Annotated in this window: 91 protein-coding genes and 5 pseudogenes (2 of these 96 only partly in view); 54 read left to right on the top strand and 42 right to left on the bottom strand. The window is 61.1% G+C overall.

Features of this window, described 5'->3' with window-relative positions; translation table 11 throughout:
- From MU558_RS20750 to MU558_RS20735, 4 genes are all read left to right on the top strand, one after another.
- Positions 1-482 carry the 3' end of a CARDB domain-containing protein gene (locus tag MU558_RS20750; protein WP_246975162.1) on the top strand. Its footprint begins 1435 nt before the window's first position, so 482 of the gene's 1917 nt are visible here — the last part of the coding sequence; its start codon lies beyond the left edge, outside the window; its stop codon occupies positions 480-482.
- 88 nt (positions 483-570) lie between these two features.
- The gene (locus tag MU558_RS20745) at positions 571-1374 is read left to right on the top strand and encodes an ABC transporter ATP-binding protein (protein ID WP_246975160.1); all 804 of its coding nucleotides are present in this window, start codon (positions 571-573) and stop codon (positions 1372-1374) included.
- Positions 1364-2650, top strand: a complete 1287-nt coding sequence (locus MU558_RS20740) for an FtsX-like permease family protein (RefSeq protein ID WP_246975158.1) — start codon at positions 1364-1366, stop codon at positions 2648-2650. Before MU558_RS20745 ends, MU558_RS20740 begins: the two co-directional genes overlap by 11 nt.
- A complete protein-coding gene (locus MU558_RS20735; protein WP_246975156.1) occupies positions 2643-3872 on the top strand; it encodes an ABC transporter permease in 1230 nt (409 codons plus the stop codon). The genes MU558_RS20740 and MU558_RS20735 overlap by 8 nt, the downstream gene beginning before the upstream one ends.
- Before the next feature lie 51 nt (positions 3873-3923).
- Here MU558_RS20735 and glmS read toward each other — a convergent pair whose 3' ends face one another.
- From glmS to MU558_RS20715, 4 genes are all read right to left on the bottom strand, one after another.
- A complete protein-coding gene (glmS, locus tag MU558_RS20730) occupies positions 3924-5729 on the bottom strand; it encodes a glutamine--fructose-6-phosphate transaminase (isomerizing) (RefSeq protein WP_246975154.1) in 1806 nt (601 codons plus the stop codon).
- On the bottom strand, positions 5729-6901 hold the full coding sequence (locus MU558_RS20725) for a sugar phosphate nucleotidyltransferase (RefSeq protein WP_246975152.1): 1173 nt from the start codon (positions 6899-6901) through the stop codon (positions 5729-5731). Before MU558_RS20725 ends, glmS begins: the two co-directional genes overlap by 1 nt.
- 107 nt (positions 6902-7008) lie before the next feature.
- Complete coding sequence (locus tag MU558_RS20720; RefSeq protein ID WP_246975150.1) at positions 7009-8100, bottom strand: DUF1616 domain-containing protein; 1092 nt, start codon at positions 8098-8100, stop codon at positions 7009-7011.
- Between the two features lie 91 nt (positions 8101-8191).
- Positions 8192-10285: a hypothetical protein gene (locus MU558_RS20715; protein WP_246975148.1), complete on the bottom strand. Its 2094-nt coding sequence runs from the start codon at positions 10283-10285 to the stop codon at positions 8192-8194.
- A gap of 93 nt (positions 10286-10378) precedes the next feature.
- Here MU558_RS20715 and MU558_RS20710 point away from each other — a divergent pair, with 93 nt between their 5' ends.
- Genes MU558_RS20710 through MU558_RS20700 form a run of 3 tightly spaced genes read left to right on the top strand, consistent with a single transcriptional unit; the run spans position 10379 to position 13355 of the window.
- Positions 10379-11893, top strand: a complete 1515-nt coding sequence (locus tag MU558_RS20710; RefSeq protein WP_246975146.1) for a DUF58 domain-containing protein — start codon at positions 10379-10381, stop codon at positions 11891-11893.
- Positions 11890-12435, top strand: coding sequence for a DUF8163 family membrane protein (locus tag MU558_RS20705; RefSeq protein ID WP_246975144.1), 546 nt, complete (start codon positions 11890-11892; stop codon positions 12433-12435). The genes MU558_RS20710 and MU558_RS20705 overlap by 4 nt, the downstream gene beginning before the upstream one ends.
- Positions 12432-13355 (top strand): DUF7982 domain-containing protein, encoded by a 924-nt coding sequence (locus tag MU558_RS20700; RefSeq protein ID WP_246975142.1) that lies wholly within the window; start codon positions 12432-12434, stop codon positions 13353-13355. The genes MU558_RS20705 and MU558_RS20700 overlap by 4 nt, the downstream gene beginning before the upstream one ends.
- Positions 13356-13399: 44 nt before the next feature.
- Here the strand turns inward: MU558_RS20700 and MU558_RS20695 are convergent, their stop codons facing one another.
- From MU558_RS20695 to MU558_RS20680, 4 genes are all read right to left on the bottom strand, one after another.
- Entirely contained in the window at positions 13400-14404 is a 1005-nt protein-coding gene (locus MU558_RS20695) for an AAA family ATPase (protein ID WP_246975140.1), read from the bottom strand.
- Positions 14401-15531: a DUF4350 domain-containing protein gene (locus MU558_RS20690; protein ID WP_246975138.1), complete on the bottom strand. Its 1131-nt coding sequence runs from the start codon at positions 15529-15531 to the stop codon at positions 14401-14403. The genes MU558_RS20695 and MU558_RS20690 overlap by 4 nt, the downstream gene beginning before the upstream one ends.
- A gap of 49 nt (positions 15532-15580) precedes the next feature.
- A complete protein-coding gene (locus MU558_RS20685; RefSeq protein ID WP_486642003.1) occupies positions 15581-15862 on the bottom strand; it encodes a DUF8044 family membrane protein in 282 nt (93 codons plus the stop codon).
- Positions 15863-15993: 131 nt separating this feature from the next.
- Positions 15994-17406, bottom strand: coding sequence for an aryl-sulfate sulfotransferase (locus tag MU558_RS20680; RefSeq protein ID WP_246975136.1), 1413 nt, complete (start codon positions 17404-17406; stop codon positions 15994-15996).
- A gap of 235 nt (positions 17407-17641) precedes the next feature.
- Between MU558_RS20680 and MU558_RS20675 the strand changes: the two genes are divergently transcribed.
- A complete protein-coding gene (locus MU558_RS20675; protein ID WP_246975134.1) occupies positions 17642-17806 on the top strand; it encodes a hypothetical protein in 165 nt (54 codons plus the stop codon).
- A gap of 124 nt (positions 17807-17930) precedes the next feature.
- Complete coding sequence (locus MU558_RS20670; protein WP_246975132.1) at positions 17931-18380, top strand: pyridoxamine 5'-phosphate oxidase family protein; 450 nt, start codon at positions 17931-17933, stop codon at positions 18378-18380.
- An 86-nt stretch (positions 18381-18466) separates the two neighbouring features.
- Here MU558_RS20670 and MU558_RS20665 read toward each other — a convergent pair whose 3' ends face one another.
- Together MU558_RS20665 and MU558_RS20660 are read right to left on the bottom strand one after the other, a co-directional pair.
- On the bottom strand, positions 18467-18742 hold the full coding sequence (locus tag MU558_RS20665) for a hypothetical protein (RefSeq protein WP_246975130.1): 276 nt from the start codon (positions 18740-18742) through the stop codon (positions 18467-18469).
- 75 nt (positions 18743-18817) lie between these two features.
- Positions 18818-20149, bottom strand: coding sequence for a hypothetical protein (locus tag MU558_RS20660; RefSeq protein WP_246975128.1), 1332 nt, complete (start codon positions 20147-20149; stop codon positions 18818-18820).
- 340 nt (positions 20150-20489) lie between these two features.
- On the opposite strand from MU558_RS20660, the gene MU558_RS20655 reads away from it, so the two are divergent.
- Together MU558_RS20655 and MU558_RS20650 are read left to right on the top strand one after the other, a co-directional pair.
- Complete coding sequence (locus MU558_RS20655; protein WP_246975126.1) at positions 20490-20687, top strand: hypothetical protein; 198 nt, start codon at positions 20490-20492, stop codon at positions 20685-20687.
- Positions 20684-21394, top strand: coding sequence for a TMEM165/GDT1 family protein (locus MU558_RS20650; RefSeq protein ID WP_246975124.1), 711 nt, complete (start codon positions 20684-20686; stop codon positions 21392-21394). Before MU558_RS20655 ends, MU558_RS20650 begins: the two co-directional genes overlap by 4 nt.
- Positions 21395-21545: 151 nt before the next feature.
- Here MU558_RS20650 and MU558_RS20645 read toward each other — a convergent pair whose 3' ends face one another.
- From MU558_RS20645 to MU558_RS20630, 4 genes are all read right to left on the bottom strand, one after another.
- Positions 21546-22712 (bottom strand): NAD(P)/FAD-dependent oxidoreductase, encoded by a 1167-nt coding sequence (locus MU558_RS20645; protein WP_246975122.1) that lies wholly within the window; start codon positions 22710-22712, stop codon positions 21546-21548.
- A 96-nt stretch (positions 22713-22808) separates the two neighbouring features.
- Complete coding sequence (locus tag MU558_RS20640) at positions 22809-24203, bottom strand: aspartate aminotransferase family protein (protein ID WP_246975120.1); 1395 nt, start codon at positions 24201-24203, stop codon at positions 22809-22811.
- Positions 24204-24295: 92 nt separating this feature from the next.
- On the bottom strand, positions 24296-25183 hold the full coding sequence (locus tag MU558_RS20635; RefSeq protein ID WP_246975118.1) for a dimethylarginine dimethylaminohydrolase family protein: 888 nt from the start codon (positions 25181-25183) through the stop codon (positions 24296-24298).
- Entirely contained in the window at positions 25180-25638 is a 459-nt protein-coding gene (locus MU558_RS20630; RefSeq protein ID WP_246975116.1) for an Lrp/AsnC family transcriptional regulator, read from the bottom strand. The genes MU558_RS20635 and MU558_RS20630 overlap by 4 nt, the downstream gene beginning before the upstream one ends.
- A gap of 192 nt (positions 25639-25830) precedes the next feature.
- Here MU558_RS20630 and MU558_RS20625 point away from each other — a divergent pair, with 192 nt between their 5' ends.
- The 8 genes from MU558_RS20625 (at position 25831) to MU558_RS20590 (ending at position 36221) form a co-directional block, all read left to right on the top strand.
- The gene (locus tag MU558_RS20625) at positions 25831-26847 is read left to right on the top strand and encodes an ABC transporter permease (RefSeq protein WP_246975114.1); all 1017 of its coding nucleotides are present in this window, start codon (positions 25831-25833) and stop codon (positions 26845-26847) included.
- Positions 26844-27698 (top strand): ABC transporter permease, encoded by an 855-nt coding sequence (locus tag MU558_RS20620; protein ID WP_246975112.1) that lies wholly within the window; start codon positions 26844-26846, stop codon positions 27696-27698. Before MU558_RS20625 ends, MU558_RS20620 begins: the two co-directional genes overlap by 4 nt.
- Positions 27699-27798: 100 nt before the next feature.
- The gene (locus MU558_RS20615; protein ID WP_246975110.1) at positions 27799-28929 is read left to right on the top strand and encodes a polyamine ABC transporter substrate-binding protein; all 1131 of its coding nucleotides are present in this window, start codon (positions 27799-27801) and stop codon (positions 28927-28929) included.
- Between the two features lie 4 nt (positions 28930-28933).
- Positions 28934-30091, top strand: coding sequence for an ABC transporter ATP-binding protein (locus MU558_RS20610; RefSeq protein ID WP_246976631.1), 1158 nt, complete (start codon positions 28934-28936; stop codon positions 30089-30091).
- A gap of 266 nt (positions 30092-30357) precedes the next feature.
- Positions 30358-32049 (top strand): aldehyde ferredoxin oxidoreductase family protein, encoded by a 1692-nt coding sequence (locus MU558_RS20605; protein WP_322987062.1) that lies wholly within the window; start codon positions 30358-30360, stop codon positions 32047-32049.
- Between the two features lie 113 nt (positions 32050-32162).
- Positions 32163-33587 (top strand): aldehyde dehydrogenase family protein, encoded by a 1425-nt coding sequence (locus MU558_RS20600; RefSeq protein WP_246976628.1) that lies wholly within the window; start codon positions 32163-32165, stop codon positions 33585-33587.
- A 1-nt stretch (position 33588) separates the two neighbouring features.
- Positions 33589-34743, top strand: coding sequence for a saccharopine dehydrogenase family protein (locus MU558_RS20595; RefSeq protein WP_246976625.1), 1155 nt, complete (start codon positions 33589-33591; stop codon positions 34741-34743).
- Complete coding sequence (locus tag MU558_RS20590; protein ID WP_246976622.1) at positions 34740-36221, top strand: CoA-acylating methylmalonate-semialdehyde dehydrogenase; 1482 nt, start codon at positions 34740-34742, stop codon at positions 36219-36221. Before MU558_RS20595 ends, MU558_RS20590 begins: the two co-directional genes overlap by 4 nt.
- 156 nt (positions 36222-36377) lie before the next feature.
- On the opposite strand, the gene MU558_RS20585 is transcribed toward MU558_RS20590, so the two are convergent.
- On the bottom strand, positions 36378-36935 hold the full coding sequence (locus MU558_RS20585) for a hypothetical protein (protein WP_246976619.1): 558 nt from the start codon (positions 36933-36935) through the stop codon (positions 36378-36380).
- 1193 nt (positions 36936-38128) lie between these two features.
- Here MU558_RS20585 and MU558_RS20580 point away from each other — a divergent pair.
- The 3 genes from MU558_RS20580 to MU558_RS20570 all read left to right on the top strand — a co-directional run bounded on the left by MU558_RS20580 (position 38129) and on the right by MU558_RS20570 (position 40862).
- Positions 38129-39532, top strand: coding sequence for a permease (locus MU558_RS20580; protein WP_246976616.1), 1404 nt, complete (start codon positions 38129-38131; stop codon positions 39530-39532).
- A gap of 361 nt (positions 39533-39893) precedes the next feature.
- Entirely contained in the window at positions 39894-40088 is a 195-nt protein-coding gene (locus MU558_RS20575) for a thioredoxin family protein (RefSeq protein ID WP_246976613.1), read from the top strand.
- 24 nt (positions 40089-40112) lie between these two features.
- Positions 40113-40862, top strand: coding sequence for a plastocyanin/azurin family copper-binding protein (locus tag MU558_RS20570; protein ID WP_246976610.1), 750 nt, complete (start codon positions 40113-40115; stop codon positions 40860-40862).
- A 111-nt stretch (positions 40863-40973) separates the two neighbouring features.
- Here MU558_RS20570 and MU558_RS20565 read toward each other — a convergent pair whose 3' ends face one another.
- From MU558_RS20565 to MU558_RS20545, 5 genes are all read right to left on the bottom strand, one after another.
- On the bottom strand, positions 40974-41402 hold the full coding sequence (locus MU558_RS20565) for a universal stress protein (RefSeq protein ID WP_246976607.1): 429 nt from the start codon (positions 41400-41402) through the stop codon (positions 40974-40976).
- A gap of 44 nt (positions 41403-41446) precedes the next feature.
- Positions 41447-42541: a Na/Pi cotransporter family protein gene (locus MU558_RS20560; RefSeq protein ID WP_246976604.1), complete on the bottom strand. Its 1095-nt coding sequence runs from the start codon at positions 42539-42541 to the stop codon at positions 41447-41449.
- A 190-nt stretch (positions 42542-42731) separates the two neighbouring features.
- Positions 42732-43235 (bottom strand): nitroreductase family protein, encoded by a 504-nt coding sequence (locus tag MU558_RS20555; protein WP_246976601.1) that lies wholly within the window; start codon positions 43233-43235, stop codon positions 42732-42734.
- Positions 43236-43378: 143 nt separating this feature from the next.
- Positions 43379-43648 (bottom strand): hypothetical protein, encoded by a 270-nt coding sequence (locus tag MU558_RS20550; RefSeq protein ID WP_246976598.1) that lies wholly within the window; start codon positions 43646-43648, stop codon positions 43379-43381.
- 59 nt (positions 43649-43707) lie between these two features.
- Positions 43708-44238: a hypothetical protein gene (locus MU558_RS20545; protein WP_246976595.1), complete on the bottom strand. Its 531-nt coding sequence runs from the start codon at positions 44236-44238 to the stop codon at positions 43708-43710.
- A 605-nt stretch (positions 44239-44843) separates the two neighbouring features.
- On the opposite strand from MU558_RS20545, the pseudogene MU558_RS23460 reads away from it, so the two are divergent.
- Positions 44844-46120, top strand: a pseudogene (locus MU558_RS23460) (RNA-guided endonuclease InsQ/TnpB family protein).
- Here the strand turns inward: MU558_RS23460 and MU558_RS20530 are convergent.
- From MU558_RS20530 to MU558_RS20520, 3 genes are all read right to left on the bottom strand, one after another.
- Positions 46093-46305: a hypothetical protein gene (locus tag MU558_RS20530; protein WP_246976587.1), complete on the bottom strand. Its 213-nt coding sequence runs from the start codon at positions 46303-46305 to the stop codon at positions 46093-46095. The pseudogene MU558_RS23460 and the gene MU558_RS20530 sit on opposite strands and share 28 nt — an antisense overlap.
- A 97-nt stretch (positions 46306-46402) precedes the next feature.
- Positions 46403-47590 carry a hypothetical protein gene (locus tag MU558_RS20525; RefSeq protein WP_246976584.1) on the bottom strand — a complete coding sequence of 396 codons (1188 nt, stop codon included), beginning with the start codon at positions 47588-47590 and terminating at the stop codon, positions 46403-46405.
- Positions 47587-52875, bottom strand: coding sequence for a VWA domain-containing protein (locus tag MU558_RS20520; RefSeq protein WP_246976581.1), 5289 nt, complete (start codon positions 52873-52875; stop codon positions 47587-47589). Before MU558_RS20520 ends, MU558_RS20525 begins: the two co-directional genes overlap by 4 nt.
- Before the next feature lie 168 nt (positions 52876-53043).
- Here MU558_RS20520 and MU558_RS20515 point away from each other — a divergent pair, with 168 nt between their 5' ends.
- On the top strand, positions 53044-54399 hold the full coding sequence (locus MU558_RS20515; protein ID WP_246976578.1) for an acetyl-CoA carboxylase biotin carboxylase subunit: 1356 nt from the start codon (positions 53044-53046) through the stop codon (positions 54397-54399).
- Between the two features lie 5 nt (positions 54400-54404).
- Here the strand turns inward: MU558_RS20515 and MU558_RS20510 are convergent, their stop codons facing one another.
- Positions 54405-56477, bottom strand: a complete 2073-nt coding sequence (locus MU558_RS20510; RefSeq protein WP_246976575.1) for a hypothetical protein — start codon at positions 56475-56477, stop codon at positions 54405-54407.
- Between the two features lie 518 nt (positions 56478-56995).
- Here MU558_RS20510 and MU558_RS20505 point away from each other — a divergent pair.
- Positions 56996-58435 carry a cryptochrome/photolyase family protein gene (locus MU558_RS20505; RefSeq protein ID WP_246976662.1) on the top strand — a complete coding sequence of 480 codons (1440 nt, stop codon included), beginning with the start codon at positions 56996-56998 and terminating at the stop codon, positions 58433-58435.
- A gap of 232 nt (positions 58436-58667) precedes the next feature.
- A pseudogene (locus tag MU558_RS23455) lies at positions 58668-59527 on the top strand (IS630 family transposase).
- A 429-nt stretch (positions 59528-59956) separates the two neighbouring features.
- Here the strand turns inward: MU558_RS23455 and MU558_RS20495 are convergent.
- Genes MU558_RS20495 through MU558_RS20485 form a run of 3 tightly spaced genes read right to left on the bottom strand, consistent with a single transcriptional unit; the run spans position 59957 to position 61904 of the window.
- A complete protein-coding gene (locus tag MU558_RS20495; RefSeq protein WP_246976572.1) occupies positions 59957-60778 on the bottom strand; it encodes a fumarylacetoacetate hydrolase family protein in 822 nt (273 codons plus the stop codon).
- The gene (locus tag MU558_RS20490) at positions 60775-61122 is read right to left on the bottom strand and encodes a cupin domain-containing protein (protein ID WP_246976569.1); all 348 of its coding nucleotides are present in this window, start codon (positions 61120-61122) and stop codon (positions 60775-60777) included. The genes MU558_RS20495 and MU558_RS20490 overlap by 4 nt, the downstream gene beginning before the upstream one ends.
- A complete protein-coding gene (locus MU558_RS20485) occupies positions 61119-61904 on the bottom strand; it encodes an SDR family oxidoreductase (RefSeq protein ID WP_246976565.1) in 786 nt (261 codons plus the stop codon). The genes MU558_RS20490 and MU558_RS20485 overlap by 4 nt, the downstream gene beginning before the upstream one ends.
- Before the next feature lie 437 nt (positions 61905-62341).
- Here MU558_RS20485 and MU558_RS20480 point away from each other — a divergent pair, with 437 nt between their 5' ends.
- On the top strand, positions 62342-63145 hold the full coding sequence (locus tag MU558_RS20480; protein ID WP_246976562.1) for an IclR family transcriptional regulator: 804 nt from the start codon (positions 62342-62344) through the stop codon (positions 63143-63145).
- Position 63146: 1 nt separating this feature from the next.
- Here MU558_RS20480 and MU558_RS20475 read toward each other — a convergent pair whose 3' ends face one another.
- A complete protein-coding gene (locus MU558_RS20475; protein WP_246976560.1) occupies positions 63147-64445 on the bottom strand; it encodes a nickel pincer cofactor-dependent isomerase, group 22 in 1299 nt (432 codons plus the stop codon).
- Between the two features lie 92 nt (positions 64446-64537).
- Between MU558_RS20475 and MU558_RS20470 the strand changes: the two genes are divergently transcribed.
- The 5 genes from MU558_RS20470 to MU558_RS20450 all read left to right on the top strand — a co-directional run bounded on the left by MU558_RS20470 (position 64538) and on the right by MU558_RS20450 (position 70741).
- Positions 64538-65668 carry a mandelate racemase/muconate lactonizing enzyme family protein gene (locus MU558_RS20470; RefSeq protein ID WP_246976557.1) on the top strand — a complete coding sequence of 377 codons (1131 nt, stop codon included), beginning with the start codon at positions 64538-64540 and terminating at the stop codon, positions 65666-65668.
- A 14-nt stretch (positions 65669-65682) separates the two neighbouring features.
- On the top strand, positions 65683-66903 hold the full coding sequence (locus MU558_RS20465) for a mandelate racemase/muconate lactonizing enzyme family protein (protein WP_246976554.1): 1221 nt from the start codon (positions 65683-65685) through the stop codon (positions 66901-66903).
- A gap of 489 nt (positions 66904-67392) precedes the next feature.
- A complete protein-coding gene (locus MU558_RS20460) occupies positions 67393-68469 on the top strand; it encodes a TAXI family TRAP transporter solute-binding subunit (RefSeq protein ID WP_246976551.1) in 1077 nt (358 codons plus the stop codon).
- 59 nt (positions 68470-68528) lie between these two features.
- Positions 68529-70511: a TRAP transporter permease gene (locus tag MU558_RS20455; RefSeq protein ID WP_246976548.1), complete on the top strand. Its 1983-nt coding sequence runs from the start codon at positions 68529-68531 to the stop codon at positions 70509-70511.
- Entirely contained in the window at positions 70508-70741 is a 234-nt protein-coding gene (locus MU558_RS20450) for a hypothetical protein (protein WP_246976545.1), read from the top strand. Before MU558_RS20455 ends, MU558_RS20450 begins: the two co-directional genes overlap by 4 nt.
- Positions 70742-70837: 96 nt before the next feature.
- Here the strand turns inward: MU558_RS20450 and scpC are convergent, their stop codons facing one another.
- Both scpC and MU558_RS20440 read right to left on the bottom strand, forming a co-directional pair.
- Entirely contained in the window at positions 70838-72316 is a 1479-nt protein-coding gene (gene scpC, locus MU558_RS20445) for a succinyl-CoA:acetate CoA-transferase ScpC (protein ID WP_246976541.1), read from the bottom strand.
- 449 nt (positions 72317-72765) lie between these two features.
- Complete coding sequence (locus MU558_RS20440) at positions 72766-73953, bottom strand: MFS transporter (RefSeq protein ID WP_246976538.1); 1188 nt, start codon at positions 73951-73953, stop codon at positions 72766-72768.
- 295 nt (positions 73954-74248) lie between these two features.
- On the opposite strand from MU558_RS20440, the gene MU558_RS23450 reads away from it, so the two are divergent.
- Positions 74249-74725 carry a winged helix-turn-helix domain-containing protein gene (locus MU558_RS23450; protein WP_377070510.1) on the top strand — a complete coding sequence of 159 codons (477 nt, stop codon included), beginning with the start codon at positions 74249-74251 and terminating at the stop codon, positions 74723-74725.
- Positions 74726-74792: 67 nt separating this feature from the next.
- Here the strand turns inward: MU558_RS23450 and MU558_RS20435 are convergent, their stop codons facing one another.
- Together MU558_RS20435 and MU558_RS20430 are read right to left on the bottom strand one after the other, a co-directional pair.
- Complete coding sequence (locus tag MU558_RS20435) at positions 74793-75362, bottom strand: IclR family transcriptional regulator (protein ID WP_246976535.1); 570 nt, start codon at positions 75360-75362, stop codon at positions 74793-74795.
- Between the two features lie 749 nt (positions 75363-76111).
- Positions 76112-76615 carry an aldehyde dehydrogenase family protein gene (locus MU558_RS20430; RefSeq protein WP_265781616.1) on the bottom strand — a complete coding sequence of 168 codons (504 nt, stop codon included), beginning with the start codon at positions 76613-76615 and terminating at the stop codon, positions 76112-76114.
- Between the two features lie 524 nt (positions 76616-77139).
- Here MU558_RS20430 and MU558_RS20425 point away from each other — a divergent pair.
- The 4 genes from MU558_RS20425 to MU558_RS20410 all read left to right on the top strand — a co-directional run bounded on the left by MU558_RS20425 (position 77140) and on the right by MU558_RS20410 (position 82428).
- Positions 77140-78024 carry an IS1595 family transposase gene (locus MU558_RS20425; RefSeq protein ID WP_246976532.1) on the top strand — a complete coding sequence of 295 codons (885 nt, stop codon included), beginning with the start codon at positions 77140-77142 and terminating at the stop codon, positions 78022-78024.
- Between the two features lie 411 nt (positions 78025-78435).
- The gene (locus tag MU558_RS20420) at positions 78436-79203 is read left to right on the top strand and encodes an IclR family transcriptional regulator (RefSeq protein ID WP_246976529.1); all 768 of its coding nucleotides are present in this window, start codon (positions 78436-78438) and stop codon (positions 79201-79203) included.
- A 147-nt stretch (positions 79204-79350) separates the two neighbouring features.
- A complete protein-coding gene (locus MU558_RS20415) occupies positions 79351-80991 on the top strand; it encodes a thiamine pyrophosphate-binding protein (protein WP_246976526.1) in 1641 nt (546 codons plus the stop codon).
- 237 nt (positions 80992-81228) lie between these two features.
- Positions 81229-82428 (top strand): NAD(P)/FAD-dependent oxidoreductase, encoded by a 1200-nt coding sequence (locus MU558_RS20410; protein ID WP_265781614.1) that lies wholly within the window; start codon positions 81229-81231, stop codon positions 82426-82428.
- A 443-nt stretch (positions 82429-82871) separates the two neighbouring features.
- On the opposite strand, the gene MU558_RS20405 is transcribed toward MU558_RS20410, so the two are convergent.
- On the bottom strand, positions 82872-83705 hold the full coding sequence (locus MU558_RS20405; protein ID WP_246976520.1) for an IclR family transcriptional regulator: 834 nt from the start codon (positions 83703-83705) through the stop codon (positions 82872-82874).
- Between the two features lie 747 nt (positions 83706-84452).
- On the opposite strand from MU558_RS20405, the gene MU558_RS20400 reads away from it, so the two are divergent.
- The 10 genes and pseudogenes from MU558_RS20400 to MU558_RS20355 all read left to right on the top strand — a co-directional run bounded on the left by MU558_RS20400 (position 84453) and on the right by MU558_RS20355 (position 93730).
- Positions 84453-85460, top strand: a complete 1008-nt coding sequence (locus MU558_RS20400; RefSeq protein WP_265781613.1) for a proline racemase family protein — start codon at positions 84453-84455, stop codon at positions 85458-85460.
- Positions 85461-85797: 337 nt separating this feature from the next.
- Positions 85798-85933 (top strand): annotated as a pseudogene (locus MU558_RS20395) (integrase core domain-containing protein); the annotation flags it as partial.
- A 55-nt stretch (positions 85934-85988) separates the two neighbouring features.
- Positions 85989-87161, top strand: coding sequence for an IS701 family transposase (locus MU558_RS20390; RefSeq protein ID WP_246976514.1), 1173 nt, complete (start codon positions 85989-85991; stop codon positions 87159-87161).
- A 78-nt stretch (positions 87162-87239) separates the two neighbouring features.
- Positions 87240-88034 (top strand): electron transfer flavoprotein subunit beta/FixA family protein, encoded by a 795-nt coding sequence (locus MU558_RS20385; RefSeq protein WP_246976511.1) that lies wholly within the window; start codon positions 87240-87242, stop codon positions 88032-88034.
- Positions 88031-88888, top strand: a complete 858-nt coding sequence (locus MU558_RS20380) for an electron transfer flavoprotein subunit alpha/FixB family protein (protein WP_246976509.1) — start codon at positions 88031-88033, stop codon at positions 88886-88888. The genes MU558_RS20385 and MU558_RS20380 overlap by 4 nt, the downstream gene beginning before the upstream one ends.
- 71 nt (positions 88889-88959) lie before the next feature.
- Positions 88960-90417: an IS66 family transposase gene (tnpC, locus tag MU558_RS20375; protein WP_246971934.1), complete on the top strand. Its 1458-nt coding sequence runs from the start codon at positions 88960-88962 to the stop codon at positions 90415-90417.
- Between the two features lie 44 nt (positions 90418-90461).
- Positions 90462-90569: pseudogene (locus MU558_RS20370) on the top strand (electron transfer flavoprotein subunit alpha/FixB family protein); the annotation flags it as partial.
- Between the two features lie 316 nt (positions 90570-90885).
- Positions 90886-91098, top strand: a pseudogene (locus MU558_RS20365) (2-amino-3,7-dideoxy-D-threo-hept-6-ulosonate synthase); the annotation flags it as partial.
- A gap of 229 nt (positions 91099-91327) precedes the next feature.
- The gene (locus tag MU558_RS20360; RefSeq protein WP_246976654.1) at positions 91328-92479 is read left to right on the top strand and encodes an NAD(P)/FAD-dependent oxidoreductase; all 1152 of its coding nucleotides are present in this window, start codon (positions 91328-91330) and stop codon (positions 92477-92479) included.
- Between the two features lie 417 nt (positions 92480-92896).
- The gene (locus MU558_RS20355) at positions 92897-93730 is read left to right on the top strand and encodes a proline dehydrogenase family protein (RefSeq protein WP_246976506.1); all 834 of its coding nucleotides are present in this window, start codon (positions 92897-92899) and stop codon (positions 93728-93730) included.
- Between the two features lie 86 nt (positions 93731-93816).
- Here the strand turns inward: MU558_RS20355 and MU558_RS20350 are convergent, their stop codons facing one another.
- Positions 93817-94542: a helix-turn-helix domain-containing protein gene (locus tag MU558_RS20350; protein WP_246976503.1), complete on the bottom strand. Its 726-nt coding sequence runs from the start codon at positions 94540-94542 to the stop codon at positions 93817-93819.
- A gap of 177 nt (positions 94543-94719) precedes the next feature.
- Here MU558_RS20350 and MU558_RS20345 point away from each other — a divergent pair, with 177 nt between their 5' ends.
- Positions 94720-96258: an aldehyde dehydrogenase family protein gene (locus MU558_RS20345; RefSeq protein WP_246976500.1), complete on the top strand. Its 1539-nt coding sequence runs from the start codon at positions 94720-94722 to the stop codon at positions 96256-96258.
- Between the two features lie 1144 nt (positions 96259-97402).
- On the opposite strand, the gene MU558_RS20340 is transcribed toward MU558_RS20345, so the two are convergent.
- Entirely contained in the window at positions 97403-97720 is a 318-nt protein-coding gene (locus MU558_RS20340) for a DUF8026 family protein (protein ID WP_246976498.1), read from the bottom strand.
- Between the two features lies 1 nt (position 97721).
- Positions 97722-99125 (bottom strand): sodium-dependent transporter, encoded by a 1404-nt coding sequence (locus tag MU558_RS20335; protein WP_246976652.1) that lies wholly within the window; start codon positions 99123-99125, stop codon positions 97722-97724.
- Positions 99126-99236: 111 nt separating this feature from the next.
- Between MU558_RS20335 and MU558_RS23445 the strand changes: the two genes are divergently transcribed.
- Together MU558_RS23445 and MU558_RS20325 are read left to right on the top strand one after the other, a co-directional pair.
- A complete protein-coding gene (locus tag MU558_RS23445; RefSeq protein ID WP_377071245.1) occupies positions 99237-99728 on the top strand; it encodes a transposase in 492 nt (163 codons plus the stop codon).
- Positions 99729-100544: 816 nt separating this feature from the next.
- Entirely contained in the window at positions 100545-100859 is a 315-nt protein-coding gene (locus MU558_RS20325) for a hypothetical protein (protein WP_246976494.1), read from the top strand.
- A 60-nt stretch (positions 100860-100919) separates the two neighbouring features.
- Here the strand turns inward: MU558_RS20325 and MU558_RS20320 are convergent, their stop codons facing one another.
- Both MU558_RS20320 and MU558_RS20315 read right to left on the bottom strand, forming a co-directional pair.
- A complete protein-coding gene (locus MU558_RS20320; protein ID WP_246976491.1) occupies positions 100920-101429 on the bottom strand; it encodes a hypothetical protein in 510 nt (169 codons plus the stop codon).
- 141 nt (positions 101430-101570) lie between these two features.
- Complete coding sequence (locus MU558_RS20315) at positions 101571-102071, bottom strand: hypothetical protein (protein ID WP_246976489.1); 501 nt, start codon at positions 102069-102071, stop codon at positions 101571-101573.
- A gap of 184 nt (positions 102072-102255) precedes the next feature.
- On the opposite strand from MU558_RS20315, the gene MU558_RS20310 reads away from it, so the two are divergent.
- Together MU558_RS20310 and MU558_RS20305 are read left to right on the top strand one after the other, a co-directional pair.
- Complete coding sequence (locus MU558_RS20310; protein WP_246976485.1) at positions 102256-104559, top strand: M48 family metalloprotease; 2304 nt, start codon at positions 102256-102258, stop codon at positions 104557-104559.
- Complete coding sequence (locus MU558_RS20305; protein WP_246976482.1) at positions 104556-105695, top strand: outer membrane protein assembly factor BamB family protein; 1140 nt, start codon at positions 104556-104558, stop codon at positions 105693-105695. Before MU558_RS20310 ends, MU558_RS20305 begins: the two co-directional genes overlap by 4 nt.
- Before the next feature lie 82 nt (positions 105696-105777).
- Here the strand turns inward: MU558_RS20305 and MU558_RS20300 are convergent, their stop codons facing one another.
- The gene (locus MU558_RS20300; RefSeq protein WP_246976479.1) at positions 105778-107517 is read right to left on the bottom strand and encodes a M56 family metallopeptidase; all 1740 of its coding nucleotides are present in this window, start codon (positions 107515-107517) and stop codon (positions 105778-105780) included.
- Between the two features lie 251 nt (positions 107518-107768).
- Between MU558_RS20300 and MU558_RS20295 the strand changes: the two genes are divergently transcribed.
- Positions 107769-110102 carry a hypothetical protein gene (locus tag MU558_RS20295; protein WP_246976477.1) on the top strand — a complete coding sequence of 778 codons (2334 nt, stop codon included), beginning with the start codon at positions 107769-107771 and terminating at the stop codon, positions 110100-110102.
- Complete coding sequence (locus MU558_RS20290) at positions 110090-111442, top strand: M48 family metalloprotease (RefSeq protein WP_246976474.1); 1353 nt, start codon at positions 110090-110092, stop codon at positions 111440-111442. Before MU558_RS20295 ends, MU558_RS20290 begins: the two co-directional genes overlap by 13 nt.
- Before the next feature lie 204 nt (positions 111443-111646).
- Here MU558_RS20290 and tnpC (MU558_RS20285) read toward each other — a convergent pair whose 3' ends face one another.
- The 3 genes from tnpC (MU558_RS20285) to MU558_RS20280 form a co-directional block, all read right to left on the bottom strand.
- Positions 111647-113104: an IS66 family transposase gene (gene tnpC / locus MU558_RS20285; RefSeq protein ID WP_246971934.1), complete on the bottom strand. Its 1458-nt coding sequence runs from the start codon at positions 113102-113104 to the stop codon at positions 111647-111649.
- Positions 113105-113167: 63 nt separating this feature from the next.
- The gene (locus tag MU558_RS23210; RefSeq protein ID WP_265781611.1) at positions 113168-113299 is read right to left on the bottom strand and encodes a hypothetical protein; all 132 of its coding nucleotides are present in this window, start codon (positions 113297-113299) and stop codon (positions 113168-113170) included.
- An 89-nt stretch (positions 113300-113388) separates the two neighbouring features.
- Positions 113389-115343 carry the final stretch of a hypothetical protein gene (locus MU558_RS20280; RefSeq protein WP_246976471.1) on the bottom strand. It continues 4123 nt past the right edge of the window, so only the last 1955 of its 6078 coding nucleotides appear in the window; its start codon lies beyond the right edge, outside the window; the stop codon is at positions 113389-113391.

Below are 115343 nucleotides of genomic sequence, written 5' to 3'. Positions count from 1 at the left end.
GTGAGTCGGAGACGGTGACGTTCACCCAAACGTTCGACTCGCCAGGTACGCACACCATCGCAGTCAACGACGCGTCGGCTGGCGAACTCGTCGTCACCGGGCCTCCGCCGGCCGAGTTCGACGTGACGGACGCGACGCTGAGCGACACGGAGATCGAAGCCGGCGAGTCGGCCGACGTCACGGCCACCGTCGAGAACGTCGGTGGCCAGCTCGGAACGTTCACGGCCGAACTGATCGTCGACGGCGAGGTCGTCGACGAGAAGTCGGTCACGATCGGAACCGGAACTGAAAAGACGGTCAGCTTCACCAGACAGTTCGAAGAGGCTGGCGAGTACGAGATCGAAGTCAGCGGCACGTCCGCAGGGACGCTAACCGTCGCCGAGGAAGAGGACGGTGGCGACGGCCTCCCCGGCTTCGGTGCGCCGATGGCGATCGCCGCGATCGCTGCGGCCCTGCTCGCGCTTCGGACTCGGTCTGACTGAGGGCTGCTGACGAACTAACAGCCTTTTTGATCTCTCACAGATATCGATACGTACACGTAACCGATGGTCCCCGCTGGAGACGAACGACATGACGGAGACGATGCGTAGCACGACGGCCGAGAAACGGGACTCCCCCACGGATGTAGCCCCCGTTGTACGGGGTGAGTCCCTCTCGAAGACGTACGCGCGCGGAACGACCTCGAGTCTCGCGAGCTATCTCCCGTGGCAGGCGACCGGGGACGATCGCCCGACAGTGACAGCACTCGCGGACGTCTCGATCACGGTTCGTCCTGGCGAAATCGTCGCGCTCGCCGGCCCGAGTGGAAGCGGCAAGTCGACGCTGTTACACCTGCTCGCCGGCCTCGAGCAGCCCGATTCGGGGCGCGTCGTCTTCGACGGGACGGACCTCACACAGCAGTCCAGTCGCGAGTTGACGACCCACCGGCTACACGACGTCGGCATCGTCTTCCAGCGATTCCACCTGCTGGACGCGTTTTCGGCCCGCACGAACGTCGCGATCCCGCTTCTCGAGCTGGGGCTGTCGAAACGCGATCGCCGCGAGCGGGCGACGGCGGCACTCGAGCGCGTCGGACTCGGCGACCGGATCCAGCACACGCCGGGCGAACTCAGCGGTGGCGAACAGCAACGCGTCGCGATCGCCCGGGCGCTCGTTACGGAACCGACGCTCCTGGTGGCAGACGAACCGACCGGCGAACTCGACAGCGAGGCCGGCCGCCGGGTGCTGGCCGAACTCGAGTCTGTCGCCACCGATCACGCGGTCGTCCTGGCCTCGCACGATCGGGCGACGCTCGAGATCGCCGACCGGGTCGTCGAACTTCACGACGGGAAGCGAGTCGAGACGACCGAGATGGACAGTACGGATGCCGTCTGAGAACGACTACTCGAGTCGATCGTCGCCGTCTCCGGGACGGCTAGCGAGGGTTCGCCGCTGGAAGGGACGGTGTGGTCTGGCGTGGCGACGGTTCGTCTCGCAGGCGCTTTGGCTCGCGCCAAAGCGGACGTTGATGAGCGTCGTCGGCGTCGGGATGGCCGTCACGCTGTTGCTGATCGTCACCGGCCTCGCGATCGGTATCGCAGCCCCAGCGACAGGCGCCGGAAACGCCGGTGACTACTGGATCGTCTCGGAGACGAGCGGAGACAGCTCACCGCTCGTCGCGACGGGCGATCCCCAGTTCGGTGGCGCTCACGGTGCGAACGAGCGGATCCGCGACCACGACGCCGTCCGCACGTCGACGCCGTTGCTCGTGGACGTGCTCAGACTCGAAACTGACGCCGGGACGACGGAGTACGTCGTCGCGATCGGCGTCGTCGCAGACGTGGACGGGCAGACGGTAATGGGACTCTCGACTGACGCGATGACAGCAGGCGACCCGTTCTACGCCGAGGGCACGTACGACGGTGAGTGGACTGGTGAAGTCGTCCTCTCAGAAGGAGCGGCGACGCTCCTCGAGTCGGAGCATGGCGACACGCTTACCGTCGCTGGCCGTGGAACGAACAGGACGTTCACGACTACCGGGATCGAAACGAGCGAGACGGGAAACGTGATGGGAGCGGCACCGATCGCCGTGATGCACCTCGCCGAACTACAGTCGATCACGGGCGCGAGTAGCCACGATCAGGCCGATCAGTTCCTCGTCGAGGCGACCTCGTCGTCGGTCACCTCTGACCTCGACGGGATCTATCCGCAGTCGGCGGTCCTGTCGAGTGACGAGCTGACGACACAGCAACTCCTGGATTCGGATCTGGGGCTGGCGTTGAGTCTCGCGGCCGTCCTCGTCGCGATCGTCGTCGGCTCGTTGTTCATCGCGACGACGATGGTCCTCGAAGTGGCCGCCGACCAGGACCAGTTGCGGACGCTCGCCGCGATCGGCGTGGAATTCCGGTCTCGACTCACGACCTACGGCGTCCAGGCGCTTCTCGTCGCACTGGTCGGTGGACTCCTCGGGAGTCTGGTCGGAGCGCTCGGGGTCCGGATCGCCAACGTCGCCGCGAATGCGTTCTTCGACGTCGGATCGGTCGCCGTCTTCCACCCTGCCCTCGTCGGCTACGGCGTCGTTGCGGCCCTCGTCATCGGCGTGTTGACGATCCCGGTACTGGCACTCGCTATGACACGACTCGAGATGGGGGGTGATCGGCTCCGTGCGTAACGTCGTCGTCCGTCTGGGCCGGCGGTGGCGAGCACTCGGCGGGCTCGCGTGGACGCAACTCGCACACGAACGGACGCGGACGGTCGTCGCCGTCTTCGGGATCGCGCTTGCCGTCCTGGCGATGACGCTCCTCGCTGGCGGCGGGATGGGCGTCATGGAGGTCGGTGAACAGCAGTTCGACGCGGCCGATCGAGACCTCTGGGTGACCGGCGGCCCGCTCGGACTGACGCCGACTCGTGGTGGTGGGTTCACGAATTCGATTCACGATTCACACGCAGTCGCGGCCGACATGCAGCGCCACGACGACGTTCGAAGTGCCGTCCCGCTGTCGTTCCAGACCGTCTACGTGGGCGAGAACGAGTCGTCGTTCGACACGATCGTCGCGACTGGCGTCCCCGGCAGTGGCAGCTCCGTCTCGATTACAGCGGGCCGTGGATTCAGCGGCGGCGATCGACACTACGCGGAGGGTACCTACGACGGCCCGATGTCACACGAGATCGTCGTCGACGAACGCACCGCGCGCGCGTACGACCTCGAGGTCAACGACACGCTCCACGTCGGCGGCACGCTCTCGGCCGCTCGAGAACACGAGTTCACCGTCGTCGGCGTCTCGCCGACGTTCTCGCAGTTCCTCGGGACGCCGACGGTGACGCTCCCGTTGAGCGAACTCCAGACGGTTACTGGAACGACGGGCACCGATCCAGCGACGATGATTACGATCACGCTAGAAGACGGTGCCGATCCCCGCGCAGTCAAGTCGGACCTCGAGACCGCGCACCCGAGCTACGAGATCCGGACGAACAAGGAGCAACTCGAGGCCGTCGTCGGCCAGCAGGCGACGGTCCTCGTCGGGGCAGGGATGCTCGTCGTGCTGGCGTTCGTGACGGGGTCGGTACTGACGGTCAGTCTGCTCGCGCTGTTCGTCTATCAACACCGAGACGAGTTCGCGACCCTCGCAGCACTCGGCGTCTCGCGGCGAACTGTCGCCGGGATCGTCGTCGCGCAGGGGCTGTTCCTCGGACTCGCCGGCTGGCTCCTGGGTGCCCTGTTGACGTTCCCGCTCGCTCACGTGCTGAACGCGATCGTTTCCGCCGTCGTCGGCTACGACGGCCTGGTCGTCGCGTCGCCGCGAGTCGCCGCCGCGAGTGCGGTGATCGCCGTCGGGATGGGGACGGTCGCATCGCTCCTCGCCTCGTGGCGATTGCCGCGTACGATCACCTAGACGTGGCGAGAATCGCGGCGAGAACGGCGTGGTCACGTGCCGAACGCGACCTCACTCGACGGTGACGCTCTTGGCCAGGTTTCGCGGCTTGTCGATCGACCGTCCGAGCCGATTGGCGACCCAGTACGACACCAGCTGGAGCTGAACGTTCGCGACGATCGAGCTCGTGATCTCGTCGCCTGCTGGCACCTCGAGGACGTGGTCTGCGTACCGGCCGACGTTCGACTGCCCGTCGGTGACGGCGACGACCGGCGCGTCGCGTGCTTCCACCTCTTTGACGTTTCCGATCGTCTTGGACGCTTGCTCTGAATCGCCAGTCACCATGGCGAACACGGGCGTGTTCTCGGTTACCAGTGCCAGTGGGCCGTGTTTCAGTTCGCCAGACGCGAATCCTTCGGCGTGTTTGTAGGTGATTTCTTTCATTTTCAACGCCCCCTCGAGTGCGACAGGGCGATGGTAGCCACGGCCGATGAAGAAGTACGCGTCTGCATCTTCGTATACCTCGGCAATCTCACGTGCCCGGGAGGTGTCCAGTACGGTCTGGATCTGGTCTGGGACGGCTCGTAGTTGCCGAACGAGGTTTCGCGACCCCTGATCTGTGAGCGCACAGGCCAACAGCGTCAGCGCCGTCTGCTGGCTCGCGAACGTCTTGGTCGCCGCGACGCCAATCTCCGGACCAGCACGAATGTACAGGGCGTAATCACACTCCCGTGCGGCCGAACTGCCGACGACGTTCGTTACCGCGATGGTCGTCGCTCCGGCACGGTTCGCCTCGCGCAGCGCCCGCATCGTGTCTGCCGTCTCGCCGCTCTGGGTGACGCCGACGACCATCGAATCGGCACCGACGGGGATCGCCTCGGCGTCGTACTCGCTTGCCAGGAACGCCTGGGCCGAAACACCTCGTTCGCGAAGCAACGTGGCACCGTACAACGCGGCGTGATACGACGTCCCGCAGGCGACGAACTGGACCGGACCAGTGCGAGACAGGTCGCCAAGTTCCTCGAGTTCGACCTGCCCGTTGAGTTCGTCGAGTCGACCACGCAGACACTGCCGAAGTGCCTTCGGTTGCTCGTGGATCTCCTTGAGCATGTAGTGGTCGTAGCCGCTTTTGCCGGCGTCCTCTGCGTCCCACTGGATGGTTTCGATCGACGTCTCGACGACGGTCCCGGTCGAATCCGTTACGATCACGTCCTCGGGTGTCAGTCGAGCGAACTCGCCGTCGTCGAGGTAGATGACCCGGTCAGTATACTCGATAAATGCCGGGACGTCACTCGCGAGATAGTGTCCCTCCTCGCCGATACCGAGGACGAGTGGGGAGTCTTTCCGCGCCGCATAGATCGTTTCCGAGCCCTCGAAGACGGCTGCGATCGCGTAACTGCCCTCGAGTCGATCGATCGCCCGGCGGAACGCGGCCTCCCTGTCGATTCCGGCGTCGAGGTACGTTCCGATGAGATGGGGGACGACTTCGGTATCCGTGTCGCTTCGAAACTCGACCCCAGCGTCGACCAGTTCGTCTCGTAGCGTCTGGTAGTTCTCGATGATGCCGTTGTGGACCACTGCTACTCGTCGATCGGCGTCGGTGTGCGGGTGGGCGTTCACGTCGGACGGCGGGCCGTGCGTGCTCCATCGCGTGTGCCCGATGCCGACCGATTCCTTCTGGGCGGTCGCGGTCGTGTCTGGAAGTGCCGACTCGAGTGCCGACAGTTCGCCTTCTTTCTTGTGGACGTCGATCGAGTTATCGGCGAGTGCAACGCCTGCGGAATCGTAACCGCGATACTCGAGCCCCGACAGGCCGTCGAGGAGAACCTCCATCGTGTTGTTCTCGTCCGACCCGACGTAGCCGACAATTCCACACATCAGGCACGCACCTCTGTATCAGCGTCCACAGAACCACGCACGGTCGACCCTGCGTGAACGAGAGCGTCTGAACCGACGATCGTTCCCGGGGCGTACGTCACGCCACCCTCGTCGCGGACGTGATCGGCGAGTAACGCGCCGAGTCCTGCGTTCTCACAGACCATCTCTCCGACACGAACGTCACCAGGACCACCGACGACTGTCGATCCAGCCCCGACTTCGACCCCGCGACCGGCCACGCAGTCGCGAAGCGTCGCACCGCCACCGACTCGCGTGTCCGTATCGAGCACGCTGTGTTCGATCGTCGCGTTCGCACCGACGGTGACGTTCTCCCCGAGACAGACGTTCGGTCCGATCACTGCACCCGGTCCGATCACACAGTCCGGTGCAACGACGACTGGTTCGACGATCGTCGCCGACTCGTGTACTCGTGCCGAGGGGGCGACCTGGCTCGCCACCCGGGAGTCGTGCTCGAGGAGGTCGTCGGCGACGCGAAGCAGATCCCAGGGGTACGTCGCGTCGACCCAGAGACCGTCCGAGACGACGCCACGAACGTCGCCACCGGACGCGATCAACTCCGAGATTCCGTCGACGAGGGAGTGTTCGCCCGCCCGTGGCTTCGCCGATCGGATCGCATCGAAGACTGTCGGCTCGAACGCGTAGACGCCAGCGTTGAGCCGGTAGTTCCGATCGTCGCGTGGGTTTTCGACGATCTCTGAGACGCGCTCGTCCTCGAGGAGGACGCCGCCGTACTCTCCGACGTCGGCGTGTTCGACGAGACCGAGCGTCGCGTCTGCGCGCTCGTGAGCGTCGACGACGTCCGCGATGATCTGCCGATCGACGAGCTGGTCGCCGTTGACGACGAGGACGGAGTCGTCGACGTCGCTTTCGGCTGCGAGCAGTGCGTGACCGCTGCCCAGTTGTTTCTCCTGTGTGACGTAGTGTATCGGAACGTTTCGGTACGTCGGCCCGAAGTGCGACTGCACTCGGTTGCGTCGGTACCCGACGACGACCGTGATGTCAGAAATCCCCGCTTCGATCAGTTCGTCGAAAACGTGCGCTAGAATCGGCTTCGTCGCTGCGGGGAGCATCGGTTTCGGCCGATGTTGCGTGAGCGGCCGAAGCCGGGTCCCTTCCCCTGCAGCAAGAACGATCGCAGAACAGCTCTCCATGAAGGCATGACAGTAATGGAAGACTCTTATTCTTTCGGTATGATCATTCCGCTATTGTTGAATGTATATTAGGGCATCAATCGTTCTGAGACAGCTCGATCACCGACTCACTGGCCCGCACTCGAGTCGCTGACGTTCACCCACAGGTGGACGTGATACTCCGTACTTTCCATCGACGGGGTTGCAGGTACGTCGTCTGGGTAGAGCAGCCAGACGATCCGGTTGTTCTCGCCGGTCATCGTCGGTTCGAGATCCTGGGTGTAATGCCACGTCTCGTTGTGTGCGAGTCGTGTCTGGAACCGGTCGAGTTCCCGCTGTTCGGTGACGATCGTCTCGTTCTCGACGACGGTCCCGTTTTCACCGACAGTCTCGTTCTCGACAACGTCGACGTCCTGCTCGAGGACGACGACGGTGTAGTTTACCGGCCGATGTTCGTGATTGTCGACCCCCACGACGATCTCTTTGCTCTCGCCGCGGACGAACTCGGTCGGGTAGCCGTCGGCGACGAGTTCGCCGTCGTCGTCCTCTGTGAGAATGTAGACTGCGGAGAACTGCTCGCCCTGTGGTGGAACGACGACTGCGTACGTCACGGTACTGACGGCGAGCAGCACCGACAGGACGAGGAGCACGTTCAGCGCTGCATCGGCACGCGATGCGGGTTCGAACAATTCGGCTCGTCCCGCCTCGAGCCAGTCGCGGTACGGCACCTGGAACTGGTCCTCTTCTGGCAGCTGCCATCGGCGAACGGCAGCGACGGCCGTCGCGACGAGCGTGAACCCGCTCACTGTGACCATGATCGGCACCAGTCGGATCCCCCACGGCGTGAAGTTCAAGACGAGCCCGAGAAGCGGCACGATCGCGATGCTCAACCCAAACGAGAGTGCGACGCGCTCGATCCCGTCGATACCCGATCGCATCGCCCGATCCCAGCGAGAGTCCGCGTCGTCGTTCTCCTCGAGCCCGCTGTCCGTGGGTGGTGATTCGCCCGCTTCCGGAAAGAGCGCGGCGACGAAAACGTACCCCGGAACGAACAGCACGAATGCGAGCCCCAGCGGCACGCGAAGCGGCGTGTCACGAATCAGCGGTGCGAACACGGCGACGTTTACGAGTACGGTCAGCGCGATCGCGAACGCGAGATCCGCTGGAAGCGCACGGACGGGACGCGGCAAGAGCAACCAGAGCGACCGTCGGTCGACCATTCACTCACCGTTCGATCTGTCGACGATAAAAGTCGGTCGATCGCCACCTGCTTGCGACCGAACGTCTCTCGAGAATGATGACTTCGACGCGTCAGTCGTCGGCTGTGTTGCCGCCGTCCACGCGAGTAGTGTCGCCCTCACACAGCTGTCGCGTGTCGTCGAGGACGGCTTCGGCGTCCTGTTCGGACACCGCTTCGAGCGTGAACGACGCCCGTTCGTACTGTCTGGTGACGGCTTCGAGTGCGTCGGCCGTGGGAGATTCGCCGTCGGAGCGATAGCGTCGATAGAACTCCCAGTGCGTGAGGGCACCAGCGTCTTCGACGGACGACTCGAGATGTTCCCGAACGGCAGCGTACGCCGTCTGGACCGCTGCGTTCGCATCTCCCTGCGAGAGCTGATCGCTGGCCCGGGAGAGAAGCGTCTCGGCGGGCGACGGTCCTCGAGTCTCGACCGTCGTCTCGGATTCGTCTGGAGTCGCTACCCGCTCGTGCGTGGGCGACTGCCGACGGCGATACCACCAGATGGCGCCGCCGATAGCCGTGACCCCGCCGAAGCCGACCGCGGCCCAGACCCAGGTCTGGATCGAGCTCAGTCCCTTCCTAGCCTCGCTTCCGGTCGGACGAAGCTGCACCGTCGCCTTCACGTCCGATTCTGCCAGGTTACTGCCAGCACCACGATAGGTTGCGTCGACCTCGACTGCGTCGCTGGTCACCGACGGTGGCACCGTAACTGTCTCCGAGAAGCTCCCGTCTTCGGCTGTCGTCACGGTCGTCGCGGTGACGCCATCGACGCGGAGCTGCACCGGCTGGGCTGCGACCCCGACACCGGTGACGGCCTCGAGTGACCCGTTTATCTGTAACCTGCGCTCGTCGACCTCGCGTGCTGTAACCGCCAGGTCGGTCTCGGTCTCACGCACTGTGGTCGCCGTTTTTGCGTCGGCGGCGGCGAGGGCTCGCTCCTCGAACGGAATCCGAACGCGCAGTTCGGCGTCGCCAGCAGCGACGGACGCGGGGAGTTCGAACTCGTCGTCGAACTGCCCGTCCGTCGCTCGCGTCTCACCGAGCACCGCCCCGTCGACGAGGACCTCGAGTGGCACGCCATCGACCGCAACGTCGTCGACGTGAACCGCCCCACGAACTCGAACCGGATCGCCGTAGGTGACGTCCGCTGGCGCCTCGTGGATGTCGACGGATGGCTCCTCCTGTGTGATCGAGACGGAGACGTTTGTTTCGCTTCCGAGATAGACCGAACTGCGTTCCGGAACGTACCGAACCGTGACGTTCTCGGCCGACAGCGACGTGTTCGTCGGCCGAAACTCGAGATCGAACGTGCCGTTTGCGTCCGTCTCGACGACGGTCGATCGCCCGTCGATCTCGAGTCGAATCGATTCGTTTGCGACGGTCGAATCGTTGGCCGTCCGGAGCGTCCCCGTCGCCGTCAGCGGTTCGAGAAACGAGATTTCGTCGTTCTCGGCCTCGAGTTGCAACGTCGTTTCGACGAACACCAGGTCACGAATGACCGCCTGTTCCTGCTGGACGTCGCTGTTCGTCCGATTGATTGCGTCCTCGGCACTCGAGACGTCCTGGCTGGTCGCGTTGTTCACGGACTGGTACGTCCGCTGCAGGTCGTGACTGATCCCGTCGATCTCCGCTGCGAGTCGCTCTAGTTCGCGTGCGAGTTCCCGTGCTCGCGCTTCGTTGCCCGCATCGCGGGCCTCCTCGTATTCCGCTTTCGTCTCGCGGTACTCCTGTCTATTCTCTGCCAACTCCTCTTGCTTCGTCGCCGCTTCCTCGAACTCGTCTTCGCGACTCTCGCCGTCCGTCTCGCCTGCGACGTCGACGTACTGCTCTAGGCGCTCTCGGTACTCTTCGTCGACGTATCCTTCGGCGAGTTCGTACTCTCCCTCGCTCAACTGAATCGCGCTCTCGTTGAGCTGGCTCGCGAGCCGATCTGCTAGCCACGTCTCGAGGCTCTCGAGGTCGCCGTCCTCGGAGTAGTCGTCTGGGTTTCGATGTGGCGGCGTTTCGTTCTGGGCCACGGACGGGCTGTGTTGCTGGACCGTGACGCGCTGGACGGCGTCCCCGTCCATCGCGGCAGTCGATCCCGGGAGGACGATCCCGCCGGTAATCGTCATCGAGAGAACGCAAAGCACGAGGACGAGTGTCCGACCCCCAATCGAGTTCACGCGGAGTAATTTTTCTCCCATCTTGATAAGGTATTCTTTCGAGAGTCTCCACCAATCAACACCTTCAACACACTCACCTGAATCTATCCGACTATGCAACCGACGCGCCGGGGATGGGCGGCCATCGCACTCGCCGTCGTGCTCGCCGTCCTCGCAATGGTGTTCGCACGCCCGCTCGTGCTCGTCGGCACGGCGCTCGTGGGCGCGTGGGTACTCACCTTCCAGTACCGCTTCGTTCGGGACCTCGAGCGAACGGTGGCGTCGCTGTCGGTCGTCCAGTCGTCTGCTCGAACTGGCGTTCGAACCGGGGACGAAACCCAGGTTACGCTGGCCGCGACGTGCGAGGACGAGACGGCATTGTTCCTCGAGATCACTGCCGGGCTACCGGTCGCAGCCACCACGAGCGAGCCGATCGAAGTCGCTCTCGAGCCGGCCGACGACAGCGGAGAGCGGGTCCAGTCGGTCACCTGGCCCGTGGCCGGTCAGCACGCGTTCGACGAGGCGACCGTGACGGCGACGGACGGACTGTTCCGCGAGACGGTCTCCCTGGGTACGACGCCGACCGTGACGGTCGAACCACCGACGCCGCAGTCGATTCACGTCGGCGAGGGCGGTGACCGCGTTGCCGCGTCGTACGGCACCCATCGTGCTGGACGGACAGGGTCCGGAATCGAGCCTGCGGAACTCCGTGAATACGTCGCCGGCGATGCAGGGAAACAGATCGACTGGAAGGCGACGGCTCGACTGACGACGCCGTACGTCCGCGAGTACGAGGCTGAAACCGACCGACAAACGCTGCTCGTCGTCGACCACCGTGCCTCGCTCGCGACCGGCTCCCGAACCGGGACGAAACTCGAGTACCTCCGCGAAGTGGCGCTCGCTATCGCGGGCGTCGCCAGCCAGTTTACCGATCCGCTGGGACTCGTGACTGTCGGTGACGACGGGATAACCAGTCGACCCGACGTGGTTTCCCCGGCCACCAACTACGACGAGATTCGACGCCAACTGCTCGAGCTCGAGCCGACGAGTGCCAGAAACTCGGCTCCCGAGACCACCGACGCGACGCCGGTGAACAGTCCCGAGCGGACTCGAACCGCGGCGGCTGCGACCGGTACGAAGCGAGGACGGGTCTCACGTCTGCACCAGCGGACAAATCCTGCAGACGTCCAGCGCTCACTCGCCGACCTCGAGAAGACGGACGATTCGTTCGCGCGAACGCTCCGCCCCTTCTATGCCGACCGGCAGGTGTATCAAAAACGCATTGCCGGGGATCCACTGTACGGAGCAGTTCACACCGCAGTGGCGAACTCACCGGACTCGACCTGGACCGTCATCTGCACCGACGACTCGCGGCCGGCGGAACTCCGCGAAGCGGTCAAACTCGCGCGACGAGACGGCAATGGTGTCACCGTCTTGCTCGCACCGTCAGTCCTTTACGAGCCGGGCGGACTGGCCGACGCCGAACAGGCCTACGACCGCTACGTCGCCTTCGAGGAGTTCCGACGGGGGCTCGCACGGATGGCCAACGTAACCGCCCTCGAGGTCGGGCCGGCGGATCGGCTGTCGGCCGTGCTCGAGGCTGGACGAGCTGGTGGTGGTCGGGCGTGAGTACTCGAGTCGACGCAGTCTCGGCGGAGACCGGCTACGACTGGCCGACGATCGTCGCCCTCGTCGGACTCGTCGTCGCGTTCACGATCGTCGCCGGACCGATCGGGTTGCTCGCAGGGCTCGTGACTGCACTCGCCGGATACGCACTTGGAACGCCGTACGCGCTGGCAGTCGGTCACATCCTGCTCGTCGTCGCCACTCCAGGGGGGATCGCTCCCCTCTCGATCGCGCTCGTCGACGTTGCGTTCGTGGCCGTCCTGCTCGCGCCGTTGCTCCGAACCGCGAGCTCGGGCCGAACCGTGCTCGTTGCAGTTACGAGTGCACCCGCGCTCGCAGTCACTGCGTGGCTCGTCACCCGCTCGCAGCCGACGTGGCTGGCTGCGACGACTGTGCTCGTGCTCCTGGCAGTCGCTTCGTACGGACTACACCGACTCGCGCTCGTCCGACTGGGACTGGTTCCGGCTAGCGACGACGGGGACGCATTGCCGACGGACAGAACCGAATCCACTTCCGACCCTGCTACTGAATCGACCGAGACATGAGTACGAGAACTGCTGATCCGGACGAGACGACCGACACGGCAACCGATCGACCAGCGACCGACCGCGAGAACGGAGACGACGAAGAGACGCTCGAGCTTGCGGCGCGAGCGGAACTCCTCGAGGAAGAGAACCAGCGGTTGCGAGCGGAGTACGTCAGCGCTCGCAAGTCACAGTACCGCCGTACCGCCGTCGGACTCGCGTTCGTCGGCGTCCTCGCTGCGCTCGGTGGACTCCTCTTTCCAGACGGGCGGAACGTACTCTTCGCGCTCGCCGCGACGGGGCTGTTCGGCGGCGTCCTGACGTACTACCTGACGCCCGAGACGTTCGTCGCAGCGGACGTCGGCGAGCGAATCTACGCCGCGATGGCAGCCAACGAGGCCGCGATCGTCGATCAACTCGGTCTGAGCGACGACCACATCTACCTGTCGACCGGCGATCCTGCCGACGTGTACCTGTACGTCCCCCAGCGATCGACCGGCAAACTACCAGACGACCGCGACGGCCTGCGTGGCGCCCCTCTCCTGACCGATCCGGAGCAGCGGGGACTCGTCCTGGAGCCGACCGGTACGACGCTGTTCGAGGCGTTCGAGCGCGCACTGACCGGCGACCTCGCGACCGCGCCAGCACCGCTTGCGACCCAGCTCGCCGACGGGCTCGTCGAGCAGTTCGAACTCGCCGCGAGTGCCGACCCGGACGTCGACCCGTCTGCCGGCCGCGTCACCGTCGCAATCGAGGATAGTTCGTTCGGCGACGTCGACCGCTTCGATCATCCGATCGCATCGTTTCTCGCCGTCGGCTTCGCGACCGGCCTCGAGCGTCCGGTTCAGCTGGCAGTTGCGCCGGATGCCGATCGGGCGGACTGGCTCGTTACGTGTCGGTGGGAGAACGAGGCGGACGCGGACGAATCAGACTCACGGTAAGCGTCTACTCGAGGTCGCTGCTGCCATGTACCGCCATCCACTCATTACGAAACTGTAGATGGAGCGCTCACGTCGGCACTCGGCGGCTCGATCGTATCGACGATTTCGTCGATGACGTCGACTGTATCGACGTCGCTGAGAGACGCGTCGGTGCTCATCACCAGGCGATGGCACAACACCGGTTCGGCCATCGATTTCACGTCGTCGGGGATCACGTAGTCGCGGCCGTGAATGGCAGCCCGTGCCTTGGAGCCGTTGAGAAACGTCAGCGTTGCACGCGGCGAGGCACCGTGGGAAACGTCCGGGTGGTCTCGCGTCGCGGCGACGAGGTCGAGGATGTACTCCTTGACCGGTGGTGCAACGTGGACCGCCGTAATCACGTCGCGTGCATCGTGAAGCCGCTGGGAGTCGATGACGCGACCGACGTCGTCGGGCCCGAGTTCAGGGTCGTCGTCAAATCGCTCGAGCAGCTCTCGCTCGTCTGGCCGGTCCGGCAGATCGAGCAGCAGTTTGAACTGAAAGCGGTCGCGCTGGGCCTGTGGCAGTTGAAACACGCCCTCCGACTCGACCGGATTCTGTGTCGCGACGACCATGAACGGATCGGGAAGCGGGAGCGTCTCGTCCTCGATAGTCACGTGCCGTTCTTCCATCGCCTCGAGCAGCGCGCTCTGGGTCTTCGGTGTTGCACGGTTGATCTCGTCGGCGACGACGAGGTTGGCGAAGACGGGACCGCGCTGGAGTTCGAACGTCCCCGGTTCCTGTCGGTAAATTCGCGTCCCCGTGATGTCGGCCGGCAGTACGTCGGGAGTCATCTGGATCCGGTTGTAGTCGAGTCCCGTCGTTCGCGCAAAGAGGTTCGCGAGCGTCGTCTTGGCGATCCCGGGAACACCCTCGAGCAGGAGGTGGCCACGAGTCAACAACGCGATCGTCAGGTACTCGATCGCCTCGTCGTTACCGACCAAGACGCGATTCATCTCCGTGCGCAACGAGTCGTAGATCGCCGCTGGATCGCCGCTCGACCCGTCGGCCAAATCGTCGGTGCCGCTCATTCGTCTGGTTCCTCTTCCGAACGCGGACTGTTAAGCGCTTTTATTACTCGACGGATCCGCTCCTCGTCCCAGTCAGGATGCCGTTTTCGGAGATATGCGGCGCGTTCGGCGTCGGTGAGTCCCGGCAGATCCCGCCCGACAGTGGACTTTCTCGACGGCTGGAAGCGTGCCGGGAGACGAGCACGGACGAGTGAAAACACAGATCGGGGATGAATCCGGGACAGGGTCGCAACGAGGCCGATTCCGATGGCTCCAACGAGCAGTTGTACCAGGGTCGAGTCCCGAACCGTCAGTATCACGGCAGCCAGTGGCGGTACTTCACCGCCGTGTGACTGGTCGAAGACGACGTGACTGACGTCCGCGGAGCGATAGAGGCCGCGTACGAACGCCGCGTTGTCCGGCTCGTCGTACATCGAGTTGATCGTGATACTCGGATCGCCGACGACGATCACCTGCCCGTCGCTTACGTTCTCGACTGTCGCGACCGGATACGACTGGAGGTCGTCTTGCTCGTCCAGTTCGTTTTCTTCGGGACCGAGATACGCGAAGTCGCTGGTCGCGACCAACACCGTCGCATTCCCTGGCTCGAGCGCAGTCGCGTAATTGAGCGTCAACTGGTCGACGCCAGCCGTGAGCGTATGGTTCTCGGTGCCCGTCGCGACGGGCATCACCGGCCCGCGATAGTGGTGACGTTCGTCCCGGAGCAGTTGCCCATCTGTCCGCGCCTCGGCGCCGACGTCGGCCAGGAGGTCGTTGCCCGTCTCGTCGAAGTTCTCGAGGACGACGAGCGTGCCACCGTTCGCAACGAACTCCCGGACTCGCTCGGCGTCTTCACCCTCGTACGGGTCGTCCGGTGCGATTACGAACGCGACCGTCTCGTTGGCCGGCCACTCTTCGTACCGGGCCGTGTCGCGCACGAGGTGGCTCTCGATGGTCGGATCGTCCGCGACGTCTTGTCGCAAGTCCGCCGCGCCGTCCCACGAGGGGTTGTAGAGGCCGAACGCAGCCGACGAAGTCGCAGCGACGGCCCCCAGCGCGACGAGGACCGTGAGGACGAGCGCGAGCAAGAGAACTCGCGGCCAGTCGATCTCGATTCCGTCGTCGAGCAAGCTATCGCGCCCGTTCATCGGAATCTCTCCCTGGGTCGTCGGTCTCGATCGTGATCGACGCCGTGATTCACAGCGGCACCACCTCCGACGGGAGAATCTCGAGGATCCGCCGCACGACGACGACTGCGAAGCCGGCGAGTCCGAGCAAGATCGGCCATCGGAGTCGACGCCGCCACGTCGGTGTGACGTTAAACGGCGACGTAAGTTCCGTGACGATCAGAAAACCGATCAGCGAGAGGACGAAGAAGAGTTCGTAGGAGAGTGCGTCCAGCAGTGCGAGCGCGAGAACCGTCGCGACCATCCACGCTACGTGGCCGCGAACGAATCGCATCCGACGCTGAGTTGGCATCTACTCGAACAAGTGAGACAGGGATACCTAAACGTAGCGCACTATCTCTGTGGGCAACAGTGTGTTTCGTCTCGCGATCGTTGCGTGGCTATTCTCGTTTGCCGCCAGCAGCGACATTCCTTCGTCTCGAGTCACTTCCCCTCCCGATAGACTGGCAGGCGGAAGCGGACGCCAGCGTCGCGGAGCTGCCACCTGATCTCGAGTCCGGTCCACGTGAGCCCCGTCAGGAGCGCGACGCCGATCGCGGCGAACTCCGTTTTCCCCATCCAGATCGGGGTCGCAAAGAGGAGGGCGTTGTAGATCCGGTGGGGCAGGAACGACTCGAGTTGCTCGCCGAGGAACTCGAGGGGGTTGAATTCGATGCTGCTCCCATCACCGCCGCCACCGCCACCGCCACTGTCGGCTTCCGTTCGGGACTCGAGGCCGAGTGCGGCCGCGCTCTGTCCGCCCTCGCTTTCGGCACCCGTCTCGAGGCGTTCTGCCTCGTAGGGCAGCGTCGACCCGACCTCCCAGACGATGTCGCCGGACTCGTTGACCTCCATGACGCGGTTGCCGTGGGTGTCGGTGATCAGCGTGTTGCCGTTCGGGAGTCGATCGGCGTCCCGTGGCCACTGGATCTGGTCGTCTTCCCACAGCCAGGTCCGGTTCCACTCGCCGTCTTCTCGCTGGAACTCCTGGATGCGACCGTTCTCGGAGTCGGCGACGACGACGGCCGGTCCGCCCTCGCTCTCGGGGATGTAGTCGGGATTGTGCTGTTCGTACTGGACGTCGTAGTCGTCTTCGGCGCCAAGGGTCCACTCATCGAGCAGGCCCTCGTCTCGGTCGAGGAAGACGACCTGGTCCTGGTTGCGCAGGCTGACCATGATCCGGCCGTCCATCTCTCCGCTCTCGATGTACTCGACGTCGTTGACGTGCGCCCAGTCACCGGGATACGGGCCGCCGCCGTCGAGCGGGAAGTCGCTCTGAGCGTCCCAGAGCCACTCGACGATTTCCGTCTCCGTGTTCACGATGAAGACCTGGTCGGCGACGATGTCGGCGACGACGACGTGTGTCTCGTTGATGCGATCCGCGTCGTGCCACTCACCTGCAGTCTCCTTGTGGTCGTAGCGCTCGTAGACGACCTCGACCTCGCCAGTCTCGAGGTCGGCGCGCTCGATGACGTTCAGTGCACACGGCGGACTACGACAGGTCGGCCCCTCCGTGTGAATCGTGTCGGTCGCAGTATACTCGACGGTCAGCGGGTCACCCTCCACGGGGTCGACGTCGAAGTACTTCGTCCGCGTGTTGTTGTAGTAGGTGACGTCGCCGTCGGGCGCGTATGCGGTGATCGTCCCCGCCCGTCCCGATTCGGTGACGACCGTGTGGTTCTCCGTCGGTGGTGCATCCGGGACGTCGTCTTCCGACGCCGTCGAAATGCCACCGGACGATGCGCTGGCGACGACGGCAACCGAGAGCAGGATGAGAGCGACGAACGCGACTCGAAGTCGATTTCGCGTGAGTACCGTTCTGACTCGATCGAGCGACTGTCGTACGTTGTCAGCCATTACCTGTCACCCTACGTACGCGAGCGACCGCCTGGAGAGCCATCGGTATTCGATTCTCGATCCAGCCATTAATATTTTTTCTAGTATATGTTCTATCGTGTACGCATATTCAGAAAAACAGGATCGACAAACATCGCCGACGGCCGTGGTACCGATCCTGACTCGCAAACTCGAGACCGTTCGAGGCGATTCGTGGCCCCCAAACCTTTGTACTCCCAGACGGCGAACGGCTTCTATGACGCCCAAACACCGTCATCACCGCTGTAACCTCTGTGGGAAGGATTTCGACACGGGAGAGCAGCTACAGGATCACGTCGACCGGCGCCACCCGAAAGACGACGTCCACTGGTGGGTCGTCGCCGAGGATCCAGCGAAGGAACTCCGGTTCTCTCAAGACTGAGCCCCACAGACGGCTCCGATTCTCTCGAGAATGAGCCGTGCTGGCGACTCCGGCCGAGGCCACCTCGAGACACGGAACTCCGTGTGGGCGGGGTATTTTCTGTTCTCGCGTCGTGGCACGTGGTATGCCAGGGTTACGCTGGCTCCAGATGACAGACGACGAGATCGACGAGTTTCTGGGACACGGCGGGACGGGTGTACTGTCGTTCTCGACGAACGCCGAGGACTCTCCAGCCTCGATTCCGGTGTCGTACGGGTACAACGCAGGTGATACGATCTTCTACTTCCGACTCTCGGTACCTCCAGACAGCAGGAAAACGGATCTCGTCGACACGAAAGTCACTTTCGTGACGTACGACGAGACCGACGAGGGGTGGCGAAGCATCGTCGCTACGGGACGCCTTGACGATCTGGAGGAGATGCCGTACGAATCCAGCGCCATCCAGGGAATGTGGGCGATCCAGATGCCGAGAGTTGACATCTTCGAGCAGCCTCGAGACGAGGTCACGTTCCACGACTTTTGTCTCGCTCCCGAGACGCTAACAGGCCGAAAGGAAGTCCAGGCCGAGTCCTAGAACGTGCGGTTGCCAGTCGAGAGACGGCGGTTCTTCACCGACAGGTCGCCCAGGAACCGAGTACGAAACGAGTTCGGACATCGAGGCTAGTCGATCTCGAGTTCGTACACCATCCGCGAGACCAGTTCGGGGACCTGGACGACGCGTCCCTGTTCGTCCCGTCGCTTCGTCCCGAATTCGTCGGTGAGGACGACGGTGTCGTAGAAGATGTCCTCGCTTCCCTCGAGTTTCTCGATCCGATCCGGCGGATACATCACAGGTGGGGTCTCGTCGCCCGATACTGCGACCCACCCGTTCTCCGCGACGAAGATGCGTTCGTATTCCTCGGGTTCCGTGTCGTCTCTAAAGTGGATCGTTGCCATATCGTCCGTACGCCAATCTCGGATAAATAGTCGCCCGGACAATCACAGGTTCGGTGCAGCCGTCGACTCGAGCAGTCAGTACGTGTCGTCGAGTATCCTGCCGAGCACGTCACCGAGTTCGCGCAGCTGTCCAGTGCCGACGAGGTAGTACGTCGTCGCCTCCACACGGTCTTGCCACGCTGGTCTCTCGTCCCGGTCGCCGCCGACACCGATGTCTCCTGCCCGGATCCGGTCGGCTGCTTCCTGTGCGAGGATGCCGGCGAACGGCGAGTCGTGCTGCTCTCGAGTCGAGCGAAACGTCTGGACTGCGCGTCGCTTCTCGCGGAACGTTCGCCCGGAGTCGTAGCCGGTGTCGTCTGGCGAGACGTCGAGTTCTGAGAGGGCGAACTCGTGTGCTCGACGTGCGAGAAGTGCCCGTCCGACGTCGACGACGTGCTGGACGGTGTGTTCCGGGCGATACCCGTCCTCGTCGAATCCGAATCGAAAGTCGTTGTCGTAGCAGAGTGTTACGAGTTCCCACCGAGCAGCCCCGTACGGCGAGTCCTGGGTGAGCTCGAGTTCTTCGCTGACCGTCTCTCGCATCTCGTTGCGTGTCGGGAACTCGTCGACAGCGGCTGTGAGCGCCGTCAGTGCGTCGTTCAGCACGTCCGCATACGGACGGGTGTCGTCGCCGAGGTGCTCGCGATACAGCCCCCTGTAGTAGCGAGCGTTCCGGAGTCGCTGTTCGGCCTGTAGATGCGACGCCCACGTGCTCGCGACGTCGTGCTCTGAGTACTCGTCGGCACTTGCAGTGTCGCCCATGTACATACCCGAACGGTGCGAGTCGAGTCGTGCGAGCGAAAGCTCCCGTTCGACGAAATAGAGATACGCGAGGTCGCGACTCGCGTTCGAGACGGGGTAGTCGCCGAGCGAGTCGAGCACGTCGTCGGCCGCCGTCCGCAGTCGGTCGCCGCGTTCGACGAGTGCCTCCGCATCCTCCTCGTCCAGCGCGACCGTCGCGTAGCCGACGACTTCGCCAGCGAACTGCATCCCGTACGTTGCGGCAGACAGGCGCTCCCAGGGGTCGGATTCGGATTTTGCCGACTCCAGCCAGCCGCCGGATGGATCACGGGTGTCGAGGTGGTGTGCGACGTCGTCGGAGAGCGCGTCTACGTCGACTCGTTTTTGGAGGGTCGTCGCCTGTTCGACTGCCTCCTCGAGGTGCGTAACTGCCTCGTCGGCGTGGTCGTCGGAAACCTTCGGCCGCCAGACGTGGCTGGGCGGTTCTGGGTAGACGGGCAAGAGCGCGTCCGTCACCGGGTCCGGGAGCCACGTCGGCGCAACGAAGCCGGTTCCAAGAAGACCTCCTGTGGCAATTCCGGAACCGACGAGGAGGCTGCGACGAGTCAGCGTGATGTCGGGGACCATATGTCGATATCTTGGACCTGGAATTACAAATCTATCGGTCAGGGTACATTTATAGACCGTTGAACGTTTCAGGCCCAGGTGGTTCGACGCGTCGAGAGTCCGTGAGCCCGCGGAACGAGGTTCTCCGGCGATCGCCGACGTCTCTTCGCACCTCGAGGCCGCTGACTATCGACGATCGGCCGTCGATCCTGGATCGCGACGCCGTTCGCCGAACACCCGCCGATCGATGGAGCAGCAGAGCGTATGCGACAAATATAAAAATTAGACGCGTCTAAACAACCACGAGATGATACTGAGCGACGTGCCGGAGGCCTCCCTGAAGAGGGGTGGGAGACTCGAGATGGCTGGTCGCCTGCCCATCGCCACGGACGACGTCGCCGAGCGGTTCGACGAGACGGCACCGCCAGAGACTCGTCCGCTCGGCAGTAGCGACGGCCGCGAGCGGCCTCGCCTCGAGTGGGGTGCAGCGTCGATCGACCGACGATCGGCCGGCCCGACCGGAACGCGCAGCGCCGGTGCGCTGGAGGGAGATCGATGACCGGGTTCGCAGAGATCGTCGTCATCGCGGCGGTCGCACAGCTCGCCGTTCTCCCGGGTGAGAAAGTCCAGTTCATCATCGCGGGGCTCTCGACGCGATACCGGCCACTGCTGGTCGTCGGAGCAGCCGGGGCTGCCTTCGCAGGCTGGACGGCTCTGGAGATCCTGTTTGGACAGGCGATTCAGCAGGCGCTCCCGGGAGTCGCTCTCGACGCGATTACTGCTGGGTTGTTCTTGCTCTTTGCAGTGTTGCTCGTCCGCTCTGCGCCCGGCGCTGAGGGGGCGACCGGAGCGGAGACGGACGGCGGTGTCGTCGGCACGAGAGCGGCGGGAATCGACGCGGAATTCGAACTCCTTGGACGTACTATTCGCGGCCCGGTCGGGCAGTTTCTCACGATCTTCACCATGATGGCTGCCGGCGAGTTCGGCGACAAGACTCAGCTCGTTACCATCGGGCTCGCAGTCGAATACGGTGCGACACCGGCGATCTGGCTGGGCGAGATGCTCGCGATCATCCCCGTGAGCGTGGCGAACGCCTACTTTTTCCACCGGTTCTCCCACCGCTTCAACGTGCGGAAGGCCCACTACCTCGGGGCAATCCTGTTTGCCTTCTTCGGGCTGGATACGGTGCTGGCGATGTCCATCGGGTTCTCGGCGTGGGAGCAGGTGGTCGGGTCGCTCTCCGAACTGATCGTCGCGTCGCTCTGATCGGTTTCGTGCGCAGTCCAAGCGCGTGCCACCGGCGGTCGTCGCCGGCACGCCAGCCCTTCTCGAGAAGGCGTCGATGATCCCTACAGCGTCCCTCCTTACCTCGACCGGGCCGTCGAAGGGAGCGACGACTCGAGACGACAGCCCGTCGTCAATGGGAATCCGACCCGTCGCTGATGCTGACGAACTCGAAGTCGCGCGAGCGGTCGTCGAATCGATCGAGTTCGAACGGCCTGGTCGGGAACGGCGCGTCTTCGCCGGTTATCAGCGCGCGCACGAGCGCCGCGGCGACGGGCGCGGTCATCACGCCACGGCCATGGAACCCCGTCGCGACGACGAGTCCGTCGGGGGCGTTGGCCGGCGCGTCGACGATTGGTTTCGTATCGGGCGTCGCGGCGTCGATCCCCGCCCAGTCCCCGCTGAGGCCAGCCTCGTCGAACGTTCGCAGGAACGACGGAACGAGGTCGGCGACGTGTTCGACGAACTCACCGTCGGCGTCCGTACTCGCTCCCACGGGGTCGTCCTCGGCGAACGACCAGCCGCCGACCAGCAGGTCGCCGTTCGACTCCGGTCGGAAGTAGATGTGTTCGCCGGGAATCCACCCCATGGGGAACGACTCCGCCATCGGTTCGTCGGGCTCGAGGACGACGACCTGCGTTCGATACGGCCGGACCGGAAGCTCGAGATGGTCACCGAGGAGCGTCGGCGTGTGCCAGCCCGCGGCCACCACGACGTGGTCAGCGTAGACGGTCCCGGTCGCGGTTTCGACGCCCACGACCTGCCCGTCTTCGACGACGAGGTCGTCGACCGGCGTTCTCGTTTGCAGTCGCGCGCCGTCCGCCTCGGCGTCCGCTGCGAGGGACGTCGCCAGCGTGTACGGATCGAGAAAGCCTGTGTCGACGTGGCGGACCGCCCCGGCGTACGACTCGAGGTCGAACCGGGGGTACTGGCGTTCGACGTCGTCGGGTTCGAGAAACGACACGTCGAACCCCTCCGAGGAGAGGCGGTCGACGCGTCGCCGGGCCGTCTCCTTGACGGACGGCGGAACGAGCTCGAGGCTGTCGAGTTCGGTGAATTCGAAGCTGGTGGTGCCGTCGTACTCCCGGAAGAAGGCCATCGCGTGCTCGGCGATACTGGGAACGTCGGTGTACGACGGCGTCATCGTGATCTCCCCCGCGGCGCGGGCGGTCGCACCGCTGGCGAGCGCGTCTCGCTCGAACAGCGTTACGTCGTAGGCGGGCGTGAGCGCTCGAGCGGCCGCACAGCCGATGACGCCACCGCCCACAATCGCGACGTCGCACTGGTCGCCGTCGCTCACGGTAGTCACCCCTCCGTCCGCAGGACGTCTTCGAGCACTTCGCCGGCTACGTCGGCGGTCCGCGCTGCGGAGTCCTGACTGGCGTTCATGGATCGATCAGTCGTCGTACGGGTGGTCGACCGCGCGGAACGCCTCTTCGGCGACTTCGAGTGCGTGATCGATCTGCTCGTCGGTGTGCGTGTACGTCGTGAAGAACCGCTCGCCCTGCATCGGGTTGCCGAACAGTACGCCGCGGCCGGCGGCCTCGAGCCACCAGTCGGCGAACTGTTCGTCGTTTGCCTTCCAGCTGTCGCGGTAGTAGTGGATGTCTGCATCGGTCATGTACACCTGACCCATCGATCCGACGTGCTGGACGTTCACCGGGAGGCCGACGTCGTCGGCGACCTCCTGTAAGCCGGTGAAGAGCCGATCGCCGAGACGTTCGATGTGCTCGTAGACGTTTTCCTCCTCGAGTATCTCGAGCGTCTTCAGTCCCGCTGCGGCCGAGACGGGGTGGCCGTTGTAGGTGCCGCCGTGGAACGCAGAAGAGTGCCACTTCTCGTCTTCCTTTTTCTCTGGCGGTTCGATCTCGCGCATGATCTCTGCTTTGCCACCGAAGCCGCCGGTCTGGTAGCCGCCGCCGGCGACCTTCGCGAACGTGGTCATGTCGGGCGTGATGCCGAACCGTTCCTGGGCGCTTCCAAGTCCCAGTCGGAAGCCGGTCATTACCTCGTCCCAGATGAGGACGATGTCGAGTTCTTCGGTCAGTTCGCGGAGGAACTCGTGGTAGCCGTCGCGCGGTTTGAGACAGCCACACGAGAACATTACGGGCTCGATGATGACCGCGGCGAGGTCGTCGGCGTGCTCGCGCAGGATCTCTTCCGTGGCCTCCTTGTCGTTGAACGGGAACGCGACGACGGTGTCGCTGACGACGTCGGGGATTCCGGTTCCGTACGAGACCGTGTTCGGTCGGTCGGCGGGACCGAGGGCCTCCTCGCTGGCGTAGACGCTCTGGAGGGCGTAGTCGTGTGCGCCCGCGTACCCGCCTTCGGGCTTGGCGATCTTGTCCTTGCCTGTGTACGAGCGGGCGACCCGGAGCGCGTGCATCGTCGCCTCGGTTCCGCTGTTGGCGAGGCGAACCATCTCGATGCTCGGCGTCAGGTCGACGATCTTCTCCATGAACTCGATGGCGACCGGCTGGGGCGTCGCCGTGAGGTCGCACGTGTCGACTTGCGCTTTCGCCGCCTCGCGAACGTCGGGGTGGCCGTGTCCGAGGATGATCGGCCCGAGTGCCAGCAGGAAGTCGAGGTACTCGTTGTCGTCGACGTCGTATACGTGCGACCCCTCCGCTTCGTCGATGTAGAAGGGGTACGGATCGAACGCACGGACGTTCGATTCGACTCCCAGCGGCGTCACGTCTGCCGCACGCTCGTGTAGTTGTTCGCTCTCGGGTGTTCGCTGACGCAGCAGTTCGGCGTGATCGTACTCTTGCTCCTCGTCACCAAGACTCATCGGCGACAACGACGCAGGGGGTGCCAATAAATCTTTGGTGTGGGAGAGAACCATCCGAAATTAGTCTGCTTCAATTTGGATATTGACAAATATCATTCGAGCGAGGCGCGCTCGAGCGGTAACACGAGGCCCTTCAACCCACCGCCAGCCTTCTTCGTCTCCCTGATCGATAGCTCCGTCACGTCGATTCCGCGATCACGGAGCGCCGATCGGACGGTCTGGTTACCCGCCGGGAGCAGAACCGAGCCCGGTTCGACGACGATCGTGCTCGTCGCCCGATTTCGCTGTTCGCGCATCGGTACCGGAATAACGTCGATGCCACGGTCGGCGAGTAGCTCGAGGAACTCGTCCGGGACTGCTTCCGGGTATACGAGAGCGAGCTCCGGCGTGACCATCGAAAAGACGAGCGCCAGGTGCGTCTGGCCCGTGCTGTTGGTACTGCCGAAAATCGGCACCTCGACGACGTCGATGTCGTAGGTCTCGAGCAGCGTCCGGACCTGTCGGATCCCCTCGGCGTTGGTCGTCTGGGAGCGGCCGATCGCGATAGTCCCTTCGGCCACCCAGACGACGTTCCCGACCTCGAAGCTTCCGGGGCCATGCACCGAGTGGTAGATCGGCGCGCCGAGTTCGACGCAGCGTTCGGTGACGTGACGCTCCTCGCCGCGTCGCGTCTCCTCGACCATCTTGCCGATGCACATCCCCTCTTCGACGGCGAAAGCGACGTCGCGCACGAAAAGTGACTCCGCGAACTGCTCCGGGACGTCACCGAGGTAGTGGACCGTAACGCCGCGACTCTCGAGTTCGTCGACGAGTGCTTCGTGTTCCTCGACGACTTTCTTCTGGCGCGGGAGGCCGTCCCAGTTCCACGCATCGGGGTCGACGACCGTGTTGAACTCGGCGCCCGGCTCGTGGACGAGTACCCGTTCCAGACAACCGACTTCCGAGCGAACCGAGGGTGAGAGGTCCCATATCGTGCTCATCGGTCGGTACTGAGGTTGAGCGCCTGTTCCTCCTTGACATTCCGGAGCGCAACGTCGGTCGACGTCTCGCGGACGCTCTCGTAAGCGCCGATTCGCCGCAGCAGGTCGGTGAGCTCGCTGCGCTCGCTGACTCGCACCTTTAGCTGCAGGTCGGCGTCGCCGGTGATTTCGTGGATCTCCTGGACGTCCGGTTCCTCGACGAGTCGTTCGGCGACCTCCGAGAACCGTCCCGGTTCGGTGCTGATGCGGACGAACGCCACCTGGTCGATCTCGAGCAGTTGCGGATCGAGTACGGCCCGGTACTCCCGGATGTACCCCTCAGACTCCAGTCGATTCGCTCGTTCGTGGATCGTCGCCGACCCCATGTCGAGTCGGCGCGCGATCTCGGACAGGGCCGTTCGTCCGTCGGCCTGGAGGATCTTCAGGATCTTCCAGTCCACTTCGTCGAGTTCCATACCGCTTCCTTTCGGCTCTCGTGTTCTATGTGTTTTCATCGTTTATTTTTCGGTCGTCGTTACCCTTCGTTCTCGTCCGCTCAGTATAACGTTTGCCGAATGTGGCATTGGAAGTAGAATATCGTCGGCAAATCGACGTCTTCGTCAAAACTTATTTGGTGTTCGGGAGGACAATGATCGAGAAGGACACACATGGGAAATGAGCACAGTGTTGATGGTGGCGAATCGCCTGTCCGTCGGGCAATACGGACCGTCCGCCGGAATCAGTGGACCGGACTGGTGGTGAACATCACACCGAGTGCGTTCTGGTTAACAGTGTTTTTCCTGATCCCGCTGGGCGTGATGTTCTACTACAGCTTCGGCCAGCGCGGCGCGTTCGGGGAGGTGCTGTTGGGCCCGGGCAACGTCGGTCTCCAGCAGTACAAGCTCTTCTTCGTGCCACAGGACGCGTCGATTCTGCAGGCGATCTGGTGGACGATCTCCTGGATGGTCGACAGCGTGGTTCCCTTCGAACTCGGTCTCGCTGCTGGGGAACCGACGCCGTACGTCCAACTCACGATCAAGAGCATCGCGTACGGGCTCGTGACGACGCTCGTGTCGCTCGCCATCGGCTATCCAACGGCATACTACATCGCACACGTCGCACCTGCTCGTTACCAGAGCCTGCTGCTCGTGCTCGTCATCCTGCCGTTCTGGGCGTCGTACCTGGTTCGCGTGTACGCGATCCAGATCCTTCTGGCACGAAACAGTATCCTGATGAACGCACTCGGGGTCCTGCCGTTTTTCGAGGCGGGACAGTCGCTGATGAACACGCGGTTTGCGGTGCTGCTCGGGTTGACCTACATATGGATTCCGTTCATGATCCTGCCGGTCTACGCCAGCATCGAGCAGATCGATTTCACCCTCAAGGAAGCGGCTATGGACCTCGGTGCCGACCGTTTCGAGGCGTTTCGGCGCGTGATCTTCCCACTGTCGATGCCCGGCGTCGTCGCGGGGAGCATCCTCGTGTTCATCCCGACGACCGGCGCGTACGTCATCCCCGAACTGCTCGGTGGCACACAAAGTCAGATGATCGGGAACTTCATCGCCAACCAGTTCGGTTCCGCCGGAAACTGGCCGCTCGGATCCGCTGGATCGTTCATACTCATGGGGATCATGCTCGCCGCGATTGCGATCTACCAGCGGTACGGGGAGGGTGATCTGGCGTGAGTCTCGCTGACGGCCCATCGTTCCTACAGCGCGTGCGTCGGGCGCGCTCTCGCGTCTTTGAGTACGGCACTGTCGCGCTCGCTTTCCAGGCGTTGCTCGTCTACCTGTTCCTGTACGTTCCGATCGCCGTCGTCATCGCGCTCTCGTTCAACGACTCCCGACACGCCGTCGTCTGGCAAGGGCTCACGACCGAGTGGTACGAGGCCCTGCTCGCCGGCGAAACCATCGCGCGAGTCAATCCCGACGCCGCGTTCCAGTCGCTCGTGTACTCGATCGAGATCGCCGCCGTGACGGTTCTGGTCAGCGCCGTCTTCGGAACGATGCTCGCGTTCGCGCTAGATCGGTACGACTTCCCCGGCAAGGGGCTGTTCGTCGGACTCGTCTACATGCCGATCATCATCCCGAGCATCGTGATGGGGATCTCGTTACTGCTGTTCTTCAACATCGTCGGCATGACCCTGGGGATCCAGACGGCGATGATCGCCCACATCGCGTTCGGGATCAGCTTCGTCGCCGTCGTCGTCGCCGCCAGACTCCAGTCGTTCGACCAGACGCTCGAGGAGGCCGCGATGGACCTCGGCGCGAACGAACTGGAAACGTTCCGATACGTGACGTTCCCGGTGATCAAACCGGGCGTGATCGCCGGCTCGTTGCTCGCGTTCGCGATGAGCTTCGACGACTTCGTCGTCACGTTCTTCGTCATCGGTCGGGATAACACGCTTCCGATCTTCTTCTTCTCGATGGTCAGGCAGGGAATCTCGCCGGGCGTGAACGTTATCGCGTCGCTCATTCTCATCGTGACGCTACTCGTCGTTGCACTCGCACAGTGGATCGAAGGGCCAGTCTGGTAACATAAATAATTTCGGTATATCTCCAGTTATCCATAATCCTTATTACGTAGACCTGCTTTTGACGAAAAGAATAAGGTTGATTGGTATGAACACGCACGACATGCATCAGGACAGACGAACCGTTCTCAAGTCGGCCGGCGAGCTCGCAGCAGTCGGACTCACTGGCCTCGCCGGCTGTCTCGGCGGCGACAGTGACGGGAACAATACTAGCAGTGCAGACATCGACATCGACAATCCCGAAGACAGCCTCAACATCTTCCAGTGGGGAGATTACTGGCCGGACGGCTTCGTGCAGACGTTCGAGGAGGAGTACGACGTCGACGTCAACGTCTCGAACTTCGCGTCGAACGAGGAGATGTTCAACAGCCTGCAGGCGGGTGGGACCGACCAGTACGACCTCATCTTCCCGAGTGACTACATGGTCAACATCCTCCACGAGCAGGACATGATCCAGCCCCTCGATCTCGACGCGCTGTCGAACTTCGATAATCTTTCGGAGAGGTTCCAGGATGCCCCGTACGATCCTGGCTCGGAGCGATACTCCGCCCCCTATCAGTGGGGAACCACCGGAATCGGATGGAACGAGAACATGATCGGCGAGGTCGAAATCGACTCCTGGGACGCACTCTGGAACGACGATTGGGCGGGCCAGATGACGATGCTCAACGACATGCGCGAGACAATGGGCGTCGCGCTCAAACGGCTCGGATACTCGTTGAACACCACCGACGAGGACGAGATCCAGGAGGCCAAAGAAATACTCATCCAGCAGAAAGACCTCCTTCGCGCGTACGACTCGACGAACTTCGATACGAACCTCATCAACGAGCAGAACAGTCCCCTTCACGGCTGGTCCGGTGAGATCTTCATCGCCTACTGGGAGACGTACGACGAGGACGAGGACTACTCCCCAGTCAACTACGTCATCCCCTCCGAAGGTGGCGTCGTCTGGATCGATACGGCTGCCGTGACCGCAGAGGCGCGTCACCCGAACGCCGCACACGCGTTCATCAACTACTTCCTCGACGCCGAAAACGGCGCCGAGGTCACGAACTACACGTACTACGGCAGTCCGAACGAAGCTGCAGGAGAGTACATCTACGACGAGATCCTCGAGGACGAGTCGATCTACCCGGACGACGAAACGATGGAGAAACTCGAGTTCATCGAGAACATCGGACAGGCGACGCAAACGTACGACCAGGCCTGGACCGAGATCCAGAACGCGTGAACGAATGAGCCAGTACGACGTTCAACTGTCGAACATCACGAAGCGATTCGGCGACGTCGTCGCCGTCGACGACCTCTCGTTAGAGATCGAGCAGGGCGAGTTTCTCACGCTGCTCGGGCCCAGCGGCTGTGGCAAGACGACGACGTTGCGCTGTATCGCGGGATTCGAGACGCCGACGGAAGGCGACGTCCACATACGAGACCAGCGCGTCAACACCGTGCCGCCGTTCGAACGCGACACGAGCATGGTCTTCCAGTCGTACGCGCTCTTTCCGCACATGACCGTCGGCGAAAACGTCGCCTTCGGGCTCGAGCGCCAGGGGCTACCGGACTCCCACGCGACCGACGGCGGGACGGTCACTCGATCGGGCGGGCTGCGCGAGGCCCTCGGCGGGCTGATCGATCGTCACGGCCGCGAGGAGATCGACGCACGTGTCGCGAACGTGCTCGAGCTCGTCGAGATGCCCGGCTACGAAGACAGGGCGATCAGCGAGCTCTCGGGCGGCCAGCAACAGCGGGTCGCGCTCGCGAGAGCGATCGTGACCGAGCCGGCCGTGTTGTTGCTCGACGAACCGCTCGGTGCCCTCGACCTCAAACTGCGAAAGAGCATGCAAGTCGAGTTGAAGAACCTCCAGGAAGACCTCGGCGTCACGTTCGTGTACGTCACGCACGACCAGGAGGAGGCGCTGACGATGAGCGACCAGATTGCGGTGATGAACGACGGTCAGATCGAGCAACTCGGCACCGCGACCGAAATCTACGAACAGCCCGAGACGGAGTTCGTCGCGGACTTCATCGGCGAGACGAACCTCGTCCGCGGTAGCTACCGCGAAACCGACGACAGTGCGGTGATCGCGACCGACGGTCTCGAGTTCGCCGTCTCCCGCGACACCGAAGCCACCGACGCGGACGACGCATCGTTCGCGATCCGGCCGGAGAAGATTCGTCTCGGTGCCGACGCCCAAGGGCAGGACAACGAATTCCAGGGTGAGGTCGTCGACGAGATCTACAAGGGGAACCTCGGAAAGTTCGTCGTCCGCCTCGAGAACGGCCACCAGCTAACGGTCGACATGCAGATCCGCGACCAGGGCGTGTACCGATCGACGGGGGAGACGATCCGCGTCGGCTGGTCTCGCGAGAACGCAGTCGTCCTCACCCGGTAGGGCGCGCTCGAGGATTCTGGACTGAAGCGAGTGGCTGGCGAAGATATTTCATTGTACATGTCCAGATATCGACTTATTTTCGGATAGGTATATGTTCGTGGAGGCCAACGCTCGAGACGACATGTCACGGAGCCCGATCAGGCGAGCGAGGAACAGGAACTTCGATACCTCCTCCGGGTGAACCTCACCGATCGAACCGTCGAAACTGAGACCGTCCCGGAGTCGTATCGCGACCGGTTCATCTCCGGCAAAGGGCTGGGGCGGCGTTGCTCCTCGACGAACTCGAGCCCGGGACGGACCCGTTGGGTCCCGAGAACCGGCTGTGTTTCATGCTCGGCCCGCTGACCGGCTTCGCGCCAGGAACTTCGAGGTACGCCGTGGTGACGAAGTCGCCGCTGACGGGCGCGTTCGTCGACTCCTACTCCGGCGGGCACTTCCCGACGATGTTGCGGTGGGCGCTGCCGGACCACCTCGGTATCGTCTTCGAAGGGAAAGCCGACGAGCCAGTCTCCCTCCACGTGACCGACGACGGGGTGACGATCGAAGACGCCACCGACCTGTGGGGCCTCGACACGAAGGAGACGGCCGAGCGATTCGAGGGCAACAAAACGAAGACGGCTGCGATCGGGCCCGCAGGCGAGAACCTGGTACGATACGCGACGATCTCGAGCGACGAAGGGACTCACCACGCCGGACGGGGCGGCGTCGGTGCCGTCATGGGGAGCAAGAACCTGAAGGCGGTCGTCGCCACCGCGGGTGGACCGCCGGAGGCCCCCGACGTCCGCGACCTGCGAGTCGAGCACACGCAGCGACTCGGGACGAGCGAGGAGGTGAGCTGGGCGCGAAACGGCGGCACGCAGCTCGTCGTCGACTGGACCCAGGAGATCGGCGCGCTGCCGACGCACAACTGGACGCGCGGCCGGATCGAGGACGCCGACGACCTCAACATCGAGGCGTTCTCGTCGGGCCACGTCGACACCGACTCCTGTTACAGCTGTCCGGTCGCCTGTGGTCACGTCACCGACTTCTCCGAGTCGGACGTCGACGGCGCCTTCGAGGACGCGAGCGTCGACTGGGGGCCGGAGTACGAGACGATCGGTCTGATGGGCGCGAACACCGACATCACCGACGTCACCGCCGTGACGGAACTCGCGACCCGCGCGGACACGCTCGGAATGGACACGATCTCGCTCGGCAACGCCCTCTCGTGGGTGATGGAGTGCGTCGAAGCGGGACTCCTCGAGTACGACATCGACTGGGGCGACGCAGAGGCGGCCGCCCGCCTGATCGAGGAGATCGCCCACCGGGAGGGGATCGGCGACGCGCTCGCCGAAGGAACTGCCGTCGCCGCCGAACGGCTCTGTGACGGCGATCAGCGCGCTCGAGAGGCAGCCGTCGAGGTCAAGGGGATGGAACTCCCGGCGTACGAGCCGCGCGCGTCGTTCGGGATGGCGCTCGCGTACGCGACCTCCGACCGGGGCGCGTGTCACCAGCGCGCCTGGCCGATCGGCTCCGACGCGATGGGCGGCGAGCGCGATCCGTACGACACCGCAGGCCACGCCGCGGTCGTGGTCGACGAGCAAGACGAGCGCGCGCTCACCTACAGCATGGTGACCTGCGACTTCACCGCCTACAACTACGATCGGGTCGCCGAGTGGCTGAACGCGCTCGGTTACGACGTCGACGCGGCGGAACTCGAGACCGTCGGCGAGCGCGCCTGGAACCTCGCCCGGCTATTCAACGTGCGCGAGGGATTCGATCGATCGGACGACGAACTCCCCGAGCGGATGAAACGGCCGCTAGAACGGGGCGGTCCGGCCGACGGCAATCAGATTACCGAGGAGGCGTTCGAGACGATGCTGACGGAGTACTACGAGCTGCGCGGGTGGACGAACGACGGCGAACCGACGCCGGAGACGCTCGAGCGACTCGACCTCGCCGAATTCGGTTCAGCCTGACTCCACGAAGTATATTGGCTATATCGGATTGTATCTCGGACATTTTACGATTTGATTGGGAAAATTCAGAAAAACTTTTCCACCCTCGCTCCATTTGGTAGATCGACACACGCATGCGACAGTTATACATTGACGGTGAGTGGGTCGACGCGGATTCCTCGAAGGGGATCGACGTCGAGTCCCCGGTCGACGGGTCGGTGATCGATACCGTCCCGGCAGCGTCCGAGCAGGACGTCCGCGAGGCGGTCGCGGCCGCGCGGCGCGCCCAGCGGGAACTCGAGGAGATGACGGCCTTCGAGCGCGCGGCGGTGCTCGACGAGGTCACCGAGTACTTCGAGGAACACGAAGACGAGATCGCAGAGGGCATCACGTACGAGGAAGGCAAGCCGCTACACGAGTCCTACGAGGAGACCGAGTACGTCATCTCCTCGAGCGACGACTACGGCCACGACGCGATTCGCCTGTTCGGCGACGTCGTCCCCTCCGAGCACCGGGGTCGGTTTGCCTACACCCAGCGCGAGCCCTACGGCCCGTGTGCGGTGATCAGTCCGTGGAACTTCCCTCTCGAGGTACCCGGCGGGAGCATCTACTCGGCCATCGCGACGGCCAACCCGGTCGTGTTCAAGCCGGCCGAGGAGACGCCGCTTACGGCCTACCACATCGCGAAGGCGTTCGACCAGTCGAGTCTCCCCGACGGTGCGTTCAACCTGATCACCGGCGCGGGCGAGACGGGACAGGCGCTCGTCGAACACCAGGACGTTCGACTGATCGCGTTCACCGGGAGTACCGAGGTCGGACAGGGGATCGCGAAGACCGCGGCCGACCGGAACGCACAGTGTCTGCTCGAGATGGGTGGCAAGGACCCGATTCTCGTCCTCGACGACGCGGACGTCGACCACGCCGCAGAGAGCATCGTCGGGGGGTCGAACTGGAACGCCGGCCAGGTCTGCTGTGGGACCGAACGCGTCATCGCGACCGAGGACGTCCACGACGAACTGGTCGACGCGGTCGTCGAGAAGACCGAACAACTCGCCCTCGGCGATCCCTTCGAGGAGGGAACGGACGTCGGGCCGATGGTCTCGGAACGCATCCAGGCGAAGGCAGTCGAACACGTCGACGACGCGGTCGATCGGGGTGCGACGCTCGAGACCGGCGGCGACACCGACGGCCTGTTCTACGAACCCGCGGTCGTCGACGACGTCTCCGAGGAGATGGCGATCGCCCGCGAGGAGACGTTCGGTCCCGTGACGCCGATCATCCGCGCCGAGAGCTACGACGAGGCGATCGAGATCGCCAACCGCTCGCGGTACGGCCTCCAGGCTGCGGTCTTCACCGACTCGCTAGAGCGCGCACACGACGCTACGAACCGCCTGAAGGCAGGCGGGGTCTTCGTCAACGAGACGAACAACTACTGGGAGCGACTGCTCCCGTTTGGCGGCTACGGCGACTCGGGATCGGGCGGGCGCTACGGCAGCAAGTGGCACCTCGAGGCGATGACGCAGGTGAAAGCGGTCATGATGAACTATAAAGATTACTAACATGAAGGTAACTGCACTCGGTGGCTGCGGCGCGATGGGCCGGGCCACCTCACGGGAACTGGCGGAGAACGAGACGGTCGAAGAACTGCTGATCGCGGACGCGGACCTCGAGGCTGCAGAGGCGTTCGCCGAGGACCTGCGCGACGGCGAGTACACGGGCACGATCACGACGGCGAAAGTCGACGTGACCGATCACGAGGCGCTCGTCGCTGCGATCGAAGACGGCGAGGTCGTCGCCAACGCCCTCCCGTACGCGTTCAACGTCGACGTGATGGAAGCCTGTCTCGAGGCTGCCTGTCACTACCTCGACCTCGGCGGCCTCTACCACAAGACCCAGGACCAACTCGAGTTGGACGAGGCGTTCGACGAGGCAGGACTGACGGCCGTCCTCGGCATCGGCGCGAGTCCGGGGTTGACGAACGTCGCGGCCGCGTGGGGCGGCCAGCGGCTCGACTCGGTCGCGGAGATTCACATCCGCACCGGCGCAAAGGGCGGCGGCGAGGGGTTCGCCTACTCCGCGAAGACGATCCTCGACGAGTTGACGATGGAGCCGGTCGTCTACGAGGACGGCGAGTTCGAGACGCTAGAACCGCTCTCGGGCCGCGAAACGTACGAGATGCCCGATCCCGTCGGCGAGGTCGAGGGCTTTCACAGCATCCACTCCGAACTCGCGACGATGCCGGAGACGTTCGAGGGCGTCGACACCGTCGACTTCCGGGTGGCGTTCTCGCCCGATCTGGTGAACATCTGTGACGTCCTCATCGGACTGAACCTCACCAGCGAGGAGGATGTCGAGTTCAAGAGCGTCGAGACGACGCCGCGGGAGTTCCTCGACTGGCACCTCGATCGCCAGCCGAAGCCGGGTGCCGTCGAGGAGTGGAAATCCTTCCGCGTCGACGTCCACGGCACCGAGGACGGCGAGCCAGCACACTACCGCTACACCGTCGTCGTCGAGTCCCGACTCGACGACTGGGGGCTGAAGGCCACGGCCGTCTGGACCGGCGTCCCGATGGGCGTCGCGGCCGCGATGGTCGGCGACGGCGAGGCGCTCGAGACGGGTGCGAAGCCGCCCGAGGAAGTGCTCGACCCCGAGGCGTTCGTCGCCGAACTCCGCAAGCGAGATATCGCGATCGAAGAGGAGCACATTGAGCCATGAGCGACGAGCAAGCGACGTCGACCCTCGAGCGGCCCGTCCGAAACTACGTCGGCGGCGAGTGGGTGGAGCCGTCCGGCGACGACCGTCAGACCGTCGTCGATTCGACGACCGGCGAACGCATCGCCGAGACGCCGTTCAGTTCCGACGCCGACGTCGACCGGGCCGTCGAGACGACACAGGCGGCGTTCGAGGAGTGGCGACACCGCCCGATCGAAGAGCGCGTCCAGCCGCTGTTCGAGTTCAAGGACCTGCTCGAGGAACGGATCGACGAGCTGGCGTCGGTGATCGTCGCCGAGCACGGCAAGACGATCGACGAGGCCCGCGGCGAGTTGCGTCGGGGCATCGAGAACGTCGAAGTCGCCTGCGGCGCGCCGACGCTGATGCAGGCAGGGTCGATCCAGCACGCCGCGCCGGGCATCGACGAGCGTGCGATCCGTCACCCGCTGGGCGTGTTCACCGCGATCACGCCCTTCAACTTCCCGGGCATGATCCCCCTGTGGTTTCTCCCCTACGCGGTCGCGACCGGGAACGCGTTCGTCCTCAAGCCCAGCGAGAAGACGCCGCTGACGGCCCGGGCGTTGATCGAGACCCTCGCCGAGACCTCCCTTCCGGAAGGCGTCGTCTCGCTGGTCAACGGCGGCCCCAGGACGGTAACTCAGTTACTCGAGCACGAGGACGTCGTCGGCGCCTCGTTCGTCGGCAGCACGCCGGTCGCAAAGACCATCTACGAGACCGCAGCAGAGAACGGCAAGCGCGTCCAGGCGCAGGGCGGGGCGAAGAACCACGTCGTCGTCTCGGACTCGGCGAACCTCGAGTACGCCGCCGAGAAGACGATCAGTTCCGCGTTCGCTAACTCGGGTCAGCGCTGTCTCGCCAATCCGATCGCCATCGTCCACGAGGACGTCTACGACGAGTTCGCCGAGCGGATCGTCGACCGGGCGGCCGCACTCGAGGTCGGTCCCGGCGGCAATCCGACCACCGAGATGGGGCCGCTCGTCTCTGAAGAGCGGGTCGAGACCGTCCGAGAGTACGTCGAAGCGGGCGTCGACGAGGGTGCATCACTCCTGCTCGATGGGCGCGAGGCCGACGTGCCGAACGACGGGTTCTACCTCGGTCCGACGATCTTCGGCGACGTCACACGGGAGATGTCGATCGCCCGCGAAGAGATCTTCGGCCCCGTCCTCGGACTCGTCCGCGCCGAGAGCTTCGAGGACGCCCTCGAGACGGTCAACGCGAGCCGGTACGGCAACGCCGCGAGCCTGTTCACCGAGCGCGGCCGAGAGGCACGCGAGTTCCGGCTCCACGTCGAGGCCGGCAACGTCGGCGTCAACGTCGGCACGGCTGCGCCGATGGCATTCTTCCACTTTGGCGGCCAGAAGGACTCCTTCTTCGGCGACCTCCACGCCCAGGCCGAGGACGTGATCCGCTTTTACACCGACGAGACGGTGTACATCGAACGGTGGCCTGACGCGGAGTAGTCGCCGTTCAGTGCGGTGACGCCTTCACAGGCGGTACGAGGCGGATGCCACGGGGCCTGACCCCGAGGCGGTTGACCGCCGTTCACCGCCCGTTAGGGAGGTCACGGATCGTCGAGGCGAAAGCCGTGGCTTTCGCCGTCCCTAGAACGTGGATCGTCATTCGTCTCTCGTCACTGGATGCTCGGCGACGAAGCCACTCGAGCCCGAGCGCACCGCCAACGAGGCTCGCGCCCCCAGTAAAGCTGGGGACGTCGTCGGCATCGCCCTCGCTGGAGTTAGCACTCCCGCTGGTGTCGTTGGACTCAATGGCCCTACCCTGGCCCCCTGTTCGTCACCAGCGTCGTCGGTGTCGTTCGAGTCGTTCCCGGGATCGGCATCGGTTTCGTTTTGCTTCGGACTCGAGTTGCTAGCGGATTCTCGATCGTCCTGCTCACTGGTGTCGGTATCGTTCCCGCTGGTGTCGTCGGCGTCGCCATCGGAATCGTCGTCGGTCTCGTTATCGTCGTCGATCGTGTCTTGTCGCGCGGGTCGAATGGCGACGAGGCCCCTCGTTCTGTGCTGGACATAGAGGGCGGTTTCACCGACGGTGAAGGAGGACGACAGACGGCCGGCATCGACGATGTCGTCGGAGATCGACCACTTCGGGATGCCGTCGTGAAGGTCAAACTCGATAATTTGACCGAGATCGCGGCCGTAGGGCCGATTGGCCTGCACGAAGACGATAACCGACTCGCCGGCGATCTGCGGATCGGAGAAGGCGTCGACCCCGCCAGGGCGTTTCGACCAGCCGTTCCCTCCAAAGCCATACCGCCCGGCGGTGATCGTGACGTCACCCGTACTGGCGGGATTGCCGCCTTCGTAGATCCCCGGAACGTCCTGGTGCTTTCGTCCGGACTGAGCGTCAGGTCCGGGGTATCGTAGCGGGCGTAGATCTTCTCGTCGGTCACGACGGTCGGCCCCCAGTAGGTGGTCCCTCGATCCACAGCCGTCCAGTGCGTGTCGCCAGAGCGAGCATCGAGTACCGTGACGGCCTCGAATCGCTCCCCGGTCGTTATCGCGTAGAGGCGTTCGTCCGCGACCGCGACGTCGATCTGTTTAAACGAACACTCCTCTGTGTCGTCGTTCCACGGCCACCATCCGCGGTCTTCCACCTCCACGTCGACAGTCGCTCGCTTCCACTCGACGTCGCCGTCGTCGGTTCGCAGATAGACGCAGCCGTCGACGGCAGCGAGATCACCGGTTTCCCCGTACGTCCAGGCGACGGCCTCCGGCTCGGGAAACCGGTCGGTCGCGACGTACGCGGCGTTCCCGCGAGACGACGACCAGCCCGCTGGCTCGTCGACCGGTTTCGTATTCTCAGCCCCTCGCTCTTCGCCTGCTCCCACAGCTGCGACGAGCCCTCCCCGCGGCGAGCCCTATGCCACTCGAGACGATCGATCGCCTGTACCACCTTTCCATACGCACACGATCGACTTCCAGGGATATTCCTACGACCAGATTAACTCCGTTGCACCACCGTTGCATCTACAAAACCAGATCACGTGGCGGCGATGGGCAGAATCGATGCCTGCACGGCTCACCGCACCACCGGCCACAGCGCGGTACCGATAGGTCACTCCGCCCGAGTCGTCCACTGCCCGTGCGTTGCGTCGTCGCAAGGTTTCTCGACCTCGAGGTGCACCGAGACGTGTTCCACGAGCTAGTTTTCTGCCTGTTTTCGAACGGACAGCCACAGTGTGAGTGTCCAGATGAACTGAGGAGACGTGACCGCCGTTCTCGTGATGTTGGTTAAAGCGAACATACTTGGAATGAGCGGTCAGAAATATCTTCGATAGTTCAGAATCCGGTCGGCTATTCTTCGATTTCTTAAGAGAAACGGGCAAAAATGAGGCTGCGATAGTCTACCTATGGAAGCCGCGCTCGTCGACGGAATTCTCGAGTCGATGCGGATTGGAGTCGGCTTTCTCTGGACCGCTGCCTGGGCGATTATCATGGGACTCGTCATCACGAGTCTCGTCCAGGTCTACGTCTCCAAAGAGCGGATGGCACGGGTCCTCGGTGAGGGAGACGTCAGTGGGGTCGCGAAAGCGACGCTGTTCGGCGCCGCCAGTAGCGGGTGTAGCTTTGGCGCTGTCGCGATCGGGAAGGGGCTGTTCAAGAAGGGCGCACACGTCGTGAACGTCCTCGCGTTCATGTTCGCCTCGACGAACCTGATCGTCGAACTGGGGCTGATGATCCTGATCCTGCTCGGCTGGGAGTTTCTGGTCGCCGAACTGTTCGGTGGGATCATCCTCATCGCCGTGATGGCGCTCATCGTCCACCTGACGCTCCCGGAGACTCTCTTCGACGAGGTCCGGGAGGAACTGAGCCAGCGCGATCACGACCAGGGCATCACCGAAGATCCAACCTGTGGAATGGAGGGGAAAGACGAGTACTCGCTCGTGACCGACGGCGGTGAAACGCTGAAGTTCTGTTCTGCGGGCTGTCTCGAGACCTACGAGCAAGCGGTCTCGGGAAGCGGCAGCTGGCGGGACGAACTCCTGTCGTGGGGGGGCTGGTACAAGCTCGGGAACCAGTATCGCAAGGAGTGGTCGATGATCTGGAAGGACGTCGTCGCTGGCTTTCTCATCTCGGGTTTCGTCATCGTGTTCGTCCCGCAGCGCGTGTGGAACACGCTCTTCCTCCAGGGTGACGGACTGCTCGTGAGCGCGGAGAACGCGGTCATGGGCGTGGCGATCGCGGTCATCAGCTTCGTGGGGAGTATCGGCAACGTCCCGTTCGCCGTCGCGTTGTGGGGCGGCGGGGTGAGCTTTGCGGGCGTCATCGCGTTCGTCTACGCCGATCTCATCACGATCCCGGTCCTGAACGTCTACCGGAAGTACTACGGCTGGACCGTGATGCTGTACATCCTCGGCGTCTTCTTCGTGACGATGGCCTTCACTGGCTTTCTCATGGAGCAGTTGTTCTCCGTCCTCGACATCGTCCCGAACCTCGCTGGCGGGCAGACCGCGACCGAACAAACGTATTTCGAACGAGACTACCGGTTCTACCTCAACCTGATCGCGTTCGCCCTCTCGGGATTCCTCCTCTACGTCTACCGACGGGGACTCGGTGCGCCCGGACAGTATCGCGACCCAGTCTGCGGGATGCGGGCCGACGAGAGCGGTCCGAGTGCCACCCACGACGGCGAGACGTACTACTTCTGCTCGAACCAGTGCAAGCGCTCGTTCGAGAAGAACCCGACCGCGTTCTCGCACGCACACCCGCAGGTTTCGGGAGTCAACTCCTCCCAGAACCACGAGCACCACTGAGAGGCACGAACCTCGCCTCATCGAGGCGAGAATCACTCCATTCCCGCTCTCGACTACTCCGATTGCGGGCTGGTCCCGCCTGGGGCACCGCCACACGGCGGATTTCCTTATCGGTGGGCTCGGACGGATGCGTGTCGGGGCAGGGACACATCCTCGCCCCCGATTCTGGGGCTGCCTGACTGTCAGCCCGTCTACACCGACGCTTGTGGCCGACGAGACCAGCTCGAGCGAACCGGATGAGTTCCGCCACGGCTCGAGCACCCCTCTCTCGACGCCTCCCTTGGAATCGAAAATTTGGGTCAGTCTTAGCGCAGGATTGTGAAGGGAAATGGCGTTAAAAAGCAAGACCGTAGCGTAGAATGTGATCGACGTCATCCTCTTCACGCAGGAGACGTGCGGGGCGTGCGCAACACAGCGGGAGAAAAACGACGGCCTCGAGGACGAGTATCCGGACGTCGAGTTCCGGGAGGTCGACATTCAGACCGATCTGGAAACGGCCGCGGAGTACGGCGTCCGGAAGACGCCCACGACGCTCGTCGACATCGTCCGCGAATAACGAACGGAGACCGACACCAGATCCATGACAGATCACAGTAGACGACAGTTCCTGCGAGCGCTCGGAGCGAGTGCAGTCGCGAGCACGGGACTCACACAGTCAGCGACCGCACAGGAGACGCCCGTCGTCGAGATGGGCAACAACTACTTCGATCCGATCGGCCTGTACGTCGAGCCTGGAGCCACCGTTCGCTTCGAGATCGAAGCTGGGTCGCACTCGGCGACGGCTTATCCAGACCGCATCCCATCGGACGCTACTGCCTTCGATAGCGGCACGATCTCGGAAGGAAGCTTCGAGCAGACGTTCGAGACGCCGGGCACGTACGACTACTACTGTATCCCACACGAGTCGGTCGGGATGGTCGGTCGAATCGTCGTCGATAGCCCCGGTGGTCCAGCCGAAGAGAGCCCGATCCCGTACGGGGACGTACCCGAAAGCGAGACGATCGTCGACCAGGGGACCGCCGGCGTCAGTGAAGGCTCCACCGGCGACGGGGATACCGGTGGTGGAATGATGGGGTCTGGGAGAGGACCAGGAATGATGAACGGACGGAACGGAGGCTGGGGTAGTGGTCTCCCATTCGTCGGCAGTGCACTCGGAGTTCTCGGCGTGATCGGTGGAGTGCTCTACTGGGCGCGCCACCGCAAAGACACTCGGTCAGAGAACACCGATTCGGCGATGACGACTCTTCGACGCCAGTACGCACGCGGCGAGATCGACGAGGACGAGTTCCAGCGGCGCCGTGAACGGTTGCAAGATCGCGAGAACGGGTGAACGATAGCCAGACCGGCTTCCAGAAGCACGTTCCCCAGAGTACTGAGAGATCGCGGTCGAATCGAGTCGTTCGAGCAGTCCGAGATCCGACGCGCCGGTCTCGAGTCGAGTCTACCTGACGGCGGTGACGGGCACTGACGCACGGCGGATTACGGTTTCGGCGACCGAACCCAGGAGTATTCGAGAGATGCCCGACCGTCCGTGACTCCCGATCACGATGATCTCGCTGTCGTGTGTATCGGCGTACTCGACGATTTTGTCTGCGGACTTGCCGACCTCCGTCGCCGTCGACACCTCGAGGTCGTGTTCGGCGGCGATCTCCTCGGCCTCGGCGAGCAGTTCTGCCGACCGGTCGTGGGCCCGCTCCTGAAGCGTCTCGTCACCGACCAGCGCTTTCGCGCCGTAGCTCTCTTCGACGTAGTCGATGACGTGGAGGACCGTAATCGACGCGTCCGGGTAGACGTCGAGCGCGTGTTCGAGTGCCTTCGTCGAGAGAGGTGTGCCATCGAACGCCACGAGAACCCTGTCGATCGAAGCCATACCGTCACTTCGGCACACCGGATTAAATAGGACCGCGGTGCCGGTCACAGGACGACTGGCAGGAAGACGATTACCGTCGGAACGACGACCAGTGAGAGGAAAAAGGCGGCGAGATACCGGTGATCGTTAGTGAGTTGGCGGTGGATCGTTTCGATCGACCGAAAGTACGGCGAAAACGCCCACAGTATGCCGACCGTTATGACTGTCCCAATTGCAAGCAGTGACAGCGTGATCGTCGCTCCCTCGGGAGTGTCCAGGAGCACGGCGATGACGACCGTATCGAAGAGCGTCCCGATGTTCGCCCCGAGAACGTAGGGAACGATCTCCCGCCGTTTGACGTACTCGCGGTTATAGAGCGGTACGATCACGCCCAGTGAGAACGCGACGCTGGTCGTGAGACCGGTGATGAGGATCCCCAGTCCGAGGGAGGTCCACTTGTGCTGGAACCGACTGAAGAAGTGCTTGCGAAGCCACTCGGTGTCGACCCGCTCGAGGACCCAGTCGAAGAGGGTGAGACTGGTGAACAACACGAGAATGGCGACGGCCAGCCCCAGACCCACGCCTGTGGCGTCGACGATGGCCTGCGTAATCGGTTCGAAGACCGCCAACGGATGCGTGGCGAGCTCGAACCGGCCGGTCACACCCTCGAGTAGCGTCTGGAGTGACGGTAACAGGAGATACCCCAAAATGGTTGCCGGCAGGTAGACCGTGTGGGTCAACAGGAACGTCAGTACGCCCAGCTCGGTGGCCTCGCCGATCGAGTAGCGCCGTTTCTGGAAGTAATCGAGGCCCCCGATCAGGAGGACGATCGCGGCCGCCCCGAGACGCGACCCCGCGATCATCAGAAACAGCTGCTGGGCCGTGACGATTCCCGCCTTGAATAGCGACACGGAGAGTGCGGCCACCACAGACCCGTTGGTGAGCACGTACGTCGCGATCCAGCTCACCCCCAGGGCGGATCCACCCCCGGCGACGTATCGCCTGAAGAGTCGCTCGAGCGAGCCCGCTGCAGACTCCGTCGACGTCCCTAGCAACTGGACTGCAAACAGAAACAACAGCAGCGAAACGACGATTCCGATCAATAACGGGCCGGACGTCCGACTCCACTCGAGCAGGTCGTCTCCGACGTCTGTCTCCACGGCCTGCTGTCTCCACGGCTTCATAATGACTGAATGACCATTCACCATCACCGTCCACGCCGGGACTTATTATCCCTCGTTCGGCAATCCTCGACTTTCAGCGCGGGAAGACTGTCAGGACGTCTCTGTTCTCGCATGCACTCGGATCGGTCTCCGAGGGGAGTGTTAGCTATCGAGGGGGGATTCCACCCTACTCGAGCGGGCGTCCGTATCGGCCACGCGAGGCGACTTCCTCGAGCGGTCTGCGGTCTTTGACCCCCTCGACGTCGTGTGTCGGATAGCCAAAGCCAGCGACGAGCGTGAGGTCAACGTCGTCGGGGATCTCGAGGAACTCCTTCACGGCGGGTCGGTCGACCGTGTAGATGCGCGAACCGACGCCGTCTTCCCAGGCCGCGAGTTGCATGTGCGTGACCGCCCGGCCGGCGTCGAGTTCGTTGAAGTCGTACTGGGGATCGGTACAGACGACGACCGCGAAGTCCGCGTCTGCGACCCATCCGCCCGTCGGGCTCAGCTCCCCCAACCGACCGACGTCCTCCGGGTCGTCCACGAGAACGAACTGCCAGTGTTGAAGGTTTCGCCCGCTGGGCGCGAGTCGTCCGGCGTCCAGTACTTTTTGCTTCACCGTCTCGTCGACCCGTCGATCGTCGAACTCCTTGATCTCGAGTCGCGTCTCGATCGCCTCGAAGACGTCCATGTCCAAACCCATTCGGTCTGTGCTATTATAGCGCATGGGCAGGGGACAGCGGGATGGCGAGCGCGACCGGAGTCAGTCTTTTCCACCGAGTCGGCCAGAACGGGAGTCCACGCCATACTCCACTGCTGCGTCGTCGTGTGGGCTCACAGTATCCGCTGCTCGATGAGCCGTTCGATGCCGTCGACGTCCATCGTCATGACTTTCGTCACGATGTTCTCGTCTGTCGGCGATTCGAGGCGGACGAACGCCGGCGGCACGTCGAGCCGAATTAGCGGCGGGTACGGTTCGTCTGCAGGGCTGACCCCATCCGGGAGATCGCCGATAGGGTTGCCTCGAGCGTCGATCGTCCGATGGAGGAACGCACCGTCGTCGAGTTCCCAGAGTGCGCCGGCGCGGAGCTGACATCGGACCACTCGGGGTCAAGTGATTCGAGACGCCGCAGGCGTCTCGTAACGGCTATCGAGCGGTGCTGCTACAGGTTCGATTCGTCGTCGAGAATCCACTTTCCGCTGGGATCTCTACTGAAGGTAGCAGTACTGCTGGGATAGCGAACTGTGGCGGTCGCACCGTCCTCGAGTCGGTCCTCGGGGATCGCTTTCCGAAGGAAGAGGTGTACCTTCTCATCGGGGGAACTCCCCTGTGTGTGTGTTACCAGCGGATGAACTTCGTCACCGGTGTAGTCGAACTCGAGTGAGGTCTCGTCAGGTGGCCGTCGTTCGAAGTTGTCGAATACCCATTCGACGGCGTGTCGGGTCTGCAGTGACTGGTATGCGGGGACGGTCTGTTCCGGCGTGTGCCACCCCTCCGTGTTCTCGAACGTATCGAAGACGATCTCGACGGGGTCGACGGCATCGTAGAGGGTCGAAAGCGCCGCCGCGAGTCGCGACTGGTCGATCTTTGCCAGTGGTGTGGCTTCGGGGAGATAGAACTTCTCCTCGTCGCCATCGAGCCAGTGGTCCGAATGCCCTTCGATACGAATTATCTCGGTCTGTGACGGTCTCATAACGTCGTGTTGCTGAATAGTGATCTCGAGGGGGGTAGAAACGTCACTCGATGGTGTTACCCGTTTTTCAGCGTCGGAGAGATCACCTTCTCCGCCAAAATAATGGATCCCATCTGAGAGCGTGATTCGCACGCTACCCGTGAATTCGAGCCGGGCAAGACGTGGGGCAGAAGTAGACTCTGCAATCTGTCGAATCGAGTCAATGATCTCGACGGACGAAATACCCGTGTTATCATGGAGTTTCTTCCCGTGAGACTCGTCTTCATCAGCACTGGAAACGACGTACTCGACGGCTGTTGGGTAGAGCAGGGGCTCGAAAGCGTCGATCGTCTCAGTGACCGTCTGTAGGCCACGTTCAAACTGCTGTTCGGAGTTCAGGTCCTCGAGCGGTGTCTCGAACCGCAGCCGGAAGAGACGTTCATCGTACGTGATGTAGTCGTAGTCTTTAGTTGGCATTGTTCACAGGCGGTCGAGGCGGATGCCCCGAGGCTTGACCTCGGGGAGGAAGCCGACACTTGGGAATCAACCCACGCAGCAAAGACAACCCCGACTCCCAACGCAATACGAATCTTTATGAGACAATTTTCCTACATGTGAAGTAGATGGTGGACGACGCTCCGCGCCGCACGGTCATCGTCAAACTCGACGTGCCTAGCGACCGTGAGGACGACCTCCACCAGACGAAAAACCAGTTCCTCGACTGTGCGAATCAGACAAGTGACTGGGCGTGGCGTTACGACGATTACTGTATCACGTCGAAAGCCAAAGCCGAGAAAGCACTCTACGACGACCTGAAAGCAGAACACGACCTAACAGCCAACCTCGTCCAGAAAGGCATTCGCCGTGCCATCGAAGCCGTTGATGCAGGCGTCGAGAAGTTGAAGAAAGGTGAGAAGACGAGTCAACCCGTTTTCGAGTCGTGGAGCATAGTGTACGACAAACGCTCCGCGACGTTCAATGCTGACCACGCGACACTCTCCACGGTCAACGGCAGAGTCAAAGCTGACTACGTGTTGCCACCTGAAGACGAGCGGGATGAGACACCGTTCGGTCGCTACTATGAGAGCGACGAGTGGGATGCCTCAAGTGCTACACTTCAATATGATGAACACAGCGAGGAATGTTACCTGCACGTTACGCTGAAGAACCCCGACTACGAGGGTGACGGAACGGAACGGAACGCCAAGAAGCCAGTCACGATGATGATGGTGCCGAGAACGGAGTGGTTCTCGGTGTTGACCTGAACGTGACTGGCGCGTTCGCCGTCACCAGCACGGGCAAATTCATCGGCAGTGCGGACTACCTCACCCACAAACGCGACCAGTACGAACAACGCCGCGCCAAACTGCAACAAACGGGTACTCGCTCCGCGCACCTCACGATTCAATCCATCGGCAGCAAGTTCAGTGATTGGTCGTTGGACTGGCTCCACAATCGGGCGAACGACCTCATCGCGGAAGCCCAGAGAGCGGATGTGGACGGAATCATTTTCGAGAACCTCGACCACATCCGCGAGAACATCGCCAACGGCAGTAAGTTCCAGCAGTGGGCCTACGCGAAATTCGTGGAACTCGTGGAGTACAAAGTTGAATCCACGGCGTTGTTCGTGGATACTGTGAATCCTGCGTACACGTCGCAGCGTTGCTCTTGCTGTGGGTTTACCCACGAGAATAACCGCGACGACAAACAGTTCGAGTGCGTGGATTGTGGGTATGAGGTGAACGCGGATTACAACGCGGCGAAGAACATCGCTGTGCGGTATTGCGGGTATATCCATCGCGGGCAGAAGTCTCGCGGTGGATGGGCCACCAGTCAACTGACCCTCAAGTCAGGGACGCTGAACGTGAACGGTGATTACACACCTGCCGAGTTACTCGGGTAGAACGGGAGTCCACTGGCAAGCCTCGGGGTCGTTCGGAAGATCTTCGATCTTCCGTGATGACGAGACGCCGGAGGCGTCTCGAACCACTTGACCCCGAGGCAGTTGACCTCTTCGTAGTGTTCGCTGAGATCGAATTCACCGCCGTCAATGACGTTGCCGTCGGTATCGACGATTCTTACGGTCATATCCGGGTTATCGAAGCCCGATATATCCACCGGGAGATCGTCGGTGACATCTTCCCCGCCGTTTGCGAGAAGGTGGTCACACGAGGAGGATACCGATTCAGCTCCGCCGACCAGCCCCTTTCAGGAGTTCGATATCGTCGACCGGCAGTTCACTCATCGATTCGTCGAACGTGTACTGATCAACTCGATCTTGGACGACGACCAATTTCCGGATCAGCTCCCCATTTTCGAAGGCTGCCGTCGCGTCGGCAACCAACTCATTGTCATAGTGGTCGCGCCAGTTAGCCTCCTCGAGGGCAGCCTTGATCCAGTCGTCGGAGAGCACCTGACCTGCCTCTCGCTCGGGAACGTCGTCGGCGCTCACTGGCTCGCCACCTGGGTGGTATATTCGGCCGGCGATCACCGGTGTTCCATCGTCATCATATTCGAGCTCAAACAGGCCGACCGTGCTATTGACCCGTATATCACCTGGTTCAACGTCCAATTCGACGTCGTCCTCTGGAGCGTCGTCCCTGAGAAGTGCCGCTGGAAGGCGGTCTGACTCGAGGGGAACGTCCACACCTATGTCCCGATGACGTGCAAGTACAATGTACGCACAGACGTCGTGGAGGACATACTCTCGTGGATCTTCAGGATCTGGTTCGTGATCTGCAAAGAAACTATAGAGGTCCGCGATAGCCGCTTCAGCAGCTGACGCTGATTCGTCGACGATCGCCTGATAATACTGAGGAATCGTCTTCCAGTACTGGCTCGCGTCTGCATGCTCGTCGATCGCGGCACGCAGCTCATCGAGATACACCGTCACCTGGTCATCGTCAAGTATCAGCGCAGCGTGTACTTTCATGTCGTAATATTGAGGCGGACTATCTGGATAGTCTGCAGCGAACTCCTCCAGATAGGATTCGTCTACCTCGATGGCTGCAGTTGCAATCTCCGTAATGAGTTCCTCCTGCCGGCTCAGTACGGCGGTGTTCAATGCATGGTAGAATTTTCGGGGCTCTCCCTCCCAGACGAACCGCCCACGAATGTCACGCCGAAGACGACCTGCACAAATCTGCTCGAAATAGAACTGAGCTGCTTTCCCAAACCACAGCCAAGACTGCTGTGTTGCATTAAGTAACGCAGCACATGTTGCTACCCGTTCGTACTCTTTCGCCGTAGCCCGGGTGATATTAGTTATCCCGTCAATGGGAACGCCACCGTCTTGCCACAGTCGTTCTTTCCGTTGAAGCCCCTCTAGACCGTCTTTTAGACACTCGTGAAGCGTTTCTTCGGAATATTTCATCGTGTCACACCACCGGTTCGGACGACAGTCACATCATCGAGTTCGAAATCTGTGAGCCCTTCGGTGATCGACCGTGATGTGGAACTATCCTGAACGACAATTGTTTCTTTCTTATATGAATTGATCTCGATTACGTTTCGCACACTCTCGTACTCACTCAACTCGCTCTCATCAATTTCTTTTTCGAAGCTATCCTCGATCCATTCGTCGGTCATCTGACGATAGTCACCCCGATACGAGTCCATCATTCCCTTTCCTGGTGTCTCTCTTGAACGTGTGAATTTGACTTCCGTAATTATGTAATTTCCATCACTGTCCTTTGATATGAGATCGATCCCAGCGTCTGTCCCACCTTTCTGCTCCGCATAAAGGAGTTCGTAGCCATCTCGCTGTTCGATGAGTTTCGGTACGATCTCCTCTTCGACCACGTCTGCACCAATTTTCTGACTGCTCATGTCACGAAGGTCCTCGATCGAATCCACAGTATCACTATTTGTTGTATAGAAGCTTTCCTGATTGTCCGGATAAGTCATTTTCACGTCGATACCATGCTTTTCTCCTTCGATCACAAGCTCACCGTCAGTTCGTTTCACAGCTGAAACCGTATCCAGGTCGTCGGTGGCCTCCAGCGCGTTTGAATCGACATCGCTTCTGACGAGACGAGTGAACTCTTCGGTTTCTAGGCGCTTATTGAGAGAATCTCGGACGTCAGAATCAACCTTCCACATCGGCGAGTCGAAATCGGTCTGGATCGTACAACCTTCCTTGAGCGCAGGTTGGATACTGTAGAAGCGACCGTCTCCGATTGCTGATACACCTGCGCCACTGATTTTTGGAGTGGCCCCACTACCACAGTAGAACTCGAGTGCATCACGGGTCCCATCAGTATCAAGTCGTGCGACGTTCTCTGCGGCCTCTGAATTATCGGAGAGTGCTTGCGTCAGCTGCTGGCGCTTTGCTGCGTCCAACTCCGCAAATTTGGGCGCTAACCCCGCGCGGACGGTCGGATCGACATCCAGACCCGTCAAATCGTCTAGCGCGTCTTGATCCATTCGGCGAATCGCAGACTGGGCATCAGCATCCGCGTTCGAGAGCGTCTGCGCCAACCTCTCTTGTCCGATCTCAGATAGTTTGTCCACGTCCGCGTCCATCGCCCGCTGGTGACGCCAGAGCCGGTATGCACTGCCAGCAGTATCGGCCTGACTCAACAGCGGCTCGGCAGCGTCACCGTCGACAGCGAGCAGAATGCGGGCGGTCGCACGGGCCTTCGCGGCGTCTTTCGCATCCTCGACGCGCGAGAGTGCCCGAAGTGCCCGGGTATCGGCCAGCCTCGAGCTGACGTCCTGGACGGCATCCGTACTCTTGATCGTCGCTTTGGCGCTACTCGAGGTCGCGCCACCGAGTGCGGTCTTGACGAGGAAGCCGCCGGCGTAGCCCTCGTACCAGTTCACCCGGAACGTGTCGTACAGTGCGGGATGCTCTTTCTCCTCGAGTGAGCCGTAGGGATTGTTCAGCGCCTGCTTTTGCTCGACGCCCTGGACCATCGCCTCGACCAGCGTCTCGGCGGCCCCGAGTTGCTCCTCTTCGACCAGCGACAGGAGCGCCTGGACCCCCTCGACGACGGAGGCGGGGTCGTCGATGAGCTGGGAGACGTCCTGGAAGACGACGCCGAGACTCGAGGAAAAGCCCGAAATCGTACCGAACTCGCTGGCGACGGCCTGGTCGATGAGCGTCCCGGTGTAGAGGCTCCCGGCTGCCTCACTGTAGAAGTTCGCCCGCTGGACGCCGACGACCTGGTGGCCGTTGCCGTTTGTGTCGCTGCTCTCGACGTAGACCGTCGTCCCGGCCGTCGTGTCACCGACGGATTCGGCGACGCTTCCGACCGTTTCCGTGGCCTTCGAACCGAACGAGATGAACGTCGACGTGACGCTACTCGTGTCGACGTCGGTCTCCGACTCGGCGAGTTCCTCGGTGAACTCGAGGGTGTCGTAGACCTCTGTGTCGCCGTCGTAGGTTTCGGTTTTCTCCTCGTTGCCGTCTTTCACCAGTGCGGCGCGTTCGACGCCTGCCGGGTCGCGGATGTGGACGTAGACCCAGTAGGTGGTGTCGAGGCTCATCTCGGGGATGTGATACCCCGAGCTCCGGACGTCGATCTCCGGCGGCAGGGCATCGTACAGCGTCGGATCACCGACGCCCTCGAGTTCGTCCGCGTCGGCGATGCCGTCGCCGTCGGTATCCCGATCCATCGGGTCCGTCGCGAGTGCGCGTTCGCGAGCGTCGTCGAGGCCGTCGCCGTCGGTGTCCGCTTCTAGCGGATCGGTGTACACCTCGTACGTTTCGTACTCGCCGTCGATCGCGTCGGCGTTCTCGCCGCCGGCTTCGGTGACCGCCCTCGTCGCGTCGGGATCGGTCGTGTGGACGACGGTCGTCGGCTCACGCGTCTCCGTGTAGTCGTCGAGACCGTCTCCGTCAGAGTCGAGCTTCGACGGATCGCTCCGGAGTTCGTAGTAGGTGTAGTTGTACTGGTACCCGGACCGGTTGACGTCGACAGTGACCCTGCGTTCGATCTCTTCTCCGTCGTCGAGGCCGTCGCCGTCGGTGTCGGCGTCGTACGGGTCGGTGTAGACGTACTCCGCCCAGCCGGTTCGAAGACCCGTCGCCTCGACCTCGTCCGGCAGTCCATCGCCGTCGGTATCGGTCCCGCCAGTCGTGTTCTCGGCAACTCGCGAGAACACGTCGGGGAGGTCTTCGGCACTATCGACTTCGTAGTACGTCCCGTTGGTCTCGCTCGCGATCGCCTTCAGTTTCGCTTCGTTGGGCGATCCAAACCCGATCGTGTAGATCGTGATATTCCGCTCGGCGGCGGCTTCCGCCTCGGCTCTGCCGCCGCTTCCGTCACCATCGGTGAGCAAAATCGTCACTTTCGAGCGTGAATCGTTGCTCTTGGCGTCGAAGTGGCGGTTCGCTTCGCGGAGTCCAGCACCGATGTTCGTCCCACCGGAGGCACCGAGTCGGTCGATACTGTCGTTGACGGCGTCGAAATCGCCCGAAAGATCCTGCGTGACCGTCGCGTAACTGTCGAAGTCGACGACCCCGGCCCGATCGCCGTCGATCAGCGCGCCGACGAACCGCTTCGCTGCGGTCTTCCGGTACCCGTTCGGATCGTTCCAGCCCATCGAACCCGAGGTGTCGACGACGAACATCGTGTCGACGGGCTGGGTCTCGGAGACGTTCCCACCAGTACCCCCGTCGACCGGCTCTGTCGCCTCGAACTGGGCGACCCAGTTCGGCACGTGGAAGACGACGAACGTCGAGAACTGTGTGGTCTCTCCCGTGATCGTTCCGTTCTCGGGATCGACCGTCGAGGGAAGCGGTTCGAACGTCTGTGTGGTCTCGTTGAATCGGAACACCGCCAGTTCGTCCGCCTCGCCGTCGTCGACGGCCGTCTCGTCGTACGCGACGGTGACGTTCGCGCGGTCGAACTCCCGCTCGGACTCGAGTTCGATCACCGGCGAGACGCTGGCGTTCTCGACGCCGTGGGTCTCGAACCGCTGGTCGTCGTTCGGGTCGATCGTCACGCCCTCCGCGAGGTTCCCCGGGCCGGTTACGGCGACGTCGACGCCGAGCGAGTCGTTGCTCGCGCTCGTCGTGTGGGTGGCGTTGCCGTCGTCGACGCCGTCGCCGTCGGTGTCGGCGACCAGCGGATCGGTCCCGAGTTCGATCTCCTCGCCGTCGAGCAGGCCGTCACCGTCGGTGTCGGGATCTCGTGGATCGGTTCCGACCTCGAGTTCACGACTATCGTTCAATCCGTCTCCGTCCTCGTCGGCCAGAAGTGGATTGGTCCCGGCTTCGTACTCCTCGTAGTTCGTCAACCCGTCGTCGTCGACGTCCCACTCGGCATCGGTGACCCCGTCGTCGTCGACGTCCCACTCGGCATCGGTGACCCCGTCGTCGTCGGTGTCTGCACTCGTCTGGTCGAGCGTCGGGTACTGGACTTCGAAACGGTCGGGAAGCCCGTCACCGTCGGTGTCGGCCGCGAACGGGTCGGTGTCGAACCGGCCCTCGTGATAGTTGGTGACGTTGTCGTCGTCGAAGTCCTCGAGGCCGTCGATGACCCCGTTGTCGCCGACGTCCTCGTCGACGTTCGGCGAGTCGCTGTCTGGATCGTGCGGATCGGTCCCGACGACCTCGGTTTCGTACGTATCTGGCAGTCCGTCGCCGTCGAAGAGAACGACGTCGGTGTCGACCTGGGGACCGTCGGATTTGCCGGCCGGTGCTCCGCCGGCACCACGGTCGTTTGTACTGGATTTCCCGTTCCCGTTCCCGTTCCCGTTCCCGTTCCCGTTCCCGGCGTTTCCACCGCGCTTGGATTGCTCGTCGTCCCCGCTGCTCTCCGAGACGCGGTCGACGACTTCGACTTCGACCGACGTGATCCGCTCGTGGAGCGTCACGTTCGTCGCGAACGTGGCGTTGGCGCGGCTACCACTGGTCTCGAGCGGAACGGTCTTCGTCTCGTTTCCGCCGACCGTTACCGTCGCGTTGGTCAACGTCTCGGGACGAACGTCGAAGACGGTCCCTCGAATCTCGCCCGTGATCGACTCACTGCCGTTACGCGGTGGGTCCCCACGGGTCGTGATCGTCACTTCGGGGGGCGTCGCGGCGTCGATCGCGTCGAGCGCCTTCGTCGCCTGCAGCCAGGCGATCCGATACTGGTTGATCGCGCTCGCCTGCGTCTCGAAATCGTCCGCGTCGGCGTCTTCGATCCGCGTCTGGGCGCGATCGTACGCGCGTTCGGCGTTCCGGATGTGTGCCGTCGCACTCCGTTCGACGCCCGTGTGAAGGTCTCCGCGGGTGTGCTCGAGTGCCCACCGGGCGTCTGCAATCCGTTTTGCTGCAGTCTCGTTGTCTGCAGAGACGACGAGGTGACCGGCCAGAATCCGCAGTTCGTCGGTCTCCTGCTCACCGGTCAGCGACAGCGATTCGACGGCGCTCGCAGAGTGGTCGAACGCCGCCGCGCCCGATACCCGACTCGGCCCAGTCGCGTATTCGATCGACTCGTTGAGGTGGGCGAGTGCGTCTGCGTCCGCATCAGTATTCGACTGCGAGCCGTGCGTGAGCAGGAATCGTGCCCACGTCTTCTGGAGCGTCGGCCCCCCCTCGGTCAGGTTGTCGACCTCGTCACGCTCGAGAATAGCTTCCGGTGGCCGATCAGCATTCACGTCCGACTCTACCCTCTCCGGGGCAGCGTCCATCGCGAGGACGGGCGCGATAGTCCCTGTTACCATTAAAATAGAGAGAACAATTGCTATCAACCCAGTACGACGTATTGAATCACTTTTTGACAGATATTGCATTAGTATAGATAATATAATGGATAGATAATAATACTTTCTACCAAACAATCCCATTCCTGAGCTAATCCATATAAGTCCTGCACGCCCATTGTCTGTACGATGTTCGATACGGTCCTCGTCGCCAACCGCGGGGAGATTGCGGTTCGGGTGATACAGGCTGCCCAGGAGCTGGGTATCGAGACGGTCGCGATCTACAGCGACGCCGACGAGACGGCGAAACACGTCCGCCACGCCGACGTCGCCGCCCACGTCGGCCCGTCGGTCGCCAGAAAGAGTTACCTCGAGCAGGAGGCCATCCTCGAGGCAGCCCGCGAGACGGGTGCGGACGCGATCCACCCCGGATACGGCTTTCTCGCCGAGAGCGAGTCGTTCGCCCGCTGCGTCGAGGAGGCAGAAGGAATTACCTGGATCGGCCCGCCGGCGGACGTGATGGCCGAATTCGGCGAGAAGACGGAGTCTCGAGCCATCATGCAGGACGCGGGCGTCCCGGTCGTCCCCGGGACGTCTGGCACCGTCGACTCGCCCGCGGAGGTTCGGGCGTTCGCCGACGAACACGGCTATCCCGTCGCGATCAAAGCCGACGGCGGCGGCGGCGGACGCGGGCTGAAGGTCGTCGAAGACGAGAGCGAGATCGAGGCGGCACTCGAGGAGGCACGCCGGGAAGGTGAGGCCTACTTCGGCAACCCGGCAGTCTACGTGGAGAAGTTCCTCGAGAACCCGCGCCACGTCGAGGTGCAGGTCCTCGTCGACGCTCACGGGAACGCCAGACACCTCTACGAGCGGGACTGCTCGGTCCAGCGTCGCCAGCAGAAACTCATCGAGGAGACGCCGTCGCCGTCGCTGGACGAACAGACGCGCGAGGAGCTCTGTGCGGCCGCCCGGCAGGGCGTCTCCGAGGCTGGCTACGTCAATGCGGGAACCGTCGAGTTCCTCTACGAGGCGGCCGACAACGACTTCTACTTCCTCGAGGTCAACGCCCGAATCCAGGTCGAACACACCATCACGGAGGCCGTGACGGGCATCGACGTCGTCAAGCAACAGCTCCACATTGCGGCGGGCGAGGAACTCACATTTACCCAGGCGGACGTCGAACCGCGCGGTGCGGCGATGGAGTTTCGGATCAACGCCGAGGATCCGCGAAATGACTTTGCGCCGACGCCGGGGACGCTCGAGACGTACCGGCCGCCGACCGGGATGGGCGTCCGCGTCGACGACGGCGTCGACCAGGGCGACCGGATCAGCCCGTACTACGACTCGCTGATCGGCAAATACGTCGTCTCCGGCCAGGACCGCGAGGAAGTGCTCGCACGGAGCCGTCGCGTCCTCGAGGAGGCGGAGATCGACGGCGTCTCGACGACGATTCCGTTCCACCTCGCGGTGCTCGCGGACGAACAGTTCCGGGAGAACGAACACACGACGAAGTACCTCGACGAGCAGTTCGACGGCCTCGAGTGAGCCGTTCAGAGTTTCTCGGCGTTTCGAGCTTGCACTGCACGCCGATCGGCCTGCTCCAGTCTGTTTTGCGCCGCGTTCGAGAGCGGTTTCGGCACGTCGCCGCGCGCCTCTGCGAGCCGCTCCTCGACTCGCTCGAGGCGATCGACGACGGTCTCTAGCTGCCGGTCGGCATTGTCTCGCTCGCTGGCGCGTGCTCGCTCGGCGGCCTTCCGTGCGGCCTCGACGACGGCGGCGAGGGCACGCTCGAGGCCCTCGACGGCGTTCGACGAACCGCCGTCTCTGTCGTCATCGTCGCTAATCGCAGCGATTTCTACCCGCGTCTCTTCGGCGATGTCCGCCACGAACTCCGAGAGGGACGCCTTCCCAGTCTCGGGGCGCTCGATACGGACCGGCGACTCGGCCTCGGGCGAGGGATTGACCCGGTAGGCGCCGACACCGTCGTCGACGTCCCGAACCTCGGTCGTGTAGGCTCCGCCGACGTGGACGTAGACGGCGTCGCTCCCGTCGACCGCCGATTCGTACAGCCGTCCGGCGAAGTCGTCTTCGACGGCTACCGCCGAGAGATCGGTCGACGCGTTCTCGCCGAGGACCTCCAGTTTCGTCGCACGGTCGCGGGCGACCAGCGGAATTTCGCCGTCGACGCCGGCTGCCGTCGGCGTCCCCTCGTCCGAGACGGTGACGCGTTCGCTGTGTGGTGTGCGTCCAGCGCCGTTGACCGTCAGTCGGTGGTCGCCGGCCGGAACGTCCTGTACGACCGCGATGCCACTGAACGTCGGGACCGCCTCGGGGTCGCTCTCTAGCAGGACGACCGGCTCGACAGCCGTCGCCGTCGTGGTCAGCCCTTCGTTCTCCGGTGCGTCGTCGGCTGTGATGGCCTCTGTAACGCGGGCGACCACGGTCGTTACCGGTGCTGCCTCGCCGATGGCGTCGTAGCGATCGGCCAGCGCAGCCCGGTGGTTAGACACGGAGATGTCCGCCGCCGGGTTTTCGTAGCGAGGCTGGTCCCACGGCGTTCCCGTCGTCGTGATGTGGCCGGCGATGGTGTCCTCGACCACGTCCGGGACGGCGAACTCGAAGCTCAACTGTGGCCCAGTAAACGCCGCGATGTGCTCGATCTCGTCGGTCGAGACGAGGTCGTACTCGAGGTCGGCGTCGCCATCCCGCTCGCGGTGTCGGAACACGAGTCCCGTCTCTCGGGTCGGCAGGTCCGTCGGCGGCGACGCCAACGCGTCGTACGATCGGACGGTCAACTCGGCGTCGATCAGCGACTCGCGGGTGACCGACGGCAGGCGCTCGTGGTCGTATATCGGGACGCCCTCGTATTCCGGGACGAGGTAGGGCAGCCGCGATCCCTCGTCTCGCGGTAGTCCGTACGCGAGTGGTAGCTCAGCGTCGGCGAAGTCCGCGATGCCCTCGATGGCCGTGTTCGTGATGTCCGCCAGCAACTCCTCGATGGCGATCCGCTGGAAGCGATCGGGAACGTCGTTGACCGAGAGCGCACTCGAGTGGGAGCCGAGTTCCGAGAGGATCCGTGGAACCATCTCCGGGTCCGGCTCGAGAAACTCGTTGTTGGGTACCTTCCGGGAGTGGGAGCTGGCGACGTACAGTTGCGGATCACCGGTCTCCGTATCGACGAAGACGTGTAACACCTCCCAGTCGTGCCAGTGGAAGTTCGTCGTGAACTGGTCGAAGACCGAGTAGAACCAGAACTGGACCACGGCGAGTGGCGATTTCTCGTACTCGACGGCGTGGTAGAACACCGTCGGGTTCGGTGGGCTCCCCTCGCTGTCCCGCTCGTGATACCCGTCGAAGGCGTCGAATCCGCTGACGACGGTCTCGCCGTCGCGTTCACTGGTGTAGGGCCGTGGATCAGTCGGAAACCACGGTTCGCGAACGTCGAAGTACAGCGTCGGAGCGAATCGCATCGCCAACTCTCGAGCTCGTTCGTCGTCCATCCGGCTCGTCTGGCCGTCGTTCCCCCGTTTGACAGCCGAACAGCCAGCTACAGCGGCTCCACCGATACTGGCGAGCGTGCCGAGAACGGTTCGTCGATCCACGTCGACCGTGTCGCCGGTCACGGCTCATCACGATCCATCTGAGAGGGCAACATCGATACGCGCATTATCTCCCTTCTACTTATATCTTTGAGTGAATTGATCCGCTCTTTGAGTTGCACAGCCGAAACCTGTGATTCAGCGTGGACTTCCGTTCCGGACACCGCCGGTGGCAGGAAGGAAACTGAAGGCCGAGCTTTAGCAACAGCCGTGGTGTTGCCTCTCGCGCCACAAAACACACGTTGACTGACTTGTGACCTCCTCTACGGCATTAATCATCTAACACTATCATCCTGTCATGAAATCCTTCTCAAGTACCGTCGCTGTTTTATATGAGATGCTGGTGTGCGATTGTCCGAGTCGGTCCCAACCGCTGCTGTGGGCCACTCAGAGTGGCATGAACCATGAGTAACGAGACACACCACACGACAGCGGAACCAGAATCTGAACCGATGCGAGCAACACGTCGAACCGCACTTCGCGGGGCGGGCCTCGCCGGAATGCTCGCGATGGGCGGCGCCAGCGCCCGCCAAGACTCCGGTCTGCGACTCCACTGGCACCGCCGTGACCTTCGTGTGACCGACAACCCGGCACTGGCGGGCGACGACCGCCTTCTCCCGGTGTTCGTCCACGATCCCGCGATACTCGCCTACGGCGCGCCGCCCGTGGTGTCGTTCTTGCTCGATGCGCTCGACTCATTGCGCGAGCAGTATCGCGAGCGCGGCGGCGAACTGCTCCTCGTCCGTGGTGACCCAAGCGCGGTGCTTCCCGCACTCGCCGCGGCCTGCGACGCCGATGCGGTCTCCTGGAACCGCGACTACTCCGGACTGGCGAGCGAACGCGACCGTGCGGTCGCGGCGGCACTCGCCGACGCCGGCGTCAGCGTCGACGTCGAGCAGTTCGGCGGCACTCTTCTCCACGAACCAGAGCACATCACGACGGACGACGGGAGTCACTACTCTGTCTTCTCGGACTTCTGGCAGGAGTGGCGCAACCGGGAGAAGGCCACCCCCGTCGCCGCGCCGGGTCGCGGTGACGTTGTCGACCCCCGCGACAGCCTCGACGAGGAGTGGCTCGCCGAGGATTCCAGTGCCGCCGGCTCGCTACCGTCACTCGCCGACCTGGGCTTCGACGATCCCGAAGCCGACGTGCAGCCAGCGGGCACCGACGCCGCCCACGACCTACTCGCCGACTTCCGCGAGGACACTATCTACCGCTACGGGGACGACCGAGAGTACCCTTCCCGGGAGTCGACCTCGCGCCTCTCGCCGCACCTGAAGTTCGGGACAGTCGGCGTCCGGACGGTCTGGAACGCCACTGAAGACGCGGCGGCCGCCGCTAGCGACGAGGACGCCCGGGAGTCGGTCGAGGCGTTCCGGCGACGCCTTGCCTGGCGGGAGTTCTACGCGCACGTGCTTGACGCGCGTCCCGACGTAGTTACCGAGAACTACCGTGAGTACCCGAACGAAATCCAGTGGCGCGACGACCCTGAGGGGCTCCAGGCGTGGAAGGACGGCGAGACGGGATATCCGATCGTCGACGCCGGGATGCGGCAGTTGTGCGCCGAGGCGTGGGTTCACAATCGCGTCCGGATGGTGGCCGCCTCGTTCCTCACGAAGGACCTGCTGATAGACTGGCGCGAGGGGTACGACTGGTACCGTCAAAAGCTTGCGGACCACGACACTGCCCACGCCGCCGGCGGCTGGCAGTGGGCTGCCTCGACGGGAACGAACGCTCAGCCGTATTTCCGGGTCCTCGACCCCACGAGCCAGTCCGAAGAGTACGACCCGGACGGAGAGTACGTCAGAGAATACGTCCCCGAACTCCGGGATGCGCCGACCGACGCCATCCACGAGTGGCCCACGCTGGATGACGAGACACGCGCTGCCATTGCGCCCGACTACCCCGATCCCATCGTCGACCTCGGCGAGCACCGCGAGCGCGCAATCGCGGCGTTCGAGGCCGCGCGCGGCGACGGCTGACGGGGCGATTTTCAGACAGAGCAAGACGACGTGCTGTCGGAGCGTGAAGCGCTTCCGTGAATAACGACCGTTTTCTATATGAATATCCGGACTTGCTGCCGAACGTGGATCGGAACGGCAGTGTCGGATTCACGCCCTCCGTGATCGATGAGATTCTCCCCTTGAAGAAAGATAGAGCCATTGTCGATAGTAGCCGTTAGAATTATCTGCTCGTAGTCTGTAGCCGTGGTTAGTGGACCATCTCGACGAGATCTCTCTCGAGGAACTGCAAGAGGCCCTCGACAACGTGGAGGGGAAGAAGCCGGCACAACGGCTCCTAGCAGCGATTGCATACAAAAACGGTGTGACGCAGACCGAACTCGCCGAGTGGCACGACGTCCAGCGACGAACCATCTACAGCTGGCTCAAGCGACTCGACACTGACGAGCCGCTCGAGCAGGCGGTCACTGATGCTCATCGATCTGGGAGAAAGCGAAAACTTTCAGAAAAACAACAACAGGAGTTCGAGCGAACTGTCCACGAACCACCGCGAGATGCGGGAATCGACGCGCCGGCGTGGACGCCAGCGCTCGTCCAGCAGTATCTCGAGGACACGTACGGCGTCCACTATTCGATCCCGAGCTGTCGGCGGTTACTCAAAGAAGCGGGGTTGCGCTATCAAAAACCTCGCCACACAGCCACCGAAGCAGCTAGCGACGAGCAAGCGGAGTCCCGTGACGACCGCGACAGAAGCGACGGGAGATGGGTTCCAGAGTAGCGCGTCTCGAGCAGCCGACGAACTCCGTGCAGGGAGAGTCGCGTGCCGAACACCTCAACTGGCTATTATAGTATGAATTCAAACACAATTTGGCCTCGTGTTCGATGGTAGACTGCACTTCGAGGCATCGGCCGTCACGGATCTGGCGACCCGCACCGACCTCGAGCGCGTCGCGTTTTCGCCGTCCGTTCCAGATCAAACTCTGGTCGAAACGTGCTGGAAACTGTTTCGAGCACCGCTGAGCGATCGATTCGTCGACGCTCTCGACGAGTCCACCAGCAATCGGTGACGCAGTAGATCACCTGTCCAGGCCAAAAGCGAGTCACCACTTCTAATCAGCGATATCGTGTTTTTCGATGTTGGAATTCAGGAAACCCTACACCCCATCTTTCGATTTCGGGAACGTGCCGTCGGCCGTCGTTCCACAGGTGGAGTGATCATACTGCCGGACAAAAGTCACTGAATACTCGATCGCGTCTCACGTCCCGTCGCCGCTGGCGACGGCCGTTCGAGTGCGATCGACGTGTGAATCGTTTTGTCCAGTAGTATCAGTCGACGTCGCCCTCCGCGATGCACTCTCTCTGCCGCGGCTCCTGTGTGCGTCGCGAACACCTGCAGCGTAACGCTACCGTGAATCGAGCGGGATCCATCTCGAACTAGAACAGCTCACAGCACTCGTGACGGTCTCGACGAGACGAGAAACCGCTTGCCTATCGGCCTCGAGTGACGGTCGAACGGCGACCGCAGGCCGTCGATCACATCAGTCAGCGAACGACTGGCGCGTCGACAGCACCGATCGTCTCGACGGTCGCACGAACGTGGTCACCGGGCTCGATCGGTTCCGCACCGGGCGTCCCCGTACTGAAGAGGTCGCCGGGCTGTAACGTCATTACACGGGAGTGAAACGAGACGATCTCTCGAGGGGGAAACAGCATGTTGCGGACCTCGTTTTCGGCCGCGACCGTCTCGTTGACGATCGTCCGGACCGTGACGTCCTCGAGGGCCGGCGGTTCGTCGGGGACGGCGATCGTCGGTCCGACGACGAGGAACGAGTCGAAGCTCTTGGCCCGTGTCAGGAACCGTGGATTGCGCTGGAGGATGTCCTCCGCGGTCATGTCGATGACGGGGAGATAGCCTGCGATCACGTCGTCGACTGCGTCCTCGCCGACGTCGCGACATTCCCGTCCGATCAGCACGGCGAGTTCGGCCTCGGCCGTGACGCCGTCGGTCTGATCGGTCGGCGGGAGCGTGATCGGCCCACCCGGACCGGTGAGGGCGCTCGACGGTTTCAGGAAGCTGGCTGGCTCGTCCGGGCGCTGCTCGTCCAGATCGCCGGCGTGTTCGGCGTAGTTCAGCCCGATCCCCCACAGTTTGCCGAAGCGCTCGAGCGGGGGTCCGAACCGAACGTGCTGGCGATCGATCCGGTCGGCCGGAACGTCGTCGACGTCGGGGAGCGTCCCGCTTGCGGCGTGCGAGAGCGCGTCCCGAACGCTCGAGGCAGCCGGGACAGCCGACGAGAGCGGGACGAATCCGTCGTCGTCGCCGAGCAGCGGCCGGCCGTCGGTCGTTCGTGCGAGGTACTTCATTCGTCTCTCTCGGTCCAGAAGTCGAACGACCGACCGGGTGCGAAGACGTCCAGGCCGACCGCCAGTTCGTCGCCCGTGTTCTCGACGCGGTGGGGCTCTTCGGACTCGAGCAAGACGGAGTCGTACTGGCCCAGCACCACCTCGTCGTTCTCGGTCGCGACCGTGAGTTCGCCTCTGAGACAGAGACAGACCTGCTCGTTCTCGTGGTCGTGCATCGGGGAACTGTGCCCCGGTGGTTTCTCGAACCACTCGAAGGAAAACTGGTCGCTGCCAGCAAGCGAGACGCGCCGCCAGCCCTCGTCTGGCTCGTACGTCTCCGCACCGTCGAAGTCGACCGGCTTCATAGGTTCGCTCCCGTGGAGCCGCCGTCGATCAGGATACTCTCGCCGTTGATGTACCCCGAGACCGGCGACGAGAGGAAGGCGACGGTGTTCCCGAGTTCCATCGGGTCGCCGATCCGATCGAGGGGATTGTTCGCCCAGTCGTCGAGACCCTCTTCGTACGAGTCGTAGTCGCCGCGGTCGATAGCCTGCTCGACGAGATTTTCGATGCGTTCTGTCTCGTGAGGGCCAGGGAGGACGGCGTTGGCACGCACCTCGGGGGCGAACTCCTTCGAGAGCGTCTTCTCGAGTCCGATGACGCTCATGCGAACCGAGTTCGACAGCACGAGGCTGTCGATGGCTTCCTTGACGCTTCGCGACGTGATGTTCACGATCGTCCCCTCGCCCTCGCGGAGGTACGGCTCGGCTTCGCGTGCGAGTCGCACGACGCTCATCACGAGCAGGTCGTACGCCTGGTACCAGTCCTCGTCGTCCGTCTCGAGGAACGGTCCCGACGGCGGTCCGCCCGCGCTCGTCACGAGGTGGTCGATCCCACCGAACTCGTCGACGGTCGTCTCGACCAGGCTCTCGATGTCGTCCTCGTCGGTGAGATCGCCCGGTTGAGCGACGACGGTGCCTTCGGCGACGTCTTCGATCTCCGCTTTCGCTGCCTCGAGTCGGTCCTCGTCGCGGCCGTTGATGACGACGTTCGCACCTTCGCGGGCGAGCGCCTTCGCCGACGCCTTTCCGAGACCGCTGGAGGATGCCGTGACCAGCGCTGCGTTACCGGTAATCTGTAGGTCCATGTCGTCCGTAATCCTCGACGAGAAAGGGAAAAAACTTCGCGTTGCGGTAAGGCAACCCGTCCCTTTGTTACTCTGAAACGTTCACGATCATCGGTCATGGTTCCGTATCGAGGAATCGACTGGTCTCTGGTTTGGACGAGCACCGGTTCAACCTATCGGTGGCCGTGACCGCACAACTCGGGCGTTATCTTTCCACAAACGCGGTAGTAGTTACCACGAAACGATATGTCTCATTACAGTTGTAGTCTCGTAATCCATTCGATTTTCGAACTTGTTGGTCGCGACTAGCCTTCCGCGGCCCGGAATCTCGTTCGTTCGATAGGCGCTCGTATGCCCACCAGTGTAACTGTTTCAGCCGAGTCAACGTGAGCTCGACACCTCGAACAGTCGAATTCCATATAGCGTAATTTTTAACCCGGGAACGTTTTCATCCCGATATGGTAGAACGCGACACTGGGGGCGGAAATCGGATCGGGAGCACGAAGACGACCTTCGAGATCATCCACCAGCTCCAGGAGAACGGTCCCGCACGACTCTCCGAGATCGCAGACGAGCTCGATCTCGCCGAGAGCACCGCACACCGCCATCTCAACACGCTCTGTGATCTCCGGTACGTGTCGCGAGTGGGAACGCAGTACCAGCTCGGGCTCCGATTCGTTCGGCTGGGTCGAGCGGCACGAACGAGAGAACCGGCCTACGAAATGGCCGAGCAGTACGTCCAGAGCCTCTCCGAGGAGACTCAGGAACGGTGTCAGTTCGTCGTCGAAGACCACGGGCTCGGCATCTACCTCCACATGGCGACTGGCAGCAAGGCCGTGCGCGCCGGGTTCGGCGTCGGTCGCCAGATCCACCTCCACTCGTCGTCGGCGGGCAAGTCGATCCTCGCGCACTATCCGCGAGAGCGCGTCGACGAGATCTTCGACCGGTGGGAGTTGCCGGCGCTCACCGAGAACACGATCACCGACCGCGAAAAACTGTACGCGGAACTCGAGCGAGTCCGCGAGCGCGGCGTCGCCTTCAACCGGGAGGAACACGTCGACGGCATCAACGGGGTTGCGGTTCCTGTCAAACGCGACGATTCGGTCCTCGGAGCACTCGCCGTCGCGGGACCATCCAACCGGCTGACCGGCGACCGGCTCGAAGACGAACTCCCGGCCCGCCTGCTCGCGGCCGCGAACGAACTCGAGCTGAACATCACCTACTCCTCACCAGACAGTTCGAACGCCCACGTCGTCGAGTGAGCTACACTCGCTCGAACTCGGCTGTGCCGTCGTCGAACGTAAGTCGTGCTCGGCTTCGTACCGTGACGTCGTCCACGATCTCCTCGAGGAGTGCGTCCGAGACGTAGAACTCGGCGAGATCGGTCGTGTTCTCGATCCAGGCGACTCTGGCCGTCTCCGGATCGTAGCCGCCAAGGGCGTTCAGGGCGATTCGAAGCGCCAGTTCGTCGTTCGGCGCCACGGGTGGAAGCTTCGCTTTGGCGAGCGAGCCGCTCGTCAGGGCGTTCGCGTAGGTCTTCCGCAAGTCGAGTTGCTCGACGGCAGCCCGACGAGTGATATCGGCCAGGCCGATCCCGTTCCCGTTGCCGCTGGTCTTTGCCGTGAGTCCACGAGCGTAGATGAGTTTGATCGAGGGATCCTCCGGATCGGGCGCGTTGAGAACGCGATACCTGCCGATCACGTTCGTGTCCATCCCCGCACCAGAGATCTCCTTTCCGAGTTCGTCGACGACGAGCAGATCGATGTCGTCCTCCGGGAGCGTCGCCATCTCGTTCCGTGCCCGTTCCAGCAGGTCGGGCTCGCGATCCTCGAGCGACGAGGCCGGGATCGCCTCGAGGTGCCCGGTCTCTTCGTGGAAGTTCTCCACGATCGCCAGTCCACCGAGCACCGGGGCGGCGTCCCTGATGGCCGCGACGAGCGATTCGATCGTCGGGACGTATCCCTGCTCGATCGCCGTCGAGTGGAACGCCTGGGCACCGCGTTGCTTGCCGAGGCCCACGGTGAGCATCTTGCAGAGCCCGCTCTCGATTCGGCCGGTGAAGTTCGTGTGCGGCTTGACGCGATTGATCACGAGGACCGCGTCGGCCTCGAGCGCGGCGGCAGAGAGGTAGACCGGGGTCGTCGTTCCACCGACGTCGACTTCGGCGAGCTTTTCGACGTCCATGCGAGCGTCTATCGGCGCGCCGATTCGGTCCTCGGTGATATCCAGGGCGGCGAGAATCTCGCGTTGACCCTCGGGGGTTGCACCGCCGTGGCTGCCCATCGCCGGAACGACGACGGGGTCGAACCCGCGTTCCTCGAGGGACGTGATCGTTTCGGTGACGACGTCGTCGAGGCGGTGAATCCCTCTGCTGCCGACGCCGACCGCGACCGTGGCGCCGGGCTCGAGGTCGTCGAGCGGAAGCCGATCGAGCTCCGATCGGACCGTCGCCAGCAGATCGGGGAGCGTCTCGGTGGGCGGATCGTAGCTGACGCGTGCAAACGAGGGATACGGCTGCGGATCGATGAGATGCGCTATCTCGTCCGGGTCGGGAAACTCCATGTTTGGTATCTAGCTGCCCGACTTATATTTCTCCCTGGTGAGAATTGCCGGTATGTGAGTTACTTTCACCCTCCTTTGTCGTTCTCTGAGTGATGGAGATCGACCACGTCGAGTCATTCCCAGTGGCAATACCGCTGGAGGACCCGGTATCCTTCTCGAATCGGACGCTCACGTACAGGGATCACGCGATCACGTACGTCCGGACCACGAGCGGACACGAGGGGGTGGGGTACTCGCTCGGATACGAGGGGGCAGGCCTCATCGCCGACGCGGTAGAGTCGCTGCTCGAACCGATCGTCGTCGGCGAAGACCCACGGGACACGGAGCGACTGTGGCGCGAGATGTTCGACGGGACAGTCCAGATCGGCCGGGCCGGCGTGGTCCTCCGGGCGATCTCGACGGTCGACATCGCCCTCTGGGACGTCAAGGCGAAAGCCGCCGACCAGCCGCTGTACAAACTTCTCGGCGGGCACGCCGACGCGGTCCCCGCGTACGCGAGTGGGGGCTACTACCGGGACGAGAAGGGCCACGCGGGACTCCGTGACGAGATGCGTCGGTACCTCGACGAGGGCCACGACGTCGTCAAGATGAAGGTCGGTCGTCGGTCGATCTCCGAGGAAGCCGACCGCGTCGCCGCCGTCCGCGACGAAATCGGCCCAGATCGAACGTTGCTGCTCGACGCGAACGGGGCCTGGTCGGGCGGGACGGAAGCGATCCGTGCCTGTCGCGCGTTCGAACCGTACGACCCGTACTTCATCGAAGAACCCGTCATGATCGACAGCGTCGGCGCGATGACGGCTGTCAACGACGCCATTCCGTATCCCGTCGCGACCGGCGAACTCGAGGGCCCGCGCTACGCCTTCGAGCGGCTGTACGACGATGGCGCAGCAGGCGTCTTACAACCCGATGCGACTGTCTGCGGCGGAATCACCGAGTGGCTCAAGATCGCCCACTACGCGGCGGCAAACGACGTACAGATCGCGCCACACTACAACTGGAACCTTCACGCGTCGCTTCTCGGCGCGATCGAGAACGGGCTCTGGGTGGAGTACTTCTACCGCGACATGGACGTGAAGGTGTTCGACGACGTCGTCGAAACGCCACTCCGGCCCGACGATACCGGGGCGATTTCGCTCCCGGACGAACCGGGCCACGGCGTCCGGCTGGACGCCGACGCGCTCGAGCGCTTCGAGCGGACGTACCAATCGTACCAGACGAGCTAAAAACTGAACTCATCATGAAAGACTTCTCAAACCAGATATCGAACCGGAACGCGGATCGCGACGTCGAGATAACCGACATCCAGACGTGCGTCGTCGAGGGGAACTTCGAGTGGAACTTGATCAAGATCGAGACCGACGCCGGCGTCACGGGGATCGGCGAATCCTACCGCGGCGGCGGCGTTCCCGAACTCGTCGAGTACACGAAACGGTTCCTGATCGGCGAGAACCCGCTCGACGTCCAGCGCCTCTACAGGCGGATCATCCAGGAGATGTCCGGTCACGGCGGAACGACCGGGAAGGTCATCACCGCCGCCTCGGGCATTGAGATCGCGCTGTGGGACGTCGCCGGAAAGATCCTCGACGTCCCAGTCTACCAGCTCCTCGGCGGGAAGTTCCGCGACGAGGTTCGGATCTACTGTGACTGTCATGCAGGCGAAGCCTACGCCGTCGAAGACGGCTACACCGAGTACGCCGACGCCGACGCGTACTCTCCGGACGCCTACGCGAACGAAGCGCGGCGCGTCGTCGACATGGGGTTTACCGCGCTCAAGTTCGATCTCGACCTCGAGATGGACAACGACCCGGACCCGTTCAACGGCCGACTGAGTAACGGGGCCATCGAGTACAAGCGCGAAATCGTCGAGGCGGTCCGCGAGGAGATCGGGTACGACGTCGACCTCGCGTTCGACTGTCACTGGGATTACTCGGTCGAGAGCGCCAAACGCCTCGCTTACAAACTCGAGGAGTACGACCTCATGTGGCTCGAGGATCTCGTTCCGCCGGAGAACATGGACGCGCAAATCGAAGTCACGAAGGCGACGAAGACCCCGGTCGCGACCGGTGAAAACCGCTTCCGGGTCCACGAACTGTCCGACCTGATCTACGAGCACGGTGTCGACATCGTGACGCCGGACCCAACCACCGTCGGCGGCCTGGGTGAGACGATGCGGATCGCGGATCGTGCCGAAGAGAACTACATGCCGATCTCGCCCCACAACGTCTGCAGTCCGATCGGGACGATGGCCTGCGTGCATCTCGGCGCCGCGATCCCGAACTTCGACGTCCTCGAGTATCACGCCCTCGAGGTCGACTGGTGGGACGAACTGCTCGTCCGCGACGAACCGCTCATCGAAGACGGCTACATCGAGGTGCCGGAAGCGCCCGGTCTCGGGGTCGAACTGGACGAGACGGTCGCCGAGGAACACCGACTCGAGGGAACGAACGGCTTCGAGTGAACCGCTTCGGACCTTGACCCCGAGCTGCTCGGCCTGTTTCGTCTGTAGACGTCGAACGACCGAGTCCGCGAACTGATCGCCTGTAGTGGTAGTCGAGCCGTGAGGATCGTATCGATAGCTGTCCGGGCTGCACTGAACACGACTGCCGCCTTTCGACGGCGATGCAGTCGTGCCGATAGATACACATTTGAATTGTACATTCGGTCGTCGAAATCGAACGACCGTTAGAGTTGACGTGGTCGACGAACTTCTGGACGGTGTCGATAGAAAGTCACTGTTGTGAACTACCCCGCCCTACTCGCTCACGGCTGACTCCGTTCGCTCCTTGAGGGTGGGGGCTTAGAACTCTCATCAAACCGCTAATATTTAGTCGATCGATTTTACTCCATCTCTCACACCGGTATAATACCTGAATGAAATATGTCTCCTCCTAATGTTGGAAACGAATAAAAACATTATTAAACACGACATGATATACCATGAGTGGACATGGCAGATGATACTGTGAATCGACGACGATTCCTTCAAGGGGCAGTAGCTGCGAGCGCAATTGGTCTGGCCGGTTGCATGGGTGGCGGTGACGGCGGTGACGGCGGTGACGGCGGTGACGGCGGCGGTGGCGGCGGCGACATGCAACTTCGAGTCGGTACGTCCGCAGGCGGCACGCAAGACGTCGGTCTCGCCGTCGAACGGGCGGTGAGCCAGAACAGCGACGAACTCGACTACTCGACGGTCGAGAGTCCGGGGTACATCGGTACCCTCTACCGACTCGATCAGGATCAGTTCAACGCGGGAATCGTCGACAACAACTCGATGACGAAGGCGGCCGACGACCGGGGAAGCTTCTCTGATCGAGGAGTCGATATGATCCCCTACCAGGGATTCTACGCGTTCCCGTACAGCATTTACGTCGTCGCCCGCGACGGAACGGGTATCGAAACGTTCGACGACCTCGCGGGTGCGAACGTCTACCCGGCCGAACCGGGATACTCGACGCGGGCGACGACGCTCGACGTCTGGAGTCAGGACCCGACGGCGGACGTATACGACGAGATGAACATCATGGACATGGGCGTCAGCGACGCCCCGGGCGCCATGGAAGAGGGGCGCATCGATGCCGCGATCGCGTACGGTACCCCGGGGGTCAGCTACACTGGCTTTGTGACCGAGTACGACGCCCGCGTCGACGTCCACTACGTCGAGGAAACCGACGCGCTGGTGGAATCCGCCGAGTCGTACGCAGGTGCTGGTACCTCGCGAACTAGCTACGGGGACTGGAGCCTCGAACAGGACATCGGAACCGACGAAGTGTTCACCTGGGATCTGCAGGTCAACTACGTCTTCCACCCGGACGCCAGCAACGAGGCAGTCTACGAACTGTGTCGCGTCGTCGACGAACACAACGACGCCGTCAACGAGGCCGAGGATCAGTTCAACGACTTCGAGTCGACGGAAGATATGCTCGGGGCGGCCCTCGAAGGCGACGAGTTCCCCTTCCACCCCGGCGCAGTCGAGTACTACCAGGAGAAAGACGCCTGGGACGACAGCCTGCCCACCACCGAATAACTCACCCGCTCGAGTCGAAGAGCGGTGAGAAATTCAAATATTATACACGATAGCATACAATGAATTCAGAAACAAAATCCAAGGACAAGTTGGTCCCCCGAGTGCTCGACATTAGCGTCGTACTCAGTTCGCTCGTGTTCTGGGCGATCGTCCTCTACTGGGCGCGTACCCAGGGGATGTCTCGGGTCAAGTACGGCGTGATCTTCATCGGTGCGATTCTCACCGTGTACGCCATCGACCAGTCGCGACAGGCCCTCGAAGAAGGCGATCGACTCGACGTTGCCGTCCTGTTACCGGCCTCGATCGTGCTGATAACGGCGTCGATCTACTTCGCCTTGAACTTCGAGAGCGTCTACGTCCACCAGCAGGGATACGCGTTCGAACACGAGTACATGCTGGCGCGGCTCATCATCCTCTCGATACTGTATCTCACGTGGCGCGAGTTCGGGAACCTGTTTCTCGGTCTCGTCGGCGGTGTCATCCTCTACGGGATGTACGGCAACATGGCCCCGGGGATCCTGAACCACGGCGGGATGACGGAGCTGACGCTCTTGCAGACGCTGGTCACCGACCTGTACGGCTTCTACGGGAGTCTCACGCAGCTTACTGCCGCGTGGATCGCGCCGTTTCTCCTGTACGCCGGCCTGCTGTTTGCCTACGGCGCGTTCGATCTGATCCTGCGCGTCGCGATCGAGTCGGCGAACTACATCAGGTCCGGCGTGGCCCAGACGGCGGTGCTCTCGTCGACCGTCATCGGGTCGATCAACGGCTCCTACACCGCGAACGCCGCAATGACGGGGTCGTTTACGATCCCGACGATGAAAGACAGCGGAATGGCCCCCCATCGAGCGGCCGCCATCGAAGCAGTCGCGTCGACGTCCGGACAGGTGCTGCCGCCAGTCATGGGCGCGTCGGCGTTCGTCATGGCGTCGTACCTGGGCGTTTCCTATCTCAACATCGTCATCGCAGGCATCGTTCCGGCGGCGATCCTCGTCGCCTCGATCGGTATCGCCGTCCACTACGTCGCGATCAGCGACGCGAGCAGCCAGGAGATGGAGTTCGACGAGTTCTTCGACGAGGAACTGACTTCGAGACAGAAGATCGTCGAAGGAATCCGTTTCGGGGTGCCGTTTCTCGTCCTGGTCTATCTGCTTGGCGTCGCCCAGTACACGGTGATGACGTCTGCGCTGTGGACGATCGTGTCGATGATACTCACCGGCGTCCTCATTCCCCCGATCCAGCGCGCGCTGGACGACTCGGAGATTAGTCCCGCGTCGGAATTCATCACACAGTTCTGGAACACGATCCTCGGGTTCCGTCGCGGTGCGATAATCCTCGCACCGATCGCGATCATCCTGGCGGCGGTCAACGGCGTCATCGACATCTTCAGCGTGACCGGCGTGCCGAACAAGATCGCCCTGCTGCTGATTGACCTCTCGGGTGGCGTCTTGCTGATGGCCGTGCTCCTCGCGATGCTCGTAAGTATCTTGATGGGTGTCGGGATGCCGACCGTTGCAGCGTACGTCATCGTCGCGATCCTCATCGCACCGACGCTCATCTCGGACTTCGCCATTCCCGAGATAACGGCTCACTACACCGTATTCTACGCCGCGATCCTGGCCGGTATTACACCGCCGGTTGCAACGGCTGCGGTCGTGACAGCCGGGATCGCCCAGGCGAACTTCTGGCGGGTCTGTGGCGCTGCGATCAAGATCGCTGCCCCGCTTTTCATCCTGCCAGTCGCGTTCGTCTACAACCCGGCACTCGTGTCCATGTCGCTTGGCCTACCGACCGTGATCGCCGGCACGCTGGTCCTCCTGGGTGCGATTGCGATGATTTACGGGCTGAACTACCCGTTCAATATGCGGGTAGGTCGTCGTATCGCGCTCCGAACCGGTCTCACTGCGATCGGAACGGTCGTGATGATCTACCCCCACCAGTTCGTCAAACTCGCCGGTGTCATCGTGTTCGCAGGTGTCTTCATCATGGAGAAAATGATGTCACGTGACAAAAGCCCGTCGTCGATGGGGGTGGGCCAATGAGCGTGAGATCAGACGACGAAGATCCGGAAGAACAGGTCGACACCGAGAACGTCGGCGGACTCGAGGAGGTCCTTCCACCACAGCTCATGCCGATCTGGAGCCGAATCCAGGTGATACAGGACTTCCGGAGTACCCACGGACAGACGTACGTCAAGTTCATGGAAGCGATCGTCGCTCTGGTGCTCACTGGCGGCTACCTCTACTGGCTCTCCCTCTTCCTCGGGGGATAGGCGTCAGCGTCGCCGGCGATTCGAAGATTCTCTCTATCGTCACTCAGGTGCGTACGGAGGGGGAGAAATCGCGTTCTGGTTGCTGCTTTGTTGGGACTACCTCGACCACTTCACGGCTCGTTCGACGTCGTGAGGGATGTGGTTGTCCTGCCCACGAACGCTGTCGAGGTACTCGCGGAGGCGCGGCTCGAACGAGGGGTGTGCACACTCTTCGATTATCAGCTCGGCACGTTCGACCGGCGAACAGCCACGGACGTCCGCGACTCCCTGTTCGGTGACGAAGACGTCGACGTCGTGTTCGGTGTGATCGACGTGGAACGCCATCGGAACGACGCGCGATATTTCGCCACCGTCGTGGGTCGAGGGAAGCGCACAGACCGTAATCAGGGCGTTGCGGTTGAAGTCAGCGGAGCCGCCGACGCCGTTTATCATCCGTTTCCCGCCGACGTGCGTCGAGTTGACGTTTCCGTAGATGTCGAACTCGATCGCACTGTTGACCCCGATCACGCCGAACCGATCGATCAATCCGGGATGGTTCGAGACGTCTGCCGGGCGAAGCACGACGTCCTGTGCGTACCGTTCGACGTCCGCGAAGAGCCGCTCCTGTCCGTCGTCAGTGAGCGCCAGCGACGTCGCACTCGCAGACTCGAGTCGTCCGGCATCGAGCATATCGAGCAATCCGTCCTGGATGAGTTCGCCGAAGTACACGACGTCACGGTCGCCGAACTCGAGGGATGACAGTTCTCCCATCAACGCGTTTCCGAGCGAACCGACGCCGAACTGGAGGTGGACCGCGTCGTCGAACGCCGAACAACGTCGGACTTCCTCGGTGAGAAAGTCCCCGAGGTTGGCGGCAATCGCGAGGTCGTCGTCCGTCGGCTCCCGGAACGAGTACGTCGAGTCGGCACGGTCAGTCTCTACGACGCCGACGAGTTTCTCGGGGTCGAAGGTCACGTACGGCGTCCCGATTCGATCGCCCGGATCCGTCAGCGGGATAGGGCTCCGGTTCGGTGGTGCCTCGGGACGGTAGACGTCGTGAAGCGCCTGGAGCTCGAGGGGCTGTCTGTCGTTCACTTCGACGAGCAACTCGTCAGCAGCCTCGACGAACGCCGGAACCTGTCCGATCGACGTCGACGGGATGAACCAGTCCTCGCCGACGGCGATCGCTTCGACGATAGCAACGTCGGGGTCGACCATCCCGCCGTACTGAACCTCGTCGCCGAGCGACGACGCGTTTCGGTCGCTGAACGCGATTTCACGTCCGTTCGTCGCCGCTCGAGCGACGGCAGATGATTGATACGTGAAGCGCCGCTCGATCGCACCCGACTCGACGAGTTCGACGTCGATCTCGTCGCCGACGTTGCCGCTGCTGACGACCGTCAGCGACAGCGCACGATCCGAATCGGCGAGCGCCAGCGGAACGCGTTTGGGATACCCGACGCTGCCGAACCCGCTCGTGAGCACGGTCGCATCGGTGTCGATTCGCGCTGCGGCAGTGGTAGCGTCGATACACGGAAGATCACCGTACAGCCGTCGATCGACGTCTTTCAGTTCGGGTCTGCCGTGCCCGGTCATGACCACCGTCTTACCTCCGGGATGGGAGTACAGGACACGCGGTGTTCCTCGAATGCTGTTCGACCGGCCAGGGCGGGGATCGACTTCCCACCATCGGTAGTTCGGATCATCAGTTACCTCTGAGCGCGACGGTCACGTGGCTATCCGTTGGGAGCGGTTCCCTCTATCTCCGGCGGCGAGCCATTCGTCGTCGACGCCTTCGACTGTCACTTACAGGCATGCGGATAAAAAACCTCCTGAAAAACGGGTGCGCTTACAAAACCGCACTTCGGGGGAGTCGGCGCTGTGTTCGGCTCGAGACGTCCGAAAGCGGCCGTGCTTATCACTACGAGAACAGAGCGACCACGTGACATCCCCGTCTCTGCGATGCTCGCGGCCTGTCGCATCCTACCGAAATCGAGAGGGGCCTGTAAATGGAGGGACCGTCGATGGCAACGGGTGAAAAGACGTCACGTCCGCAGTCGAACCGCCACGAGCAGTACCGTCGCCGCCAGCGTCGTCCCGGCAAGCAGCGCCCAGCCGATCCCGTAGCCAGACGTCTCGATTAACAGTCCAAACAGTGGCGGCGCAACGATTCCACCGATGTTGATTGCGGTCTGGCCACCGGCCGTCGCACCGCCGATGTCGTCGGTATCGACGAGTTCCGAGAGACACGAGTAGTAGACGCCAGTCGAGCCGTGGATCGAGAGACCCAGACCGGCAAAGAGCACGACGACAACTGGAAGCGGCCAGTCACCACCGGCGATTACGGCAAAGAGGGCGGCCCCAAGGGCCATCTGGCCAACCGCAACGGTGGCTGCGCCGCTCGCACCGCCCAGTCGGTCCGCGAGATTCCCGGCGCCGATACGGCTGACACTCCCAGTCACCTGCGTCACCGCCAGCACGATGCCGCCGGCGGCGACGCTCGCATTCGTGACGTCTTGCACGTAGAGGACGGTGTAGCCAAGCATCGAAAAGATCGATGCGCCGACGAACAGGCCAGAAGCGACGAGCAGTACGTAGGCCCGATTGGCCCGAAGCCTCGAGAAGTCTGGCAGTGAGAATTCGCCGCTACCGTGTGAGCCGTCGTAGAGGATCATAAACCCCAGCGTGTAACCGCCGGCCAGGATCGCGACGATCCAGAAGCCAACCTCCCAGGTGGCGATGGTAGCGATGCCCGTGATGAGAAGCGACGCCGCACCGCTACCCGCGGTGACCCCGACCTGCTTCAATCCCATCGCAAGGCCCTGCTGTCCCGTGGGGGAACTGGCGACGATCGCTCGATTCGACGCCGGCATCGACGTCGAGTATGCGCCACCCAGGAGTATCCCCGCACCAAGGAGGAAGCCAAACGTCGGTGCGAGCGACACGCCGACGGCTGCGATGGCGAGGACGACCAGCCCGGCGGCCATCATTCGTTTCTCGCCGAGACCGTCGACGGCTGCGCCACTTGGGAAGAGCAGCAGTGTGTTTCCAAGCAGCGTAGCAGTAAGGAAAACGCCGACGAGCGCTTCGGACAGGGAGAACGTATCTCGAAGGAACCCGGTCGCAGCGAAGATGGTATAGTAGCAGAGACTGGCCGTCGTCTGCCAGCCTGTGACCACCGCAACCGACCGCCAGCTCCTCGACGCACGCACCGACTGTGACTCGATTGCCATCGCTCACTGTTGCTGACTGCATGGTGGTAAAATAATCGACTCGCTAGCGATCTCAGCACTCGGGCGCCTGAAGTACGCCGCCACTGTAAGAACTCGAGAGACGTTACTGAATTCAGTTCTCTGCACCGAATTGAGATCACTGTTAGATATTTTTGCTCGTCTTCATCACTGGGCTAGTTGACCATCTCGACGAGGTTTCTGTCAAAGAGCTGTATAATCCCCTCGAAAGCGTGGACGGAAAGCAACTCGACGAGTCGCTCGAGCAGGTCGTCATTGATGTTACCCAATATGATAAATGATGAAAACCCTCAGAATAACAGTAATATGGGTTCGAGCAGATCGTCCACGAGTCACCGAGCGAGTTAGAATCGACGCGTCGGCATCGACACCAGCACTCGTCCAGCAGTCTCGTGAACACACGTACGTTGTCGACTATTCAGTTCCAAGCTGTCGGCGGTTACGCAAAGAAGCGGGATTGCGGTATCAAAACCCTCGCCACACAGCCGCCAAAGCAACTGTTGACGAGCGGGCGGAGTGCCGGGACAACCGCAAAAAAGCGGCGGGAAATGGACACTACAGTAGTGTGTCTCGAGCAAATGAAGAAATCCGTACGATCGAACCGTGTGCCGACGCGATTCCCGCGCGACATGTGGACGACCGTCGAATTCTCTGGACAACGTGCTTGGACGTGGTCACTGAACCCAGTGCTCGGTTCGAAGAGCATGTCACTCCTAAATGTGCAAATACATGTCGATCTCACATTATAGTATGAATTAAGATATGATATACATATTATAACAGAACAGTTATGTGTTTGGGAATAATATGGAGAACGGATACTACTCACGAGCGGTATCGATATTCAGTTCTATCACGTTAGCGGCCTGGACTACCGTTTCGGGAAGTTCGTTGCGGAACCGCTCGTCTTTCATCCGGCTAACCGGTCCCGAGACGCTAATGGCTCCAATGATGTCGTTTTGGTTTGCACGAATCGGTGCACCCACCGCACGAAGCCCCTCGATTTCTTCTTCGTCGTTGAATGCGTATCCGCGATTGCGTACCGTCTCGAGTTCCTCAAAAAGTTCTTCTTCCGACGTGATCGTCTGTTCTGTCCGCTCAGGCAATCCGTACTCATCGACGATCGACAGGACCTGCTCATCGGGTAAACACGACAGAATCGACTTCCCCGTCGACGAGTAATGGAGGTAATCCCGTTTTTGCAAGTTTCGGTTGTGATACGGTTCTCCGACCGCGTTTTCTCCTTGCGCTTTGTAAAGATGGATTCCCCGCCCGAACTCTTCGGCCATGAGATGTGCGTACTCGCCGGTGTTCGCTGCGAGGTCTTCGGTCTCGTCTTTGCCAGCCTCGTAAAGCGGATTTTTATTTTTGACATACTCGCCGAACGTCATAAATTGGAGGCCGAGACGGTGCTCGTCGTCTTCCTTGGCGACGAGGAGGTTCGCTCTAATTAATCGACGTTGGCCGTTCGTATAAGCAGTCTAGTAATGATTGTATAGATCATCTGATAGTATTTCAGATCCATCGACGGTTAAACTGCCTCGGGTCGTCATTGATAACACTACTGTAAATTATTGACGGATAGTATTGTGGAGTATTGTAATCGATATCGGCTCAAAACTAATTCTCGACGGGTAGTCTCTGGATGAGAGACATCGATCCAGCCGCTGCATCTCTTCAGAGGCTGATCATGAAACACGATTACTCCGAAGTCGCGTTTCTCGTTGATGGCTACGGTCATCTGAATATCCTCTTTCGGGTAGGAAGGAGCGTCGATCCGACTATGTCGGCTGGAATCTGACCGAAAGTCGGTGTTTCTTTCGAAAACTTGTCGATTTCTTCTACAACTCGTGGATAGATAGTTGGGTGAATATCAGAGACTAAATTGTGGAATATGCACAACACTCCAACGACTGCAACGATCGGATAGAACGCAACTTACTCAGACAGGGTGGTGCTTAACTAGCCGTTCCTCTCGTCCAAACCTATCAGAACAAACTTCTGTATATGTAATATATCTGGTGTTTTTATAATCCACACCAGGTGAGTCGAGAGCGGGGTTCGATAATAGAAAGGGATTTGGAAGGCGTATGATCCTGGTACAGCCACGGTCTCGTCGATCAGGTTTGGTGTCGACGAATCATCGACGTGGAGCGCTGAAATGACGGCTGGCGTCGGTGAACACGGTTGGGTCGACGAACCAGCCGTCTTCAAACTCCTCACCGTCAGGGATCTCGCCACCTGCGGCGATGCTCGCTCCCTCCTTACGACCGACATCTAGGTAGTTAGTTACCTTCTCGAACTGCGCTTTCGACGCGAGCGGGCCCATCGTCGTCCCTTCGCGGAGTGGATCGCCAACCACCTCCTCGGTAGTCCGTTCCAGGAACGCGTCCATGAACTCGTCTTCGACGTCTTCGTGGACGAACACCCGCGAGGGGGCATCACAGGATTGGCCAGTGTTGTAGTACATGACGCCGGCGACTGACTCGACGGCCGTTTCGATGTCGGCGTTCGGGAACACGATAAACGGTGACTTCCCTCCGAGTTCGAGCGTGACAGGTGCCGCTCGGTCGGCAGCGTTGCGCATGATGTGGTGGCCGACCTCCGTCGAACCAGTGAAGGTGATCTTCCGGACGCCATCTATCCGGAGTAGCGGTCCAGTTCATCACCGGCCGATATTACAGCCATAGGCATGTAAATTCGTGTTCGACAGAGATTCACCATCTGCACCACTATGTCTTACGATCATATAATCGTAATATAATAAATTACCGTATGTGACTATTCGATCGTAATTTCGCAGTTTGGCTCTGTAGGACTTGAGAAGTGAACGGGTTCTAGTGGGCGAGAAGCGCAGCGCTCCAGGCGAGATCGTCGACGTTGACCGTGTTGTAACCCCACATTCACCGTGGTGATTGTCCACAAGTAACGTTTTCGTCTCGCAAACCACTCGGCAACCGGAAGAATCGTGTCGAGCAGGTTGTTTAACGTCGCGACGCGATCGACTACCGGTCAACGATGCCGCTGTCGGCGCTTCCAGTTCATTTACCAGGTGCAAAATGCCGTCATATTTTCATACGCTCTTCTGTAGGAGATTGTTGATGCCGTTTAGCTGTCGCTGTGGAATCGAAGAGAGCAAGGACACCGCGTCAGCGGTGTCCGTTAGGCATGATTCCGCTGGATGTGTTTGGGTCGGAATCAGTCGCAGCGGACCTGTTGCAGCAGGTTCGCTGGCGTAACGGTGTTACTTGCCCTCGCTGCCGTTCTGACCGAACGGTCAAGAACGGCAGCTATGGGCACTTTCAGCGCTATCTCTGTAAGAATTGCGACCGCACGTTCAACGACAAGACCGGCACGATCTTCGCCCATTCGAAGGTCGCACTTAGAAAGTGGCTGTTCTCGATTTACGCGTTTCTCCGGTTTAACACGAGTCTTCGCCAGCTGCAGCTAGAAATCGACGTTCAGTACAAAACGATCCATCAGCGCGTCGAGCGCTTCACGAAGGCGCTCAACGCGCCTTCAGTTAACCTCGTCGGGCCGGTCGAAATCGACGAGGTCTACGTCTCTGCAGGGCTGAAAGGCCGCGAGCGCGACCGACCGTCGCGCTCGCGTGGCCTGTCCACGCGTGGACGAGGATCGTACGAACAGGACAAACCGCCGGTGTTCACGATCGTTGATCGTGGCACCGGCAACCGGTACGTGATTCCCGCGAAATCCGCTGATGAATCGACGATTCGGCTCCTTCTCGCAAACCGCGATGAGGAGCCACTAACCGTCTACACCGACGGATTTCGTGCCTATGATCCACTCAATGAGGACGACGCATTCGACCGCGAATACGTCGTCCACGGCGACGGCGAATACGCTGACGAAGACGTCCACGTCAACACCTGCGAGAGCCACGGATCGCTGCTGCGACCGTGGCTCTCGCCTCACCGAGGCATCTCAAAAGATAAACTCACACAGTATCTCCGAGCCTTCCAACTTCGACGAAAACTACTGCGGAAACCAGGAAGAGAAGCCCTCAAACACGCTATCAAAGCTACGCTGTGAGATCAACAAAGTGCTACACAAGAGCGTTTTCATAAAACAGAACACTGCGTGACGTCGGTGATGCAACGTCTCTCGAGCGGTTGTCGTGGCCAGGCCATCCGACCATTTGGAAGTTCTCCGCGGCAGTCGGTCCCGATGCCACTACCATTGTTTGAGTATCGTCGTGTACCCCGTCGGCTGTACGGAATCCCGAGATCAGATGTTCTCCACCGATAGAACAGTGAGCGTGTCTCGTTTGAGTCACACGAACGCTGTCGGCTGTTCGGTTTCACCTTGTATTCTGATACCTCCGGGAGTATCGATCCGCTCTCGCAATCTTCTCGTCGCATCAACCTCGGGAGCGATCGGTACTGGCGAGGAAGTGTTTGATAGATCCGAACGATTAAATATCCACTCACAGCTATTAGCAGTATGAAAACAGACGACACACCCAGGACGATTCAATCGGTACAGCGGGCGTGTAACATCATCACGCTGCTCGAACGAGACGGGCCAATGGGGGTTACCACACTGGCCTCTCGCCTCGATGTCTCGAAAGGGACGGTGCATACACACCTCGCAACGCTAGTTGAAGGAGGGTACATAACCCGATCCGACGGCGAGTACAAGCTTAGTCTCCGGTATCTTCGCCTTGCTGAACGGGTCAAAGACGGTATCGGCATCTACGACCTCGTTCGCGATCGGCTGGACGATCTCTCGTCGACAACCGGCGAACGAGCGCAGTTTACCGTCTTGGAAGACAATCGAGCAGTTTGTGTGGCGCGTTCGTCAGGGGAGAAGGCCATCCGGTCTTCGCTCCAGGTCGGCGAATACGCACATCTCCACTGCATCGCGGCCGGGAAGGCAATGCTGGCATGTTTTCCCGAGGAACGGGTCGATACCGCCATCGAAACGCACGGTCTTCCGAAAAAGACCGACAACACGATTACGACGCGTGAGGAGCTCGATACTGAACTAGCAGCGATTCGAGAGCGAGGATACGCTATCGACAACGAGGAACGTGTTCGCGGGATCCGATGTTTAGCGGCCCCGATACGTGACGATAGTGGTGGTGTTCGCGGAGCAATCAGTATTTCGGGGCCGGTTCGACGAATGGACGACGAAGCTATCGAGGCTGAACTTCGCGACGAACTGTTGCGTACGATCAACATCATTGAGGTGAACGCGGAACTCTCCTGACTGCTTCAGTCGCTGAGAACCAGTGCCAGCCCCGACTGCTCGGTCTCGGCTTCATTCACGCTCCCCAAACCGTTCTATCCTCTCAAACGGACCGTAGCGAGCGTCTATACCGTAGTTATTTAAGCTTCTCCGAACGACAGTAGTCTCATGCTCGTTGGTAAGGCAATCATTGATCGCTTGATGGAACGTGGCATCGACACCGTGTTCGGTATCCCAGGTAAACAGTCGCTCCCGCTGAACGAAGCCATTGGGCAGCGAGACGGAATCCAGTTCGTCGTCGCACGTCACGAGACTGCAGTTACGCACCAGGCCTGGGGATACGCCGAGACCAGCGGACGGATGGCCGCGACAGTCGTCGTCCCGGGGCCCGGAGATATGAACGCAATGAACGGTCTGAAAAACGCTCTGAATGACTGTACACCGTTGCTCCACTTCGCCATCGAAACTGATCCGGAGTTCCGCGGCGGCGACGCCATCCACGAGACGCCACCCGATACCTACGACAATGTCGTCAAGGAGAATTTCCTCGTCGCGAACCCTGAAGGTGCCACTGCAACCGTCGACCGAGCGATCAGAATCGCTCGCCGCCCACCACAGGGGCCCGTCCGAGTCGGCATCCCGAAGAGCTACCTTACGGCGGACGTCCCGTTAGCAGCTTCCGCCGAGGCCCCATCGGACTGGGAGAAAGAACCGCCGGCAGGGGCCATCGAAGAAGCTACCGACCTCCTCGTGAGCGCGACGAACCCGGTAATCGTCGCTGGTGGAGGCGTGCGGAGCTCCAACGCGACCCCGGAACTCCGTGACGTCGCGGAGCGCCTCACTGCTCCCGTGGTCACGACCTACAAAGGGAAAGGCGTCCTCCCGGAGGACCATAGATTGAGTGCCGGCGTATTGAGCGGGAGTGCGAGCCCGGAACTGCTGGATCTCCTCGAGAAGGCAGATGCGGCCCTGGTGGTCGGGTCCGATCTGGATGCTCACGCCACCCGCGGGTGGACAGTCGACCTGCCGGAACAGTCCGTCCACGTAACGCTGGGTATCGACGACATTGGCACCGGCTATAACCCGACCGTGGGTATCGTCGCCGACGCGAAGGCGACGCTCGCCTCACTCGACGATCGGCTAACAGCGATCGAGATGCCGGCCACAGCCCCTGACGACAGGGCAGTGACGGTCCGCACGGCGACCCGCGACCGAATCGGCCCCCTCCTCGATGACGAGCCACCGATAACGTCTGTCCGGGCGTTGCGGGCGATCCGCGAGGCGCTCCCGCGAGAGGCCGTCGTGGCAGTGGATGCTGGCGGGTTTCGAGTCTGGGGCCTCAACGTCTTCGAAGCCTACGGGCCGCGACAGTATGTCAATCCCGGATCGTGGGCGACGATGGGGTCCGGACTGCCCTCTGCCATCGGTGCGCAGCTGGCCAACCCCGAATCACAAGTTGTTTCGCTGACTGGTGACGGCGGGCTGATGATGTGCGTCCACGAGCTCCACACGGCTGTCGCGGAGGAACTCCCGCTGACGGTCGTCGTACTGAACAACAACGACTACGCCATCATTAGCGAAGAGGCTGGGCGAACGTACGACCTCGAATCCGGAGAGTACGGCTGGCCGGACGCAGCTATCGACTTCGCCACGATCGCCGAGGGAATGGGAATGTCGGCCGAGCAGGCGGACACCCCCGCTGAGATTCGCGAGGCGCTCGATACTGCACTCGCAACGGACGAACCAACGCTTCTCGAGATCCGAACAGACCCGACCGAGCCACAGGCCGGAGAGTTCTTCTCTGGATAAGTACTCCCACCAGACGACGCACAGCTCGGCCTGATTGGACGCTGTGTCTGTCTACGCCTCGTATCTCCGGAAGGCCAATCGATGTTACGGATCTTGGAGGCCACTAGAAGGCGATTGCCGGAGCCCACACCGTGGAATGATCGTGTATTCCCGACCTCGAGCACGCGTCGTGATCTCGAACGCGAATGTCAACGAAGTTGAGAAACGTTTTTACAGTATGATGAGCGAGACTACGTCATGCTAGCACATGACGAACTGCCCGATACCGTAGATGTCGCTATCGTCGGTGGCGGAATAATGGGAACGAGCAGTTGCTTTTTCCTCAGCGAAAAAACGGATCTCACAGTACTGTTGGTCGAGAAGAACTCGATAGCGAACGGGTCGACAGGCGACTCGTCGGCGATCATCCGTCACCACTACGGGCCGACCGAAATCTACTCGAAGATGGCTCTGTGGAGCCACGAATTCTATCGCGAGTTCGAAGCTCGGACCGGTGAACCAGTCGCCTACGAACCAAGCCCGCTGCTCAGGCTCGGAATCGAGGGCGACAGCTCCGGCGAGTACGCCATGGACGGGTACGAGACGCTGTCCTCGCTTGACATCCCGGTTAGCCGACTCGAACGGGAGGCACTCGTCGAGGAGTACCCGATGCTCTCACCGCTCGAGTCGGATTTTGGGGTAAGCGACGAGACCGCGGCGTACTCCGATGCCGCAGACGCTGCTGCAGGGTTCTCTCGGGCGGCGCAGAACCGAGGTGCTATCGTTCGAACGGGCGTTACTGTCGCCGATATCGGAGTTGACGACGGAGAGGTGACCGAGATACAGACAGATCATGGAACCGTCGAGACGGACACGCTGATCGTGACCGCCGGCCCGTGGACTGCCCAGCTCATGGAAACCGTCGACGTTGACATACCGCTCACGCACTCGCGCGAGCAAATCCTGCTTCTCGAACCACCGGAAGAGTTCCTCGATACGTATCCAGAGGGAATGCCCACGACCAGTCCACCCGGCGCTGACTGGTACGTTCGAGAAGACTTCGGCGACGGCATTCTTATCGCGACACATCATTCGGCTAACGATCCGGATCCGAATACCTATCGCAAAAAGCCAGACGAAGAAGTGAAACTCAGGCTTATCGACGAACTTGCCGACTTCTGCCCCGAACTCGAGGACGCCAAACTCCGTGGTCAGTACTGTGGCATCTACTCGAACACGCCGGACTACGATTTTGTGATCGACCAGGTGGGCCCCGACGGCTGTTACGTTGGCTGTGGGTTCTCTGGCCACGGGTTCAAACACGGGCCCGCAGTCGGGAGAATAGTAAGCGATCTCGTTCGGGACGGTCACACTGATCTCGTCGATGCTCAGTACTTTTCGTTGGATCGGTTCAAGGGCGATGGGAAAGGACATGGCAACCCCGAAGAGAGCGCGTGAAAGCGGAACTTGGCTGTGACCACGACAGTTAGAGGGAAGCCTCAACGCTCTCGTCCAGGATGTTCGTCGTCTCTTTAGTCACGAAGGCCGTCGCAGCGATCCATCGCGTCCTCAATATGGTCTCTTTCGAGAGGACGTGTCCACGGCGGGATCGTAGCAGCAGTGATCGTTGAAGTGACTCTCGAGTTCGACGATGTGGCCCCTTGGCTCCACGAGTTACTCGGACGGCACATCACGGAAAGCGTTCTCGGTTCGTCGACAGCGTCGACCCTCGGATCGAACATTCACGCACAGTCCCGTGTCGGGGACGCTGGGCGCCGAAATCACTGTTAGCAAGCGTCTCTCGTCGATACGCTCGCTTTTCGGACGGCTGACAGCAACGGCCGCCGTGGACGACTTCTAATTACCAGTAAGATGCCTACAAGTAAGCTGTGTCGCACACCCTATTCGCGGGTGTGTGATCTCGAGAGTTCGCCGGGTGATAGCTGCCGGAACGGCTGCCACCAGTTCTCTTTCGGATAGCTTTCAGCCACGAGGTCTGCTTCCAGTGCTTCGATCTGCTGCTCGAGCCGATCGACGATCAGCTGCTGCTCGCTGTTTATCCGGTACATCGGTCCGCCGACACTCAGCGCACCGAAAATACCTCCCTCCGGCATCTCGGCAATCATACTGATGGCACAGAACCCCTCTATTAACTCCTGGTCGTTGGTCGCGTACCCCTGCTCTCGTATTTTCGAGAGCTCTTCGTTCAGTCGCTCCCTGCTGGTGATCGTGTGCTCAGTGTTGGCCGGCAGTCCCCATTGATCGACGATGTCGTCGACCCGACTGCGAGGGAGATGTGCCAGCGTCGCCTTTCCGGCGGCGTTGTTGTGCATGTAAAAATAACTGCCACTCTGGAGATTGGTTTCCCTGCCCTCCTTTGCCGCGTGATAGATCGAAATCATGCGGCCGTACTCCTCCATCGTGAAATCTACCTCCTCGTTGATTTCGCTAGCTAACGTGTTAACATGCTGTTTCGCCAGCAGGTGCCGCGGGCTCCGATGCCGAGCCTGTTCACCGAGGTGGAGTAGCTTCAATCCGACCCGATACTCGTCGTCGTCTTTGATGATGTACCCCGCGTTCAACAGGGTCATGAGATGATTATGAATCGTGCTTTTCGCCAAGTCGATGTCGTCTGCGAGCTCGGCTAGCCCGACGCCGTTCCGACTCTGGACCTCCTCGAGTATCCGCAACGACGTCTGAGTTGCCTTCACCTGGTTCCCGTTTGATCCATCCATATCGATGGCGACGAACCCGACAGGAATAAACATTCGGTGATGGTGAACACACATCTCCCCCTCGCCCCCTCTCTATCTGTGCAACGTACCGTCAGCGACGGCCAGCCAGAGTACACGTAGGGCGGAGAGAACCGCTGCAGGGACGGCCAAAGCCGCATCTCCCCAGCGAATTCGACGATTTCGATCCGATGCTCGGTTGGATCCGACAGTACCGATCGATTAGCAGTGTCCGTGCCCGCTCGTAACTGTTACTAGTTATATCATCCCCCTTCTCGTTCGAGCAAGAACAGAATATGGCGCGGACTCGGTTTGTCTTTTAAGTGCCGTTCAGCTCTGCTGAATACGTGTAAATTACACTCGTGTTGTCCAGAGCATATGTGTGATACTACCAGTCACGGACTTCTTGAGTTTCGACAGTACACGGTATTCGGCATGAGTGAACGCCGATCGACGAACGAACGTCTCCATTCTAGCTGGTTCGATGGCCTCCATGTATTCGGGATGGCACGACGGCGTCGGTGTTCGGTTGTTTTCAGACGCACCAGGGATAGCAGCGGCGGATGCTCGACAATTCTCGATAGTCCACCGTCAGAATCAGTAGATACCACTAGACGGTCGTGACGGTTTCGGCTGCTATGGTATGCGGACGAGGCTCCTCGCTTCTTCATTGGCGAGTTTGTTCTATCTTTTGTTGTCTAATAAACAGGTACCAATAATTATAACAGAGCGAGAGAAAAGGGGAAACGGATGAAATCAGAGATCCATTTGCAAGCGTTAGATACGCATACCGAAGGGATGCCAACTCGAATCGTCACGGGCGGACTCAACGAGAGTCAGTTCGTCGACGGAACGGTAGCCGAGCAACGGGACGCTTTCGTCGAGGAACACGACGAACTCCGTGAACTCCTGATGAAAGAACCCCGCGGTCACGGCGACATGTTCGGTGCAGTGCCGACGACGCCGGCCGCTGACGAGGCTGACCTCGGGTTGTTCTTCATGGACTGCGGGGGGTATCTCGACATGTGCGGTCACGCGACGATGGGCGTCGTTACGTCGTTCATCGAGACGAACCAGCTCGCCCCCGAGTCCGTCGTAAAAATCGAAACACCAGCTGGAATCGTGACCGCATACCCCGAGATTACTGACGAGGGTGACGTAAAGAGCGTGGGGGTCCAGAACGTCACGTCGTACGTGATCGATACGGTCACCGTCACCGTAGACGTACAGGGCGAGAGAAGGGAGCTCGACGCGGACATCGTGTACGCAGGTAACGTGTTCGCGCTCGTGGATACCGAACAGCTCGGTCTGCCGGTCGAAACGGGCCACACCCAGCAGTTTATCGAACACGGGCTCGCAGTCCGGTCAGCGATCAACGAGCAGTGTACGATCGTCGACCCGACCACTGGCGAAGAGACGAGTGTCGACCTGACGGAGTTCTACGACGCTAACCACGACGCCCACAGGAACGTCGTCGTCTTTGCGGACGGGTCGATCGATCGTTCTCCCTGTGGAACAGGGACCTGCGCGAAGATGACGTTGTTGTACAGTAGGGGCGAACTCGACGTCGAAGAGCGGTTTCTGCACGACAGTATCATCGGCACACAGTTCGAAGGAGAAATCCGTGACGTCGAGACGCGAAACGGCGTTGAAATAACCACCCCATTAGTGAGAGGGTCGGCGTACATCATTTCGGATCACACGTTCGTCCTCGATCCCGTCGACCCGACGCCGAGTTTCGACCTCGTCGAGAACTGATACACGCCACTGGATACGAGAGCGCGAGTGTCCCGAGTCACTCTCCTGGCGTGACGATCACGGAGGGGCTACACCGAGCAGCCTCATCTGCTGCCAGTTTTCCGACTGCTAGTTCGTGAGAACGTGTTATCTGTCGTGGACCAGTGGGTAAAATTCAGGTGACGAAAACAGACAGAACCACTCAACTGCCGGAGCGCGACTGAATTACGGTATGTCGTGCTACAGTTCTTCTTCGAAGTAGGTTGGGAGTGCGTCTTGGCCCCAGTCTGGCGTCCGGATGTCGAACCGGTCAGACGTGAAGGACTCGACGTCGAAGGGAGCCTCCTCGCCGGTCACGATCGACCGCTTCTATAACACCTGGGTGGGCAGTCGGGCGATCGTCAGAGAAATGGCTTGAACAGTTCGTACGCTACTACAACACGCAACGACCACATCAGTCACTCAACGTACAGACACCAGCAGAGGTGCTAAACTACTTGACTTCGCACCTTATGCTGGTAGAACGCGTAGAACCAGCATTGAACGCTGATGCTCCCTGTTACGTCGTTCCTGTCATGCACTGAGCCAATCGACCAGTTAGAGTGTTTCTCGACAAGGCAGAAACACCACGCCAAGACCTACATTACAGGTCTTGTTGCGGCCAGCAACAAGACCGTCCAAGGCATCTCGAACCACATTCTTCCGGCCAAAAGTGAGCGTGCCCTGAACAAGTTCCTCACCGAGTACAACTGGGACGAAGACCAGCTCAACAGAGAACGTCTCGCGCTTCTCCAACAGACGAACGACACGAAGTGGAGCAGTGACGGTGTCGTCATCATTGACGACACCTTCACGCACAAAACCGGCGAGAAAATCCCGAACGTCGGAAAATTCTACGACCACACGATTCGCGGCTATATCTGGGGCCAGAATCTGGTGTATGCACTCTACGCCGACGAGAAAACCACCTATCCACTCGGATTTCGTCTCTACGAAAAAGACGCACAGCGACGGATTGAGTTGGCTATCGAACTCGTCGATGAACTCATTGAGATAGGTGTCCCGGCGGACACCTATCTCTTCGACATGAGCTACTGTTCCCAGGAGTTCGTCACTCATCTCGAAACCTACGGCAAAGAGTGGGTTTCAGCCGTCAAAAGCGACGCACGCGTCTTGTACGGTGGTGAACGAATCCGAGTCGATGCGCTGGCCGAGCGCATCGACACCGTTCCACGTACGATCGACGGCGAAACCTACCACATCTGGACGCAAAAACGCGAAGTGAGCCGTCTTGGTGAGGTGAAGCTCCTGATTACGAAGAAAGAATCCAGCAACGAGGATGACGAACTGAGCGTGAAGTACATCGTCTCGAACAAAATCGATGCGCCAGCGAGCCATCTCATCGCGTTGTACGCGATGCGATGGCGCGTGGAGACGTTCTTCAGGGACACCAAGCAGGATCTTGGTTTTGGAGACTGCGAGCTTCGGCATGCCGCAGGTGCCAGTCGCCACTGGCACCTGCTGATGCTGGCCTACAGCCTCCTCAAGCTCGGTGCTGCACACAGCGCCCTTGGAACGATCCTCGAACGAGCAACCTCGCTGCGTAACGACATCAAACGATCCTTCCGCGAAAGCGTTGAAAACCTCTTGTCCTGGGCGCTTAACAGCCCAAATCGAAGTACCGACGAGCTAATGCACCAGATCGAAGGCATGTTCGTCTAACGTGCGAAGTCAAGAAACTAGACAGTTCCACGAGGCCAGAATTTTTAAATAACATGGTATCCGAGTGAGAAACGGAAGATGAAAATTCTTGTTACGGTCAGTGAAGTCTCTGTCCCGGTCGACGAGTTCAGCATCGACGGGCTCGATATTGCAGAACAGGACCTTCAGTACGAACTGAACGAGTGGGACGATTACGCGATCGAGGCAGCAGTCCAGATCTCCGAGGCCTACGACGATGTCGAAGTAGTTTGCGTAACTATCGGTCCTGAGCGCGCCGAGGAGACGATTCGGACGGCGCTCGCGAAGGAAGTCGACCGCGCCGTTCGGGTCTGGGACGACCGGCTCGCAGACGAGGGACTACTGGATGCAGGGACGAAAGCGGAAATCTTGGCTGGGGTCGTCGAACGGGAAAACCCGGATCTGGTCCTCTCTGGGGTCCAGGCCGGCGACGATTCACTGGCGGCAACCGGTGTTACGCTCGCTGACGAGATCGAATACGAGTGGGCTGCTGTCGTGAACAGTCTCGAGTTCGACCGCGAAGAGGGCGTCGCCTCGGTCCATCGTGAGCTGGAAGGCGGTATCGAGGAAGTTGCGGCCGTCGAAATCCCCGCAGTGCTCACGATTCAGACCGGGATCAACGAGCCGCGGTATGCAAGTCTCCGTGGAATCCGACAGGCACAGAAAAAGCCACTCGACGTGCTGGGGTTGGACGATCTCGGTGTCGCCGAGTCTGCTCTCGAAAGTTCGATCACGGTCACGTCAATGTACGAGCCCGAGTCAGAAAGTGACGCCGAAATCCTGGAAGGAGACCCCGACGAGACTGCCGAGAATCTGGTAGGTCTGCTTCACAACAAGGGGGTGATCGAGGGATGAGCGACGTTTTAGCTGTCGCAGAGCATCGACAGGGTGAGCTCCGTGACGTGAGCAACGAACTGGTCACGGTCGGTCGAGAACTGGTGAGCGAAACCGGTGGCGACCTTCACGTAGCTGTCATCGGTGCCGGGGCCGACGACCGCGCCGCGGAACTCAGCTGTGAGGGCGTCGACACGGTCTACACCATGGCGCACTCGGACGAGTTCAACCATGGCGTATACTGTCAGGTCGTTCGTCAGCTCCAGACGAACGTCGACCCGCAGTTCGTACTGATGCCACACACAGCCAACGGATTGGATTACGCACCGGCTGTCGCAAACGACCTCTCGTTGCCGCTCGTGACTGACGCTATCGACGTCGACTACGACGGTTCGCTCGAAGTGACGCGGGAGATGTACGGTTCGAAGGTCGAGACAACGCTCGAGGTGGTCGATGAGCGCGCTGCGGTAACGATTCGGCCGACCGAGTGGGAACCGGCGACCGGCGACGGCGATCCGGAGATGGTGACAGTCGATACCGCCCTGGATTCGGACGCGATCGGCGTCGACGTCGCCGGGTTCGAAGAGGCGACCGACGACGACGTCGATATCACGGACGCCGAGTTCATCGTCTCTATCGGCCGTGGTATCGACGAAGAGGAGAACCTCGAACTTATCGAGCGTCTCGTCGACGTTGCGGACGCGACGCTTGCCTCATCGCGCCCGATCGTCGACAACGGATGGCTTCCACAGAGTCGTCAGGTCGGCCAGTCTGGAAAGCAGGTCTCACCGGACATCTACCTCGCGATCGGCATCTCGGGTGCGGTCCAGCACGTCGCTGGCATGAAAAGCTCAGATACGATTATCGCAATGTAGTTGGATAGCGATTTGCCGTCAGACCGATTTCGTAGCAGTCTCATGAATGGTCTCTCAATGGTGAATCAAGTGTGTCGCTGGGGGTTAGCGGATCGCTGGAATCGATAGATTCCACGATCCGCACCGAGAACAGTACGCATCTCCGCCAGCAACTCGTCGTCAAAGAGCTTGAGAACCGACTTCTTCGTCGTCAGATCACTGCAAAACAACAGCAGATCGAACAACTTGAGGCTCGCCTCAAGCGGTACGAAAACCCAAACACACCTCCCAGTAAGCAGGGTGGCGTGGCTGGATCACCTGGCAACGATGACAGCGACGAGGAAGAGAACGAAGACCAAGGGGACGACGCTGGCGGCGACGCTGACGCCGCCAGCGGCTCCTCTCCAGGACGTGACGAAGGTCACGAAGGAACAACTCGACCGCCTCCGGAACCAGAGGAGACTATTCGAGTCGATCAGGGATATTGCCCAGACTGTGAGCAAATCCTCTCTAACCCGGACAGCTACATCTCACGGACGATTATCGACATACCTCTCCCTATTCCAACCACTGTCGTCGAGTACGAACTCGGCAAACACCGCTGTTCCTGTGGAAACGAAGTCGTTGCTGAACATCCAGACTGCCCGGAAACCGGGCGGTTTGGGCCAAATATCATGGCCCAAACCGCCCTCGGTAGGTTCCATCAGCGACTTCCAAACCGTAAACAGGCGGAGCTGTTTGACTGGGAACTCGATACACCCATCTCTCATCGGACGATCTACAACCTGACCAAGCGGGTCGCAGACCGGCTGCGACCCGCGTATGACGATGTCAAAGCCCGTATTCAGGAAAGTGACGTCGTCTACTGCGATGAAACGGGATTTCCTGTTGACGGAGAGCAACACTGGGCGTGGACGTTCGTTACTGACGAAGAAGTGCTGTTCTGGGTTGATGAGAGTCGTGGAAGTCAGGTGTTAGAGGACGTCCTCGGCGAGGACTTCGCCGAGGACTCAACGCTCAGCTGTGACGGTTGGTCAGCGTATCCGAGCTATCACACGAAGCTCCAGCGGTGCTGGGCACATCTGTTGCGGGAGGCGGAGTACGTTGCTGAACGGTACGAGGAAGCAGAGAGGTTGTCTGAGGAGTTACACGCTCTCCATGACGATTTAACGGCGTTCGACGAGGAGGATCCGTCCGCCTCCGCCCGCGAGCAAAAGCGGGCGGAGGCGTCGTTACATCTGGAAGGCCTGATCAGGGAAGACTACGAGGCACAGGAGGTCAAGAAGCTGATCGAGAAGATCAGGAACGGGTTAGGGCACTGGCTGACGTTCGTTACAGAGCCAGACGTCGATTCGACGAATAATCGCGCAGAGCGCGCTCTGCGCGAGCAAGTTGTGCTGCGGAAGATGTTCCGGACCCTCCGCTCAGCCGAAGGGGTCCAGATTCACGAGACGATTACGACCATGTTAGCCACGTGGAAACGACGAGGACTTGATCCGCCTGAACAGCTCCAGTCCATCCTCGGTGGGCAAGAACTCAGATTAGGATGAGAGGCATCACTGGCCGGTGAATCCTGGTCACGCTATCCAACTACATCGCAATTAATACCGACCCGAACGCACCAATTTTCGACATCGCTGACTACGGTATCGTAGACGACCTCTTCGATGTCGTGCCTGCGCTCATCGAAGCAATCGAGTAATCGGATACCTGTTGGTTCCGGGAGGAGACTCCATCACGAATCGGCCACCAGGTCGAGACTGTCTGCTTTGTGCTCGATCTCCTCTGTCCCGTAGCGTTTCACCTGAGACATGATGTCCGTTTGAACGGCTCCGAGGGACGACCGAACGGTGGCACTCGACTTTCTATGGGCGCCTGCTATCGAGAGCGTCGACAGCGACAGTAATCACGGCGACATGCACGCCACCGTCGAATCAGGTAAAGCGCCAGTAGTTGCTGCAACCGGCATAGGAAGATCACAATACTCATCATCACTCCATGTGATGTGTTTTCACACCATGTGTTCGGGAAGAGCAGCACGTCTTGAACGAATCGGCACACACGGGCGATACCTCATCGTCCCGATGGATCACGGCGTTACAATGGGTGCAGTCGAAGGCCTCAAAGACATCGAGTCGACTATCGACGCTATCACTCGAGGTGGCGCCGACAGCGTTCTGACTCAGCGCGGCATTGCGCCACGCGTTCACGATAACAAGAACTACGTCGGGTAGGTGCTGAGTCGGTACGACTGAGCGTTCTTGAAGCGACGTGACCTCTGTACTCCGAATAAAGCTTCATCCTTGCCACCCAGGACCGAAGAGACGTCCTCATCGTCAGTGGAGAGATTACGGGAACGAGCATAGCGTACATACTCACCGCTACGACGGACCCCGCAGATCATCCAATTTTAGTGACTATAGGGGAAAACATCATATGGGTTGCTATCTCAAATGCAGTATGGACGTCATAGTCATTGGTGGCGGTATTGTTGGACTGGCGAGTGCCTATTACCTTAGACGCCGCGGCGCCAACGTGACGGTCTTCGAAAAAAAGAACATCGGCAACGGGAGCACGGATCGTTCAGCGGGCGGAATCCGCGCCCAGTTCTCGACGCCGGTCAACGTCGAACTGTCCAGAGAGAGTATCGACGTCTGGACCAGGTTCGAGGAGGAGTTCGACGTGGACATCGAGTACCGCCGGAGTGGCTACCTCTTTCTCGCACGATCGGCGAAGACAGCACAGTTGTTCGAAGAGAACGTCGAAATGCAAAATGAACTGGGCGTTTCCAGCAGATTGATCGACTCAGCGAACCTTACAGACTACCACGCCGAGCTAAACGCCGACGAGTTCGTTGCAGGGACATACCACGAAAACGACGGGTTCGCCGACCCACACCTCGCACTACAGGGATTCGCCCAAAAGGCCCAGGAGATCGGTGTGGACGTTCGGACGAGTACCCCCGTGACAGATATCTACAAGCGAGATGGTGCCGTCGTCGGTGTAGAGGCTGACAACGAGCGTGTATCCGCGGACTTCGTCGTCAACGCTGCCGGTGCCTGGGCGGGGAAAATCGCCAAACTCGCCGACGCAGACCTTCCCGTCGTTCCCAAACGGCGGCAGATACTCGTCGCCGATCCAGAGTCCCGACTACCGGAGACCGACCCACTGACGATCGACCTGGATACCGGAGTCTACTTTAGACCCGAGCGAGAGGGAGCAGCGATCGTCGGTGGTCAGTTCGACGACGTCGAGGATCCCGACCAGAATCCAAATGCCTATTCGACGTCGACAGACCTCGACTGGACTGCGACCGTACTGGAACGCGCCAGCGACGTCACATCCGCATTTGGTCCCGACACGAAGGTTAAACGCGGCTGGGCCGGTCTGTACGCAGTCACGCCCGACCATCATCCGATCATCGAGGAAACACTCCCCGGATTCATTAACGCGATCGGATTCTCGGGGCACGGATTCCAGCACGCACCTGCGACCGGACAGCTGGTGACCGAACTGGCCTTCGACGGGGCGACCTCTCTCGCCGATATCTCGTCGCTCTCGAGTGAGCGCTTCGAGACCGGCAGGACCATCGAGGAACACAACGTCGCATGATACGGTCGACGACGGCTGTCGCTGTCGGTTGACGCTGTGATCCAGAACGGGAGCGCTGTTCAGATCATCGATTAACTCCACGATAGGCTGCGTTTGCGGCGTGATACGCCTAACGAGTCCTAATTTGAGAAGACTCGATCTCAATAACTTTCTGAAATCGCACATTCTAGCCCTGCGACTCTTCTCTGACGGCGCTTGGCCGACGATGAAACTCCGAATCGGCTTCGCTCACTCGCCCCATGTCTACATACCGTTGACACAAATTCACCTCACTCGCAGGTCACCGTCGCGGCCGAGTCCTCAGGCTGCGATTTTCGGTTCGACAATCTAAACACCCCTATATTTTCACCAACAACGCTGTCGAATCGTATGGTTGGGTATCTATTGAGGTCGGTCTAATCGAAACGCTCACGAAAGATGCTTCCACCAATTGTCAGTAACTTCGTCGCTGGTGAATCCGCTAGTGCCTCCCTCTCTCACGTCCAGCGCCTCAACGAGCGGGGTGTCAACGTGATTCTGAACCTGCTCGGAGAGCATTACCACGACCGCGACCCCGCCGACGAGGACGCCGAGGCGTATCTCGACCTCGTCTCCATGATCGACGAATCTGACGTCGATGCCTGCGTGTCGGTCAAGCCATCACAGATCGGCATCGACGTGGGTGAGACAGCTTTTCGAGAGAATCTACGACGGATAGTCGAACACAGCGTCGCCAAGGACGTGTTCGTATGGGTCGACATGGAAGACCACACGACGACCGACGTGACACTCGATGCGTACGAAGAATTAGCTCTGGAGTTCGATGGTGGGGTCGGTCTTTGCGTGCAGGCGAACTTGAAACGCACCCCCGACGATCTCGCACGACTAGCAGACGTTCCCGGAAAGATTCGACTCGTGAAGGGGGCCTACGACGAGCCAGCCGAAATCGCCTACAAAGAGAAGTCCGACGTGAACGAGGCGTATCGGAAGTGTCTCACGTTCATGTTCGAGGAATTTGACGGTGGAATTGCAGTCGGTAGTCACGACCCCGAGATGATCCGGCTTGCCAAACACCTTCACGATGAACACGGCACCGACTTCGAAATCCAGATGCTGATGGGTGTTCGTGACGACGCCCAGTTCGAACTAGCCGAGACGTACGAGGTCTACCAGTACGCCCCCTACGGTGACAAGTGGATGTCCTACTTCTACAGGCGAGTCAGAGAGCGAAAAGAGAACCTTCTTTTCGCTCTGCGAGCCATTGTCAGCTAGACGCTGAGATACAGTGATTCAAGCGAATGTCCTGGAGTCGTTCGACGAGTGGCGAGACAGCAGGTTCTATCCACCCTCGATACGGCTCACAAGAGAGGCCCCTCAGAGTTCAGTAACTTCGCTTCGGCCTTACGCAAGTGTTCGAGGAGCGTCGTCTTCGAAATGTCGAGTTCGTCCGCGAGTTCACGTGTTGTGACCTCCCGCGGCCACGAATAGTAGTTTCGCTTGCGGGCTAACTCGAATACTTCACGTTGACGGCCGGATAGTTCGTCACTTCGACTCGCCACCCTGTTGACAGTGGTGTCGGCGCAAGTAATCTTCGTCACTGTGATTTCGGCGTCGGTCATCTCTCGGATGGTGTTGAGTCGCCGTTGGATGCCATCGCGGTTATCGTCGATAAATAGTGACCAGAGCTCTCGCCCGTCGAATACGCGAACGGGTGCCGCCTGAATAAAGTCCTGAGAGATGAGGGCGTCGCTCATACTGTTGTCCGGATCGTACTCAACGAACAGTTCCCGCGAGGTGTTGCCGGGCGGGTTTCGATCTCCGAGGCCGTGACGGCGTTGCATCTCGGCGACGGAATGGGTAAGCGACGACCGCTCGGTTGCGGCGATGAAATCGTCGATGTCGGCTGTGGTGTCACCATACACCGTGAAGTGGCCTTTCACCCGTTCATTGGTCGTGTTGAATACCGTATGTGCGAGCAATCCAGCAGATGACTCCTCTGTCACTTGTAGTGTCCAGCAGTCGGGGTGCCAGATCTCTAACGTGAGTTGGGATTTACCGGTGAAATTTCTATCTTGATCAGTCATGCTACGTTTAAACGGTTTTGTAAAATAGAGGGCGGGGGTATATAATAAAAGTTCTGTACCACATGATACCTGAAGTCACCAAAAAATAGACCAATATGATGAGTTGACGTCGAAACTCCGTACGGCCCCACCATGGTCGGGGATTGTTATTCCACCGTTCCCGGAAGAGCGTATTCTATGAGTCAGGTGACCAGCAAGCAAGTATACGATCACTACATCGGTGGCGAGTGGACAGAAGGACACGACGAGGAGACGTTCGAAAGCGTCAACCCGTCAAATCAGGACGTCCTCGCCGAGTTCCACCGCGGGACGGAGGAAGACGTCGACGAAGCACTCGCGGCGGCGAAAGCAGCCGAGGATGAATGGGCAGCACTCTCGTACATCGACCGAGCGGAGTACCTGTGGGACATCTACCACGAACTCAAAGAGCGGACGGACGAACTCGGGGAAATCGTGAGCAAAGAGTGTGGCAAAGAGATTTCGGAAGGCAAAGCCGACGTGGTCGAGGCCGCGCACATGGTCGAGTGGGCTGCAGGCAACGCCCGCCATCCACACGGCGACGTAGTCCCCTCAGAGATACCGAGTAAAGACGCCTACATGCGCCGCAAGCCGCGGGGCGTCATCGGCTGCATCACGCCGTGGAACTTCCCGGTCGCCATCCCGTTCTGGCATATGGCGCTCGCACTGGTCGAAGGCAATACGGTCGTCTGGAAACCCGCTGAACAGACTCCGTGGTGCGGCCAGATCATCGCCGAAATGCTCGAAGATGCCGGCGTACCGGACGGTGTCTTCAACATGGTGCAGGGCTTTGGCGACGCAGGGAACGCCATCGTTGAGGACGACCGCGTTGACACCGTCCTGTTCACCGGCAGTAGCGAAGTCGGCCACGAGATCGCCGGCAAGGTTGGCGGCGAACCAGGCAAGCTCGCGGCCTGTGAGATGGGTGGCAAGAACGGTATCGTCGTGACCGAGAACGCGGATCTCGACATCGCCGTTCACTCGGCCGTCATGTCCTCGTTCAAGACGACTGGTCAACGGTGTGTCTCCAGTGAACGTCTCATCGTCCACGAGGACGTCTACGACGAGTTCAAGGAGCGGTTCGTAGACCTCGCCGAGAACATCTCTGTCGACGACCCACTCGGCGAGGATACCTTCATGGGGCCGATGGTCAACGAGGAGCAGGTCGAGAAGTTTGGCAAATACAACGAACTCGCGCGTGAGGAGGGCGCGAACGTACTAGTAGACCGTGAGCAACTGGACTCTGAGGAGATCCCTGAAGATCACGAAGACGGTTACTGGGTCGGGCCGTTTGTCTACGAAATCGAGTACGACGAGGATCTGCGCTGTCTCCAAGAAGAAGTCTTCGGCCCGCACGTTGCACTTATCGAGTACTCCGGCGACGTGGACCGCGCGATGGAGATTCATAACAATACGCCCTATGGCCTCTCGGGCGCGATCATCTCTGAAGACTACCGCCAGATCAACCAGTTCCGAGACGAGGCTGAAATCGGACTCGCCTACGCCAACCTTCCGTGCATCGGTGCGGAGGTCCAACTGCCGTTCGGCGGCGTGAAGAAGTCCGGTAACGGCTATCCAAGCGCTCGCGAGGCCATCGAAGCCGTCACCGAGCGCACTGCCTGGACCATGAACAACGGCACGGATATCGAAATGGCGCAGGGCCTGTCGGCGGACATCAAGACCCAGGGCGACGACTGAGTTGTCTCATGCGACAGACCCAGTCACAGACGATGTGTCCAGTTTGCGGGGGAGCAACGACTAGCGAGAGCGGTCTCGACTGGTGTCTCGACTGTGAGTGGCACGAGCGAGCTGGTGCCGACTAGAAAATAACAGTATCGTTGGCATTCGCGATGAAATAGATGGACCGTAGAATCGTCGAGATTTTATTTCAGAAACGGCCCGGCTACGCTCCTGTCGTCTCAAACTGATTCTATATGCCTGAAATACCTCGAGCAGCGAGGTAACCCGTTCGTCAGAAACGAACTGTTAGGGTTGGTGAACGGAGCGATCAAGTGGCGATTCACAACGCTCGGCGAGTAGTGATTCGAAGGGGAGTTCGACACGGTCGGTATCGATAGAATAGAGGAGGAGGTTACCGGATGGCAACGCTGAAGCTGCTACTCGAGTTGTTCGGTCGGGTCACGAAGATGTGCTGGCCGGTGATCTGGGCGTTCCGGCCACCTCTGCACCCGACTCACTCCGTAATCGGGTTGGTGATAGCAAGAGCGTCGTTCACTGCCGCTGGAATACGGAGACCGAGGTTGACGAACGCAGTTGTGCAGTGGATCCACGGGCAGTCCAACGGCGTCTGCATTGATCATCGCGAAGAACACGCCACATACACGACATCTACGTCCAGTCTGCGATGGTTGTCGTCCGTTTCAACGGTGATCGTCTTTTCGTCATGCCAAACGGCGACCGCTCTGAACCACGCCGCTCTCGGCGTTCCTGTCTTCTACTGTGGAGCCTACCGGTGACGACGACGGCGGGCGTTTCGCGCGGTGCGGAGAGGTTGGATTCGGTCCTTCGAGTGTGACCAACACGATCGTGACGTCGGTCGGCTCGTGACCGCACATGTCCAGATAGTCGTCGTGGTCTCTGAAGAAGAAACGGGGCTGAGGTCCGCTGCTTTGGCGGAACTCGAGCTATACCACACGTCACTGTGGCTGCAGCCGAATGCGCGCGCATCGAACAAAAGAACCTCGGTAGTTTCGGAGAATCCGTCTCATTGGTTGACGCCGCTTCTGTCCTCGAATTGAGGATGGTCGAGGTCGTTCCCGAGAAGACGGTTCTCAACCAGTGGGCGTGTCGATAGTGTTGATCTGAATGTCTGTCCCGGTATTCATAGCTTCTCGAGTGATTCGATCTCTTCGTCGCTCCAGTCGTAGAACGTCTCGTCGATGTCACGGAGCGCATCCACGCAGTCGTTGTATCGACGCTTCCCCTCGTCGACGAGCGGGTCGTTAGGGTGAGATTCGATCCACGTCCGTAACTCTGCCAACCCTCGCGGCGAGTAACTGTCGATTCGGTCCTGTCGCTCGAGCAGTTCGAGTTTTCGATCCTCGTCGTGGAGCGACCGATACAGCGCGACGCTGGTAACGCCCCACAACAAGGCAGTTACTGCAAACATTACCGTCCAGGTTATTGGTTCGAGTGCCATCTCAGTCACCTCTGTTCGCCATTTTTGGTTTCGGCTCGGTGCGTCCATCAATGAGTTTCATCGCTACCGAACTGACGATCAGCAGTGCCATCATCAGCGCGATGCCACCGATCATGAGCGGTTCGTTTTCGGTTCCGACGCTCGTCACCGCGCCGTAGCCCATGATGAACAGCATCACGGCCGGAATCGCGTACTTGATGATGCCGTTCCACCACGACCTAACGAATATGTCCGAGTTACGGTTGAGGTCGAGTACACGAATTCGTTCGGGGCCGAACTTCCAGCCGACGAGGCCGATAATGGATAGCGTCGCCAGCGGAAGGCCCCAGCTCCCGAACACGAAATCCATCTGACCAAGGAAGGTGGAAGAGTAGGCGCTGGGGAGACCCAGGAGCCAGATAGCCAGCGAGACTGCCGCGACGGACCCAGTCCGGTCCAGTCGGGTCTCCTCGGAAATCGTCGTCACGCCAACTTCCGTGATGCCGAGTCCGGAAGTGAACGTGGCGAAGAAGAATCCGAGGAAGAATACGATCGCCCAGAGTTCCCCGCCGATAAGCTCGGGGAACACCTGTACGAGCGAGATGAACATCAGGTTGGCTCCGGCTGTCGGCTCGAGGCCGAACGCGAAGACGACTGGGAACACGGCGAAGATCGCCAGCAGGCCGATGCTCGTGTTTCCGATAGCAGTAAACACGCCGGAGCCCAGCGGCACGTCGTCGTACTTGCGAAGGTAGCTCCCATAGGTAAGCGCGATTCCCCAGCCGAGGCCGGTCGAGAACAGTGCCTGTCCGAGTGCAGCGATCCACGTCTCGCCTCGGACGAGATACTCCCAATCAGGGGTGAACGCGAAAGCAAGACCTTGCATACCGCCATCGAGCGTGACGCCGCGAATCGCAATGGCGATGAGCGCGATCGCCATGAACGGGATCATCCATTTCACGACGCGCTCGATTCCTCGCTGGATGCCGAACAGGAGGACGCCACCGACTGCCGCCACCGTGATCGTGTGCATCCCGATCATCAACAGCGGTGAGCCGGCGAACGACTCCCAGAACGCGGTCGCCTCGAACCCGGGCTGGAAGAAGGTGAGCAGTAGCGAGTGGATGCCGTAGTACAGCGCCTGACCGATAATCGGCGCGTAGTACGACATCAGCGCGATGTTGACCAGCACGACGATTAATGATAGTCCACGGAACCGACTATCCCCCGCAATCTGTTTGAACGACCCGATTACTCCGCGTTGGGTGTAGCGGCCAACCACCGTCTCAGCCATCAGGCCGGGAACAGCGATCACGAATAACAACAGGATGTAGGCGAGTAGAAAGGCACCACCGCCATTCTGCCCTGTCGTGAACGGCATTCGCCAAATGTTTCCTGCTCCGACCATCGCTCCGACCATCGCCATTAGAAAGCCGAACCGAGTCCCCCATTCTTCCCGTGCGGTCCTCGCCTTGCCATCTGTCATCGTATCACGGGCATACGACGTTCGTAGATGTATCTATAGGTTTACCCTACCATGGGAGCCCCTCCCAGTCGGCAATCTGGCTGGCGGGTTCTCGTGACTTCTCGTAGGAGTGAAGCGGTGCTGACAGCCTCACCTGACACGATATCGTTGGCGATTCCAGACGACCACGTACACCTGTCCGTCCAGGCCGGCTCAAAATACAGTTCTGCCGATATCGCTCGGCAGTTTACGTCGTATTCGGGGGCTCCCTTATGGACCGATTCCAGGAGATCCGGGACGAGTACGTCTGAATTTTGGAAAATAGGATACTACGTAGGGACGACGGGAGCGGTGTCGGGGGTGGTGGTTGAACGGTATAGCAAGGCGACAGAACACGAAGCCGAGTATTGGGCTTCACCCCCGCTGGGGTCGAGGAATCCCTCGAAATTCTTTCGATCTCGTGAAGCGAAACCGGACGTCGAGCCAGTTGAGGAAGTCCGGTATCTGACTTCGTTTCGATTCTTACCAATTTCAAACACAATTAAAATATTTTATATTATTTGACCGGCTACGGAGGGGTATTCCCGAGACAGTTCACGGATGTGGTCTTCAGTCAGCTGCTATACCACCAGGCAATCCCGTTGCGCCCTCCGAAACGTGCTTCGGGTAGCCGACCTGTGGTACTGGCTACGACTTGGCCAACTCTAAAATAATTCATAGTATTTTTGGCGACTGTGGTTGCTCCAATGGAAAGATCCGTAGAACCTAGCCGGAAGATACGACGTCTCCGACATCCTGGGAACGGCACGCAAGACCGTCACGTCTTACAACGCGGTTGCTTCTCGCCGATTCTGGTACTTTACTGAAACCAGAATTCCACCGACAAACTATTTAATTTTTATATGAACTAAATGTAAATAGGGCTGCTGTTGAACATCTATTTTAGAATATAAAACAGCAAACTTATCAATGTAGATACTATCTCAGAAATACCGAAACCACGGTTCTAGAGTTGCGCATACTGCATGGGTCAGCTGATCTGCCGTGGCTATTGGCGAGGGCGGCCAGGACGATGTACGATTCATTCGCGGATATCAACCGCCTGGGGGTCACGTCGTTCAAGAATCTTCGATTCTCGTAATCACGAAATCTCCGATTTTCGGACGGCTCCGCGGCATCCGCCTCGCAATTCTGTGAAGTACTAATCCTTGGTGGACAGTACAGCGACATCTGATAGTATATAATCCTTTTCCCTCTCGGAAGTAATGGTGTCACGCTCGTCTATAGGTATGTATCGAATTGTGCTCTAATTTGGCCGTATTTTAGAAAATTAGGAGTTGAATATCGTGTAATTATGTTCGTATATTTGGTTCTGGTGGGATGTTCGGTACGTCTGATCAGGCCGACGATGCTGATTTCGATTCGGGTCCGGTTCTCCAGTGGAGCGGCAAGGGTGGCGCAACGTCTGGCTCGAGGAATCAACAGCGTGGAACTGAGGGGGATTCGGATGATGACCGTCCGGAGCCGGACATTCCAGATTATGCATGCTACTGCGAGACCTTCGATGTGGGTCGATTGGGAGCGGTCGATGATTTCGAGGCTAGTGTGGCGGACATCGAGCAGTACATCGAGGCCAACTGTTCGCACATACAGGAACTGGCTGAAGATGCGAAACGCAGACAGCAGTTACTTTGAACGTCTTCGCTGGCCGATCTGCGCTGAGCCGATCGGCGAAGTGGGCTGTCTTTTCGAATCTCAGCCACCCTGTGATATCGTCCGTTCGATCGGCCGCCGAATTCGACCGTGTAGATCTGCTACCTGTCCTACCGTCTGCTGAAGACTCGCGAAGAGATTTTCAAGGGCGCGGTCAGTACACGGTGCGGGGACGGTCGCCCGAAGGAGGATAGATGGATCCTCTACGGGCTGGACGTACTCGTGTGTATTGCGGGTCACGATCGCCGCTCGAGCGCGCTGTAATCCATCGACGAAGTCGCCCCCATCGGAGGTCAGTCCGGGATCGAGGGAGTGGCGAACGAGGAGGTCACAGAGCGATCCGGGGATGGTAGACGGCAGGAGAACTTCGAGTCGGGCGTCGGTCCCCTCGTGATCGAAGAATAGCTCGGCTCGAGTTGAGGCATCCGTGGTCGCGTGATCGAGTGCCGATGCGACGGAGTCGGAACAGGGGGTCAGTTCCCAGGCCGGTTGGTTCACAATGGTCGTGACCACCCGCGCCAGCCGATCTGGGTCTGGTGTGTCGTCGTTCATGATGGACATCGGCTGGTGACCCAGCCTACGATCGGCGGTGGACGGGCGAGTCGGGAAATGGGCACGTCGATGCTAATTCACACTAGCGTGCCGAAAAGGATATCAATGGGGTGTTGACCCCTCAGCTGAGAGAAGACGAGATCAGAAGAACTGCGGGACATCGCTGAAGTTGTCACTCCAGTCGGTCGGGTCCGGTAGATGCTTGACGACTTGCTCGTCTGTAAAGAGGTAACAGGAACGAGTCTCGCCGCTGGCCATCCCGTCGGCTCGATAGACGAAGTGGTATCGTTCGCCAGCTTCGACGATTGCGTCGTCGTGGACGTGCTCTTCCTGAAGGATCTGGTCTCGAACGAGTTGTGGATTGACCTGCATCGGCGCTGGGAACCTGATGAGGTTCTGGTGTTTCTGTACTGTCATCTCTCCGATTCGCTTGTAGACGTCCATTTCCAGCCTGCGGTTCGAGAGGATCGGCACGCCGGTAATCTCTTCGTAGGACCAAACGGCGGTTTCGCCCGGTGTGACGATTCCCGCCTCGACTATCGTATCGGGAACCGAAATCTGTGGTTCTTCTTCTTGGACGTTGGCCGGGGCGACGTAGATCCACTCCATTTCGCCTGATCCACTTGCTGATGTCGGGGCCATATTCACCGCTGACGGAAAGTAGCGCGATAAACGTTCCCCTGCACAGCGATTCGACAAACGACTCCCTCGGCGTGCAATCGAGATTGACCGACGAAGATCACGTCTCCCTGGAGATATCACGACCGGTGAACAAACGGAATCGGCATAGAACAAAGCTCTTGATGCCCGGCCGAGACCGGCGGGTATGGGGATCAGCGTCGTCGACGTAGTGAGTTTCACGGATTCGACGCTCCAGCACCGGGAGTGGGAGATTTCGATCCCGTTTTCCCGGCTGTATCGTGACCTCCAGCAGTCACTCGGTTCCCCGGCCCAGCAGGGGACAGCCACGTATGCGTGGCGAGGGATCGGCTGGGCAGGGATCTACCAGTGGGAACTCTCGGTCGACGGTAACACGAATACGGTACACTTCGATCAGGGATTCACCGATCGTGGGAACCGACTGGAAACGGCGTTTCTCGTCGCAGGAATCCTCGGACTTGCGCTCGCGGCACTCCTTCAATACGGTCCGGACTGGATCGTTTCGATTCCGGGATACCTGGTTCCGTCACTCGGCGAGGCATCGCCGTATGGAAGTCTCGCAAGTCTGATCGCCGCTTCAGGACTCCTCTGGCTGGTGGGCCTGTTCTATCGAGGGCCCAGACAGCCGATCGCCGAACGGGGGCTCCGCCGAAGGTTCGTGACGTACTGTTTTCCGTACTTCTACTTCACCGGCCTGGGAACGCTCACGATCGGGGCGCTGTTGGGGGCACTGTTGAACTACATGGCCGTCGGCGCGTTCGTCGCCCTCTTCGTCTACGTCGTTTACCACTACGCTGCGGGTGCGTTCCCGTCGATGGACAGTAACAACGGATTCGACGCTGGCGAACCTGCCTTCGGCGGCGGATCGCCCTTCCTGATCGTATTCGCGGTCGCGAGTACACCGGTGCTCGTGATCGCTACGATCGCGAGCGTCTCTGGTCTGCTACCGGGTCGGCTGTACCGAACGAGTGCGATCTGGTTCTGGATCGGATACGCGCTGGTTCCAATCGCCCTGACCGGAGTCTACTGCCTGTTTGCCCATCGGGCCGCCCGACTGCTGGGAGTGCTTCCCCCGAGTTCGAACCGTTCGGTGCTGGGTCGGGGGATCGTCGTCCTCGGATTTCTGTTCGTGAATTTCCTCACCATCTTGTTCGTCGGAGCTGTGAGCATCGTCTTCGTGACGACGCCGTTTCCGTGGCTGAACCACGTGTCACTGGGCGTGGACCCAGTCGGGATCGGCGTACTCGTTGGCGCGAGTGGAGGTGCCTTCGCCGGCGGGATCGGACTCCGCTGGCTTCGCAGACACGTGATTCGACCGTCCGACCGGCCGGGCACGGGAGCTGCCGCCACTGTCGCGACGATCGGTGCGTACGGGCTGTTTTTCGCCCTGTTCGTGGCGATCGCCTGGACCTTCGTAACCGGCATCTCGCTCGCGTTCGGCAACGCCGCGATCCACGACCCATCGCCACGGACTGTCCGGACCGGCTGGGAGGGGACGCTCCTGTACCAGCGATGGATCGGCGTCGTGTCGGGAACTGCCGTGGCTCCCGGCGTCGTCGTCGTCCTCAACGCAATCACGTATCTCCCCGTGACGCTGCTCGGACTGGCATGGTCGCACAGGGTCGTCCGGACGGTCGATCGCCGCCTCCGCATCTACGACGCACCGGAGTATCTCGATCCGACGGATCGTCCGGTCCCCGATGGAACGATTCTCCCCGTCTTCGAGGACGGGACCGGACCAGCAGCACAGTATACTCTCCTCGGACCGTCGGCGATTATCCTGAACCGGTCCGTCCTCGACGCGGTCGAGGACGACGAGCAACTGAACGCGATTATCGCACACGAAGCCTACCATATAGACAGCCTCGACGGCGTGGTCGGAGTGCTCGCCAGCGTCGTGAGCGTCCTCTTTGCCGGCCGCAACGTTCTCCTCTCGGTGTACGACCTTCATCGGAGCGAACTCGAGGCGGACCTCTACGCGACAGAGGAGGTGTCGGCCGAGGCGTTCAAGCGGGGATACCTTGCGGTGTGGAAGCAGGCGTCAGTACCGTCTGGCCCCGTGGGCCCGCAACTGGGTCTCCCGACGTCGGCGTTCGAACGCTCACCGGACCTCGAGTTCGACCCCAGGTCAGTCGGAAGTTACGTCTGTAGTCTCGTGTTCGCCCCGTATCACGTCCTCTTTGGAGGGGTTCTATACGATCAGGCGCACGCTCACCCGTCCCGTCGGAACGCCCTCGTCACCCTTCCAGAGCAGGCCGTAGACTACGTGGATCGAGCGTCGACGAAAAATATCTATCTCCCGGTAGAAACGACCGTCACAGTACCGATACCGAGATACCAGGTCGAATCCTACCTGGCGTCCAATGGGGCCGATCCCGACTGGGCTGGGGTGATCGTCGATCGCCTCCTCGATCACGGGAAACTGGTCGAGGCCGACCGTGGACTCCTGGTGCCGGCCGAGGAACGATGAATCGACGGACCGCACTGACGGCGCTGACGACGTGCGTGATCGGCGGGATCGCTGGCTGTCTCCGCGGTGGTCCGCAGGAACCAACGACCACCAGAAGCGACGGACTGAGCGCGTCTCTAGACGGCACTAGCCGCACGTATGCGGGCGATCGCCGACGAACGGGTGCGGGCACCCGCGGTCGGGGTCTCACCGAGCGGCCCGAACGAGCGTGGCGGTTCCGAACGGGAGAGACGATTCAGTCGATGCCAGCGGTCGTCGACGGCACTGTCTACGCCGGTTCGTGGGACGGGTCGATCTATGCGCTCGACGGCGTCACCGGCGAGGTCGTGTGGTCGGTCTCGACGGATCGACACGTCGTCTCGTCGCCGGCAGTCCGCGACGGCGTCGTCTACGCCGCTAGCATGGCCGGCACCGCACTCGCGATCGACGCAGGTTCTGGCGACGTCCGCTGGCGCGTCAGCTTCGGGGGGCCAGTCTACGCTTCCCCGCTGATCGCGGAGGGCATCGTCGTCCTGCCAGTTCTCGACGGCACGATTCGGGCGCTCGATACGACTACCGCCGAGGAACGCTGGCGCGTCGAGGTCGGTCGCCCCGTCTTCTGTACGCCAGCTTTCGACGACGGTACCGTGTACGTCGCCGGCTACGATCGCCACGTCTACGCCGTGGACGTCGTGACGGGCGACGTCCGGTGGACGACGGACGTCGGAACCCTCCACTACACTGCCCCAGCGATCGTCGACGGCACGGTCTATCTCGGTCGCGGGAAGATCTACGCGATCGACGCCTCGACAGGAGAACGACGGTGGACTGCCGTCGACGACGCAGGGTACGGATCGTCGCCAGCGGTCACGGCAGAGACGATCTTCATCGGGACGCAGGACCTCGTCGCGCTGGACGCCGCGACCGGTGAGGAACGCTGGCGCTTCGATCCGGGCGAGCGCGTCGAGTGTTCGCCAATCGTCACCGGAAATACGGTGTACGTTTCAGCCGAGGACGACACGGTTTATGCGGTCGATGCCCGATCGGGCGACGTTTCCTGGGAGCGGTCCCTCGGTGCATCGGGTGTCGCACTCACGGCCCTCCCAGAAAGTCTACTCGTCCCGACCGACGAGGGGTTATTCCACCTGGTGAACTGACAACACGCGTAGTCCAGCGTTTTTCGTCTCGAGACGCACCGCGGGTCGTATTGTCTACGGAGGCCACGACACTTCACGGCAGCTACGTACCGTCGCCGTTTTCGAGGCGAGCGATCCGCTCTTCGACCGATCCGTGCGCGTTGGAGAGAAGGACGTCTCCGTAGAACAGTCGGTAGATCGCACCGAGATCGTGCGCTGTGTCGTCGAGCCAGGTCCGCAGTCGCGTTCCAACCGTCAGCCGCTCGATCCACTGGTTCGGGACGAGATCTGCAGCGGTATCCGGCGTCGTCAGGTACGGCCCGAGGCCACCCGATCGACGACTTCCGGCCACTTTGGATCGCGCTCGTTGCCGCCGGAATCGCTCGAGCGCGTCGGAGACGTCCTGGACGCTCGTCACGTCCGCCGCGAAGCGATCGGCCTCACGTTCGATCCGTGGATAGTCGTAGAAGACGAGGAAGGCGTTCCGCCCGCCGAACAGGAACAGCGACGTGAGGGTAGCGACGGCGTTCACGACGGGGTCGTGGTTGCGGACGTGATAGAGTTCGTGCGAGAGCACGGCGTCGCGTTCGGATTCGTTCAGCTTCATCACCGCTGAGGAGACGACGATCAGCGGGCGCATCCCGAACAACCGACCGTGAACGCTCGCGTGGGGTCGTTCGTCGTCGATGACTCGAACGGGGACCGTCTCGCCGTCTGGAGCGGTCCAGTCGATAGCTTCACTCGCAATCGTCAGTCGAATCCCGGTCCGGAGACGGACGAGCAAAAAGACACACCAGCATCCGAAGACGACGAACACCGGCAAGAACGGAAGACCAACGACAGCCGCGGTGGCAGGATCGATGACTGTTCCGGCGATCCCGACCGAAACCCCGACCTGTTCTCGAATGATCCCGACGAGCTCGAGCGATGCGCCGCCAGGTGCATATCGGCGAACGAAGACGACGTCCGCAAGTGCAATCCCCACGAGATTGCCGCCCCAGAGCAGCACCCGGACGAGCACCAGGTTCAGCCCTAGATACGCCAGCACGAGGGCGACCCTGATCGCGTTCGTCGGAAACTCAGGGAACGGACTTCGCTCTAGTCGGGAAACCTGAAACGCACACGCAGTCCCGAAGTACACGGTCCCGAGCCCACAGAACACAATCGAAACGGGAAGCGCGACGATGCCAGGCAACGCAGCCCAGGTAGCAGCGAAGACTGCGAGCAACAGCACGACGACGATCGGGAGTGCGAAACCCAGGAGTGCGATCTGGAGTTGCGTGGGCGTGTCAGCCGGATCGACCGGGCGAGAGAGCGGGAACGTCGCTCCCTGTGCGTAGTGGAACGCGAGAAGTCCTCCGATGACGAGACACAGGCCAGCAGTGAATCCCCTTCCGACATCCGGCGATGCAATCGCCGCTGCGATCACGGTGCCGAAGCTGGCGAAGTAATCGGGCGCGAGCCGGTACGACCGAAGCGTTGCGGGCTCTAGTGTCGGCGGAACCGAGTCGTCGTGCAGGACCAGCGTCAGGATCGCGGCCAGTATGAAAGTTCCGTTCACGACGAGCCGCCGGTCGAGAGCGATTCCAGCGACCAGGAGACCGATCAGTGCAATCAGGGTCAGACGGAGCCCGATATGGACGGTCCGGGTGATCGTAATCTCGCCGGCTCTGGGATCGTACGACGCTCGATTCCGATAGAGGCCCCACTCGTGGTCGACGATCCAGTGTCTGGTGCCGTCTCGTTCGATTGGCTCGAACCCACCTCGTCGCACGAGTTTCGACTCGACGACCCGCGGCGGCGCGTCACAGTCGTACGTCGCACGGAAGAGTTCGACGCCCACGATTATCCCTCCAGTGTACTGTTCATCGGCAGTGAATTGACGAATTGCATGTCCCTTCTCTCCGGCACCAGTAACGATTCCGGCAACAGGATCTTAGTTCTTGATTCCGGCTAGTTCCGGGATCAGTATCCGTCTCCGTGGAGGGATCCGGAACCTCAACGTTTTTGTTCTGAGCGGGGATGGGTGCAGACATCCGTATCGTCCCGTTTCAAAGATTCTGGAGGAACTCGGGGCGGGAGGTTGCCTCTCAGATGGACACGATCGAGCGGGTCTGGGTATGCAACGGCGACAGCGAATCGCTCCGGTCGGCGCTCGACGCAGCAGGAGAACGATCCGGTGACGAGTGGATACGGAGCCGGATTCTGGGCTTTTACACCGAACGGATCTCCGTCGAATCGGAGACGAATGCGACCGATCAACGGGTAACTGTCGTTCGGTCAGTCCCCGACTGGATGTGGGTTCCCGTGGCACTGCTCGCACTCTCGATTCCGATCTCGGTCCTTTTCGGCGGGCAAATCTGGCTGTACTCGTTGTTCCTCCTCGCGGCGTTGATCGGCCCGACGATCCGTGATCCGATTTCTGGTGCTCGAAAGACGGAGATCGTTCGGCTCCGCCCGGTCACGGGCATGATCGCGGCCGTAACCGCTGCCACTGCGCTCCGGAGCTTTGCAGCCCTTCTCCCGCTCAGCGAACCGTTGTTCGGACTCGGTCTAGCACTGTTCGGTTCGTGCATCGCTGTAGAACTGCTGTTGCGTGACGCCGTACCCGACACCTCCGTCGGTGAGAGCGCGCTCGTGGCACTCTACTGGCTGGAGTTGTCTGTCTGGATCGCGACGACGCTGTGGGTCGTGATTCTCGTATACGCACTGCTCGGCGCCAGTGCCGAACTGCTCTACAGCCTCGAGGCCGTCAATTTCCACCCCGACAGTACCACATTCGAGATCAGTGGTGACGTGGCTGGACTCGATTCGGCGATCGCACTCCTGGTGACGGCGTTGCTCGGGATTGCGACGCTCGGTCTCGTAGCTGGTCACTTCTCCCTGCTCAACGGGCTTCGGAAACGTCTCGACCGGTTGGTGGACGCCCGGGGCGGTCGAATTTCTAGCACGTGGATCCGGACAGTCGTCCTCGGGATGTTCGCTGTCTCGGGCCCCGTACTGATTGGACTGGGTGGCGTCGTGGCGGCGCTCGCAGTGGCCACGCTCGGAGCCGCGCATCGATTGCCCGACCCGGTCGTGGACACGATCGGGTGGATCGTGCCGGAGCTGTTTGGCGCCGAAATGTCGGCTGTTGCGGGAGTGCGGGCGCTCGGTGCCGTCGTTGACGCCTGGCTTCCCGGTCTGGGGCGGGGGCTGCTCGCGGCGTTCTTCGCGGTCGGACTGTTGCCCCTCTTTCTGGGCTGTACTGTGACGGTGGTGACGGCTGCGATCGACGGCATCGCGGCTCGATGGCTGCTGTTCCGCGGAACACGGATCGACGGCGAGCACGACGTCGATGTCGACCTCCCGGTGCTGGTCGTCGACGATTCTGCTCCGTGCGTCCGAGCGGTGGCGCCGCTGCTGTGGCATCGGCGCGCAGTCGTCGTGACGACAGCGGCTCACGATCGGCTCGCTACCGCCGAACTCCAGGCCGCCGTTGCACACGCTGCCTACCGCCTGCGGGAGCGTCGTCTCGGACTGTCGGTGGCGGCCCACGCCATAGGGCTGCCCTTCGGCGGGAAGACGGCGTTTCTCTCGATCGCTGGACAGAGCCGACTCGACGCCCGGGCCGATCGGTACGCCGTCGACTCCGGAACGACGACCGACAGCCTTGCAGGGGCGCTCGACGAGCTCCAGGGCCACGCCGAATCGACCGGATATGTATCCCTGCAACGGCTGTCCGCGATGCCACTGGGTGTGGTCCCGACTGTGCGAACTGGCACTGATCAACCGCGGGGAATCGTCGATTGGTTGCGACGGCCGGTCACGGGGTTTCGTACTGCCGTCCGCAGCGTCCTCGTCGGGATCACCGGAACGGACGTCCTCGAGGTCACACGCCTGTCGATATCGGACCGACTCGATCGACTCCAGGAGACTCCGGACAGTGACACCACGGCACCGACTCGGACATCGGATCACGGACCACGTCGGGGCCCGGCTGCGATCGTCGAAGAGAGTACGTCTATATACGAACTCGTACCCCGTGCAGCAGCCTCCAGACTGGCTGGAATTGATGACGGGTTCGATCTCACGCGGGAGGATAATACCGCCTACTGGACGTCTGGAGACTTCTGGTTGCGGTACCGGTGGACGATGATACCGCCTACTGGACGTCTGGAGACTTCTGGTTGCGGTACCGGTGGACGATGGAACCCGCACCGGAGCGCGGCGGATTCCGTATTCGCCAGTCCCTCGCTGCTCCACGAGGGTCGCACGCTCTCACCTACCTCTTTCCACCGTTCGTCCTGGTGGGGCTGTTGGCTCTGCTGGCGTACGGTCGGTACGTCTCGACGATCGAGCTGCGCACCGTTCTCGCTAACTCGACGAGTTGGCGAGCGCTCGTGGTGTTCGGTACACCGTTCGTTCTGCTTGCAATGGGGTCGATAGCCGTCTCGATGGGGACGACCCTCTATCAGTTGGGGACGGCGATCGACCGCGCACCGGATCCGCTCGTGTCCGATCGCGACCGGGCCACCCACTACGTCCGGTACACGGCGAGTTGGTGTCAGGCGCTCGTGCTCGGTCTCGTCGTCGCCTCCGCGGCCGCAGCCGTCGTCCTCGACCTCTCGACGACGATCCGGCTAATTGCGGGCTGGACCGTCGTCCTCTGTCTGATCGCGCTGTGGTCGATCACGGACTTCGTCGACCTCCCCGTCGTCGCCAGACGTCGGCTCTCGGTCGGGGTGCAGCTTCCATCCCTCGGTCGACGCGCGATGATCGTCACTTCCCTCCTCGTCGCCCCAATCGTGAGTATTGCCGCCGCCGTACTCTTCGTCCCCGATCCGATCCCGCTCGTGTGGGCCGTCGATCTCCTGTTGGCAGGTCTTCTCGGAACGTACGGACTGGCGATTTACCGGTCTCTCGACTCGGAGTGGCTCGATCTCGGGTACTACGACTTCGTTCGGAACCCGGAACGAGACCACAGTCACGTCGGTACGTACCTCGCTGTCGCGGGGAACGTTCTCTTGAGTTTCCTCATGGTAGCGGCCCTGCTCGTCGTCTGGACGCCGATCGGCGGTGGAACCAACGCTGGACTCACGTACACTTCGATCGTCGCGACAGCACTGTCGCTGTACCTTCTCGTCGGTAGCGTCCACCAGTTGTACCTCTTTGATCGGTTCGTCTCCGACGTGGTCGCGTCGCACGAGCCCTATTGCCTGCCGGCATCTTCTTTCGACCCCGAATATCCGGTTTGGGTGTACGACGACACGGACCGCATCGGCTCGTTTGCACTCTACACTCGGTCCACGGAGGCAATCGTCCTCACGGAGCGACTGGTGGCGGAGACCTCGCCCGAGCAACAGGTCGCGATCGTCGCCCACGAACAGGCCCACCTCGAACGTGGCGACGCGATGACGTCGTACTGGCTCCGGATCGTCGGGTCGGTGCTGCTGGTCGGACAGAACGTCCTCTTCGAACTGGTCGACTTCCACCAGCGCGAGTTCGACGCCGACGCCTACGCCGCGGAGCGGGTCGGTGGCGAACAGATCGCGAGTGCACTCTGCCGAATGCGCGACCTCGAAGGAGACGTCACGGATCGAAGCGACCGCGTCGTCGTCTCCTCGACAGTGACTAACTTCGCCTCGACCGACCGGCTCTCTTCCGCAGAGGCGGTGCTCACCGGCAAACTCCGGCTATTCCACGGCGGCTACGCGTTGACCGACGCACATCCTTCGATCCGGGAGCGGCTCCGGGCACTCCGCATGGGCGACGATCGAGCTGCGTAGTGGATGCGACGACTCAGCCGCTCAGACCGACTGGGCCATTGATCTGGTCGTCCTCCCATCACTACCAGTAGTAGTATCGGTTATCAGTTTATTCTCATGCGGATCCTATTTTTTCTCGAGTGTATCCCCTTCTCTTTCGTCTCTTCCGGGTCTTTCGGGGGTAGTTGGATAGCGTGACCAGGATTCACCGGCCAGTGATGCCTCTCATCCTAATCTGAGTTCTTGCCCACCGAGGATGGACTGGAGCTGTTCAGGCGGATCAAGTCCTCGTCGTTTCCACGTGGCTAACATGGTCGTAATCGTCTCGTGAATCTGGACCCCTTCGGCTGAGCGGAGGGTCCGGAACATCTTCCGCAGCACAACTTGCTCGCGCAGAGCGCGCTCTGCGCGATTATTCGTCGAATCGACGTCTGGCTCTGTAACGAACGTCAGCCAGTGCCCTAACCCGTTCCTGATCTTCTCGATCAGCTTCTTGACCTCCTGTGCCTCGTAGTCTTCCCTGATCAGGCCTTCCAGATGTAACGACGCCTCCGCCCGCTTTTGCTCGCGGGCGGAGGCGGACGGATCCTCCTCGTCGAACGCCGTTAAATCGTCATGGAGAGCGTGTAACTCCTCAGACAACCTCTCTGCTTCCTCGTACCGTTCAGCAACGTACTCCGCCTCCCGCAACAGATGTGCCCAGCACCGCTGGAGCTTCGTGTGATAGCTCGGATACGCTGACCAACCGTCACAGCTGAGCGTTGAGTCCTCGGCGAAGTCCTCGCCGAGGACGTCCTCTAACACCTGACTTCCACGACTCTCATCAACCCAGAACAGCACTTCTTCGTCAGTAACGAACGTCCACGCCCAGTGTTGCTCTCCGTCAACAGGAAATCCCGTTTCATCGCAGTAGACGACGTCACTTTCCTGAATACGGGCTTTGACATCGTCATACGCGGGTCGCAGCCGGTCTGCGACCCGCTTGGTCAGGTTGTAGATCGTCCGATGAGAGATGGGTGTATCGAGTTCCCAGTCAAACAGCTCCGCCTGTTTACGGTTTGGAAGTCGCTGATGGAACCTACCGAGGGCGGTTTGGGCCATGATATTTGGCCCAAACCGCCCGGTTTCCGGGCAGTCTGGATGTTCAGCAACGACTTCGTTTCCACAGGAACAGCGGTGTTTGCCGAGTTCGTACTCGACGACAGTGGTTGGAATAGGGAGAGGTATGTCGATAATCGTCCGTGAGATGTAGCTGTCCGGGTTAGAGAGGATTTGCTCACAGTCTGGGCAATATCCCTGATCGACTCGAATAGTCTCCTCTGGTTCCGGAGGCGGTCGAGTTGTTCCTTCGTGACCTTCGTCACGTCCTGGAGAGGAGCCGCTGGCGGCGTCAGCGTCGCCGCCAGCGTCGTCCCCTTGGTCTTCGTTCTCTTCCTCGTCGCTGTCATCGTTGCCAGGTGATCCAGCCACGCCACCCTGCTTACTGGGAGGTGTGTTTGGGTTTTCGTACCGCTTGAGGCGAGCCTCAAGTTGTTCGATCTGCTGTTGTTTTGCAGTGATCTGACGACGAAGAAGTCGGTTCTCAAGCTCTTTGACGACGAGTTGCTGGCGGAGATGCGTACTGTTCTCGGTGCGGATCGTGGAATCTATCGATTCCAGCGATCCGCTAACCCCCAGCGACACACTTGATTCACCATTGAGAGACCATTCATGAGACTGCTACGAAATCGGTCTGACGGCAAATCGCTATCCAACTACTTTCGGGGTTCCGGAAGGGGTCTCCTCGTTACAATCTTCGTCTAGACCTATCTCTTCACGGAACTTCTGCCGTCTCTTAGCCATGCTCTTCAGATTGTCGTCGATCTGCTCTCTACTCATGATTTGTACACGAGGTTGCTACAACATCATATTCAGGGGCGATTACCAGCCTGATCTGTCTGTAAAATCACAGCTACACTTTGGCAGCATCAGCGCAGTGTCTCATCGACCAGGTTCCGGCTTACCGGACTCGGCGATTCGAGTCTCGTCAGGAGGTCGACCAGTGGAACCTTCGTTTCTGGAGACATGACCGGGGCGTCACGGAGGATGTCCTCCAGTCCGGCCGCAGCTCCCTGCCGGGCAACCGCAGCCGAATGGACTGTCGGTCGAGATGTGGATCCGAATGCAGCTCCCACCACGGCCGCAGCACCGGCACGGACGCGCGGACTGCTGGATCGCTCGATGAGTTCGTCGAGGGCGTGATCGACGAGCGCGCGGCGATCCGCTGGCGACAACGCGTCGAACTGTTCAGCGGCGAGTTCGAATCCACGTCGACGGACATCTGCAGACTCGCCGGCGATACAGTCACAGAGGAGCGTCCCCAGCGCGTCAACCGGGCGAGTCTCTGGGGGAATAGACTCGAGCACATCGACGACAGCCGCCAAAACCTCCGACGAGGGAGTCCCTCGCGAACACATCTGTGTTGCCAGGTCGACCGTCCGCTCGTCGTCGGCCCCGAACCGATCAGCCGCCAGTCGGACAGCGGTCGACTGCACGGATGCCGCCCCGTTCCGGAGCGCCCGCCGTAGCAGTGTCGATACGTCTTCGTCGTCGATTGGTCGTGGCTCGTCTCCGACGGTGAACTCGAGCAGGGTCGTGCCATGCTCGGGTGGGAGAATCGAGAGGAGATCACAGGCGAGGTCCGTAAGGTCGGACGACGACAGCGACGATGCCGAGACGTTCGTGACGCACCTCAGTATCTCGTCGCCGATCTCGCTCTCGTGACCACTGGTAAGCGATTCGAGGACTGGACGGACTGCCCCGTAACTGGCACTCTCCTCCACCATGGCAGCCGTAATCGCCGCCAACAGTACCTGGTCCCGTACTGCAGGAGATTTCGATTCGACGGCGGGATTGACTGTCGAGTCGACGTCGTCCCAGCCGACGATTCCCTCCTCCAGACAGACGGTCGTCACTCGAACTGCGGCGTGACGTACGTCTGGGTGGTCCGTATCGATCGCTCGTTCGACGAGCGGACGCCCAGTCGGCCAGCCGATCGTGCGGTCGACGAGGGCCGTCTCGACGACATCCATCACCTCGACTACCTCTGGCGCACCCTCCGATCGCTCCACCCCAGTCTCGACCACTGCCCGGAGCAGACTCTCGACGTCAGACCACTGCATCCGGTCGGCCCGAAGCAGTGTCCCGATCGCATTGACGACCTCGGACCTGGTGCTCGAGCCACCCGCCGCTACTGCGTCACGGAGGAGTGGCGCTGCCGTCACCCAGTCGACGACGCCGTGGTACAGTCCGGAACCGATAGCGAAGACGGCGTATTCGGGCCCAACGTCGTCGTCTCGACCGAGTCCGACTTCGATCAGGGGGCTCGCCTGGTCCCAGTCTACGTGCCCCGCCTCGAATCCGTGGGCAACGACGTAGTACACCGCCTCGACGACGTCGGATTCGCGGTCGGTGAGCGCTTCGCGGAAGACCACGTTCGCGTCGGCCCAGTCGATGCAGTCGACGAGTAGCCCCGTCGTGTGGACCGCAGCGACCCGGACGTCGACCTCCGGGTGGGACAGTGCGGGACCGAGAACGGACGTTACTGCCGACCAGGCGATTCCGGCGGATTTGACGACCTTTTCGCAGCAGCGGACGGCCGCCGCGGAGGGTGCCGCGGTCGCCGACGAGTCTAGACATCGCTGGATGACGCTTTCGACGTCCAGCCAGTGGACCTCGGATCCATAGTCGGCGACGACAGAGCCGAGCGCGTCCATGGCCTGTCTGCGAACCCGGGAGTGGGGATGGTCTGCGGCGTAGTCGAGGGCCGCCACGATGTCTGCCCAGTCGGCCGTGCCGTTCGAACTGGCGATCACGAGTGCCTCGACCATCGCTTCCGCGACGTCTACGTCACCGTCGAGGCCGTCACGAACGAACGATGCCA

Origin of the sequence: Natribaculum luteum (genome assembly GCF_023008545.1) — an archaeon.
GTDB lineage: Archaea > Halobacteriota > Halobacteria > Halobacteriales > Natrialbaceae > Natribaculum > Natribaculum luteum.
The sequence above is the reverse complement of the archived record's forward strand: the minus strand, read 5'-3'. Positions and strand labels throughout refer to the sequence as shown.

Excerpts from the sequence above, each read along its gene's own strand:
- MU558_RS20745 (WP_246975160.1), top strand. The coding sequence starts at position 571 with ATGACGGAGACGATGCGTAGCACGACGGCCGAGAAACGGGACTCCCCC.
- MU558_RS20740 (WP_246975158.1), top strand. The coding sequence starts at position 1,364 with ATGCCGTCTGAGAACGACTACTCGAGTCGATCGTCGCCGTCTCCGGGA.
- glmS (WP_246975154.1), bottom strand. The coding sequence starts at position 5,729 with ATGTGTGGAATTGTCGGCTACGTCGGGTCGGACGAGAACAACACGATG.
- MU558_RS20725 (WP_246975152.1), bottom strand. The coding sequence starts at position 6,901 with ATGGAGAGCTGTTCTGCGATCGTTCTTGCTGCAGGGGAAGGGACCCGG.
- MU558_RS20720 (WP_246975150.1), bottom strand. The coding sequence starts at position 8,100 with ATGGTCGACCGACGGTCGCTCTGGTTGCTCTTGCCGCGTCCCGTCCGT.
- MU558_RS20710 (WP_246975146.1), top strand. The coding sequence starts at position 10,379 with ATGCAACCGACGCGCCGGGGATGGGCGGCCATCGCACTCGCCGTCGTG.
- MU558_RS20700 (WP_246975142.1), top strand. The coding sequence starts at position 12,432 with ATGAGTACGAGAACTGCTGATCCGGACGAGACGACCGACACGGCAACC.
- MU558_RS20695 (WP_246975140.1), bottom strand. The coding sequence starts at position 14,404 with ATGAGCGGCACCGACGATTTGGCCGACGGGTCGAGCGGCGATCCAGCG.
- MU558_RS20690 (WP_246975138.1), bottom strand. The coding sequence starts at position 15,531 with ATGAACGGGCGCGATAGCTTGCTCGACGACGGAATCGAGATCGACTGG.
- MU558_RS20685 (WP_486642003.1), bottom strand. The coding sequence starts at position 15,862 with ATGCCAACTCAGCGTCGGATGCGATTCGTTCGCGGCCACGTAGCGTGG.
- MU558_RS20680 (WP_246975136.1), bottom strand. The coding sequence starts at position 17,406 with ATGGCTGACAACGTACGACAGTCGCTCGATCGAGTCAGAACGGTACTC.
- MU558_RS20675 (WP_246975134.1), top strand. The coding sequence starts at position 17,642 with ATGACGCCCAAACACCGTCATCACCGCTGTAACCTCTGTGGGAAGGAT.
- MU558_RS20670 (WP_246975132.1), top strand. The coding sequence starts at position 17,931 with ATGCCAGGGTTACGCTGGCTCCAGATGACAGACGACGAGATCGACGAG.
- MU558_RS20665 (WP_246975130.1), bottom strand. The coding sequence starts at position 18,742 with ATGGCAACGATCCACTTTAGAGACGACACGGAACCCGAGGAATACGAA.
- MU558_RS20660 (WP_246975128.1), bottom strand. The coding sequence starts at position 20,149 with ATGGTCCCCGACATCACGCTGACTCGTCGCAGCCTCCTCGTCGGTTCC.
- MU558_RS20655 (WP_246975126.1), top strand. The coding sequence starts at position 20,490 with ATGGCTGGTCGCCTGCCCATCGCCACGGACGACGTCGCCGAGCGGTTC.
- MU558_RS20650 (WP_246975124.1), top strand. The coding sequence starts at position 20,684 with ATGACCGGGTTCGCAGAGATCGTCGTCATCGCGGCGGTCGCACAGCTC.
- MU558_RS20640 (WP_246975120.1), bottom strand. The coding sequence starts at position 24,203 with ATGAGTCTTGGTGACGAGGAGCAAGAGTACGATCACGCCGAACTGCTG.
- MU558_RS20635 (WP_246975118.1), bottom strand. The coding sequence starts at position 25,183 with ATGAGCACGATATGGGACCTCTCACCCTCGGTTCGCTCGGAAGTCGGT.
- MU558_RS20630 (WP_246975116.1), bottom strand. The coding sequence starts at position 25,638 with ATGGAACTCGACGAAGTGGACTGGAAGATCCTGAAGATCCTCCAGGCC.
- MU558_RS20625 (WP_246975114.1), top strand. The coding sequence starts at position 25,831 with ATGGGAAATGAGCACAGTGTTGATGGTGGCGAATCGCCTGTCCGTCGG.
- MU558_RS20615 (WP_246975110.1), top strand. The coding sequence starts at position 27,799 with ATGCATCAGGACAGACGAACCGTTCTCAAGTCGGCCGGCGAGCTCGCA.
- MU558_RS20610 (WP_246976631.1), top strand. The coding sequence starts at position 28,934 with ATGAGCCAGTACGACGTTCAACTGTCGAACATCACGAAGCGATTCGGC.
- MU558_RS20600 (WP_246976628.1), top strand. The coding sequence starts at position 32,163 with ATGCGACAGTTATACATTGACGGTGAGTGGGTCGACGCGGATTCCTCG.
- MU558_RS20595 (WP_246976625.1), top strand. The coding sequence starts at position 33,589 with ATGAAGGTAACTGCACTCGGTGGCTGCGGCGCGATGGGCCGGGCCACC.
- MU558_RS20590 (WP_246976622.1), top strand. The coding sequence starts at position 34,740 with ATGAGCGACGAGCAAGCGACGTCGACCCTCGAGCGGCCCGTCCGAAAC.
- MU558_RS20580 (WP_246976616.1), top strand. The coding sequence starts at position 38,129 with ATGGAAGCCGCGCTCGTCGACGGAATTCTCGAGTCGATGCGGATTGGA.
- MU558_RS20570 (WP_246976610.1), top strand. The coding sequence starts at position 40,113 with ATGACAGATCACAGTAGACGACAGTTCCTGCGAGCGCTCGGAGCGAGT.
- MU558_RS20565 (WP_246976607.1), bottom strand. The coding sequence starts at position 41,402 with ATGGCTTCGATCGACAGGGTTCTCGTGGCGTTCGATGGCACACCTCTC.
- MU558_RS20555 (WP_246976601.1), bottom strand. The coding sequence starts at position 43,235 with ATGGACGTCTTCGAGGCGATCGAGACGCGACTCGAGATCAAGGAGTTC.
- MU558_RS20545 (WP_246976595.1), bottom strand. The coding sequence starts at position 44,238 with ATGAGACCGTCACAGACCGAGATAATTCGTATCGAAGGGCATTCGGAC.
- MU558_RS20530 (WP_246976587.1), bottom strand. The coding sequence starts at position 46,305 with ATGACCGTAAGAATCGTCGATACCGACGGCAACGTCATTGACGGCGGT.
- MU558_RS20525 (WP_246976584.1), bottom strand. The coding sequence starts at position 47,590 with ATGAAATATTCCGAAGAAACGCTTCACGAGTGTCTAAAAGACGGTCTA.
- MU558_RS20520 (WP_246976581.1), bottom strand. The coding sequence starts at position 52,875 with ATGGTAACAGGGACTATCGCGCCCGTCCTCGCGATGGACGCTGCCCCG.
- MU558_RS20515 (WP_246976578.1), top strand. The coding sequence starts at position 53,044 with ATGTTCGATACGGTCCTCGTCGCCAACCGCGGGGAGATTGCGGTTCGG.
- MU558_RS20495 (WP_246976572.1), bottom strand. The coding sequence starts at position 60,778 with ATGAAGTACCTCGCACGAACGACCGACGGCCGGCCGCTGCTCGGCGAC.
- MU558_RS20490 (WP_246976569.1), bottom strand. The coding sequence starts at position 61,122 with ATGAAGCCGGTCGACTTCGACGGTGCGGAGACGTACGAGCCAGACGAG.
- MU558_RS20485 (WP_246976565.1), bottom strand. The coding sequence starts at position 61,904 with ATGGACCTACAGATTACCGGTAACGCAGCGCTGGTCACGGCATCCTCC.
- MU558_RS20480 (WP_246976562.1), top strand. The coding sequence starts at position 62,342 with ATGGTAGAACGCGACACTGGGGGCGGAAATCGGATCGGGAGCACGAAG.
- MU558_RS20475 (WP_246976560.1), bottom strand. The coding sequence starts at position 64,445 with ATGGAGTTTCCCGACCCGGACGAGATAGCGCATCTCATCGATCCGCAG.
- MU558_RS20470 (WP_246976557.1), top strand. The coding sequence starts at position 64,538 with ATGGAGATCGACCACGTCGAGTCATTCCCAGTGGCAATACCGCTGGAG.
- MU558_RS20465 (WP_246976554.1), top strand. The coding sequence starts at position 65,683 with ATGAAAGACTTCTCAAACCAGATATCGAACCGGAACGCGGATCGCGAC.
- MU558_RS20460 (WP_246976551.1), top strand. The coding sequence starts at position 67,393 with ATGGCAGATGATACTGTGAATCGACGACGATTCCTTCAAGGGGCAGTA.
- MU558_RS20455 (WP_246976548.1), top strand. The coding sequence starts at position 68,529 with ATGAATTCAGAAACAAAATCCAAGGACAAGTTGGTCCCCCGAGTGCTC.
- MU558_RS20450 (WP_246976545.1), top strand. The coding sequence starts at position 70,508 with ATGAGCGTGAGATCAGACGACGAAGATCCGGAAGAACAGGTCGACACC.
- scpC (WP_246976541.1), bottom strand. The coding sequence starts at position 72,316 with ATGACCGGGCACGGCAGACCCGAACTGAAAGACGTCGATCGACGGCTG.
- MU558_RS20440 (WP_246976538.1), bottom strand. The coding sequence starts at position 73,953 with ATGGCAATCGAGTCACAGTCGGTGCGTGCGTCGAGGAGCTGGCGGTCG.
- MU558_RS23450 (WP_377070510.1), top strand. The coding sequence starts at position 74,249 with ATGATGAAAACCCTCAGAATAACAGTAATATGGGTTCGAGCAGATCGT.
- MU558_RS20435 (WP_246976535.1), bottom strand. The coding sequence starts at position 75,362 with ATGACGTTCGGCGAGTATGTCAAAAATAAAAATCCGCTTTACGAGGCT.
- MU558_RS20425 (WP_246976532.1), top strand. The coding sequence starts at position 77,140 with ATGATTCCGCTGGATGTGTTTGGGTCGGAATCAGTCGCAGCGGACCTG.
- MU558_RS20420 (WP_246976529.1), top strand. The coding sequence starts at position 78,436 with ATGAAAACAGACGACACACCCAGGACGATTCAATCGGTACAGCGGGCG.
- MU558_RS20415 (WP_246976526.1), top strand. The coding sequence starts at position 79,351 with ATGCTCGTTGGTAAGGCAATCATTGATCGCTTGATGGAACGTGGCATC.
- MU558_RS20410 (WP_265781614.1), top strand. The coding sequence starts at position 81,229 with ATGCTAGCACATGACGAACTGCCCGATACCGTAGATGTCGCTATCGTC.
- MU558_RS20405 (WP_246976520.1), bottom strand. The coding sequence starts at position 83,705 with ATGGATGGATCAAACGGGAACCAGGTGAAGGCAACTCAGACGTCGTTG.
- MU558_RS20400 (WP_265781613.1), top strand. The coding sequence starts at position 84,453 with ATGAAATCAGAGATCCATTTGCAAGCGTTAGATACGCATACCGAAGGG.
- MU558_RS20390 (WP_246976514.1), top strand. The coding sequence starts at position 85,989 with ATGCTCCCTGTTACGTCGTTCCTGTCATGCACTGAGCCAATCGACCAG.
- MU558_RS20385 (WP_246976511.1), top strand. The coding sequence starts at position 87,240 with ATGAAAATTCTTGTTACGGTCAGTGAAGTCTCTGTCCCGGTCGACGAG.
- MU558_RS20380 (WP_246976509.1), top strand. The coding sequence starts at position 88,031 with ATGAGCGACGTTTTAGCTGTCGCAGAGCATCGACAGGGTGAGCTCCGT.
- MU558_RS20360 (WP_246976654.1), top strand. The coding sequence starts at position 91,328 with ATGGACGTCATAGTCATTGGTGGCGGTATTGTTGGACTGGCGAGTGCC.
- MU558_RS20355 (WP_246976506.1), top strand. The coding sequence starts at position 92,897 with ATGCTTCCACCAATTGTCAGTAACTTCGTCGCTGGTGAATCCGCTAGT.
- MU558_RS20350 (WP_246976503.1), bottom strand. The coding sequence starts at position 94,542 with ATGACTGATCAAGATAGAAATTTCACCGGTAAATCCCAACTCACGTTA.
- MU558_RS20345 (WP_246976500.1), top strand. The coding sequence starts at position 94,720 with ATGAGTCAGGTGACCAGCAAGCAAGTATACGATCACTACATCGGTGGC.
- MU558_RS20340 (WP_246976498.1), bottom strand. The coding sequence starts at position 97,720 with ATGGCACTCGAACCAATAACCTGGACGGTAATGTTTGCAGTAACTGCC.
- MU558_RS20335 (WP_246976652.1), bottom strand. The coding sequence starts at position 99,125 with ATGGCGATGGTCGGAGCGATGGTCGGAGCAGGAAACATTTGGCGAATG.
- MU558_RS23445 (WP_377071245.1), top strand. The coding sequence starts at position 99,237 with ATGGGAGCCCCTCCCAGTCGGCAATCTGGCTGGCGGGTTCTCGTGACT.
- MU558_RS20325 (WP_246976494.1), top strand. The coding sequence starts at position 100,545 with ATGTTCGGTACGTCTGATCAGGCCGACGATGCTGATTTCGATTCGGGT.
- MU558_RS20320 (WP_246976491.1), bottom strand. The coding sequence starts at position 101,429 with ATGAACGACGACACACCAGACCCAGATCGGCTGGCGCGGGTGGTCACG.
- MU558_RS20315 (WP_246976489.1), bottom strand. The coding sequence starts at position 102,071 with ATGGCCCCGACATCAGCAAGTGGATCAGGCGAAATGGAGTGGATCTAC.
- MU558_RS20310 (WP_246976485.1), top strand. The coding sequence starts at position 102,256 with ATGGGGATCAGCGTCGTCGACGTAGTGAGTTTCACGGATTCGACGCTC.
- MU558_RS20305 (WP_246976482.1), top strand. The coding sequence starts at position 104,556 with ATGAATCGACGGACCGCACTGACGGCGCTGACGACGTGCGTGATCGGC.
- MU558_RS20295 (WP_246976477.1), top strand. The coding sequence starts at position 107,769 with ATGGACACGATCGAGCGGGTCTGGGTATGCAACGGCGACAGCGAATCG.
- MU558_RS20290 (WP_246976474.1), top strand. The coding sequence starts at position 110,090 with ATGGGGTCGATAGCCGTCTCGATGGGGACGACCCTCTATCAGTTGGGG.
- MU558_RS23210 (WP_265781611.1), bottom strand. The coding sequence starts at position 113,299 with ATGAGTAGAGAGCAGATCGACGACAATCTGAAGAGCATGGCTAAGAGA.